Origin of the sequence: Bradyrhizobium sp. 41S5, assembly GCF_011516665.3 — a bacterium.
In the GTDB taxonomy this organism is placed as follows: domain Bacteria; phylum Pseudomonadota; class Alphaproteobacteria; order Rhizobiales; family Xanthobacteraceae; genus Bradyrhizobium; species Bradyrhizobium quebecense.
Genome location: NZ_CP083721.1, coordinates 337015 through 448988 on the forward strand (window position 1 = coordinate 337015; position 111974 = coordinate 448988).

The window sequence follows — 111974 nt, forward strand, 5'->3', positions numbered from 1 at the left end:
GTCGAAACCTTCGATGCCGGCGAGTTCCTTGACGTCGACCAGCGCGAGTTCCTCGACCGAGGTGAAGCCCTCGGAGGCGAGCAGCTGGCCGACCACCTCGTCGACATTGAGCGCTTCCATGAACACGCGGGTCGAGTTCTCGAAGTCGGCCTGGCGGCGCTCCGACTCTTCCTGCTCGGTCAGGATGTCGATGTCCCAGCCGGTCAGCTGCGAGGCGAGGCGGACATTCTGGCCGCGGCGGCCGATCGCCAGCGAGAGCTGGTTGTTGGTGTCGGGAACCACGACCTCGATGCGCTCGCGGTCTTCGTCGATCACGACCTTGGCGACTTCAGCTGGCGCCAGCGCGTTGACGACGAAGGTCGCGATGTCGGGCGACCACGGAATGATGTCGATCTTCTCGCCCTGCAGCTCGTTCACCACGGCCTGCACGCGCGAACCGCGCATACCAACGCAGGCGCCGACCGGATCGACCGAGGAATCGCGCGAGATCACGCCGATCTTGGCGCGCGAGCCCGGATCGCGGGCGACCGCCTTGATCTCGACGATGCCGTCGTAGATCTCGGGCACTTCCTGCGCGAACAGCTTCGCCATGAACTGCGGATGGGTGCGCGACAGGAAGATCTGCGGACCGCGCGTCTCGCGGCGGACATCGAAGATATAGGCCCGGACGCGGTCGCCGTTGCGGAACACTTCGCGCGGCAGCATCTCGTCGCGGCGCACGATCGCTTCGCCACGGCCGAGGTCGACGATCACGCTGCCATATTCGACGCGCTTGACGATGCCGTTGACGATGTCGCCGATGCGGTCCTTGAATTCCTGGTACTGCCGGTCACGCTCGGCCTCGCGCACCTTCTGCACGATCACCTGCTTGGCGGATTGCGCGGCGATGCGGCCATATTCCAGCGGCGGCAGCGTGTCGGCGATGGTGTCGCCGACCTGGGCGCCCGGATTGGCGCGCTGCGCGTCGTGCAGCGAAATCTGGTTCGACGAGTTCTCGACGACATCGACCACCAGCATGTGGCGGGTCAATCGCAATTCGCCCTTCTTGGCGTCGATCTCGGCATGGACGTCGGTCTCGCTGCCGTAGCGGGCACGCGCCGCCTTGGCGATGGCGTCTTCCATCGCCGCGATCACGATGGAGCGGTCGATCGACTTTTCGCGCGCAACTGCGTCTGCGATCTGCAGCAGTTCGAGTTTGTTGGCGCTGACTGCCATGGCTTAGTCTCCTTCGAATGGATCGATCTCGCCACGGCGCGCGCGCTCGGCGGCCAGGCGGTGCTTTTTGGTGTTGGTCGGCGCCGGCTTGGTGCCGGGCTTGTGAGCAGGCTTGGGTTTCGGCTTATGACTCTTCGCAGGATCGCTCTTCTTCGCGTGGGCCGCCTGCGGCGGCGCGAGGCCGAGCTCGCGGCGCAGCTCGCGCTCGGCGGCCTTGCCGCGGCGCATCGATTCTTCGATCAGCTCGTCGGTCAGCACCAGCCGCGCGTCCGAAATGTCCTCCATCACCAGGAGAACCTCGGCGTCCTCAGCGGGACGCGGATCGTCGCGCTTGATGCGCACCGCATTGCCTTCGACGCCGGCGAGCAGGCCGCGGAACCGCTTGCGGCCCTGATGTGCCACCGCCATCTCGATCTTCACCAGATGCCCGGTGTAGCGCTCGAAGTCGGAGCGGCGCACCAGCGGCCGGTCAATTCCGGGCGACGAGATTTCCAGCCGGTAGGCGCGCTCGATCGGGTCGGCGACGTCGAGCACCGGCGACAGCGCGCGCGAGATCGCCTCGCAATCCTCGAGCTGCATCGAGCCGTCGGGACGCTCCGCCATGATCTGCACGGTGCAGCCGGCGTCGCCCGAGACCTTGATGCGGACCAGGCGATAGCCCATGCCCTGCAGCACCGGGACTGCGACCGCGGCGACGCGCGCCGCGACCCCGGGCTCGACGACAAGCCGCGGCTCGGCGAGCAGTTCGGTGTCCACGGGCGTGGCGGTCGGATCGGTCATATCGAGTGTCAAAGGCTGTCTAAGGTCTAAAGGTTGTCGGAGGTCTGTTGTGTTGTTCAGGTGGCCTTAAGGGGCCGCTAACGCTACCTAAACTGGAACCGGCCTCGCTGGGTCCGTCAGGTAATAAAAAAGAGCGGGTCCCGGGGGGCCCACTCTCCTACGCGATCGTATGAGATACCATAAGTTGCGGTGGATATAGCCCTTTTGCCCGGGTCCGGCAAGGCCTCCGTATCAGGCAGAGGGCGATTTTGCGGGCTCCGGGGTGCAGGTTTGATCTAACCCTCCGTTTACGAACGGGGTCATAGATTGCCGAAAATCGGCAGAAGTCGCCGGTTGGACAAGGCTCATGACGACAGCCCCCGCGCTGATCCCGGAACTCGACGACATCGTTCGCCGCGGCGACCCCAAGCGCCGCGCCGAGGCCGCGCGGCGGCTCGGCGAGCTGTTCCTGCAGGGCGCTGCGAGCTTTCGTCCCGACCATATCGACCTGTTCGATGGGGTGCTGACCAGTCTGGTCCCGCATGCCGACCTGGCTGCGCGGATCGATCTCGCCGAACGGCTTGCGCCGCTCGCCAATGCGCCGCGGCATCTGGTCGGGCAATTCGCCCGCGAGGACGAGGTCGCGATCGCGGGGCCGGTGCTGCGCCGATCGCCGGTGATTGACGAAAAGGTGCTGGTCGAGATCGCCAATGCCAAGGGTCAGGGCCATCTGCTGGCGATGGCCGAGCGACCCAAGCTCTCGACTGCGCTGACCGATGTCATCGTCCGTCGCGGCGATCGCGATGTCATCCGATGCGCCGCCGGCAATGCGGGCGCGGCATTCTCGGACGCGTCCTTCACGACGCTGGTGCGGCGCGCCGGTCAGGATGGCGTGCTAACGCTGCGGATCGGCCGCCGCGACGATCTCCCGCCCGTGCATCTGAAGAGCCTGCTGGCCGGCTCGATCGACGTGATCCGCCGCCGGTTGCACGTCGTCGCCAAGCCGGAACGGCAGGCCGAGATCAAGCTGGCGATGAACGAGATCGAAGGCGTCGTCGCGCAGGTCGAGGGCCGCGATTTCGCTGCCGCGCAGCGCGCGATCCTGGCGCTGCATCGCGCCGGCGAATTGAACGAGGCCGCGGTGGCAGGCTTCGCCAAGGCCTTCAAATATGAGGAATGCGTGGCGGCGCTCGCGGCGATGACCGGCGTGAAGATCGTCACGCTCGATCGCCTGATCTCCGGCGATCGCTACGATCCGATCCTGATCGCCAGCAAGACGATCGGGTTCGAGTGGCCGACCGTGCGCGCCCTGATCCTGATGCGGCTCGGGCCGAACCGCGTGCCGTCGCCGGCCGATATCGAAGGCGCGCGGGTGAATTTCGTCCGCCTGATGCCGTCGACCGCGCAGCGTGTCGTCGATTTCTGGAAGTCGCGGTAGCCCGAGGGTCGGGCTAACTCTCTCCCTGTCATTGCGAGGAGCGAAGCGACGAAGCAATCCATGCCACAACAAACGGTAGAATGGATTGCTTCGCTTCGCTCGCAATGACGAGGCTAAGCGGCAGTGTCGAAAATTCCTTCCCAAAAACTGAAACGGCCCGCTATGCTCACATGCAAGGCGCGACACAGCGCCAACGGGGAGATCGCCATGCTGACGGACGCCGACATCCAATCGCACGCCGAGCGGATCCGCGACGACGGATACACCGTGATCGAGCGCGCCGCCTCGCCGGACCTGGTCGAGGGGTTGAAGGACGCGGTGCTGAGAATCGAGAGCGAGCACAATCTCGCACCTGCCAGGACGTCGTTCGAGGGTTTCAACACGCTGCGCATCAACAACCTCCTGACCTATGACGATCTGTTCTGGGAGGTGCCGCTGCATGAGAACGTGCTGCCGGTGGTCGAGCGCGCGTTGGACAGGGAATGCCTGCTGTCGTCGTTCTGCTCGCTAGTGCTCGGTCCCGGCCAGGAGGCGCAGCCGATCCACGAAGACACCCAATTGATCCCGCTGCCGCGGCCGCACATTCCGATCACGATCAATGCGATCTGGGCGCTGTCCGATTTCCGCGACGACAACGGTGCGACGCGGATCATTCCGCGCAGCCACAAGTTCGATTCGTCACCGGAATACGGCAAGGATTATGACGCCGTCACCGCGACCATGCCGGCCGGCAGCGTGATGCTGTTCGACAGCGCGCTGTGGCATGGCGGCGGCGCCAACACCAGCGACGCCAGGCGCTTTGCCTTTTCCTGCGCCTATTGCTGGGGCTGGATGCGGCAGCAGGAGAATCTGCAGCTCGGGATTCCGCGCGAGACCGCGGCCCGCTTTCCGCGCCGCCTGCAGGAATTGTGCGGTTACAGCGTCTACAAGGGCCAGTTCGGCCACATCGACAATCACGATCCGATCGAGCTGCTCGGTCGCGAACGCGGCAAGCGCATGGTCTGGGAAGCCACCGACGTCAGGAAGGCGCGGATGGCGGGGCAGGGATAGCATCTCGTCATTCCGGGTTCGTGCTTCGCGCGCCCCGGAATGACCGCACTACGGCAAGCGCTTGAATCGCAGATACGCAGCCTTACGCCCCTCGCGCTCGGCCTTGGCGCCGTAGCGCGTCATCGTGTAGTTCGGCCACGGCTGCTGCCAGTCGATCGCGCGCTCGGCGAGCCAGGCGAAGTCGGGCGAGCGCAGCAGATGCGCGAGCGTCCAGGCGCAGTAGTCGTCGATATCGCTGACGAAGCGGAATTCGCCGCCCGGCGGCAGCAGCCGGGTCATCGCCGCGACCGTTGCATCCTGCACGAAGCGCCGCTTCCAGTGCCGCCGCTTCGGCCAGGGATCGGGATGAATCAGATCGATGCGCGCCAGCGAGCGCGCTGGCGCCCAGGCCAGCAGCTCCGCTGCGTCGCCGGCGAACAGGCGGATGTTGCCGATATTGTGCGCCTCGATCTGGGTCAGGATCTTGGCCATTCCGTTGACATAGGGCTCGCAGCCGATGAAGCCGGTCGCCGGAAAGGCCTGTGCCTCCGCGATCAGATGCTCGCCGCCGCCGAAGCCGATCTCGAGCCTAACATCCGCGATGCCGTCATCGAACAGTTCGGTCAGCGCCTCGGGCGCGGGCGCCGAGATGTCGAGCGAAAGATGCGGCAGCAGATTGTCGATCAGGTCGGCCTGGTGCGCGCGCAGTTTGTGGCCCTTGCGCCGCCCGAAGAACGAGCCGCGCGAATGGGCCATCGCGCCATCGTCGGAAGATTCGCGATCGCCGCTGTCGTTCGGAGCTGGTGTCATCGCAGCGTCTGGTAGAGACGGTGGAGCAGGCGCGCGCGGGGCTCGATCGACGAGATGTAGAGCTGCTCGTAATGGGTATGCGCGCCCTTGCCGTCGACGCCGAGACCGTCGAGCGTTGCAGTATGCGGTGCGGTGAAATTGCCGTCAGAGCCGCCACCCGTGAACACATCGATCAGCTCGAAGCCGAGTTCGCCTGCAAGCTCCCTGGCGTGTTCGTAGAGCGCGGCGCCGGCATTGCTCTTCTCATAGGGCGGACGATTCAATTCCCCGGTCACCTTCACGCTGACGCCGTCGGTGAGCGAGGTGATCCCGAGGATTTTCGGCACCAGCTCGTCGGCGTCGGCCATGGTCGGCACGCGCATGTCGACTTCGGCGTAGGCCTCTTCGGCGATCACGTTCGGCTTGGTGCCGCCGCGCACCACGCCGACATTGACGGTGACGCCGCGCTTGAGATCGTTCATCGCCTCCAGCGCCAGGATCACATGGCCGAGCTCCCGGATCGCGCTGCGGCCATCCTCGGGGCGCGTGCCGGCATGTGCCGGCGCGCCCTTGATATGCACGTCGAAGCGCGCGACGCCCTTGCGCCCGGTGACGATCTTGCCGCCGTCGCGCGCCGGCTCGGTCACCAGCACGTATTTGGCCTTGCGTCCCTCGGCCTCGATCAGCGCCCGCGAGGTTGGGCTGCCGATTTCCTCGTCCGAGACGTAGAGCTGGGTGATGCCCAGCGGCGGGCGCACGTCATCGGCGCAGATCTGCCGGAATGCGTGATAGGCGAGATAGGCGCCGCCCTTCATGTCGTAGATGCCCGGGCCGAACGCACTGTCGCCTTCGATCTTGAATGGTAACCGTTCGATGAATCCCATCGGATGAACTGTGTCGAGATGGCTCAACACCAGAATGCCCGGTGCGTCCTGCCCCCAGGACGAGCGCGTCACCAGGTGATCGCCGCAGCCGTCGCGTCCGGCAATGCGGTCGACGGTGGCCGGCAGATCGCGATAGCCCGATGCGACGTGATCGGCCAGCTTGTTGACCTGATCCGGCCGCTCCGTTGGAGATTCGATCTCGACCCAGCGGCGAATGCCGTCGAGGATATCAGCGGTTTTGAACGGATTGCTGGCCATGCTGTTGTCGTCGCCTGTGAATTCGCTTTGTCATTCAGCGCACGCGCCAGAGCATGATCCGGAAAGGCGTGAAGTGGTCTTCCGCAAAGATCATGCTCTATCAAGAGCTAAGGCGCGACGACGGTTCGATCGGAACTCGTCACGCCTTAACGCATGCCGGAATGACATATTCCAGATTTGACGATCTCTCAAACGGATATGGCCGGCTCAGACCTGTTCGGCCGCCTCGCGCGCCGCGATCTGCTCGACCAGTTCGACGATGCTGCGGCGGAGCTTGGCGTCCGCGATCCGCGTGAACGCACGGGTCAGGGCCAGGCCTTCGGCGGTTGCCAGAAAATCGGATACGTAGGCCGGCGAGGAGCCCTCGCTGAAGCCGTCAGCGGTCTTGACGCCGCTCGGGCCGCCATCGAACAGGAAAGAGACCGGCACCTGCAGGATTTCGGAGATCTGCTGCAGCCGGCTTGCTCCGACACGGTTGGTGCCCTTCTCGTATTTCTGCACCTGCTGGAACGTCAGGCCTAACGCCTCGCCCAGTTTTTCCTGGCTCATGCCGAGCATGATGCGTCGCATACGGACGCGGCTGCCGACATATTTGTCAACAGGATTGGGCGCTTTCGTGGACATCTCCAACTCTCCTAAGGGATTGCGCGCCCGGGGATGAGGCAAGTTGGACGTGGAGTATGCCTCAGGCGCCGGTGCCGTCAAATCCTGCAAGGAGGATCGGGACGAAATGCGGACAATTTGCGCAAAGGGGCTGACTTGGCTTGTGATTTCGCGTGGACCCGTACAATGCGAAGTGCACGGTCGATCTGTCAACAGGTGGAATCACGCTGAGGTAAATTTCGACACTTTTTCGGGTTCGTGTGACAATCGGCGATACGCGCCATCAGGCCTTTCGCCTGACAAAACGCCTCCGCAATACGATTGCGAGGGCAACTAACACAATCATAGCGGCGGGGATGTTGCCGACACGCGCATAGATCGTCGGCGCGATGGCCGCCGGCAGGCCGGCATCGAGCACGCCTTCGATGCCGAGCCCGAGTCGGGCGACAATCCGCCCGAGCGGGTCGATGACGGCCGATATGCCCGTATTCGCGGCGCGCACCATCGGCAGGCCTTCCTCGATCGAGCGCAGCCGAGCCTGCTGAAGATGCTGATAGGGGCCGGTCGAGATTCCGAACCAGCCGTCATTAGTGACGTTGATGATCCAGCCGGGACGGTCATCGCGGCTCACGACATTGCCGGGGAAGATCGCCTCGTAGCAGATCAAGGGCAGTGCGCGCGGCGCATTCGGAATATCGAGCGTCCGGCGGATCGTGCCGGGAATGAAGCCGCCCTGCACCTTGGTGAGCTGCACGAAGCCGAGCTTCTCCATCCAGTCCTGGAACGGCAGATATTCTCCGAATGGGACAAGGTGCAGCTTGTCGTAGACCGCAAGCACGCTGCCGTCATGATCGATGACGTAGATCGAATTATATGCGCGCGTGACGCGGACGCCGGGCGGCAGATCGGGCGCGCGCACCGAGCCGGTGATCAGCACGGTTCCCTTCGGCAGCAAGTCGGCGATCTGCGCCATCGCGTCGGCTTCCTTGGTCAGGAAGAACGGAAACGCGGATTCCGGCCAGATCAGGATGGTGGAGTCGCTCACGCCGGTCGAGTGCGGCCCGGACGCACGATCCGACAGAGTGAGATATTTCTGCATCACCGCCGCCTTGGCGGAGTAGTTGAACTTGGCGTCCTGCTGCAGATCGGGCTGCATGATGCGCAGCTTAATGCCGCTGACCATGCCGGTCGGCTGTTGCGAGAGGCGCATCGCACCGAACGCCAGCATCGCGGCGAGAACCAGCACCGCGGCCGCCGGCGCGCGCCACGGCTTGCGGCCGCGCGAGGCGCCGTCGATCAGCACGGCGGGGCTTGCGAAGATCGCGACCGCCAGGAACGTCATGCCCCACAGCCCGATCACCGATGCGGTCTGGGCCAGTGCCAGGGGTTCGGTCAGTGCGTAGCCGAACGCGTTCCACGGAAAGCCGCTGAGGAGATGGCCGCGCAGCCATTCCGAAATCGTCAGCCCGACCGCCAGCGCCAGCACACGCGAAGCGTCGCGCGGCCAGATCAGCCGTGCGAGCGCGAAGCCAAAGGCGGTGAACAAAGCGAGATAGGCGGGCAGGCCGAGCACCGCGAACGGAGTCAGCCAGGCGAAAGTGTCTGCATCGACGAAGAAGGCGTAACCGATCCAGTACAGTCCCGGCACGAAATAGCCGAGGCCGAACCAGAAGCCGGACAGCGCTGCGGCGGGCACGCCGCGCCAGCGTCCCGCAGCGCTGCCGTCGATCAGCCAGACCGCGATCGAAAACGTCAGAAACAGCACCGGCCAGGCGTTGAACGGCGCCATTGCCAGCGAGGACAATGCGCCCGCCGCGAGCGCGAGCACGACGCGCTTCCATCCCCAGGTCAGGATGACGGCGAGGCCGATCGATCGGAGCTTGTCGGAGAGCCTCACTGCGGACCGGCTCCCTCGCCGGGCGGCGGCATGTTGTCGTTCGCCTGCGGGTTGCCGGAGTCCGGTGCCTGCTCGCGGCGCCGCTCGCGTTCCTTGCGCGGAGCCGGCCGTTCCTTGCGCGTCGTTACCCGCACGCGCTTGACCCGCCGCGGATCGGCGTCGAGCACCTCGACCTCGTAATTGCCCGGACCGGAAATCACCTCGCCGCGCACCGGCAGGCGGCCGACGAACGACACGAGATAGCCGCCCAGCGTCTCGACCTCCTCGCCGGCCTCGCCGGTGACGAAGTCTTCGCCAATCACCGAGCGGACGTCCTCAAGGCTGGCGCGCGCGTCGGCGATGAAGGAGTTGTCCGGCTGGCGGACAATGGACGGCGGCTCGTCGGAATCGTGTTCGTCGTCGATCTCGCCGACGATCTGCTCGACAATGTCCTCGATCGACACCAGCCCATCGGTGCCGCCATATTCGTCGACCACCAGCGCGAGATGGATGCGCGAGGCCTGCATCTGCGCCAACAGGTCGATAGCGCGCATCGACGGCGGAATGTAGAGCAGCTTGCGGATGATATGGGCGTCCGCCAGCGGCAGCGCGAGATCGACGCTGCGCAGATCGAGCCCGGCCGGGAAAGGCTTCTTGCGCTTGGTCTTGGTCGTGTCGGTGACGCGCGCCTTCGCGGTCATGAAGGCGAGCAGGTCGCGGATGTGCACCATGCCCTCGGGGTCGTCGAGGGTTTCGTTGTAGACGACGAGCCGCGAATGCGCGGCGCTCTCGAACAGGCTCATCAATTCGCCGAGCGGGATATCGCGCTTGACCGCGACGATGTCGGCGCGATGGATCATGACGTCGGCGATCCGCCGCTCGTTCAGCGACAGGATGTTGCGCAGCATGGTGCGCTCGATCGCCGAGAAGCCGACGTCGTCGGGCGTCGAGGCGTCGAGCACCACCTGCAAATCGTCGCGCACCGAGCCGGCCTTCCAGCCGAACAGCGTGCGAATCGCGCGCACTAGCCAGCCTTCGGCCGCCGGGCGCTGCACCTCGCCTTCGTGCACGACGACAGGCAGGTTGCTCACGTTGCGCGGATTGTCATGGGTTGGGTCGGAATCCGGCATGTCAGGCGATCCGATCCGCATAGGGGTCGGGAATGCCGAGGGAGGAGAGGATCTCGCGCTCGAGCGCCTCCATGTCCTCGGCATCGTCGTCGTTCTCGTGGTCGTAACCGATCAGATGCAGGAAGCCATGCACCGCGAGATGGCTCAAATGATGGTCGAACGGCTTCTGTTCTTCATCGGCTTCCCGCCGCGTCGTCTGATAGGCGATCGCGATATCGCCGAGCATGCGCGGGGCATCGTCGGGTCCGCCGGCGCCCTCCGGCTGCAGCGCCGGAAACGACAGCACGTTGGTCGGCTTGTCGATGCTGCGCCAGTTGGCGTTGAGGGTGCGGATCCCGGCGTCGTCGGTCAGCATCACCGCAAGCTCGGCGTCCGCGACATCGGCATTGGCGATTGCGGCGGCAGCCTCGATGGCGCGGTGGATCACCGCGTCGGCATCGGGCTCGGCCTGCCAGCAGTCGGCGGTGACAAGAACCTCGGTTGCAGGAAAAGCGGACACGTTGGTTTCAAAATCTGCGTTAGGGCCGGAACCCGCATCGCGCGGGCTCGCGGCCGAAGCTATTGGTCTCAAGATCTGGCGTTTGCCGGCTTTTGCGGCAATCCCTCATAGGCGGCTACAATGCGCGCCACCAATTCATGGCGGATGACGTCCTCGGCCTTGAAATGCACCTGCGCGATGCCCTCGACGCCACCGAGCAGTTTCACGGCTTCCGTGAGCCCTGAAGCCTGGCCGTTCGGCAGGTCGACCTGCGACGGATCGCCGGTGACGATCATCCGGCTGTTTTCGCCGAGACGCGTCAGGAACATTTTCATCTGCATCGTCGTGGTGTTCTGCGCCTCGTCGAGAATGATGGCGGCGTTGGTCAGGGTGCGGCCGCGCATGAAGGCGAGCGGTGCGATCTCGATCTCGTTGCCCTGTAGCGCGCGCTCGACGACGCGGGCATCCATCAGATCGTACAGCGCATCGTAGATCGGGCGCAGATACGGATCGACCTTCTCCTTGAGGTCGCCGGGCAGGAAGCCGAGCCGCTCGCCGGCCTCGACCGCGGGCCGCGTCAGGATGATGCGATCGACTTCCTTGCGCTCGAACAGTTGCGCTGCGTGGGCGACCGCGAGCCACGTCTTGCCGGTGCCGGCCGGGCCGATGCCGAACACCAGCTCATGCCGCTTCAGCGCGCGGATGTAGGAATCCTGCGCCGCGGTGCGGGCGCGCACCGGACGCTTGCGAAGATTGATCGTTTCAAACGTCGGCTTGGCCGTCTTGTTGTCGAACTCGAACAGCGAGCCCTGCGCGATCACGGCGCGGATCGCGCCTTCGACTTCGCCCTGATCGAGGTCGTGCCCCTCGATGGCCTGCGCATACAGGGTCTCGAGCACGCGCCGCGCCGCGTCGCAGCCGTCGCGGGAGCCCGCGATGGTGAGATGATTGCCGCGGGAATCGACCACGACGCCGAGCCGCCGCTCGATCAGCGCCAGATTCTGTCCGTAAGGGCCGACCAGCGCGGATGCGGCACGATTGTCGTCGAAATCGATGACGACCTGGGTCTCAGGTGGCACTTGCATGTCGCGGTCAGGTTTGCGGCTGGGAGCTAACGAAGATGAATCCGATGCGCTTTTGGGCAAGGATTTCAGGCTCCAATGGTCTGCGAAATGAGGCCGGGTGCGGATTGGGTCGCGAGCGCGCCGATCAGGCTGTAGCGCTCGAGGCTGTCGATCCTTACCGGGAGGACCCGGCCGATGATGTCAGGCGATGCCATCACATGGGCGGGCTGCAGATAGGCGGTCCGGCCGACGATCTGGCCCGGATTGCGCGCGGCGCGCTCAAACAGCACATCGACCGTTGTGCCAATCGCAGCACGGTTGAAGGCCGATTGCTGGCTGTCGATCAATTCCTGAAGCCGCCCCAAGCGCTCGTCCATCTCGGCTGCTGACACCGTCTCCCGCATCTCCGCCGCCGGCGTGCCTGGCCGAGGCGAATACTTGAATGAATACGCCGCAGCGTACCCGATTTGCGTGACAAGCGCGAGAGTGGCGGAAAATTCTTCCGAGGTCTCGCCGGGGAAGCCCACGATAAAATCTGATGAAAAAGCAATGTCTTGCCGCGCGGCCCGGAACCGGTCGATGACGCGCCGGTAGTCATCGGCGGTATGCTTGCGGTTCATGGCGGCCAGGATCCGGTCCGCCCCCGATTGCACCGGCAGGTGCACGAACGGCATCAGTTCGGGCAAATCGCGATGCACCGCGATCAGGTCGTCGTCGACGTCGCGCGGATGGCTGGTGGAATAGCGCAGCCGCGTGACGCCGGGGATCTCCGCGAGCCGCTGCAACAATTTGCCGAGCGGCCAGGCGCGGCCGTCGGGGCCTTCGCCATGATAGGCGTTGACGTTCTGTCCGATCAGCGTGATTTCGCGCACGCCGTTTTCAGTGAGCTGCTTCACGTCGTCGATGATCTTCGCAACCGGGCGCGAAACTTCCGCGCCGCGCGTATAGGGCACCACGCAGAAGGTGCAGAACTTGTCGCAACCTTCCTGCACCGTGACGAAGGCGGAGATGCCGCGAGCGCGGATCGCATCGGGCTTCGGCTGCGGCAGGAAGCCGAACTTGTCCTCGACCGGAAATTCGGTTTCGAGCGCGCGGCCGTTTTCCTTCACGCGCTTCAGGAGCGCAGGCAGATGATGATAGCTCTGCGGCCCGACCACGATGTCGACGGTCGGCGCCCGATGTATGATCTCGGCGCCTTCCGCCTGCGCGACGCAGCCGGCGACCGCGATCTTCATCTCGCGGCCCCGGCGCGCGGCCTCGTCCTTGGCGACGCGGAGCCGCCCGAGTTCGGAATAGACCTTCTCCGACGCCTTCTCGCGGATGTGGCAGGTGTTGAGGATCACGAGGTCGGCGTCTTCGGCGCTCGCGGTTTCGACAAAGCCCTCGCCGGCCAGCGTGTCCACCATGCGCTGCGCATCGTAGACATTCATCTGGCAGCCATAGGACTTGATGTGCAGCTTGCGCGGCGGCGTCATGGAACCCTGAATGCGAAAATGGAAACGGCGCCATCAGGGCGCCGTTGCTCAAATATAGCTTAAACCGGGGAAAATCCAGCGATCGAGCCGTGTTTTTGGCCGGCTTGGGCGATCAAATCAGGCAATTGGCGCATATCTGCGAAGGTTATGGCCGCGCCGGCCTGGCGCAGCAGGTCCTCGTGTCCCGCCGTGCAGTGGCTGCCGCCGTGGAAACCGAGCACGGTCATCCCGGCGGCGCGGGCGCCGGTGACGCCGGCTACGCTGTCCTCGATCACGATACAGCGCGTAGGGCTGGCACCCATCTGGGTGGCCGCGAACAGGAAGAGATCGGGTGCCGGCTTGCCGCGCTTGACCTGCGCGGCGGAGAAAATATGCGGCGCGAGCTGGTCGTACAGCCCGGCACAGGTCAGGCCGTGATGGATCTTCTCCGGCGTGCCGCTCGATGCCACGCATTTCGGCAAGTCGAGCGCGGCGATCACATCGCCGACATGCGCGATCGCGCTGAGATCGTCGGCATAGAGACTGAGCGTCGCGTGCTTGACCTCGGCCTCGAAGCTCTCGGGCAGCGCGCGGCCGATCTCGCTCTCCACGATCCGCCGCGCCTCGCGGTCGGATACGCCGAGGAAACGCTTCAGCACGCCGTCCGGCGTGATCGGAAAGCCGTGACGCGTCAGCGTGTCCGCATGCGCGCGACAGGAGATTACCTCGCTGTCGACCAGCACGCCGTCGCAATCGAAGATGACGAGGTCGAAGCCCATGGTCTGCCGATGCGTATCCTTGCGCGAGCCGCCACGTGACAAGGGCGCGCGCCTACGACTTGCCGTCTTCGTCGAGCGGCACGCAATAAAGCTCGAGACGGTGATCGACCAGCTTGTAGCCGAGCTTGCGCGCGATCTCGGCCTGCAGCTTCTCGATTTCCTCGGAGGTGAATTCGATCACCTTGCCGTCGCGCAGATTGATCAGGTGGTCGTGATGGCTCTCGGGCATCTGCTCGTAGCGCGCGCGCCCCTCGCGGAAGTCGTGACGCTCGATGATGCCGGCATCCTCGAACAGCTTGACGGTGCGATACACCGTCGAGATCGAGATCTTGTCGTCGACCGCCACGCAGCGGCGGTACAGTTCCTCGACATCGGGATGATCCATGGCCTCCGCCAGCACCCGCGCGATCACGCGGCGCTGTTCGGTCATGCGCATGCCCGTCGCGGCGCAGCGCGCCTCGATGCCGGTATTTTTATGCGCAGGCGGGATTTTCACCGTGGTCATGGGTTTCGGGCCGTATTCTTCAAACCTGGGTGGCTGAGTGGGTGTTCTGCCATCGCAGCGATGTTACGACAAGTCGCGGCGCATCAGAAGCGCGTTCAAATGTTCCCCGCCGGGCTGCTTGTAATAGCGTTCGCGGCGGCCGATCACGCCGAATCCGGCCCCTTCATAGAGCCGTCGCGCCGGCTGATTGTTTTCTTCCACCTCGAGGAAGATGGTGCGGATGCCGCGGCCGGCAAGATGGCCGAGATGGGTCAACAGCAGGTCGCGCGACAGGCCGCGCCCGCGCTGATTGGAATCGATCGCGATCGACAGGATTTCCGCTTCGTCCGCCGCCATCCGCGAGACCGCAAAGCCGATCACCTTGCGGCCCTGTCGCAGCCGGTGCACCAGCGTGTTGCGCTCGGTCAGCATCGCCTCGAATTCGCCTTCGCCCCAGCCACGATGAAACGACGCGCCGTGTAGTTGGGCGAGCCGCGCCGCATCGCGCAAGGATGCGGGCTCGACCGCGGGCGTGCCGCCGCCCCACCATCGCGACAGCCAGCCGGTCATGTCGACGGCGGCGCGCTGATGACCAGGCGATCCTTCGGCGGCTTCGCGTCGGGTGCGCGCAGATAGAACGGACGCGGCGGCGCAGCGTCGGGATCCACCGCGGCGCCGACCCAGGCGATCCAAATAATGTCGGGAGCAGGCTGTCTATCGACCTTGACCGGCGGAGGTGCATCCGCAGGCCAGCGCTCGGCGAGGATATTGGCGGCGTTGCCGACCAGATGCAGCGCGCCGAACTGCGCGGCCTCGAGCGCTTCCGCGATCGGCGCAACCTTCGGCTTGAGCATCAAGCTGCCGTTGCCGCCCACGAGCTGGAAATAGACGTGATCGTGCCGCGCATCGATCGCCGACAGGATCGCGTGCGCGCCGTTCTCGGCAACCACAGGCGCGGCGTACGCGGCGAGCGTCGACAGCCCGACCACCGGCTTTTCCGCGGAGAGTGCGAGGCCGCGCGCTGCCGACAGGCCCACGCGCAGGCCGGTGAAACTGCCGGGGCCGGTGGTGACGGCGATGCGGTCAAGCCCGGCAAAGCCGATGCCGCTCGCTTTCATCACCCGCGCGATCAGCGGCATCAGGGCCTCGGCATGGCCGCGCTGCATCGCCTGCGATTCGATGGCGATGGTATTGCCGGAGTCGGTGTCGAGCACCGCCGCGGAGCAGGCGTCGAGTGCCGTATCGATCGCGAGAATCATCATGGGAGGGCGAAAGGCTGATAGCGAGTAGCGAACGGACTACCAGGATCGATCCCTATTCGCCATTCGCTACCCACCATTCGCCTCCATCACATCGGCCGGACTTCCTGCACGTCCGGCACGAAGTGCCGCAGCAGGTTCTGGATGCCGTGTTGCAGGGTCGCGGTCGATGACGGGCAGCCGGCGCAGGAGCCCTTCATGTTGAGATAGACGATGCCGTCCTTGAAGCCGCGGAAGGTGATGTCGCCGCCGTCATTGGCAACCGCCGGACGAACCCGGGTCTCGATCAGGTCCTTGATCTGCTCGACCGTCTCGGCGTCTGCCTCGTCGAAGAACTCGTCTTCCTCGTCGCGGGCGTCATCGCTCCCAGCGGTGCCGTCGGCGAGCAGCGGCGCGCCGGACATGTAGTGCTCCATGATGGCGCCGAGGATCGCGGGCTTGAGGTGCTGCCAGTCGCCGTCCGCCTTCGTCACGGTGACGAAGTCGGCGCCGTAGAACACGCCGGTGACGCCTGACACGGCGAACAGCCGTTCGGCGAGCGGCGAGCGCGCGGCGGATTCGGGCGAGGAGAATTCCATGGTGCCGCTGTCGAGCACGGTACGGCCCGGGATGAATTTCAGGGTAGCGGGATTGGGCGTGGCTTCGGTCTGAATGAACATTTGCTGTCTCCGGCGTCGCCGGTTCAAGGCCGGCGCGTTGGGTTCCATTATAGCGTTTTCGAGCGAAACGACACCGGGTCGCGTGAAGAAAACGCGTCAGATCAAGGATTCAGATGGCAATTAAGAAGCCTGCGATCAAGCCGCAAAACCGCGGTTCCGGGCCCCGATCCATGCTCTGGAGCGGCTTCGAGGCCGATAATCTAGGACAAGGCGTCGATCTCGGCGTCGGTCAGGCCGCCGGGCACGATCGTCACCGGGATCGGGAACGCCCCCATGGTCTTGGCCATGGTGGTGATGATCGGTCCGGGCCCCTCGGCGCCCGGATTGGCGGCCAGCACCAGCATCGCGATATCGACGTCCTTGTCGATCACGTCGAGGATCTGCTCGGTCGGGTCGCCTTCCCGAATCACCCGCTCCGGGGTGATCGCGGCAATCCCGTTGGCGCGGCCGGCGGCGCGATCGAGCGCCTCGTTGGCGGCCTCCTCGGCCTCGGCGCGCATGATGTCGGCCACCCCCAGCCATTGCTGGTTCTGGTCCTCGGTCTCGATCACCCGCAGCATCAGGACGCCGCCGCCGACCCGGATCGCCCACCGGCTGGCGTAATAGACCGCACGGTCCCATTCCGCGGTGTCGTCAACGATGACGAGGCATTTCGGCTTGTGACCTGTCTCGTAGCTTCGTCGCTGGGCGGTCATGCATGTCCCGATGCTGAACCAACAAGCATGATCCGGAAAAGCGCGCAGCGGTTTTCCGAAAAGATCATGCTCAAATGAGGCCCATGCTGCCACACTCCCTCCCTGTTGGGGAGAGGGCGCGCGCAGTTCTGCCGGTGATGTCAGCGCTGGCGGATGAAGCCGACGATGTCCTTGGTGATGCGCATGGTCTCGTCGGCGATGCCGCGGGCGCGGTTGGCGCCATCGACCAGGATCGAATCGACATGGCCGGGATCGGCGACCAGCTTCTTCATCTCGGTGGCGATCGGCGCCAGTTTTGCGACGCAAACCTCGACCAGCGCGTTCTTGAAGCTGGAGAACTGCCCGCCGCCGAACTGCGTCAGCACCTCCTGCTTGGAGACGCCGGCCAGCGCCGCGTAGATGCCGACCAGATTGTCGGCCTCGGGGCGGGTCTCTAGGCCCTTTTCCTCCGACGGCAGCGGCTCCGGATCGGTCTTCGCCTTGCGGATCTTCTGCGCGATGGTGTCGGCGTCGTCGGTGAGGTTGATGCGCGAATTGTCCGATGCGTCCGACTTCGACATCTTCTTGGTGCCGTCGCGCAGGCTCATCACCCGCGTCGCCGGCCCCGTGATCAGCGGCTCGGGCTGCGGGAAGAACAGGCCGTCGGCAAAGCCATGGCCACGGATCGAATCGCCGAAGTCGTTGTTGAACTTCTGCGCGATGTCGCGGGACAGCTCCAGATGCTGCTTCTGGTCCTCGCCGACCGGCACGTGGGTGGCGCGGTACAAGAGAATGTCGGCGGCCATCAGCACCGGATAGTCGTAGAGGCCGACGGAGGCGTTCTCGCGGTCCTTGCCGGCCTTCTCCTTGAACTGCGTCATGCGGTTCAGCCAGCCGATGCGCGCGACGCAGTTGAAGATCCAGGTCAGCTCGGCATGGCCGGCGATCTGGCTCTGGTTGAACACGATGTGCTTCTTCGCATCGATACCCGAGGCGATGAAGGCCGCGGTCACCTCGCGGGTGTTGCGCGCGAGCTCGGCCGGGCCGCCCCAGACCTCGACGCCTTGCGTGATCGCGTGCATGTCGACGACGCAATAGATGCAGTTATGGGTCTGCTGCATCTTCACGAAGTTGACGATGGCGCCGAGGTAGTTGCCGAGGTGCAGATTGCCCGTCGGCTGGACGCCTGAGAAAACCCGTTCAACGAACGCCATGGTCTAATTCCCGGAAATTGCGGCTTTGGCGGCGTCGTTTGCCACTTAAGCCCCGCGTGCGCAAGTCAGGCCGGGCGTCTTTGCCTGACGGCGTTAACTGCCTCGCGCCAGCCTGTGACGCCGAAAAGCTGCAAGAGGAGCCCGTAACCGGCGATCCCGGCCGCGATCAGCACGAGGAGGGAGGCCGCCTGCACGAAACCGTGGCCGCCGGCGGCCGGCAGCGCGCCTGCCGCGAGCCAGAGCAGGGCACCCATCGCGAGCGCCGCGGCCAGGATGCGCGGCAGCCGGTGACGCGCCTCGGCATCGATCGAAAAGCCGAAGGTCGCGGCACCTCTGCGGATCAGCGCCAGCGCATTGCTCCAGGCGCCGAGCGCAATGCCGGCGGCGATTCCGCTCGCGCCGAACATATGGCCGAGCAGGAAGGCCGCCGCGATCGCGACCACGATGGCCTTCAGCGTCGCAAATAACGGCGTCAGCGTGTCCTCGCGTGCAAAGAACGCCGGCGACAGCGCCTTCACCAGTACATGCGCGGGGAGCGCGAGCGTCAGCCAGATCAAGGCCTGCGCGGTGGCCGCGGTATCTTGCCCGGTGAACGCGCCATGCTCGAACAGCATCCGCACGATCGGCTCGCTCAGCACCATCAGGCCGAGCGTCGCCGGCAAAGCGAGCCCGACCGCAAGCTCGAGCCCGCGCGATTCCGCATGCGCGATCGCGATAGATTCGCCGCTGCGCACCGCGCGCGTCATCTCCGGGATCAGCACCGTGCCCATGGCGACGCCGACGATGCCGAGCGGCAGCTCGAGCAGGCGGTTGGCGAAATAGAGCCAGGACACCGCCGACGGCGAAGTGGACGCGATCACCGCGCCCGCCACCATGAGCCATTGCGGCGCGCTGCTCGCGACCATGCCGGGGACCGCCCGGCCGAGAAAGCCGCGCATCTCGGGATCGAGGGAGATGCGCAGAGGCGCGGCGAGCTTCGCGCCGCGCAGCGCCAGCATCGACAATTGCAGGAAGCCGGCGACGCCGATCGTCGCCGCCATGACGAGCGCGGCCTGCACCGGCTCCTGCTGCCGCGCCAGCAGCACGGCCATCACTGATATCAGCGCGATGTTGAACAGCAGCGGCGAGAACGCCGTCAGCGCGAAGCGGCCCTGCGCGTTGAGCAGCGCCATCATCACGGTGACGGGGCCGGCGAAGGCGAGGTAAGGCAGCATCAGCCTCGCGTCGTCGACGGCGAATTGCAGCGTTTCGCGGCCGACAAACCCCGGCGCGATCGCCGCGATCACCAGCGGCATCAGCACGCCGATCACGAGCGCCGCCGCGATGACAGCGGCGCTGACGGTGCCGAGCACGCGGCCGGCAAAGGCGGTTGCCGCGGCCATGCCGTCGGCTTCGCGCGCCTTCAGCCAGGCCGGCACCAGGGCGGCATTCAATCCACCCTCGGCGAGCAGCCGTCGCACCACATTCACAAGCTGGAATGCCGCCAGAAAGGCATCCGCCACCGGCCCCGCGCCGAGCAGCGCCGCGATCACGGAATCGCGTACGAAGCCGAGCAGTCGCGAGGCCAGCGTTCCCGAAGAGACGGTGAGGAAGGAGCGGAACATCGGGCCTGTATAGCAGCCGCTTCCCTTGCTGGCGCTAGGCCTAACGTGATAGGTCGCGGCTCTTGTTGGGTGGCGTTAACACAGGGCAGGTCTATGGCTGACGCAAAATACGACGTTCTCGGGATCGGCAATGCGATCTTCGACGTTCTGGTGCAGACCGACGAGGCGTTTCTCGCCCGTCACGGCATGACCAAGGGCTCGATGCAGCTGATCGACGAGGCGCGTGCCACCGCGATCTACAGCGACATGGGCGTGGCGACCGAGATGTCGGGCGGCTCGGCTGCCAACACCATCGTCGGCGTCGGCAATCTCGGCGCTCGCGCCGCCTATGTCGGCAAGGTCAAGGACGACCAGATCGGCAAGCTCTACGTCCACGACATCCGCGCCGCCGGCGTCACCTTCGACACCGCGCCGGCCAAGTCCGGCCCGGCTACGGGCTGCTCCTACATCCTGGTGACGCCGGATGGCGAGCGCACCATGAACACCTATCTGGGCGCCGCGCAGGACCTGACGCCCGACGACATCGATCCGGCCCAGATCGCAGCCGCCGGCATCATTTATCTCGAAGGCTATCTCTGGGATCCGAAGAACGCCAAGGACGCCTTCGTGAAGGCGGCGACGATTGCGCACGGCGCGGGCCGCCAGGTCGCGCTGACGCTGTCGGATTCGTTCTGCGTTGATCGTTACCGCGACGAATTCCTCGATCTGATGCGCAAGGGCACGGTGGACCTCGTGTTCGCCAACGAGTCCGAGCTGCACTCGCTGTACCAGACCTCGGATTTCGACACCGCGCTCAAGCAGTTCGGCAAGGATACGAAACTCGGCGTCGTCACCCGCAGCGAGAAGGGATGCGTCGTGATCTCAGGTGACGGCGTCGTGTCGGCGCCCGCCTCTCCGATCGACAAGCTCGTCGACACCACCGGCGCCGGCGATCTGTTCGCCGCAGGCTTCCTGGTCGGTCTCGTGCGCAATGTCGGCCATGAGAATGCCGGTCGCCTCGGCGCGCTCGCTGCCGCCGAAGTGATCCAGCACATCGGCGCCCGCCCGCTGGTGTCGCTGAAGGATCTGGCGAAGCAGAAGGGGCTGCTGGTTTAAGGGGGCGCCTCGCACCTCGCCCCGCTTCCGGGCAGAGGTCGGAACGCATCGCGAGATGCGTTCCGGGTGGGGGGGAGTCTCCGCGTACTTATCTCTATCGCATTTGCGGAGGCCGCCCCTCACCCCGACCCTCTCCCCGCAAGAGCGGGCGAGGGGGAAGAAAGATTACGCCGTCTTCGCCGCCTTCAATCCGAGCCGCTGCTCCACCGCGTCGCGCATCACGAATTTCTGGATCTTGCCGGTCACCGTCATCGGGAATTCGTCGACGAATTCGACATAGCGCGGGATCTTGTTGTGGGCGATCTGGCCCTGGCAGAAGGCGCGCACCTCGTCTGCCGTGAGGGTCTCGCCGGCCCTGACCCTGACCCAGGCGCACAGTTCCTCGCCATAGCGCGGATCGGCGACGCCGAAGATCTGCACGTCCTGGATCTTGGGATGGCGGTAGAGGAATTCCTCGATCTCCCTTGGATAGAGGTTCTCGCCGCCGCGGATCACCAGGTCCTTGATGCGGCCGACGATGTTGCAATAGCCCTCGTCGTCGATCACGGCGAGATCGCCGGTGTGCATCCAGCCATTGGCATCGAGCACCTCGCCTGTCTTCTCCTTCTCGTCCCAATAGCCGAGCATCACGCTGTAGCCGCGGGTGCAGAGCTCGCCGCGTTCGCCGCGCGGCACCACCTTGCCGTCGAGATCGACGACCTTGACCTCGACATGCGGATGGATGCGGCCGACGGTCGAGACGCGGCGCTCCAGGGGATCGTCGGTCGCGCTCTGAAAACTCACCGGGCTGGTCTCGGTCATGCCGTAGGCGATCGTCACCTCGCGCATGTTCATCTCGGTGTTGACGCGCTTCATCACCTCGATCGGGCAGGGCGCGCCGGCCATGATGCCGGTGCGCAGCGAGGACAGATCGAAGCGCTTGAACTCGGGATGGTCGAGCTCAGCGATGAACATGGTCGGCACGCCGTACAGCGTCGTGCATTTCTCCTGCGCGACCGTCGCAAGCGTCGCCAGCGGATCGAAGCCTTCGCCGGGATAGACCATGGTGGTGCCGAGCGTGACCGAAGCGAGGTTGCCCATCACCATGCCGAAGCAGTGATAGAGCGGCACCGGAATGCAGATGCGGTCCTGTTCGGTCAGACGCATGGCGCGGCCGGTGAAGTAGCCGTTGTTGAGGATATTGTGATGGGTCAGCGTCACGCCCTTGGGCGAGCCGGTGGTGCCGCTGGTGAACTGGATGTTGACCGGATCGTCGAACTGCAGGCTGCAGCCGAGCGCCGCGAGCTGCTCGCAATGACGCTCCCCGTCCATCTTCGACACCTGCTCGAATGGAATCGTGCCTGGTGCCGCCGGTCCGCCGATCTGGATCACGGCGCGCAGTTGCGGCAGCCGCGCCGAGCGCAGATGGCCGGGCTCGGAGCTCGCAAGCTCCGGCAGCAGCGTGTTCAGCATCTCCATATAGGCCGAGGTCTTGAACGCGGTCGCGGTCACGATCGCGGCGCAGCCGACCTTGCCGAGCGCGAATTCGAGCTCGCTCAGCCGATAGGCGGGATTGATGGTGACGAGGATCAGGCCGGCCTTCGCGGCGGCGAATTGCGTCAGTGTCCATTCCGGCCGGTTCAGCGACCAGATGCCGATCCGCTCGCCGCGTTGCAGCCCGAGCGCGAGGAAGCCCGCCGCCAGCGCCTCGACGCGCTCGGCGAATTCGTTCCAGGTCCAGCGCACATTGTGGCTGGGCGAGACCAGTGCCTCGCGATCGCCCCAGCGCGCGCGTGCGCGGTCGAGGCTGCGGCCGATGGTTTCACCGAGCAGCGGCGTATCGGAAATGCCGCAGACATAGCTGTCTGCCTTGGGTGTGGGTGCCAAGCTGGTCCTCCTTCTGGTCGTGTTTGTGTCGTCACGCTTTTTTGCGCGATCTTAGTCGTTTGACGCCGACAGGACAGGCCCGACCTATGGCGGGTATGAAAAATCCCTCCCTGTGAGGGGAGGGATTTCTTGTTGCTAGACCGGAACTTCAGGCCGCCCGCTGCCCGCTGCCGGCGTCGAGGCCGGCATAGATGCCCTTCTCGAAGCCTGCGAAGGCCTCCAGGCTGTGCTTGTCCGCGAACGGCAACAGCTGGGTCAGGATCACGCCGCAGACGTCGCGCGACGGATCGATCCAGTAATAGGTGTTGGCGAGGCCCGCCCAGGCGAGGCTGCCGGGGCTGCGGCCTTCCGGCGTCTTGGCGGTGTTGATCAGGAAGCTCAGCCCCCACTTCTTCACCTGGTCCGGATAGAGATCGACGTCGTTGGTGTACATCGGCGCCGCGGTCGTCATCTTGTCGACCGTGAGTTCGCCGATGTGGTTCTGCCCCATCAAAGCTACGGTCTCGGCCTTCAGGACCTGGTTGCCGTTGCCTTTGCCCTTGTTGAGGATCATCTGGCAGAACTTGATGTAGTCGGCCGCGGTCGAATAAAGGCCGCCGCCACCCATGTGGAATTCGGGATTCTGCTCGAGCTCGAACGGGATCGCGGCCAGCGTGCCGTCCTCGCCGCGGGCATGCATGCCGACCAGCCGCTTGCGCATGTCGTCGGAGATCTTGAAGGCGGTGTCGCTCATGCCGAGCGGCGCGAACATGTGGTCGTGCAGATAGACATCGAGCTTCTTGCCGGATGCTGCTTCCACCGCCTTGCCGACGAAATCGATATTGGTGCCGTATTCCCAGCGCGTGCCGGGGTCGGTCATGATCGGCGTCTTCAGCGCGGCGTTCAGGCAGGTGATGATGCCGGGCGTGCCGGTCTTCTCCAGATATTTCCCGAGATTGGCGTCCCACATGTCGTAGGCGAAGCCGGCGGTGTGGGTCATGAGCTGACGCAGCGTGATCGGCTTCTTCGCCGGCCGCAGCTTCGGCTCGCCCTTGGCATCGAAGCCGTCGAGCACCTGAACGGCGGCGAGATCGGGCAGCAGCTTGCCGATCGGCTCATCGAGCGAGAGCTTGCCCTGCTCGACGAGCTGCATCGCGCCCGCGGAGGTCACCGCCTTGGTCATCGAGGCGATCCAGAACACGCTGTCCGCCGTCATGGGATCGCTCTTGGAAAGGTCGCGCTTGCCGAACGCGCCCTCGTAGATCACGTCCTTGCCGGTGGCCGCGATAGCGACCACGCCGGGAATCTCCTTTGCCTCGCTCTTCTGCCGCAATACCTGATCGATCTGAGCCTTGCTCTGCATTGGGGGCGTCCTCCGGTGGGTTTATTGTTTTGAAGTGCGGGGATCATCCTCCCGCTTTTCCGCTCCCGCAAGGCGGGCGCGATGCGATGATGTCGCGATGTCGTGAGGGCCGGGGTAGCAGGAACGGTCTCGCTTGGCGGGCGTTCACCACGCGCCCAGATTTTGCGGTGAACTTCGGGCAAGTCCGGGTGACCGGCAGGGAGGGCCACGGTAACGTGATCGACAGATTGATTTTCGGACCTGTTTTTTTGCAATAACGCATTCAGATCGCTGCACAATCGGTGCGGCATAAACGGATGATTTGACGAAAACCATAGTCATATTTGGGGTTGCGGGGAACGCAGCAATGATTTCGACATGGAGTGAATGGAAGCGCTATCCGCGGCCGGGCCGCGGCGAGAATATCGAAGCGCCGATCAGCCCAGGTCTCTACGAAGTTCGCTACGCGGGTACCGGCGCCCTGCATTCATTCGAGGCGGTCGATAACGTCGCTCAGGCGCTGGCGCTGCTGCAGACGGGCACGAAATCCTGGTTCGGCCGTCGCGATGCGCGGGCGCAAGCCGACCTCGAATACCGGACCTGCGCGACCTCGACCAAGGCGGATGCCAAGGCCGCGGCCGAGCGCATGATCGGCCGTCGCGAAACCTATATGTCCGGCGGCGCGCTCTAAGCGCCGCCGTATGAAGGAAGTGCGCGCCAGCCCTCAATATTGCTTGAAGCAGGGTCGCGCCCGGCGCCGGTGCATCGCAGCGGCTTTCCGCTTATATAGGCCGCGAATACCCCCAAAGAAATTCCAGGAGTAACGCCATGACCCCGCCCGTTGCCGCACGCGCCACGCAATCCGCAGCATCCTCCCTGCAAAGCCGCCTGAAGGACCCGTCGCTGCTGCGCGACCGCTGCTACATCGACGGCGCCTGGGTCGGCACGCCTGAATTCGCCGTCAACAATCCCGCGACCGGCGTCGAGCTGATCAAGATTCCGCAACTGGGCGCTGACGATACCACCAGGGCCGTCGAGGCCGCCCAGCGCGCGTTTCCGGCCTGGGCCAGGCTGACCGCCAAGCAGCGCTCCAACATCTTGCGCAAATGGTTCGACCTGATCATCGCCAACCGCGAGGACCTCGCGCTGATCCTGACCTCCGAGCAGGGCAAGCCACTGGCGGAGGCGCTCGGCGAAGTCGATATCGGCGCGGCGTATGTCGAGTTCTTCGCGGAGGAAGCGCGCCGCGTCTATGGCGAGACGATTCCGACCCAGCGTCCGGATGCCCGCCTGCTCGCGATCCGGCAGCCGATCGGCGTCTGCGGCGCCATCACGCCGTGGAATTTCCCGAACTCGATGATCACGCGAAAAGTGTCGCCGGCGCTGGCCGCCGGCTGCACCGTCGTGCTGAAGCCCGCCAACGAGACGCCGCTGTCCGCGCTCGCGCTGGCTGTGCTGGCCGAAAAGGCTGGCGTGCCGAAGGGCGTGCTCAACATCGTCACCGGTGATGCGCCGCCGATCGGCAAGGTGCTATGCGAGCATCCGGCGGTGCGGTTCGTCGGCTTCACGGGTTCGACGAATGTCGGCAAGATCCTGTACCGGCAAGCATCGGTCGGCGTGAAGAAGCTCGGCCTCGAGCTCGGTGGCAATGCGCCGTTCGTGGTGTTCGACGATGCCGACATCGATGCGGCGGTCGAAGGCGCTATCGTCTCCAAGTACCGCAATATGGGTCAGACCTGCGTCTGCGCCAACCGTCTCTACGCGCAGGACAAGATCTACGACCAGTTCGTCGAGAAGCTGTCGAAGAAGGTCGCCGAGATGAAGATCGGCGACGGCACGGAGGCCGGGGTGACCCAGGGACCGCTGATCAACATGAAGGCGATCGAGAAGGTCGAGCGGCACATCGCGGATGCGGTGAAGGGCGGCGCCAAGGTCGTGACCGGCGGCAAGCGCTCGGCGCTGGGCCGCAGCTTCTTCGAGCCGACCGTGCTGTCGGACGTGAGACCCGACGCGCTCGTCGCGCAGGAGGAGACCTTCGGCCCGCTGGCGCCGGTGATCCGCTTCAAGGACGAGGCCGATGTGATCGCGATGTGCAACGCCTCGCCGTTCGGTCTCGCCTCCTACTTCTATTCGCGTGACATCGGCTGCGTCTGGCGTGTCGCCGAAGCGCTGGAGTCGGGCATGGTCGGCGTCAATTCCGGGCTGATCACGACCGAGGTCGCACCGTTCGGCGGCGTCAAGGAATCGGGCCTCGGCCGCGAAGGCTCGCGCCACGGCATGGATGAATATGTCGAGATCAAATACGTGATGATGGCCGGCGTCTGATCGCTGCCGCAGTCGTTCTCTCATGCAAGCCCGGCCCTGACTTAAATCAGGGCCGGGCTTGTTGCTTCGTCACACGCCCTTGTCGTTCGGATTGGCGACGGCGTCCTTCAGTGGCGCCGTCATCGGGAAATTCAGGTTCACGTTCTTCGGCGGAATCGGCCGCGTGAACCATTTCGCGTAGAGCTCCTGGAATTCGTTGCTCTTCATCATGGCAGCCAGCGTCCGGTCGACCAGCGCCTTGAACTCCGGATCGCCCTTGCGGATGATCAGCCCGTAGGGCTCGGTGCGCAGGGTGTCGTCGATGATGCGCCAGTCCGACGGATTGGCGCTGCCCGCGATCAGGCTCGCGAGCAGAATGTCGTCCATGACGAAGGCGTCGCTGCGCCCGGTGGCCAGCGCGAGGAACGACGCGGCATGATCCGGGGTCAGGATGTTCTTGGTCTGAAAGTTCTTCGCCTGGGCGCGCGCGCTCAACAGGCCGATCGAAGTTGATCCCGAAGTCAGCGAGACCGGCCTTCCGCCGAGGTCCTCGAAGGTCTTGATCGGCGCGTCCTTCTGCACCACCGCGCGGATGCTCGAGACGAAGATCGTGGTGCTGAAGGCGACGACTTTCTGCCGCTCCAGCGTGTTGGTGGCGGGACCGCAGACGATGTCGATGGTGCCGTTCTCGATCAGCGGTATCTGGGTGGAGAGCTGGATCGGCTGCAGTTTGGTCTGCAGCGCCGGCAGCTTGAGTTCGCTCTTCACCGCCTCGACAATCCGCGCGCAGAGGTCCATCGCGAAGCCGACTGGCTTGTGGTTGTCGTCGAGATAGGAGAACGGGACCGAGACGTCGCGGTGCCCGAGCCGGATTTCGCCGGCATCGCGGATCTTGGCCAGTGTCCCGCCCGGCGATTGGGCCTGCGCCGGGACGGATCCCATCGTCGCAAGAAAGGCCAGGTAGATCAATTGCTTGAGTGCCTTATTCATCAGGGTGCTCGCGGACGCCGGCAGAATTGGATACGATAGTTCAAGATTTTATACATTGGATTGCATAATTTGCAATCTGATTTTATACAATCATGAGCAGGCCAGATATCTTGGCTTGCCTCACCAGCAAGAGAGAGAAGCCGGATGGAACCTCCGACCGCCGCCAGCCATCGAGGGGCCGGAACTCACGGTTCCGCGCCGGACGCCGTGCGCGAGGCACTGCGGGCCGCGATCAGTTCCGGCGAGCTCGCGCCCGGACTGCAGCTCCGTCAGGACGAGCTTGCTGCCCGGTTCGGCACCAGCCGCATCCCGGTGCGCGAGGCGCTGCGTCAGCTCGAGGCCGAGGGTTTTGTGACCTTCCTGCCCAACCGCGGCGCCGTCGTCTCCGACCTATCGATCGACGAAGTGATCGAGCTGCTCGAGATCCGCATCGCGCTCGAATGCCACGCGTTGCGATTGGCGATTCCCGCCATGGGAGAGATCGATCTCGAGGCGGCGACGAAAATCCTCCGTGCCTACGACGCCGAACCTGATCCGGCGCAATGGGGCGCCTTTAACTGGAAATTCCACGCCACGCTCTACGCGCCATGCAATCGCCCGCGCCTGCTCAGCATGATCGAGGCGAACTACGGCCACGTTGGCCGCTTCACGCGGGCGCTGGTGTCGCAGGCGACCGGCAAGGAGCGTCCGCAGCGCGAGCACTATCGGCTGCTCGAATTCTGCCGCGACGGCGAGGTCAAGAAGGCCGTCCGCCTGCTGCGCGATCACATCGAGGAGACGCAGAAGACGCTGCGCTCGGCGCAGCGCCAGGCGTTGCGTGATGCGAGCCCGGAACATCCGATCTGATCGCTGGGACAATTCAAATCATTGCAGGCCCCACTGCGGGCCTTTTGGGAGACACCGCGTGAAGACCAATGACGTCGAAATCCTGGTGATCGGTGCGGGCATCGTCGGCATCGCCACGGCCTATTACCTCGCCGTCCAGCACAAGCGGTCGCGCCTTTTGATCGTCGATGAAGGCCAGCCGATGGCACTGACGTCGGCGCAGTCGGGCGAGAACTACCGCAACTGGTGGCCCCATCCGACTATGGCTGATTTCACCGATCATTCCACCGACCTGATGGAGGAGATCGCGCGCCGCAGCGACAACCGCATCCACATGACGCGGCGCGGATATCTGCTGATCACGCGCGAGGAGAAACCTGAGGAATTGCTCCAGCAGCTCTACGCCGGCTACGGTGAGCAGGCCACGAAGCTGATCTGCCTGCATGAAGCGGCAGGCCGCGGCTACGTGCCGCCGCATTCGGCGGACTGGCAGAGCGCGCCTGACGGCGTCGACGTTCTGCTCGGCCGCGATCTGATTGCGGCGCATTTCCCGACCTTCGACAAGGAGGTCACGACTGCGCTGCATATCCGCCGGGCAGGCGACATCAGCGGTCAGCAGCTCGGCCAGTACATGCTGGAGACGATGCGGCCGCTGGGCGCGCAATTCCAGCAGGCCAAGGTGGTCGGCATTGCAAAGACCGATCGCTTCACCATCGACGTGCTGGCCGATGGCGCGAGGCAGACCATCAAGGCGGACATCATCGTCAACGCCGCGGGCCCGTTCGCCGCGCATGTCGCGGCGATTCATGGCGAATCGCTTCCGATCGTCAACGTGCTGCAGCAGAAGATCGCGTTCGCCGATCGCAACCGCGCGGTCGATCGCAAAATGCCGTTTGCGATCGATCTCGACGGCCAGACGCTGGCCTGGTCCGATGACGAGCGTGAGACGCTGTCCGCGGCGCCGGAATTCGCCCGACTGCTGGCGCCGATGCCGGGCAGCATCCATTGCCGGCCCGATGGCGGCGATCACGGCGAGTGGATCAAGCTCGGCTGGGCCTTCAATGCCCAGCAGACCACGGCGCCGGTGCGCGAGCCGGAGCTCAACCCTTATTTCCCTGAGGTTGTGCTGCGCGCGGCGAGCCGGCTGCAGCCGCGGCTCGCGCAGTATCTCGGCGCGCTGCCGCGCGACCGCGTGCATTACGGCGGCTACTATCCGATGACGAAGGAAAACTGGCCGTTGATCGGGGCGGCGAAGACGCCAGGCGTCTTCCTCGCCACCGCGCTGTCGGGTTACGGCACGATGGGTGCCTGCGCCACCGGCGATCTCTGCGCCCGCGCCGTGGCCGGCGCGCCCGTGCCCGCATTCGCCCGCAGCCTTTCGCTGGCGCGCTATGACGACAAGGCGCTGATGGATCAGCTTGAGGCAAGCGAAAGCCGGGGGCTGCTGTAATGTATCCGCATACTCGTTCCTTGTAGCCCGGAGGAAGTCGACGGGCTCCATCCGGGCTACGCGTGTTCAGCGCCGCAGCACCGCGATGGTGCGGTTGGCAAAGGTCAGCCGCTCCGCCATGACAGACACGAAATAGGTGAGCAGCTTGTGGCTGAGATCGGGGTCCTCGTCGCGGATTGCCGCGAACTGGTGGGTGTTCAGCACATAGAGCACGCTCGCCGTCTCGGCCTGGATGGTCGCGCTGCGCGGAGTGTGCGCGACGAGGCCCATCTCGCCGATCGTGGTGTAGCGGCCGAGACTGCGGACCCGCGTGGTGCGGCCGTCCTCGGTGGGCACCATGATGCCAACGCGGCCGTCGAGGATGAAGTGCATGGAATCGGCGGCGTCGCCGGCGTGAACGATGAACTCGCCGGCGTCGACCTCGATGCGCTGGCAGCGCCGGATCAGCGCGTCGGCGTCGCCCTCGCTGTCGAGCATCCCGGTGAACCAGCCGCGCAGGTCGGCCTCCTCCTGCGCGAGCTCCCGGTGCTGCGCGATGATCTGGTTCTCGCACCACTCCAGCGCATGATCGAGCTCGTCGATCACGGTGACGCCTTCGGTGATGAAGTCGCTGGCGCGCAGCACCTGCTCGGCCTTGGCCGACAGATGTACAAGCACCAGCTCGACGCCGACCTCCTGCGCGCTGCGTTTGATCTGCGCAAAACTGTAGACCGTCGATGAATCGACGCCGGTGACGAGCTTGAAGTCGAACAGCAGGTAGCGGCACTCCGGGTGCTCGCGCAGCAGCGCCTTGACGTGCTGGTAGAGCCGGTTGGCGGAGCCGAAGAACAGGTAGCTTTACAAGGTCAGCCCCTGGATCTTGCCGCCATGAGCCGACAACACCTCGCGGTCGTCGCGCGAGCGATCCAGTGAACTGCGATACTCCGAACCGTCAAAACCGTATTTGATCGCCTCGACCCGCGCCGCGCTGAGCGCAAAGGTCGCACAGCCGATGATGACGCCGATCAGGATGCCGGGCACGAAGCCCCAGGCCACGATGATGACGATGATCGCGAGCAGCGACACATATTCGGTCCGCGACAGCCGCTTGCGCGATTCGATCATCCATTTGTGCAACTGGTCGGCGCCGAGATAGATCAAGAGCCCACCGAGCACGAATTTCGGCATGTAGCCGAGCAGCTGCGGCGCCACGGCCAGCATCAGCAGCGAGATCGCGGCGACCGTCAGGCCCGACAGCCGGCCGCGTCCGCCGCTGGAGAAATTCAGGATCGAGCGGCTGACCGAAATGCAGCCGGCGTAGCCGGCCAGGGCGCCGGTCAGGATGTTGGCGAAGCCGGTGATGTTGAGCTCGCGCTCGAGATTGGCCTCGCGATGCACCGCGACTTCGATGCCGGTGGTATTGAACAGCGTGCTCGCCGCCGTGACGAAGACGACGGCGATCATGTTGCCGAGCAGGTCCGGCACCGCCGACCACGGATACTGTGCAAGCTCGGCCGCGTGCCATGGCAGCATGAAGGTCGATGCCGGCGGCGGCTCGAAGGTCCAGCCGGTCAAATGGGCTTCCTCAGGCGTAATGCCGATGATCCAGAATGTGAGATGCGCAACGATCACGCCGCCGACCAGGATGATCGGCAGACCAAATGGGGTGCGCGAGCGATGCTAGGTCAGATACAGCACCAGCGCCATCGCGCAGGCGGCGCTGAGCTCGGAGATCGTGATGACGTTCGTGAAGTGGAAGAGCGTGCCGAGCTGCACGGGGTAACCGGTGATCACCCTGATTGCGCCCAGCACGATCAGCAGGCCGGTCGCCCCGAGGAACCCGCCGACCACGGGGTAGGGCACGTAGCGGATGGCGCGGCCGAGCCGCGTCAGTCCGAGGCAGCACAGAACGATGCCGGTGACGATGGTCGAAAGCCCGAGCGTGATGAGCACCAGTGCGAGCAGTGGCGCCGTCGGGTCGGCCGTACCGATGCGCTTGACAAGCGAGGCCATCAGGATCCCCGTTACCGCCGCGGTCGAGCTGTCAGGGCCGGCGACCGCGAAGGGCAGCGAGCTGCCGAGCGCAATCAAGGTCGCAAGCACGGCCGAGGAGATGAATGTCGCCGCGACGCCGTATGACAGATAGGGCGACAATGGCCCGGCGAAGATCAGCAGCGCGTAGGACAGGCCGAACGTGATGCCGAGGACACTGGCGGCGCTGCCGCCGAGAACGTCATGCATGGCTCGCCGCGCGCGCGAGCCGAAATAAAGCGATCGACTAATCACGTTGAAAAATGCCCCGAACGTTCGCCGTCAGTCGTAGACGAGCGCGGCGCTGGACGACAACAGGATTTTTGTGACAACCGGTTCTCAATACGCGCATTTTCCGCCTCACCCGGCTGCGTGCGAGAGCGGGGGTGCGGTGCTTCCGGACCGGATCTATCGATGCGGTCCGATTGCCTAGCCGAGGCTGTCCATGAACGCGCGCAGCCGCGGCGCCCATTTGTGCGCGTCGCGGCCTGATGCGGAGTGGCCGTAGTCGCTGTCGAGCAGAAAATAATCGGCGTCGACGCCGGCGGCCTTCAGGGCCGGCATCACCTGCTGCGCGAGTTCCGGCGGGAATAGCTTGTCGGTTCGCGACAGGACATAGAGCACCTTGGCCTTGATCTGTCCGAACTGCGCCGTGACGTCGAAGCCACGCAGCGCCTTGGCCAGAGTCAGCAGTGAATTGGCGTCGAACCCCCTGGCCCATTCCGCCGCCTCGGCGCGGATCGCGGCCTCGATCTCCGCGGGATCGGTCAGCGTATCGCGGAGCCGCGTCTCGATGCCGTAGCTCTTCAGCGTCGCGGTGCGGATCTGGATCATGCTTTCGAGCACGCCGCCGTGATCGTAATAGTCGCCGCCGTTCCAGTTCGGATCCTGCGACAGCACCGCCATCAGGCGCGCGACATTGCCTTCAGCGCGCTCGCGCGGCACCAGCGGCGCGGTGACGACAGCGGCGATGCCGCGCATGGCGTCGGGATAGTTCACTGCCCATTGCAGGGCCTGGAAACCCCCATAGGACGGACCAACGATCGCAACGAGCTTGTCGATCCCGAGATCATCGAGCATCGCGCGCTGGGTGGCGACGATGTCGCTGACGGTGATGTCCGGGAAGCGCGGCCCGTAACGCCGGCCGGTCCGCGGGTCGATGCTCGCCGCATTGGTCGAGCCGTAGGACGAGCCCAGCATGTTCGGGCAGATCGCGAAGTAGCGGTTGGTGTCGACGGCCTTGCCGGGGCCGACGATTTCATTCCAGCTGCCTTCGCCGGTCGATCCGCCGGGATCGATCATCTGCGGCCCGCTGGTGTTGCCGTGGGTGATCAGCACGACATTGTCGCGGTTGGGCGCCAGCGTGCCGACGGTGCGGTACGCGACGATGACTTCGCCCAGCACGCTGCCGTTCTCCAGGCGGAAATCGGATGTCGTGAAGTTCTTCAGCTCGGTTGCGATCGATTGTGCGGGCATGGTTTTGCTTTCGGAATGGTGCGACAGCTCAGCACGTCGGCAGCAGCAACGCGAAGACTGGCGTTGTGGGACTACCCATTCCCGCCCTCATTGCCGAACGCGCCGTGGCGGCCGATACCCGAGGCGAAGCGCGCCGCGCCGGATAGCGTCTCGCCTGAAGCGATCACCTCGAGCCCGCCGCGCATCTCGTTCCGGATCGCCTCTTCCTCGTCGAGGTCCCATTGCCGCAACGCCGACAGCCGATCGGCGCGCATGCAGTTCTGCGGGAATTTCGCGATGTCCTTGGCGAGCACAATGGCGTGCGCGCGCGTCTCGCCCTTCGGCACCAAGCGGTTCGCGAGCCCCATGCGAAGCGCCTCTGGCCCTGCGACTGGGCGGCCGGTGAGGATCAGATCGATCGCCTGCGAATGGCCGATCAGCCGCGGCAGGCGGATGGTGCCGAGGTCGATCAGCGGCACGCCGAAACGGCGGCAGAACACGCCGAAGGTGGCGTCCTCGGCGACGACGCGCATGTCGGCCCACAGCGCGAGCTCCATGCCGCCGGCGACCGCAAAGCCCTCGATCGCGGCGATCACCGGCTTCGACAACCGCAGCCGGCTCGGTCCCATCGGCGCGATCGTGTTGTGGCCGCCGATCTCGCGCTTCTTCTCGGGATCGCCTGATGCCACCGCCTTCAGGTCGGCGCCGGCGCAGAAATAGCCGCCGGTGCCGGTGAACACCGCAACCGATGCACTCGCATCCGCATCGAACGCCAGGAACGCGTCATACAGCTTGCGCGCGGTCGCGCCGTTGACGGCGTTGCGGCAATGCGGACGGTTGATGGAGATGATGGTGATGTCACCATCGCGCTCGACGAGCACGCTGTCGGCTTCGGTCATGGGCTGGCTCCCTTGGGCTTGTTGGTTGGAGCCGAGCCTAACCCTGTTGATCACGCGATGCCATCGCGAACGAAAGCGACACGGACGGTCGGGTCCCCGATCGCCTCATGCGCATCCTCGAAACGGACGCGGCGGGTGATGACATGTTCTGGGTGGTAATGTCCTGCCGCCACATGGGCGACGCAGTCGGGCAGTTCGGCGCGCACATTGACGCGGCTCACCTTCAGCGTGATCCCGACACCGTACATATGGCGCAGCGGCACCGGCGTGGTGTCGGCGAAGTCGCCATACATGCGCTGGCAGATGCCGTTCGGTTCCGTCGCACGGAATGCCAGCAGGATGCTGGCGTCGGTCGCGGCTGCATCGATCACGATCGGAAACAGGCCGGGCGGCTCCATCGACAGGCCGGCCGACGCTTCGATGATGTCGGCACCGAGCGACTTTGCCTTGGCGAGGCGCGGCGCGTGATCGTCGAGATAGACGACGCGGCCCGCGCCGCGCGCCACCGCCGCTTGCACCGCGAACAACGCGAGCGATTGCGCGAAGCCGCCGATCACGAGGACGTCGGCGCCGGGCCGTTGCGCGAGCCAGCGCGCCACCGCGCTGAACCCGTCGGTCGCGCCGTCCGCCAGCCCTGTGGTTTGCGACAGGGCATGGCCGTTCGGCTGGCGGACCAGCATGTGATCGGCAAACGGTACGCGGATGAGGTCGGACAGGCCGCCGCCGTATTCCACGCCGCAGACCGGCTTCAACCCGTAGGAGGAGCGGAACGGCACCGCGGTGCAGGCATTGGTGTGGCCGCGCCGGCAGCGGTCGCAAGCGCCGCAACTGATCTGGAACGGAACGATGACGAGATCGCCGGGCGCGAAATTCCTCACCGCGCCGCCGACGTCGACGATGCGGCCCGCGGTCTCATGTCCGAGTGCAAACGGGCCTGCGAGGCCCGATCGGCCGTGCACGATCGCAAGATCGAGATCGCAGCGCGTCACCGCGAGCGGCTGCACCAGCGCGTCGCGGTCATCCCGGAGCTGGGGTGGGGGAACGTCCCACCATTCGACCTTGTTGCCGCCGATATAAGTCAATTGCCGCATCGTGCACTCTCCGTTTAGGCGGAGAGTGCAGGGAGGCTGACGCGACGACAAAAGGTATGTCTTCAACCGGGGTGAATTGGATTCACTTGGTCTCTCTCTTTTCCGTCATCCTGAGGTGTGAGCGCAGCGAGCCTCGAAGGATGCACGGCCCCGCTGGTGGCCGTCGACCCTTCGAGACGGCCGCGTTGCGGCCTCCTCAGGGTGACGGTGACAAAGCGAATGGGCCGACGATGCAGCTAGACCTTCAACTCGCTGCCGGTCACGCGGCGATACGCTTCGAGATACCGCTTGCTGGTCGCATCCACGACGCTGGCGGGCAGCGGCGGGGGCGGTGCGTCGCCGTTCCAGCGGCCGGCGTGGCGTTCGACGTCGAGATAGTCGCGCAGCGGCTGCTTGTCGAAGCTCGGCTGCGGCTGGCCGGGCTTGTAGGCATCGACCGCCCAGAACCGCGACGAATCCGGCGTCATCACCTCGTCGATCAGGATGATGCGGCCGTGTTTGTCGCGACCGAACTCGAACTTGGTGTCGGCGATGATGATGCCGCGGGCGCGGCTGGTCTGCTCGCCATAGCCGTAGACGTCGCGCGCCATCTTCTCCAGCGTCGCGGCAACGTCCGCGCCGACGATCTCGCGCACCCGCTTAACCGTGATGTTCTCGTCATGGCCGGCCTCGGCCTTGGTCGCCGGGCTAAAGATCGCGGGCTCGAGCTTCTGGCTTTCGACCAGGCCCGCCGCCAGCTTCTCGCCGGCGAGGGTGCCCTCAGCCGCGTATTCCTTCCAGGCCGAGCCGGAGATGTAGCCGCGGATGACGCATTCGATTGGGAATACGGTGGTGCGCTTGCACAGCATCGCGCGCCCAAGAATTTCGGCGCGATGATCCTTCAATGCAGGCACTGCGCGGATGATCTCGTCGGCATCGGCGCTGATCATGTGATGCGGCACGGTGCCTTCGAGTTGCCGGAACCACCAGGCGCTGATCTGGGTCAGCACCGCGCCCTTCATCGGAATGGTTTCCGCCATCACCACGTCGAATGCCGAGATGCGGTCGGTGGTGAGCAGCAGCACACGGTCGTCGCCGACGGCGTAGATATCGCGCACCTTGCCGCGGCCGATCCGGGGCAGGGGCAAATCGCTGGATAGCATTGCGGTCATGGGCGGGGTCTTTCCGGGCTCGCTTCTCAAAGACGGACGCCCGCACACGAGGCGTGCGGGCGCCGGAGATTATCACAGGAAATAGCTCACTCCGGCAGCGGAATGAACTCGTGTTCGTGCGGAACCTGCGCGAAGCGCCCGGTTTTCCAGTCCTGTTTGGCCTGCTCGATCCGCTCCTTCGAGGAGGAGACGAAATTCCACCAGATGTGTCGCGGCCCTTCCAGGGCGTCGCCGCCCAAAAACATCATGCGGGTCGGCCGCAGCGTCTTCACGGTGATGCGGTCGCCGGGCCGGAAGATCAGGAGCCGCGGGCCCTCGTGGCGATCGCCGGCGATCTCGACCTCGCCGTCGACGAGATAGATCGCGCGCTCCTCGTGATCGGGGTCGAGCGGCACCGAGGTGCCGGCCTGCGCGGTCACTTCAGTGTAGAACCACGGCGAGACCATGCTGACCGGCGAGCTGATACCGAACGCTGAACCTGCGATGACGCGCGCGGTGAAGTCGCGCTCCGAGATCATCGGCAGGTCGCCCGCGCCATAGTGCTGGAACGAAGGCGCGATCTCCTCCTTGCCGGCCGGCAGCGCGATCCAGCTTTGCAGCCCGAGCATCTTCTGGCCGTCGCGGCGCTGCACGTCGGGGGTGCGCTCGGAATGCGCGATGCCGCGGCCCGCGGTCATCAAATTCATCGCGCCGGGCTGGATCTCCTGGATGTTGCCCTCGCTGTCGCGATGCATGATGCTGCCGTCGAACAGGTAGGTGACGGTGGCGAGCCCGATATGCGGATGCGGCCGCACATCCATGCCCTTGCCGGCGAGGTATTGCACCGGGCCGAAATGGTCGAAGAAGATGAAGGGCCCGACCATCTGCCGCTTGCCATGCGGCAGCGCGCGACGCACGGCAAAACCGTCGCCCAGATCGCGGGTGCGCGGCACGATGATCAGGTCCAGCGCGTCGCAGGTCTTGGGATCGCCGAGTTCGGGATCGGTTGAGGGCTGCCAGCTCATGTCGGACTCCTTGCAGTGGTATAGCGATCATACTCCATTCGTCGTCCCGGCCAAGCCAACGGGTCGGCGCGAAGCGGTGCCCGATGACAGGCTCCGCGCGAGCCGGGACCCATAACCACGAATGCTTATGTTGCGAAGGCTGTGGCCGCAGCCCTCCACACCAACTGATATCGGTTGTTAGGGGTCCTGCTTTCGCAGGGACGATGAGGTACTTCTGGCGTGTGCACGCGCGTGATAACAGCATAAACTTGGAGACCGGAGCCAACCATGGTTTCTCTGATCAAGCCGGGCGCAAAGCTGTTGCAGGTCGATGGGCCCATGGTCGAGACGTCGCGTCTCATCCTGCGGCCGTGGCGCGCGTCCGACATCGCTGACAACACGCGGATGCTGTCCGATCCCGAGACGGCGCGCTTCATCACGCCGGATCATCAGCCGGTCACGTCGGAGCTGAAGGGCTGGCGCAATGCGGCGGTCATCTCCGGCCATTGGGCGCTGCACGGCTTCGGCATGTTCGCGGTCGAGGAGAAGTCTTCCGCCCGCTACATCGGCCGCGTCGGGCCGTATTGTCCGCCGGAATGGCCGGGCTTCGAGGTAGGCTGGGGCATCGTCAAGGAGTATCGCGGCAACGGTTATGCGGTGGAAGCGGCGCGTGCCGCGATCGACTTTGTGTTCGCCAACTTCACGGTTGACCGCATCATCCATTGCATCGATCCCGCCAACGTCGCCTCGCAGGCCGTGGCGCGGCGGCTGGGTGCGGTGAATGAGGGCCCGGGCAAGCTCGAGGGCGATGTCGTCGATATCTGGGTCACGCAGCGCAGCCGCTGGCCGCGCGATGGTTCTTGAAAAATCTCGCCCGACGGACGATTCTTCGCTGACCTTGGAGATCGCATCGACCGATGACCTTTGCCGCGACCGAACTGTGCCTGCGCGCCGCCACCGTGACGCTGCTGATGGTGTTTGCGGCCTCGATGTTCGCAGATTTCCGCAAGGTGCTGGCCGGGCGGCTCGCGATCGCCTTCGCGCTCGGCTCGGCCGCGCATGCGGTGACCGCGTCGATGGGGGCTGGACCGCCGGTCTCGGACTGGCATGCGCCACTGATCGCGCTCTCGACCGGCGATATCGTGGTGTTCTGGCTGTTCACGCGCGCGCTGTTCGATGACGCGTTTCAACTACGCTGGTGGCACGGCTTGATCTGGGCTGCGGTCGTGGCCTACAGCTTCGTCAATTGCATGTGGATCGCACCCGCCGGTCACGCGCGGATCGCGATCATCATGGTCAATTCGCTCACGCTCGTCTTCATTGTGCTCGCGGTGGCGCAAACCATCGGATCGTGGTCGGCGGATCTGGTCGAGCGCCGCCGCCGTGTCCGCGTCTTCATCGTCGCCGCATCTGCGCTGTACGGCGGCATGAACGCGCTGCTTCAGATCGCCTATGCCGGCAGCCGCGTGACCGTGGAATGGGCCAATTTGCTGAACGCGGCCGTGCTCACCGCGATCGTGGCCGCGATCACCTGGGCGATGATGCGCGTCGACGGTGCCGACCTGTTCACGGTGCCGGCGGAGGCCGTCGTGCTGACGAAGCCGGCCGCGGTCGAGGAGGCGGCGGACCAGAGACTGGTCGACGCCCTGATGCGGCTGATGGCGGACGAGCGCATCTATCGCCACGACAACGTCACAATCGGCATGCTGGCAACCCGGCTGAAGATCCCCGAATATCGTCTCCGGCGGCTGATCAACCAGCGGCTCGGCTACCGCAATTTCAACGTCTTCCTCAACAACCACCGGATCGAGGAGGCCAAGGCCGCGCTCGCCGATCCGGCCCAGTCCGCAGTTCCCGTCATCACCATCGCGATGGACGCCGGCTTCCAATCGCTCGGCCCCTTCAACCGCGCCTTCAAGGCGACGACCGGTGTGACGCCGACGGAATACCGGAAGCTGAAGGCGAGCGCGGTGTGACTCTTCTCTCTCTCCCGCAAGCAGGAGAGGTGACGCGAGTCCGCGGTTGGACTCTTTGTAATCATTGTATTATTCCAGAATCGGCGGGCCGCACCGAGTTCTCGGCCAGCCCGATTTCCAAATCCGGCGAGCACTCCCGCGTCCGCTCCGGCCTGATCCCGGCCACGCGCCCCATGCGCCATGCCGGAGGATCCTGTGACCCGTCGAAAGCTCGCCTTCATTCTCATTGCCACCACCGCATGCGGCGCGCTGGCGCTGTCTGCCGCCCGGGCCCGCGATGTGCCCAAGGTCGCGACTGGCTTTGTCGCCAACGTCGTCTGCTCGGAGACCTTCGTCAGCGGGCTCGACCCGAAGCGAAACCTGGCCGAGACCACCGACGCGATGCCGGGGGCCGGCCTGATCACCTGGGCGATGGACACCGAGGTCGACCTTGATCGTAAGGACGTCACAGTGACGCTGTTCGGGCTTGGCCGCAGCCATGCGGTCTATCGCGATGGGCTCGGCTGCACGCTCGATCATGGCGAGACGCTGGCCGACACCGCGCCTCCGCCCTCGAGGCCGCAAGCCGCATCGCTGCCCGAGATCGCAGGTCCTGCGCTCGTCGCGCCACAAAGCCCGCAGCTTGGGGCCGCGCTCGACCGCGCCTTTGCCGAGCCGGCGGAGCCGCCGTTTCGCCATACCCGCGCCGTCGTCGTGATGAAGGACGGTCGCATCGTCGCCGAGCGCTACGCCGACGGCATCGGCATCGAGACGCCGCTACTCGGCTTCTCCATGAGCAAGTCGGCGATCTCGGCCCTGATCGGAATCCTCGTCCGCGAGGGCAGGCTGACGCGCGACCAGCCGGTCCCGATCGCGGCCTGGCGGAATCCCGACGATCCGCGCCACGCGATCACGGTCGACGAGCTGCTGCGCCACACCGCAGGGCTTGCGCTCGGCAGCTCGCTGCAGGCGTCGCTGGCATCCGTGCTCGAGCCGGTCAACCGCATGAAGTACATGGAATCGGATATGGCCGCCTTCGCCGAGAGCGCTGCGCTGGAGAGCGCGCCCGGCCGGGTCTGGAACTATCATGACGGCAACTACCTGATCCTCTCGCATCTGATCCGCAACGCCGCCGGCGGGCACGCGGCGGACGTCATCCGCTTCGCGCGTGAAAAGCTCTTCGGTCCGCTCGGCATGCGCAATGTCGTGATGCAGTTCGATGCAGCGGGCACGCCGGAAGGATCGGGTGCGATGATGGCGAGCGCACGCGACTGGGCGCGTCTCGGCCAGCTCTACCTCAATGACGGGATGGCCGGCGACAAGCGCATTCTGCCGGAGGGCTGGGCGGCCTATTCGGCTTCGGCCACGCCGAATGCCTGGGTCGGCTACGGCGCGGGCTTCTGGACCAATCTCGGCGACAGCTTCGGCGCCAACTACCGTGTCAAGCATGGCTGGCCGGGCGACGCCTTCTTCGCCAAGGGCACGATCGGGCAATATGTGATCATCGTGCCCTCGCAGCATCTCGTCATCGTCCGCCTCGGCCGCTCGCCGAACATGCCGCCCGCGGTGGACGGCGTGTTCGACCTGGTTCGCGATGTCGTCGCGGCGACATCGACAGGCGCGCGGCTCGCCGGCGGCAATTGACGGAGACGTCACACAACGCCCGCGCGATCATGCATTGAATCTCGGCCTCCGGAATTTTCTGATGCCGTGGCGCATCTCGCAGGAGATGCGCCACAGTTCTTTAAGATCGCCTCAGCCGGAGAGCATTATGCCGAAAGCCTGCTGGATCGTGCACGTCACGGTGCACGATGAGGCCCGCTATCCCGAGTATCTCGCCGCCGCGATGCCGATATTCGCCAGATACGGCGCCAATTTCATCGTACGCAACGGCCCGTATGAGGTGATGGAAGGCGCACCGCGCCAGCGCAACTTCGTCATCGAGTTCAGGGATCGCGCCACCGCGATGGAATGCTACACCTGCCCCGACTATCGGGCCGCCAAGGCGATCCGGCAGAAATATTCGGACGGGGATTTTGTGATCATCGATGGAGCGGAGTAGGTCTCCGTCATTCCGGGGCATGCGAAGCACATGCGCGCGTGATGACACCGGGTGGTGTGACGCCTTGAATCGAGAACCATCCTCATCGTCGTCCCGGCGAAGGCCGGGACCCATTACCCCGAATACGCATTGTTGCGCGAAGCTGGGGCCGCACTCTCACAACGCAACCCTGTGGTTATGGGTTCTCTGCTTTCGCAGAGACGACAGCTGTGGTGTGGCGCGCAGCCCGCGCCTCGACGAGCGCCGCCCTTACTGCCGTCCCAGCTGCGTCGCCTTCTCCACGCGGTCGAACCGCTCCAGCGTCAGGATCGCGTCTGCGAGCTGGTCGGCGCGCTTGTCGAGCACCGGGCGGGCCAGCGTCAAGAACTTCTGCTGCATCGCTTGCGCATCGGGGAACGAGGTCGGCTCGCCGGAGGGATCGGCATAGAGGCGCTCATGGGTGCCGTCATCGGTGGTGATCGAGACGCGGGCGCCGAACGGATGGGTGCGGCCGACCTCGAGGCGGTCGTCCTGCACCACGTCGAACTTGTCGGCGAGCGCGTCGATCGCCTTATCGCCGAGCCGGTCGTAATCGTCCCAGCCGAAATGGCCCTGGTCGAGCGCGATCGCGCCGGTGAAGAACATCGAGAACTGGCCGCCGACCACCGAGGTCGGGTGACGCTTGGTGGCGGCGTCGCCGGTCAGCGTGATGCCGTTGCGGTGCAGGCCGATCTCGACCTTCCTGATCTGGTCGGGCGTCAGATTGTGCTCGCGCCGCATCGCGATCAGCGCGTCGATCGCGGCATGGGTATAGCGGCAGCTCGGATACGGCTTCACTCCGATCTTCAGTGTCTCATAGGTGTGGCCCAAGCCCGCCACCGCCTTGTCCGGATGCGCGTCATCGGTATAGCCGACCAGCAGGCCGTGCTTGCCCTCGACCGATTCGCTCGAACCGATGAAGTCGTTGCGTGCCAGCGTCGCTGCGATGACGCCGTTCATCGCGGCGGCGCCGACCTGGTAGCGCTTGTTCCAGGCGCCGTTGACCAGGAATTGCAGCGAGCCCGCAGCCTGGCTGCCGGAGACGCCGAACGCGGAGACGATCTGCTCCTTCGACAGGGCGAACAGCTTGGCCGCCGCGGCCGCGGCGCCATAGGTGCCGGCCGTCGCAGTCGGGTGGAAGCCGCGGGCGTAATGCGAGGTCGGATCGAGCGCGTTGCCGAGCCGGCAGCACACTTCATAACCGGCGACGATCGCGGTCAGCACGTCGCGGCCGGAGGCGCCGACCATCTCGCCGACCGCAAAGGCGGCGGGCACCACGGGCGCGCTCGGATGCAGCGAGGAATCGGCGTGGGTGTCGTCGAAATCGAGCGAATGGCCGAGCGCGCCGTTGAGCAGCGCCGCCACCGCCGGCGTCCAGGTTTTGGTGTCGCCGAACACCGTGGCCTCGCCCTTGCCGTCCAACGCCAGCGCCTCCAGCATCTTCATCAGCGAGGGCGTCGATTCCGCATCGCGGCGGGCGCGGATCGTGCTGCCCAGGAGATCCAGCGTCAAAACCTTGGCGCGCTCCAGCACCTCCAGCGGAATGTCGGAATATTTCAGGTCGGCGACGTAGGCGGCGAGCGTTGCGGTTTCGTGGGCCATCGTGTTTCCTCAATTATGCGGCGCAGGGTAGGCGGGCGGGTTTGGCCTTTCAAGCCACCTTGCCGCCGCGGGCAGCAGCCATGCTTCCGGTCGCTGGACGTCAAGTCATGTAACACGGGCCTTTCTATTGATTGCGGATCAGGGTGCATGAGGACCTTCGCAAAACGCATGTTCGAGCAGCTCTGGACCCGCAAGACGCAGCTGGCGCTCGCGGTCCGGATCGCGTCCGCCGGCGTGGCGGCCTACGCCATCGCGCTGGCGCTGCACCTCATGCTGCCGCTGTGGGCGGTGCTGACCTCGCTGATCGTCACGCAAATGAGCGTCGGCCGCTCGCTGAAGGCAACCCGCGACTACATGCTCGGCACCATCGGCGGCGCCATCTATGGCGGCGCGATCGCGGTACTGATCCCGCATTCCGGCGAGGGCAGCCTGCTGGCGCTGCTGGTCTTGGCGATCGTGCCGCTGGCGTTCATCGCCGCGCTCAATCCCAGCCTGAACTCGGCGACGGTCACGGCGGTGATCGTGCTGCTGCTGCCGACGATGCATCATTCCAATCCGCTGGATTCCGCGATCGACCGCGTGCTCGAGGTCACGGTCGGTGCGCTCACTGGCCTTGTGATCTCGTTCCTGGTGCTGCCGTCGCGCGCGGTCAGCCAGATCAGGGTCAATGCGTCGAAGCTGCTGGAACTGCTCTCGGCAGCATTCGCCGAATTGCTCGCCGGCCTGACGCGCGGGCTCGACAACGACGCACTGCACCGGATCCAGGATGGCATCGGCACCGCGGTGACCAATCTGCACGCGACCGGTCTCGAAGCCGAGCGTGAACGCACCATGCATCTGTCATCCGGGCCGGACACCGGTCCGCTGCTGCGGACCATCCAGCGGCTGCGGCACGACGTCGTGATGATCGGGCGCGCCTGCGTGGTGCCGCTGCCGGCCGATATCCAGGCCAGGCTGGCGCGGCCATTGGCCGACGTCAGCAATGCCATTGTGACTTACATGGTGGCGGTCGCCACCGCCCTGCGCGCCGGCAGCGGCCCGGCCGACATGGCGCCGGTCGATGCCGCGCTGCATGCCTATAGCGAGGAGGTTGCCGCAGTGCGCAGCGAGGGCCTGACCCGGGGCCTTCCGGTCGATGCCATGGAGCGGTTCTTCGCGCTCGGATTTTCGCTCGACCAGATGCGGCAGAACCTGAACGACCTCAAGCGCTGCCACGGCAATTGGTGCACGAACGAAGATGCTTCCGAGAAGATCGTTGCGGAAACATCGGAGAAGAGCGCGGCATGACCTTTGGCTATGCCGTCCGGCGCGTCAGGCCCTTGCTCTCCATGCGCCAGATCAGGAGGTCGATACGGTCCTGACCGAAGAACGGCTCGTTCTCGAATACGAAGGTCGGCACGCCCCAATGACCGGAGGCCGCATGCGCGTCCTCGTTGCCCTTGATGACCGCTTCATAGCGATCGGGGTCGGCGGCGATCGCCGCATCCATCGCCGCGAGATCGAATCCGGCGGCATCGGCTGCTCGTGCCAGATGATCGCCCTCGTTCCAGCCCTTCACCGAGCCGTCCCACAGCACGCGGCTGATCGCGGAGGTGAAGGCGAGCGACTGCCCCTCAAGCTGGGCGGCAGCGCCGAGCCGGGTCAGGCGGTGGATGTAGGGCTGGTGTTCGGCGACGTCGAGCGTCGTCATGTCCTGCACGATCGGGTCCGGGCGCGGAAAGCGGAACGGGATGTTCTCGTGCTTGGCGACGCGGCTGGAATCGAGCACGACATAGCGGGCGAATTGCGGATTGGTCTTCTTGAAGAAGCCGGGCACGCGCACCGCGAGCGGATAAACCGGCCGCAAATTCACCGCGACATCGTAGTCGGCGACCATCTTCAAGGTCTTCGGCAGCGCCAGATAGCTGTAGGGACTGCGGAACGAGAAGAACAGGTCGATCGCCAACGTCATGCGCAGCCTCCGTTCGGTGCGACCTCGTCGACCTTCATCCAACCAGTCTGCGTGCGAGCAGGCGGAAACGCAAGATCAGGAGGGTCGCATAGACCGCGGTGCCGAGCGACAGCCCGATCCAGACGCCGGGCGCCTTGAGCCCGACCCGGAAGGCGAGCGCGTAGGCGGACGCGAATCCGATCAGCCAGTAGCTGATGGTCGCGAACAGCAGCGGCACCTGGGTGTCGTGCATGCCGCGCAGCGCGCCGGCGGTGGTGGTCTGCACGCCATCGGCAATGAAGAACGTCGCGCCGATCAGGAGCAGCATCGCGGTGAGCTGCGCGGTGGCGTCGGAAGCTTCGCCGAGGAACAGCGCCGCGATCTCGAAGCGCGTCAGGATTACCGCGAGCGTCATGATGCTCATGAACACGCCGGAGAGCGCCACCGCGACAAAGCCGGCCCGCTGCACTGCGTCGGTGTCACGGCGGCCGACCGCCTGGCCGACCCGCACGGTGGCGGCCATGCTAACGCCGAACGGCACCATGAACAGGATCGCCGCGATCTGCAGCGCGATCTGGTGCGCCGCCAGCGCCATGGTGCTGATCAGCCCCATCAGCAGGCCGGCCGCGCCGAACAGGCCGTATTCCAGCAGGAAGGCGATCGAGATCGGCGCGCCGATGGCGACAAGCCTGCCCAACAACGGCCAGTCGATGCGCCAGACGCGGCTGAAGACACGGTACTTGCGGAACGGGCGGCGCCGCGCCGCGAACCACACCCCGGCGAGGAAAGTGCCGAGATTGACGATCGTGGTCGCAAGCCCGGCGCCGAACATGCCGAGTTCGGGCATGCCCCATTTGCCGTAGAGCAACAGGTAGACCATCAGCGCATTGGCCGGGATCGCCGCAAGCGTGATCCACAGCACCGGCTCCGGCCGGTTCACCGCGCTCATGAAGCCGCGGATCGCAATGAACCACAGCGCCGGCAGGATCCCCCAGGCGAGCCCGAACAGATATTGCTGCGCCAGATGCGCGGTGGCCTGGGTCTGGCCGAGCGCGAGCAGGATGCGCTCGCCCTGGAACGGCAGTGCCATCAGCGGCAGCACCATGAAGAAGGCAGCCCACAACCCGACGCGCAGCGAACGCCGCATCACGCGTGGATTGCGGGCGCCGAACGCCTGCGCGGCCAACGGCGAGACCGCCGCCATCATGCCCATGCCGATGGTGAAGCTGACGAAATACACGGTATGCGCCAGCGCCGCCGCAGCCACGCTCTCGCTGCCGAGCCGTCCGATGAAGGCGAGATCGGTCGTCATCATCGCGATCTGACCGAGCTGCGTCAGCGCAAGCGGCACCGCGAGCTTCAGCGTTTCCGCGAGCTCGGCCGTGAGCAGCTTGCGAGAGGGGAGGACGGCCGCGCGCGACGCGGCCGGATCGATCTTGTCGATGCAGGTCATGACGGCACGCTTAGCACGGCAAACCGGCCGGAAGGATGGCCAAACTGCCCAAACGCGACGATCTCACGCAGAGATCATCGCCTCCCCGATTCTCGTTTGAGCATGGTCCGCGCGCAAAATGCTTCGCGTTTGCCGCGGGACAAGCGCTTCACGTTTTTCCGGATCATGCCCGGATCACGATCGCGCTGGTATCCGCTTGATCTTGGCGCCGAGCGCGTTAAGCCGTTCGTCGATTCGCTCATAGCCGCGCTCTATCTGGTCGGCATTGTTGATGGTGGAGGTGCCGTTGGCGCACACCGCGGCCAGCAACATCGCCATACCGGCGCGGATGTCGGGCGAGTTCATCGGCGCGCCGCGCAGCCGGCTCGGACCGGCGACGATCGCGCGGTGCGGGTCGCACAGTACGATCCGGCCACCCATCGCGATCAGGTTGTCGACGAAGAACATCCGCGATTCGAACATCTTCTCGTGCATCAGGATGACGCCGTCGCACTGCGTCGCGGTGACGATCGCGATCGACATCAGGTCGGCCGGGAAGGCCGGCCAGGGCTGGTCCTCGAGCTTCGGCACGTGGCCGCCGAAATCGTCCTGGATCTTCATGGTCTGGTTCGACGGCACGACGAGGTCGTCGCCCTCGATGCCGCAGACGATGCCGAGCCTTTCAAAGCCCATCCGGATCGAGCGCAGATGCTCGACGCCGGCGCGCGCGATGCGCAGCGGGGAGCGAGTCACCGCGGCAAGGCCGATCAGGGATCCGACCTCGATATGGTCGGGCTGGATCGCGTAGGTCGTACCGCCGAGCGTCGCCTGGCCGTGCACGATGATGGTGTTGGTACCGATGCCTTCGATCTTCGCGCCAAGCGCGACCAGGAAATTGGCGAGGTCCTGCACATGCGGCTCGGAGGCCGCGTTGCGCAGATAGGTGGTGCCGCGGGCGGCGACGGCGGCGACCAGCGCGTTCTCCGTCGCGGTGACGCTGGGCTCGTCAAGGAACACATCGGCGCCTTTCAGGCGCGCGGCGCGGAATTCCAGCCGGTGCGTCGCGGTGACCGTCGCGCCAAGCTGCTCGAAGGCCAGAAAATGCGTGTCGAGCCGGCGGCGGCCGATCACGTCGCCGCCGGGCGGCGGCAACGCGACCTCGCCGCAGCGGGCGAGCAGCGGACCTGCCAGCAGGATCGAGGCGCGGATGCGCGCGCACAGAGCCGGATCGAGATCGGCGGCGCGGATCTCCTTGGCATGGATCTGCAGCGTGTTGCGCTCGGTCCATTCGGCGCTGGCGCCGACCGAGCGGCACAGCTCGACCAGCGTTTCGGTATCGCGAATACGCGGCACGTTGGTCAGCGTGACCGGATGCTCGGTGAGCAGGGCAGCTGCGATGATCGGCAGCGCGGAGTTCTTGTTGCCCGACGGCTCAATGGTGCCCGAAAGGCGGCGGCCGCCTTCGACGATGTATTGGATCGGCGGCACGCGAAATGTCCCCTAACGCATCATCCAGACTTGGATTCGAATTTGGCCACGCGAAATTCCGTAACGGAATCAATGGCTGTCCGGCACCGTAACACAACTCCCGGCGCAGCTTCCACACGAAAGGTAGCAGCGCGACGGTGCGGAGCGCGCGGTCACGGACACGTCATCCCGGCCGAGTCGTCGCGTCGGAAAGCGCAAGTCCGCCTGGCCGCCGGGAGCAGGTCCCTAGATGTCGATGTTGGCGCTGAGCGAGTTTTCCTGGATGAAGTCGCGGCGCGGTTCGACGACGTCGCCCATCAGCTTGGTGAAGATATCGTCAGCCTCGTCGACCTCCTTGATCTTCACCTGGAGCAGCGAGCGCGCCTCGGTGTCCAGCGTGGTCTCCCACAGCTGCTCCGGGTTCATCTCGCCGAGACCTTTGTAGCGCTGCAGCGAGACGCCCTTGCGGGCGGCATCGGTCACGGCCTCGAACAGGTCGATCGGGCCGTGAATGGTCTGCTCGGCATCCTTGCGCCGGAGCTTGCCCGCCCGCACGTAGATCTCCTGCAGCCTGGTCGCATACTCGTCGAGCTTGCGTGCATCGGCCGAGCCGAGAAACGCATCGTCGATCACGGCCACTTCCTTGACGCCGCGCACGGTGCGCTCGAACTGGAAGCCCTGGCCTTCAGTGAACGTGCCGATCCAGCCGCGCTCCACTTCGTCGGCAACCGCGTCCAGCCGCTTGGCGATGTAATCAGCCGCGGAGTTGGCGGTCGCGATATCGCTGGTGATTCTCGGGGTCAGCACGCCGGCGATCGCGGCCTGCTCGATCACCGCGCGATTGTAGCGGCTGTGAAGGTTGCGCAGCACGGAGCGGATCGTCCGGGCGTCTTCGACCAGCGACAGCAGGTCACGGCCCGAGCGGTCTTCGCCGGAGGCCGGCTTGAAGACGCATTCGTCGAGCCCGGTCGAGATCAGGTAATCCTCGAGCGCGCGCTCGTCCTTCAGATATTGCTCGGACTTGCCGCGCGAGACCTTATAGAGCGGCGGCTGGGCGATATAGAGAAAGCCGCCGTCGATGATCGGGCGCATCTGGCGATAGAAGAAGGTCAGCAGCAGCGTGCGGATATGGGCGCCGTCGACGTCGGCGTCGGTCATCACGATGATCTTGTGATAGCGCAGCTTGTCGACCGAGAAATCGTCGCTGATGCCGGTGCCGAGCGCGGTGATCAGCGTGCCGATCTGCTCCGACGACAGCATCTTGTCGGGGCGCACGCGCTCGACATTGAGGATCTTGCCGCGCAGCGGCAGCACTGCCTGGAATTCGCGGTTGCGGCCCTGCTTGGCGCTGCCGCCTGCCGAGTCGCCCTCGACGATGAACAGTTCGGACTTCGCCGGATCCTTCTCCTGGCAGTCGGCGAGCTTGCCGGGCAGCGAGGAGACGCTGAGCGGATTCTTGCGGGTCAGCTCGCGTGCCTTGCGCGCAGCCTCGCGAGCGGCGGCGGCCTGGATCACCTTGCCGACGATTTCCTTGGCTTCCTTCGGATTCTCCTCGAACCAGGCCGCCAGCGCCTCGTTCAGGACGTTCTCGACCACCGGTCGAACCTCCGAGGACACCAGTTTGTCCTTGGTCTGCGACGAGAATTTCGGATCGGGCACCTTCACCGACAGCACCGCGGTGAGGCCTTCGCGGCAATCGTCGCCGGTCAGCGCGATCTTTTCCTTCTTCGCATTGGCCTCGGCATAGCCGTTGACCTGGCGCGTCAACGCGCCACGGAAGCCGGCCAGATGGGTGCCGCCGTCGCGCTGCGGGATGTTGTTGGTGAAGCACAGCACGTTCTCGTGGTAGCTGTCGTTCCACCACAGCGCGGCTTCGACGCCGATGCCGTTGGCTTCCGCGCGCACCATGATCGGCGCCGGCACGATCGCCTTCTTGTTGCGGTCGAGATATTTGACGAATTCCTCGACGCCGCCGGAATAGTGCATCTCCTCGCGCTTCTCGACCGCATGCCGCATGTCGGACAGCACGATGTGGACGCCGGAATTGAGGAAGGCGAGCTCGCGCAGCCGGTGCTCGAGCGTCGCGAAATCGTATTCGACGTTCTTGAAGGTCTCGGTCGAGGCGAGGAAGGTGACCTCGGTGCCGCGTTTGCCCGGGGCATCGCCGACCACCTTGAGCGGCGCGACGGCATCGCCGTGCGCGAATTCGATGTAGTGCTCCTTGTCGTCGCGCCAGATGCGCAGCCCGAGCTTGCTGGACAGCGCGTTGACGACGGAGACGCCGACACCGTGCAGGCCGCCGGAGACCTTGTAGGAGTTCTGGTCGAACTTTCCGCCGGCGTGCAGCTGGGTCATGATGACCTCGGCCGCCGAGACGCCTTCGCCCTTGTGGATGCCGACCGGAATGCCGCGGCCGTCGTCGTACACGGTGACGGAATTGTCGGCGTTGAGGGTGACCAGGACGCGGCTCGCATGGCCCGCCAGCGCCTCGTCGATCGCGTTGTCGACGACCTCGTAGACCATGTGGTGCAGGCCGGACCCGTCGTCGGTGTCGCCGATATACATGCCGGGCCGCTTGCGGACGGCGTCGAGGCCCTTCAGCACCCGGATCGATTCCGCACCATATTCGGCCGGAACGGGATGCTCAGATTCGGCAGGGGTCTGCCGGGCAGGTTCAGTCATGTGAGGCCTTCGAGGATGTCCCGAATCAGCTGCACAAAATGAGGCGCTGATTCCGTTATTTGTGCCATGAAAGAGCAGTTGCGCCTAGCGCAAAGTCTCCGTCTGCAAACTATTGAATAAATAGGATTTTTTCGGCCTGTTTCAAGGCTCTCAAGGGTCGATTCCGGAGGCTCTGAAAAGCCCGATTCGAAGGCAGATTCGAGCCTCTCGCGGAGCCGATTTCGCGCACCTAGAGCATTTCATTGCTTAACTGAATCGGAGGGGATTCCGGTTTTTGGCGGTTTGTGATTCAAGATGCTGACTGGATTGGAGGCCAGCATCGCATGACCCGACCTCTTTCCCTGGATCTTCGCGAGCGTGTGGTGGCGTCGGTTTTGGCGGGCGAGAGCTGCCGATCTGTGGCGGAACGGTTTGGTGTTGCGGTCTCGTCGGTTGTGAAGTGGTCACAGCGGCAGCGGGCGACCGGCTCGGTTGCGCCCGGCAAGATGGGCGGTCACCGCAAGCCCTTGCTTGATCCGCATCGTGCCTTCATTGTCGAGCGGATCATTCAGACGCCGCACCTGACGCTGCATGGTCTGAAGGCGGAACTGGCAGCTCGTGGGGTCAAGGTCTCACACAACGCGGTCTGGCTGTTCCTGCGCCGGGAAGGGCTGCGGTTCAAAAAAAACACTGTTCGCCCTCGAACAAGCGCGCGCCGACGTCTCTCGTAGGCGCCAGCGTTGGCGATCCTGGCAGGCCGGACTTGATCCGGGCCGGCTCGTCTTCATCGATGAGACTTGGATCAAGACCAACATGGCCCCTTTGCGGGGCTGGGGCCCCAAGGGCGCACGCCTGCGCGGCTTCGCCCCGCACGGTCACTGGCGTACCCTCACATTCCTCGGCGCGCTCCGCCATGACCAACTCACGGCACCCTGCGTCTTCGACGGCCCGATCAACGGCGAATGCTTCTGCGCTTATGTGAAGCACCTTCTCCTGCCAACCCTGCGCGAAGGCGACATCGTCATTCTCGACAACCTCGGAAGCCACAAGTCGAAAGCTGTCAGGCAAATGATCCAGGCTGCTGGCGCCAGGCTCTGGTACCTGCCGCCATACTCGCCCGACCTCAACCCGATCGAACAGGCCTTCTCCAAGATCAAACACTGGATGCGGCAGGCTCAGAGGCGCACCGTCGAAGACACTTGGCGCCACATCGGTCACCTCGTTCAGGACATCCAGCCTCGCGAATGCGCAAACTACTTCGCAAACGCCGGTTATGCTTCAGTCAAAATGTGAAACGCTCTAGCGGTAGCTACGCGCCGGCCTTCACGGCATCGGCGACGCTGATGAACTCCTTCGCGACCCGGTCGAGCACGAACAGCGAGCCCTCGGCGACGCCGAAATAGGCGCCGTGCAGCTGCATCTCGCCGCTCTCGACGCGCTCGCGCACGAACGGGAACGTCATCAGATTCTCCAGCGAGCGGAACACCGCGGCCTTCTCGATGCGGGTGACGAAGTCCTGCATGCTTTCATGGTCGCGCTGTTCGACCACCTCGCCCGGCTTGATGAACATCTGCATCCATTTGCCGATGAAGTCGCCCGGCGTGAGCGGCTTGATCTTGTCGACGAAGGCGCGGATGCCGCCGCACTGGGCATGGCCCAGCACCACGATGTTCTTCACCTTCAGCACGGTCACGGCATATTCCAGCGCGGCCGAGACGCCGTGCGCGTTGCTGTCGGGCTGATAGACCGGAACCAAATTGGCGATGTTGCGGACCACGAACAACTCGCCGGGGCCGGCATCGAAGATCACTTCCGGCGAAACGCGGGAATCGCAACAGCCAATCACCATGGTCTCGGGGAACTGGCCGCGCTCAGACAGGTCCCGGTATCGCGACTGTTCGGTCGGCAACCGCTGGGTCGCGAAGGTCCGGTAGCCGTCGATCAACTGCTTCGGAAAGAATTTCATGGCCTCTGGATAACCACATGCCGGTGACGGGAACAAGACTTTCGGCGGGCATCCTGAGATGATACGGCAGCCTTGAAAGATGGTTCCGCCCGATGCCCAAAACATGGACAGTGGCGGAGCCTGAGCCCCCAGGAGAATGCCGATGATCCGTCCGCGCCGCAGCCTGTTGTTCATGCCGGGATCGAATGCACGGGCGCTCGAGAAGGCCCGGACCTTGCCGGCTGACGGCATTATCCTCGACCTGGAGGATTCCGTTGCTCCCGACGCCAAGTCCACAGCCCGCGACCAGATCGCCAAGGCGGTCGCCGCCAGGGGCTTTGGCAAGCGCGAAGTCCTGATCCGTATCAACGCGCTCGACAGCCCGTGGTGGGTCGACGACATCGGCATGGCCGGCAAGGTGCAGCCGGACGGGATCCTGGTTCCGAAGATTTCCACGGTCGACGATCTCAACGCAGTCGCCGATCGCCTCAGCGACATCAATGCCCCTGCCTCGATCCGGGTCTGGGCGATGATCGAGACCGCACGCGCCGTGCTCGACGCCGACAAGCTTGCCGCGGCATCGAAGGGCCCCGAGGTCCGGCTCGCCGGCTTCGTGTTCGGGCCGAACGACATCGCGCGCGAAACCCGGATCCGGATGAAGCCGGGCCGCGCCGCGATGATCCCGATGATCACGCATTGCATCCTGGCGACCCGCGCGCACGGGCTCGAGATCCTCGACGGCCCCTATGGTGACATCAGCAATATCGACGGCTTCGCGGAAGAATGCGCGCAGGGCCGCGATCTCGGCTTCGACGGCAAGACGCTGATCCATCCGAGCCACATCGATGCCTGCAACGCGATCTTCACTCCGCCCGAGGCCGAGGTCACCGAGGCCCGCAGGATCATCGCCGCCTTCGAACAGCCGGAGAACGCCTCGCGCGGCGCGATCCAGCTCGACGGCCGCATGGTGGAGCGCCTGCATGCCGAGATGGCGAAGCGCACCATCGCGATCGCGGATGCGATCGCTGCGATGGGGCATTGACGATCATCGGTCGTGACACGCGCGTTAAAGCATGATCCGGAAAAGTGCGAAGCGGTTTTCCGAAAAGATCATGCGCAAACAAGAAGCTAAAGCGCGATGACGCTTCAACCTGATCTCATCGCGCTTTAGTCTCGCTTCAGGCTCATAATGTAATTCGCGAGATCATCGGCCTCGCTCGGCCCGACAATGATGTTCGGCATTGTCGGGTGGCTCGTCTTCAGGAACACCTTAAGCCAAAGCGTGGTGGTGGAGGGCCGGTTGGCGATGGCGATGAAGTCCGGCGGCACTTTCTTCACGCCCGTGGCAATCGGGCCGACGACGTGGCATTCCATGCACCAAGCCTCTGCCAGCCGGTGCCCGGCAGTAATGCTCTCTGAAGGCTGCCCCGCGCCATTGGCCTGATGCAGGCGCAGCGGAAAGAGCGCAGACATCGCGATCACGACGATCGGCAATGCACGGCGCCAGACGGGGTGCTGATTCAGCATCGACGCACCATCACGACACCGGCTTGCGACCTGCGGCATCACTCAGCGCATCGATCGTCGCGGCGTTCAGGCAGTATTGATGATAGTGTGCGCTGGACGTGCCGGCGGCGAGATCATGGTCGCACTGTCGTTTGTGATTGCACAAGCTGCAGACCCGCTCCATGTCGCGCAGCACCAAGTACTCGGTGCGTGCCAGCTTCTCTTGATCGATTCCGAGTGCCATGAGCAGCTTGGGCAATTCGTCGGCGCTGTGCGGCCCTTGGCGCACCAACGCCGTGAGGTCGTCAGGGCTGATCCGCAGGTCGCTTGCGATCTGCTTGAAACTCGCATCGTCCAGTTCGCGCAGCTCGCCAAGCTCCCGCCGATGCTTCAGCCAGTCGCCGAACACATCGATCAGATACTCGACGACAGGGTAGGTCCGAACTCCGGTGGTCATGGGGTGCCTCCAACATAGAGTAACCATCCCATATGAGACCTTCTACGCAGCCTGACCTTGCGGCAGATCAAATCGGCTCAAGTCCGCCCAAACGTCTCCGTCGCCCAAGCATAGAGGCTGCCCGGGATCGGCGCCTCCTTGCCGCGTCCCTTTGGCGAGATGTGCAGGCCGATGATTTCGGGATCATCAAGGTAGCGCGAAAAATCCGACGGCTCGAAGAACAGTCTGGGCTCGGCATGCACCGCGTAGAACGAGCGCTTCGGCAGTGCGTACTGCAACTCGCCTTCGCGGCGCGCGAGCGCGGTCAGTGCCGCGGGGCCGTAGATCGCGACTCTGATATCGGCAAGGCGGTTCGATTTGCCGCGCAGCCGGCGCATCGCAAAGGTCAGGCGGTGACGCAGCGCCAGCCAGTCCGGGGTGAGCTCGTCCTGTTTCATCAGCGCCTCGAAGGCGCGGACGATCGGATCGTCAGGCGGCAGGTACAGCACGGAATTGCCGAGCTGCCGCGGCCGTTCCCAAGCGAAATAGGGCTTTGCCGGATCGATCACGACCGGCTTCAGCAGCAGCACATCGGCGTCGAGCCAGAGGCCGGCGCGCTGCGTCATCAGCCGCATCCGGAAGAAATCGCTGAACTGCAGCAGGGTCCAGTCGCGCCATGAGCCGTCAGGCTCCGGCGGACGCAGCTTCTCGGCAAACGCATGCGGCAGCACCGCTTCGGCCTCGGCATTGCCGACGCCGTCGGGCAGGCCGGGAATCGGATCGAAGCTGTAGACGGTCACCTTGTGTCCGGCCGCCACCTGCGAACGCAGACAGGTCCGGCGCAGTGCGTCCATCGAGCCGTGCCAGAAAGTGACGATGTCAGGCAGCATGCGCGTCAGCTATCAGCTGGTCTGCGAAGAGGCAAAGAAAAACCCCGGCGCCTGAAGGTGCCGGGGTGCGACGATACGCCGAGCCTCAGGCCCAGGCGCGCTCCTTGAGCTTGGCCTCGTACGTGTCGATCGACGACTTCTTCTCCATCGTCAGGCCGATGTCGTCGAGACCGTTGATCAGGCAATGCTTGCGGAACGGATCAATCTCGAACTTCACCGTGCCGCCGTCGGGACCGCGGATCTCCTGGTTGGGGAGATCGATGGTCAGCGTCGCATTGGCGCCGCGCTCGGCATCGTCGAACAGCTTGTCGAGGTCCACCTGCGACACGCGGATCGGCAGGATGCCGTTCTTGAAGCAGTTGTTGTAGAAGATGTCGCCGAACGAGGTCGAGATCACGCAGCGGATGCCGAAGTCAAGCAGCGCCCACGGCGCGTGCTCGCGGCTCGAGCCGCAGCCGAAATTGTCGCCGGCGACCAGCACCTTCGCATTGCGATAGGCGGACTGGTTGAGGACGAAATCGGGGTTCTCGCTGCCGTCATCCTTGTAGCGCTGCTCGGAGAAAAGCCCCTTGCCAAGGCCGGTGCGCTTGATGGTCTTGAGGTACTGCTTCGGAATGATCATGTCGGTGTCGACATTGATGATCTTCAGCGGTGCCGCGACGCCTTCCAGCGTGGTGAACTTGTCCATCAGTGCTCTTCCCGGGCAAAAATAGGGGATAGGGGCCGGATGTTTATCGCGAATGTGACAGCGGTAAAAGGGCCATTTCTGCAAAGCTAGCCCGCATCGGCCTCAATCGCCTCCATATCGGCGTCCGAGAGGCCGAAATGGTGCCCAATCTCATGGATCAGCACGTGGCGGACGATGTGGCCGAGGGTTTCGTCGTGCTCCGCCCAGTAATCCAGGATCGGCCGCCGGTAGAGCCACACCAGGTTGGGCAGGCGGGCCACGTCGCCATGGCTCTGCTGCGGCAGGCCAATGCCGTGGAACAGGCCGAGCAGGTCGAACTCGCTCTCGGCCTGCATCTCGTCGAGCACCTCGTCGGTCGGGAAGTCGTCGACACGGATGATCAGGCCTTCGCAGAGGGCCCGGAACGTCGGAGGCAGGCGCTCGAAAATCTCGAGCGCCATGCCCTCCATCTCGGCGAGCGAGGGAGCTTTTTCTGTGGTCCACATGACACTCCTTTAGCGCGAGTGGCTCAGCCGGCGCCAGCGCAGTTGACCTTGGCGGTGCAATGGGAGACCGTGCGGCCCAGGATTGAGGCTCAAGAACGGGGCTTGGGTGGCGTGATGAAACGGATCGTGGCGGCAACGCTGTTGGCGGTAGCAGTCGGGCTTTCGCTTCCGGCGGGAGAGGCGCGGGCACAGAGCGCGGCAGCCGAAGCGCGCATCGGTGAGCCGGCGCCGGCCGTGCGCGAGCGGGTCGTCGAGCACCGCCGGCTCAGGCGCGTGCCGATCTACCGGTCCCGGCCCGATCATTGGGAGCCGGATGTGATCCCGCGCTACAATCCCGGTCCGAACGCCGTGCGCGATTGCACCGCGACCTATGTGCAGGAGCACCGGCCGAGCGGCACCGTGATCACGCCGCGCATGAACTGCTTCTGGCGGCCGGGCTAGGTCGTGTGGACACTTACCGCATCCATAGGACGGTGGCTGCGATGGTAACGACGGCAAGGTAATTTCGGGCGGTCTTTTCGAAGCGGGTTGCGACGCGGCGGAATTGCTTGAGTTTTGAGAAGCAGCACTCCACGAGATGACGCTGGGCATAGAGATGCTTGTCGAGCGGATATTTGAGTGCCCGTGACGGATTGTTGGGGATGACGGCGAGTGCTCCCTTGGCGGCGATGGCTTGGCGCAAATGATCGGCGTCATAGGCTGTATCGGCCATGACGACCTCGGCTGGTAATCCCTCGAGCAAAGCAGCCGCTTGTGGCGCATCGCCCTTCTGACCTGCGCTCAGCGTGAACCGTACGGGACATCCCAAGCCCCGAACGGCCATGTGAATCTTGGTGCTCAGACCACCGCGCGAGCGGCCGATCGCCTGATCTTCAGACCCCCTTTTTTGGCCCCGGCAGCGTGCTGGTGGGCTCGGACGATGGTGGAATCGACGATCAGATATTCGAAGTCCGGATCATCGGACATCACCTCGAAGATCCGCCACCAAACTCCCTTGAGGCTCCAACGACTGAAGCGACGGAAGACGCTGTTCCAGTCCCCGAATGCTTCAGGCAGATCACGCCAGGGAGCGCCCGTACGAACGATCCAAAGCACGCCTTCCACGAACATCCGATTGTCGCGCCCGGTCGAGCCTTTCTGGTCAGGCCGACCTATAATCAGAGGCGCCATTCGTTCCCATGCCGCATCGCTCAAAACCAAACGGTCCAGCACACCCAAGACTGCCTCCCCAAAGGCAGCCTTGAATCTGATTTGCTCCTAAAAGGGAATCCCTAGAGTCCACACGACCTAGAGCGACTTCGAGCGAAGCGAAATCTAGCGCAAACGTCGGCGCGCAGCGCCGATCAGTCCGGCCGCGACGACCACGCCCGCCGTTCCATAGACCGCGAGCGCCATCAGCATTTGTGTGAGATGGCTCGCCGTTCCCACGCCGCCGCCCGGTCCTTGCGAGGCGAGCGCGACATCAATCGAAATGATGGAACCAGCGAGCGCTGCCGCGCCAAGCGCCAACCATTTGCGCGGGCCTTGTTGTGTCATCGGCAGGTCTCCTGCGAGGGCTCCTCACAACATACGCCATTGTCGATGCCGGTTTTGCGCGCAGACATGAAAATTCCTGCGGCTGTGCCGGAACCCCGCGCGCGCCAGCGGCATTCACAAGCGTGGCGCAGTCATTCAAATCCCAATTCACGTCGTCCGCATTCTGCTTGCGATCTGCGTCGCGGCAACGGGGGTCGATTCGAACCCGAGTCGTCGTTGCAAGACGTGACCTCAGGGGATCAAGGAGAAAACGCATGAAGGTGATGAAGGTTCTGGGGCTTGCGGCCGTCGGTGCCGTGCTGGTTTTGGCGGCGCCGGCCGAGCGCGCGAACGCGATGTCGCTTGCGACACCGGGCGCCGCCGCAACGGTTCAGGACAACGCGAACCAGACGACCACGCAGGTACGCTATGGTCATGGTCATGGCTGGCATCGTGGCTGGGGTCGCGGACATCATCGTGGCTGGGGCCATCGTCGCCACTGGCGCCGCTGATCGCGCGGCGTATCAGCGCAGTTGAGACACAGGCCCGGGAGGAACGGGCCTGTTGTCGTTCTCAGCCATCAAACCGGCAGATTCGCGCGCCCGAGATGATATCAATCGCAATCTGCAGGAGTTGATCATGATGAAATGGATCGGTGTTGCCGCGGTCGCTTGTGCATTCGCATTGACGGCGCCGGCATCGGCAACCGCCGCGGCACAACAGCGGCAGGCGGGCAAGGCGACCGACTTCAGCGCGCAGCGCCATCATCGCCATTACCATCGTCACCACTATCACCACGGCTACCGGCCCTATTATCGGCCGTACTACCAGCCCTATTCCTATTACCGGCCGTACGGCTCCTATTATTACGGGCGGCCTTACGACTATCGGCCGTATCCATACGCGGTGCCGGCACCGTTCACCTTTGGCTTCGGGTTCGGCCCGTTCTGGTGATGCAGCATGCCGCGTTGCGCGCGGCGCCGACATTCCCGCTCGGACTTTTCGTCGCACCGTTTCGCGCGTTCATGGCGCATTCACTTAGGCGTTTCTAGAGCCTATCCCGTTCCGATTGAATCGGAACGGGGCTCTAGATTCTTGTTTTGACGTGTTTTCTTCACGCGAACCGGTATCCACTTCGTTCGAAAACGCTCTAGCGTCACGCTGGAAGCGACTGCGATGAACGCAATGAGACCGGCTGCCATGCAGCGCGGTTCTCATCGTTGTTGTCAGGGAGGTCAGGGATGAAGGAGAGCTCTTTGCGGCGTGGGCTGCTGCGCCGTCTTGGTGTTGCCGCGGCCGCGGTCTTCGCATTGTCGATCGTCTCGCAGCACCGCGCCGAAGCGCTGTCGCTGGCGAGCCCGGGCACCGTGCTTGCGGCAAAGTCTGCGGCCGATGCCATGACGACCCAGGTTCGGCACGGCGGTGACGGCGGCCATGGCCACGGCGGCGTAGGTTTTCACGGCGGTGGCTTCCGCGGTGGCGGATTTCAGGGCGGTGGATTTCATGGCGGCGGCTTCCACGGTGGCGGTTACCGCTACGGCTACCGCCGGCACTTCCACCACCGGCGCTACTTCTACGGATCGTACTACCCGGCCTATTATCATCACCGCCGCTGCCGGGTGGTCTGGACTTATTACGGGCCGCGCCGGATCTGCCGCCCGTATTGGCACCACCGTGACCACTGGCGGCCGTACCGGGTCTATTGGTAAGGCCTGAAATGTCAGCGGGCGCCTCACGGCGCCCGTTTTGTCAGGTCACTCTCGCTCGAGAGCGCGCTAATCCCAGTTCTTCAGCTTCCAGGGCTTTATCTTCCACGGCGTCAGGTTTTCCATCCGCCATTGCGTCCAGCGGTCCGGCGGCCAATGGCTGAGGCGCGAGGTTTCCTTCACCTCGGGAAGCGGATCGATGATGCGTGGCGCGGCGCGGCGGCGCTTCTGCCGCGTCGCTTCACTGATCATGTCGACGAATTCGCTCTTGTCAGCCACGTCCGGCTCCCCACGAAGCTTTGTTCGCAAGGAGCCAGTGTGCGTGCGCCCCGTTAACGAGCCGTTTCCGAAACGGCTCGAGCTTGAGGCGAAAACCGCGCTTACCTTACCGCCACTCCCGGACGTCGACGAAGTGGCCGGCGATCGCGGCCGCCGCGGCCATCGCGGGCGACACCAGATGGGTGCGGCCCTTGAAGCCCTGGCGGCCCTCGAAGTTGCGGTTCGAGGTCGAGGCGCAGCGCTCTTCCGGCTTCAGCTTGTCCGGATTCATCGCAAGGCACATCGAGCAGCCCGGCTCGCGCCATTCGAAGCCGGCTTTGAGGAAGATCTTGTCGAGGCCTTCGGCTTCCGCCTGCTCCTTCACGATGCCCGAGCCCGGCACGATCATCGCATTGACGTTGGCGTTGACGGTCTTGCCCTCGGCGATCTTCGCGGCGGCACGCAGGTCTTCGATGCGGCCGTTGGTGCAGGAGCCGATGAAGACGCGGTCGAGCTTGATGTCGGTGATCTTGGTGCCGGCGGTCAGGCCCATATATTTCAGCGCACGGTGCTTGGAGAGCCGCTTCGCCTCATCCGCGATCTTGTCCGGATCGGGCACGAAGCCGGTCACCGAGATGACGTCCTCAGGGCTGGTGCCCCAGGTGACGATCGGCGGCAGTTTTGCGGCGTCGAGCCGGAGCTCGTGGTCGAAATGCGCGCCCTCGTCGGAGCGCAGCGTCTCCCAGTAGCGCATCGCGGCATCCCAGGCGGCGCCCTTCGGCGCCTTCGGGCGGTCGCGCAGGAAGTCGAACGCCTTCTGGTCGGGCGCAACCAGGCCGGCGCGCGCGCCGCCTTCGATCGACATGTTACAGACCGTCATGCGGCCTTCCATCGAAAGCGCACGGATCGCCTCGCCGGCATATTCCAGCACATAGCCGGTGCCGCCGGCGGTGCCGATCTCGCCGATGATCGCCAGGATGATGTCCTTGCCGGTCACGCCGTCAGGCAACTTGCCGTCGACGATCGCGCGCATGTTCTTGGCCTTCTTCTGGATCAGCGTCTGCGTCGCCAGCACGTGCTCGACCTCGGAGGTGCCGATGCCGTGCGCGAGCGCGCCGAACGCGCCATGCGTCGAGGTGTGGCTGTCACCGCAGACGATGGTGGTGCCCGGCAGCGTGAAACCCTGCTCCGGGCCGATGACGTGGACGATGCCCTGACGCTTGTCGAACTCGTTGTAATATTCGATGCCGAATTCCCTGGCGTTCTCCGCCATTACCCGCATCTGCTCGATGCTCTCGGGGTCGGGGTTCGGCTTCGAGCGGTCGGTGGTCGGGATGTTGTGGTCGACGACGGCGAGCGTCTTCTCGGGCGCGTGCACCTTGCGGCCCGCGGCGCGCAGGCCTTCGAACGCCTGCGGCGAGGTCACCTCGTGCACCAGGTGGCGATCGATATAGAGCAGGCAGGTGCCGTCCTCGGCCTCGTGAACCAGATGGTCGTTCCAGATCTTGTCGTACAGCGTGGTCGGTTTGGACATGAGCTTAAGCTCCAGAAGAAATTCAGTGATGAGTGGCTTTAAGCGCGGTCGACGCGCGGGCAGGTGACAGCAGCCGGCAGCTTCACGCTGCGCGCGTAAGCTCTGATGTTGCCGACGTCGCAAAGCGTCCGAAGAACCGGCCGGGCAGCCGCGAGCGATCGTCGATCACGACGCGCTTGCAGGTCTGACTTGGGCAGCGCTGGCTTGCTTGATCCGGAACCATTCTAAATTTCTAACACAGCGCTTGCGCCCGCGACAATCGATCGATGCGCGGACCTGTCCATCAGATAGGTATGCCGCAATGAAAAAGCGCGGGGCAGGCCCCGCGCTTTTGGTCACATCCCCTGAAGGGAAACGTTACTCGCCAACGGCGGTCTGGCGGTCCTGCTTCTCGACGATGCGGGCCGACTTGCCGCGCAGGTTGCGCAGGTAATAGAGCTTGGCGCGACGCACCTTGCCGCGACGCACGACCTTGATCGAGTCGATCATCGGCGACATCACCGGGAAAACGCGCTCGACGCCTTCGCCGTAGGAGATCTTGCGCACGGTGAAGCTCTCGTTGAGGCCATGGCCGGAACGGCCGATGCAGACGCCTTCATAGGCCTGCACGCGGGTACGTTCGCCTTCGACCACCTTCACGTTGACGATGACGGTATCGCCGGGTCCGAATTCCGGGATGCTCTTGGTGGCGGCGAGCTTGTCGAACTGCTCTTTTTCGAGCTGCTGAATCAGGTTCATCGAAATCTCCATCGGCGGCGCGCCCAGCCTGTGCGGGCTGCGCAAACGTCCATCTATCCTGCGCGTGTGCGGATTAGGCCGTGCCTATAAGGCAAAGCGCAGGGTTTGTCACCCGTCTGTCGTGTTTTTTGTCCCCCTCGGAGCGGCTTTTTGGCCGGCCTTCCGGGCCCAGAGATCGGGCCGCCGGGCCGCCGTCAGGGCCTCGGACTGGGCCAGCCGCCAGGCCGCCACCTTGGCGTGATCGCCGGAAATCAGGATTTCCGGGATCTGGCGGCCCTCGAACTCCTGCGGGCGGGTGTATTGGGGGTATTCCAGTAGTCCTTCGGAGAAGCTCTCCTCGGTTCCCGAGGCTAGCTTCCCCATCACCCCCGGCAACAGGCGAACGCAGGCGTCGATCAGCGCCATCGCGGCGATTTCGCCGCCGGACAGCACATAATCGCCGATCGAGACCTCCTTGAGCCCCCGCGCCTCGATCACCCGCTGATCGATGCCCTCGAAGCGGCCGCAGACGATCAGGGGCCCGGACCCGGCCGCGAGCTCCGCCACGTGGGTCTGGGTCAATGGCCGACCCCGCGGGCTCATCAGCAGGCGCGGGCGGTCGGGCGCGATGGCCGCAGCATCGATCGCCGCGGCCAGCACATCGGCCCGCAGCACCATGCCCGGGCCGCCGCCGGCCGGCGTGTCGTCGACGCTGCGGTGCTTGTCGGTCGCCGAAGCCCTGATGTCGCGCGCTTCCAGCGCCCAGAGACCAGTGGCCAGCGCCTTGCCGGCCAGGCTCACGCCGAGCGGTCCCGGAAACATGTCCGGGAACAGGGTCAGCACGGTGGCGCGCCAGGTGGGCTGTTGCGATGTCATGGCCTCTGGTTACGGCACCACGGCCGTGAGGTCGAGGCTCTGCATCATCGCGGCCGCATCCACCGCACGGCGGAAGTCGGCGAGCTTGAAGGTCGCAACGTTGATCTTGCGCAGATCCAGCAAGCCTTCGGCGGCAAGGCCGGCGAGTTGGCCCGGCGCCGTTCGATCGTACATGAACTGCCCGACCACCTCCCAGTCGTTGGCCAGCATCTCGCGGAACGACAGCTCGAGCGGCACCTCGGCGCTGCCCATCAGCACCATCCGGCCGCCACGCCGGAGCGCGCGCAGGCAGGACAGCGTGGTCGAGGTGCTCTTGGCGGCGCCGAGCAGGTCGAGTGCGACATCGGCGCTGCCGCCGGCGGCGCGGCGGATGATCGAAAGATCGGCGACGGCATCGCCGGTCACGACAGCGGGAATGACGCGCGGGCCGAATGCATCGCGCAATTGATCGAGCGCGGCCTGCTTGCGTCCGACCGCGACGATGCGGCCCGCGCCCATCGCGACCGCGAGCATCACGCCGCCGGAGCCGAAATAGCCGGTCGCGCCGTTGACGATGATGGTCTCTCCGCCGCGCAGCCCGGTGCGCTGCAATCCGCCGAACGGCACGATCAGCTTTGCCAGCCCGATCAGCTCCGTCGCCGGCTTGTCGTCGAGATTGGCAAGTGGCGTAACGCAGGCGGCCGGCCAATGCGCGATCTCCGCAAACACGCCGTGGCGCCAGCGCGCCTGCAGCGCGAGCGCCTCCGGCGTCGTCACGGTGGCGGTGAGGCCGATCAGGATCTGCGGCGGATCGCGATCCGGCACGTCGCCGCGCAGATGCGGGCTGAGGAATACGCGGTCGCCGCTCCGGACATGCGTGACGTTCTCGCCGGTGGCGACGACGCGCGCGATCGCGTTGGTGCCCGGCACGAACGGCATCGGCGGCAGGCTGTAGGGCAGCGCGCCCGACAGCAGCTTGTTGGTATAGGACAGCACCATGCCGGCTTCGACCCGGACCACGACGCCATCGGGCGCGGGCCCGGGCGTTGCGACATCCTCGAAGCGGAGATCATTGTGGGCGTGCAGCCGCCAGGCCTTGTGCGTGCTTGTCATTGGGATGCTCCGTGACACCACTGCTTAAGTAGCCCGGATGAAGCGAAGCGCAATCGGGGCTATCGCTCCAACGTCCCCTTGAAAAGGGGAAGTCGCTTTGCTCGTAAGAGCAAAGCGAGTGCGCATCTGCTCTTTCCGCTTGCGTCGCCCGCGGCTGACCCCCATCCCGACCTTCCCCCTTTCAGGGGGGAAGGAGAAGGCAGACCAACAGCTCTGGCTTTTGCGTTACGCCGTCGTTGGGTCGTCGGCCAGATGCCGCGCGAGCGCCCCTGCAAGCGGGCAGATCGCCAGCGCCGTGAGCGCGGTCGCCGCAGTCGCGAGCGTCGGGCCGAGCGTATCACCGAGCAAGCCGTAGAGCACCGGCGCGATCGCGCCCGATCCGATCGTCCCCGTATAGAACAGCGCGAAGGCGCGCTCGGTCTGATGCGCCGGCGTCAGTTCGGGCACCGTGCCATAGAGCACCGAGGACGTGCCGTTGAGCATCACGCCGAGCAGCGGCAGCAGCACGATAGCCGGCGCCAGCGGCAACGCCAGCACGGCCACGATCAGCGCCGCCGTGCCGCCTTCAGTGATGAGCACGGTGCGCAACGTGCCGACGCGCTCGCCGAGCCAGCCGCAGGTGAATTTCCCCGCGGCGCCGCCGATGAAGACCAGCGCCAGCGCGAGGCCGTTGGTCGGCAGCGAGGCGCCCTTGTCGCGCAACAGGAACGGCAGGAAGGTGAGAAAACCCATCCTGACCGCGGTGTCGAGAATTCCGATCGCGAGCAGCCAATGAAAGCCGCCGCCGGTGCCGTCGCGGCGCGACGCGGCGGTGGGCTTGTGCTCGGCGCCCTTGCCGACCGACGGCATCCAGAGCGCGATGCAGATCGCGACGAGCAGGCCTGCAAATGCGAGCACGAGCAGCGCGTGCCGCCACGACATGATCACGAGCAGGATCGAGGTTAGCGCCGGGATCGCGGCCTTGCCGAGATCGCCGGAGAAATTGTAGATGCCGAGCGGCCCGCGCGCTGCCGCGCCATAGGCCCGCGACACCGCGGCCGAAGCGATCGGATGCTGCGTGCTCGAACCCGCGCCGGAGAGCGCAAGGGCCAGGCCAAGTCCGATGACGCCGCCGGACAACCCGGCGAACACGTAGCCGAGCGCCGACAGCGCCGTGCCAGCGATCAGGATGACCTTGCCATCGATCCGCTCCGCGATGCGTCCGACCGGAATCTGCAGCCCGGCCATGGCGCCGGCATAGAGCCCGCGCAGCAGCGCCAGCAGCCCGTAGCTCAGCGCGAATTCCGCCTGCCAGACCGGCAGCAGCACGTAGATCAGGTCGGTGTAGCCGTCATGGAGGGCGTGGTTGGCCCCGGTCACCGTGAGTGTGCGGGTTGCCCGGGCGTGGTTGGGGCGGGACGTGCCGGCTTCTACGGACACGCTCATCGGCGCCATCCAAAGCAAGAAAATCTAAAGATAGACCGGCTGCACATCAGAGGGGATCTTCAAGAAAGAGAGATATGTTAGTGGCTTGCTGCGCAATATGCGCCCGGTTGGCTTTTGTCACAAATCAGTAATAATCGGGCTATGCGTTAGAAAACCTGATATTGAGCAGTTATGTTCGTCCCACGCCGCAGCCTGCCGCCGCTCAATGCGGTCCGCGCCTTCGAGGCCGCCGCGCGGCTCGGCAGCTTCAAGGAAGCGGCCGCCGAGCTCAGCGTGACCCATGGCGCCGTTAGCCAGCAGATCCGGCTACTCGAGGAGTGGCTGGGCGCGCCGGCGCTGTTCCGTCGATCGGTGCGGCGCGTGGTGCTGACGCCGGCGGGTGCGGCGCTGTTGGCGGAATTCGCGCCGGCGCTCGACCGGATCTCCGCCGCCGTGCAGCAGCATCGCGAGCGGCGCGGCGATGCCGCCGTGGCGGTGTTGCGCGTCAACGCGCTCGCGACCTTCAGCCTGCGCTGGCTGCTGCCGCGGATGAGCCGGTTTCGCGCCGAGCATCCTGATATCGAGGTGCGCTTGAGCACATCGAACGATCCGGTGGACGCGTTGCCGGAATCATTCGACGTCGTGATCCGCGGTGGTCCGGACACGTTTCATGGCTTTTCGTCGCGCTTCCTGGTGTCGGAGCGGAGATTGCCGGTGTGCAGTCCGTCGCTGCTCGAACGACTGCCGCTGCATGAGATTGCGGATCTCTCCAGGCATACGCTGCTGCATGTCACGTCGATGCCGCGGCTATGGCGCGACTGGTTGGCCGAGGCCGGGCATTCCGCGCTGGAGCCGGCGGCCGCGCTGACCTTCGATCATTTCTATCTGACGATCCAGGCCGCGCTCGATGGTCTCGGCGTTGCGATGGGTCCGACCGCGCTGATATCGGACGATCTCGCGGCCGGGCGCCTGGTGACGCCGTTCCTCGCGATCAGCCTGCCGGCGCGGAGCTATTTCGCCTATTTTCCGGCAGGCCGCAGCAACGATCCGCACAGCGCGGTGTTCTGCGACTGGCTCGAGCAGCAGGGCCGGATGACCGGTTGAGGATTATTCCTGGTCAGGCGGCCGCGGGATCGTCGCCGTCGATTTCCTGCGGCAGGTCGATCACCACGCGGCCGCCGGCGAGATCGACCGATGGCACCACGGCATTGGTGAAGGGCAGCAGCATCGTCGCGCCCTGCGGCGGGGCGATCTCGATGATGTCGCCGGCGCCGAAATTATGGATCGCGATCACCTTGCCGAGCGGCTGCTCTGTCGTCGTCACCGCGGCGAGCCCGATCAGGTCGGTGTGGTAGTACTCGCCGTCGTCGGTTTCCGGCAGCCGGTCGCGCGGCACGTAGAGCTCGAGCCCGTTGAGCCGTTCGGCGTCATCGCGGCTGGCGACGCCCTTCAGCGTCACCACCAGATGATCCTTGGCCTCGCGCGCATGCGTGACCTCGAACTGACGCGTGCCGTCCTTGGTCATCAGCGGGCCGTAGTCCTTCACGGCCAGCGGATCTTCGGTGAAGGTCCAAAGCCGGACGGCGCCGCGCACACCATGCGCAGCGCCGATACGGGCGACACAGACCGGTACAGTCACCGTGGTCGCCGTTCAGCCTTAAGCCTTGGCGGCGGCTTCGGCCTGCGCCTTGCGCTCCTTGCGCGGCACGGCCTTTTCCGGGTTGTTGCGCGCGGTCCGCTTGACGACGCCGGCGGCGTCGAGGAAGCGGGTCACGCGATCCGACGGCTGCGCGCCCTTGGCGAGCCAGGCCTTGACCTTGTCCATGTCGAGCTTCAGGCGGGCCTCGTTGTCCTTCGGCAGCAGCGGGTTGAAGTGGCCGAGACGCTCGATGAAGCGGCCATCGCGCGGGAAGCGCGAGTCGGCGACGACGACGTGATAGACCGGACGCTTCTTGGTGCCTGCGCGAGCGAGGCGGATAACAACGGACATTTAGTTCTCCTTCAAAGGTCGATGTGTTCGATTGATTGGCATTCCGCGTCGCGCCGGCCGCATGTGAGCCGTCGCGACGAATTCCTCATTTCTTCTTGCCCGGGAAGCCGCCGAGGCCCGGCAGTGTCGGCTTGCCGCTGAGGCCGGTCAGGCCCGGCACATTGGGCAGGCCGCCGCGGAGGCCAACGGGCAAATCCTTCGGCAGGCTCGGCAGGCCGCCGCCGCCCTGCATCTTCTCGGCGAGCGCCTTCATCTCCTCGGCCGAGGGCGGCTTCATGCCGCCGCCAAACCCCATCGCCTGCGCGATGCCGGCGAGCGGGCCGCGCTTGCCGCTTCCCATGGCCTTCATCATGTCGGCCATGTTCCGGTGCATCTTCAAGAGCTTGTTGACCTGCTCGACGCTCTGGCCGGCGCCTGCCGCGATGCGCTTCTTGCGGCTCGCCTTCAGGATGTCCGGGTTCTTGCGCTCCTGCCGCGTCATCGAATCGATCACCGCGACCTGGCGCTTGATGATCTTGTCGTCGATGCCGGCAGCCGCGATCTGGTTCTTCATCTTGGCAATGCCGGGCATCATGCCCATCAGGCCGCCGATGCCGCCCATGTTCGCCATCTGCTGCAGCTGTTCGCGCATGTCGTTGAGGTCGAACTGACCCTTGCGCATCCGCTCGGCGGTGCGCGCGGCCTTCTCGGCGTCGATATTGGCCGCGGCCTTCTCGACCAGCGAGACGACGTCGCCCATGCCGAGGATGCGGCCGGCAATGCGATTCGGATGAAAGTCTTCCAGCGCGTCGGTCTTTTCGCCGGTGCCGAGCAGCTTGATCGGCTTGCCGGTCACCGCGCGCATCGACAGCGCGGCGCCGCCGCGGCCGTCGCCGTCGACACGCGTCAGCACGATGCCGGTGAGGCCGACGCGCTCATCGAATGAGCGCGCGAGGTTGACCGCGTCCTGGCCGGTGAGGGAGTCCGCGACCAGCAGCACTTCATGCGGGTTGGCGGCGGCTTTGATCTCGGCCGCCTCCTTCATCATGTCTTCGTCGAGCGTGGTGCGGCCGGCGGTGTCGAGCAGCACGACGTCGTAGCCGCCGAGCTTGCCGGCTTCGATCGCGCGCCTGGCGATCTGCGGCGGCATCTGGCCGGCGACGATCGGCAGGGTCGGAATGTCGAGGTCGCGGCCGAGCACCGCGAGCTGCTCCATCGCCGCCGGGCGGTAGACGTCGAGCGAGGCCATCAGCACCTTGCGCTTGTCGCGCTGGACCATGCGGCGCGCGAGCTTTGCGGTGGTGGTGGTCTTGCCGGAGCCCTGCAGGCCGACCATCATGATCGGCACCGGCGGCACGGAATTGATGTCGATGGTCTGGCCGTCGGAACCGAGCGTGGCGACGAGCTCGTCATGGACGATCTTCACCACCATCTGGCCCGGCGTCACCGACTTGACGACGGTGGCGCCGATCGCCTGCTCGCGGACCCGGTCGATGAAGCTGCGGACGACCTCGAGCGCGACGTCGGCTTCGAGCAGCGCGCGGCGCACCTCGCGCATCGCGGCATCGACGTCCTTTTCGGTCAGCGCGCCGCGCCCCGTCAGACGATCGAGAATGCCACCAAGCCGTTCCGACAGATTGTCGAACAATGCCGTTGTCCTGCTTTGAACCTCGCCCCGCTTGCGGGGAGAGGTCGGATCGCCTCGGCGATCCGGGTGAGGGGGTACAGGGCTAACCGCACGCCTCATGCGCGGAGAGAGCCCCTCACCCCGACCCTCTCCCCGCAAGAGCGGGGCGAGGGAGAAGGAAATCCAAACACTTTCGCGCCCGAGGGCGCATCGCGCTGTCGGGCGTTGGCCTCTGGCCTCCAGGGCCAGTCGGCGGGTCGAAAAGACGGATCTTTCCGAGAAAGTCGCGGCGTTAAACGCTGCCGGGGGAGGAAAGTCAAGGAAAGTTTCGCCGCAATTCGCTCGGCTTAGACCCTAAGGCATTGAAATTACGTCAATTTGCCATGTTGGTTCCGAATTTGTCGTCACCGCCCATATAAGCGGAGCCTGCCTCCTGTTTGGGAACCCGCGTGCCCATCATCACTCGCCGCCGCCTTCTTGCAACCTTGACCGGAGCCGCTGCCGCGCTCGGCGTGCCCTCGATCTGGATATCCCTGATGAAAACCTATGACGGCCCCGTCTCCGATCATTTCGACGGCCTGCACTTCTTCGATCCGGACGGCGCGCCGCCGAAATCGCTTGGCGAGGTGTTGCGCTGGCAGTTCGGGGGCAGGCGGCAGCGCGCGGTCTGGCCGGAATGGGCGCCGAGCCCCTATGCCGATACGCCGCCGCCGCGCGTCGACGGCGGCCAAGTTCGGCTCTGCTTCATCGGTCATGCCAGCTGGCTGATCCAGGCCGGCGGCCTCAACGTCCTGATCGATCCGGTCTGGTCGATGCGCGCCTCGCCGTTCGGCTTCGCAGGGCCCAAGCGGCGCAATGATCCCGGCGTCGCTTTCGAGAAGCTGCCTGACATCGACGTCGTGCTGGTGTCGCACGGCCATTACGATCATCTCGATGTCGCGACGCTGTCGAAGCTGACTGCGGCGTTTGCGCCGCGCGTGATCACGCCGCTCGGCAACGACGTCACGATGCGCGCCTGCGATGCCGCGATCAAGGCCGAGGCGTTCGACTGGCATCAGCGCGTCGAACTCGGAGGCGGCGTTGCCGTGACGCTGGTGCCGACGCGGCACTGGTCGGCGCGCGGCCTGTTCGATCGCAACAGGGCGCTGTGGGCGAGCTTCGTGCTGGAGACGCCCGCCGGCAAGCTCTACATCGTCTGCGATTCCGGCTATGGCGACGGCCGGCATTTCCGCAGGGTCGCGGAAGCGCATGGCCCGTTGCGGCTCGCGATCCTGCCGATCGGCGCCTACGAGCCGCGCTGGTTCATGCGCGACCAGCACATGAACCCGGAGGATGCGGTGAAGGCGCTGGCTGATTGCGGCGCCACCCAGGCGCTGGCGCATCACCACGGCACGTTCCAGCTAACCGACGAGGCGATCGACGCACCGGCGATCGCGCTCGGCGAAGCGCTCGACGCGGCCAGGGTGCCGCGCGAGAAATTTGTGACGTTGAAGCCGGGTCAGGTGTTCGAGATTTAGAAGCTGTCGTCCCTGCTTTCGCGGTGACGACAATAACTGCTACTTCTCCTTGATCGCCCAGGAGACAGTCACATTGACGGTGAGCGTTTCCTCGCCCTGGGCGACCGGCGTGGGGGCGGCGAATCCTGCCGTCGCCATCTTGGCACGGAACATCGGCACCGGCGCCGAGCCGACTTCCGCGATGTTCAAGGGCGCGCCGAGCGTGACGCCGGCGGCCTTGGCGTAGATCTCCGCCTTGCGGCGGGCGTCGGCAATCGCCCTTTCGCGTGCGTCATCGAGCAGCTTCGAGGCCTGCGACACCGAGAAATTGAGCCCGCCGATATCGTTGGCGCCGGCCCCCACTAGCACGTCGATGACACCAGCGACCTTGCTCACATCGTGCAGCTTGATCGTGACGCGATTGCTCGCGTGATAGCCGACGATGCTGGGCGGGGCGTTCGGCGACGACGGCGTGCGGTTGGCGAATTGCGGCGACAGCGACAGCCGCGAAGTCTGATAATCCTTTTCCGCGAGGCCGGCGCCCTTCAGCGCGGCCAGCACCTTGCCCATCGTCACATTGTTGGCTTCGGCGGCTTCGCGTGCGGTCTTGGCATCGGTGGTGACGCCGGCGTCGAGTTGCGCCTCGTCGGGCGCCGCCGACACGGTCGCCTCGCCGGTGACCGAGATCGCCGGCGGAAAGTCGCTGTCGGCGAGTGCGGGCGCAGCCAGCAGCGTGGTTGCGATGAGGGTGGCAGCGATGGGGAGGCCGAGGGGGAGGCGACGGGTCATTTGGCTCACTTCAGGGGTACGTAGACGTTGATCACAAGCTTGTCTTCGGCGGTCTTCAGCGGATCGGTGATGTATTCCTCGATAAAGGTGTCCTTGGCTTCGAGCTTCTTGTCGTCGAGGTGATTGGTGATCGCCTCATAGGTGTTGTCCATGTTGTCGTAGGACCCGCGATGGACGAATTTCAGCGCCTTGCCGTCGGGCGAATTGCCCATGCTCATGTTCTTGCCGAGGTTCTTGACGTCCTGGTCGACCGGGATTTCGGCGATGAAGGTGAAGCCGGTGTCGTCGGTCGAGGTGTAGACGATCATCGGATTGCCCGCTGCCTTGACGCCGTCCTTGTCGAGCAGCGCGGTGAGCTGCTTGAACGCTTCGATCAGCGCGTCGAAGGCCGAATCCCAGTTGGCCGTGCCCTTCAGCATCACGACCTTCTTCGGTTCCAGCGTGAACGGCTCGCCGAACGGGTCGGCGGTCTGCACCGGGGCGGCCGGCGGCGGCGCCGGGGTCTGCGATGCGGCCGGGCTGTCGGCCGGTGACTTGGTCTCGGCCGGCGGGGGCACCGGTGTTGCCGATGGCGCAGGCGCGGGCGTTGGGCTCGGGCTTGCCGCCGGAGCGGGCGAGGCTGACGGCGACTGGGCAGGCGCCGGGCTTGCCAGGGTGATCGCGGCCAAAGGGAGCAGCGCGACCAGGGCCGCGCGGAGCGTGTTGATACGGTTCATTCGGTATTTCTCCATCCCCTTCCTCAAACGGCCGCTCGATCTGTCCCGGCGCGCGCGGTCCCTGAGGTGCGATATTCCTAACACGCGAGTTCTGCATTCGTCCCATGACAGATGTGTCATAGGGCCATTCTGACTGGTGCTCCAATTCCGAAGTTCGCAAGCGAGTGCGGCAGAAACTGTGCGAACTTCGGAATTAGAGGAGCACCAGCAAACAATTGTTTCTAGTGCGGTTTCGAATTTGAAGCTCCTACAGAACCCGCGGAGCCACCGTAGGAGCTTCAAATTCGCCGCACTAGCCATCTGGCCACCACTCGCCATATAACCGGGCGGAATTTAGGAAAATCGATGAGCGCGCTCGCTAATCACGCATTCGCCAAGATGAACGGCATCGGAAACGAGATCGTTGTCGTCGACCTGCGCGATTCCAAAGCACAGGTTTCGGCGGCGGAGGCGCGCGCCGTGGCGTCGCCGGCCGGCGGCGTGCCCTATGACCAGCTGATGGTGCTTCAGCCGCCGCGGCTCGATGGCACCGAAGCGTTCATCTCGATCTACAACAATGACGGCTCGGAGGCCGGGGCCTGCGGCAACGGCATGCGCTGCGTGGTGCGGCGGATCTTCGAGAAGACCGGTCAGACATCGGCGACGTTCCAGACCCGCGCCGGCCTGCTCAATTGCTGGCAGGGGCCGGCGCCCGATCTCTACACCGTCGACATGGGCGCGCCGAAGTTCGGCTGGCAGGACATTCCGCTGGCTGAGGAATTTCGCGACACCCGCTACATCGAGCTGCAGGTCGGGCCGATCGACAATCCGGTGCTGCATTCGCCGTCGGTGGTCTCGATGGGCAATCCGCACGCGGTCTTCTGGGTCGATGACGTCAATGCCTACGACCTCGAACGTTTCGGGCCGCTCCTGGAAAACCATCCGATCTTCCCGGAGCGCGCCAATATCACGCTCGCCCAAATCGTCGATCGCGACCGCATCACGATCCGCACCTGGGAGCGTGGCGCCGGCCTCACCAGGGCCTGCGGGTCGGCGGCCTGCGCGACCGCGGTCGCGGCGGCGCGGCTGAAGCGCGCCAACCGGATGGTCGAGATCACGCTGCCCGGCGGCAAGCTCGGGATCGAGTGGCGCGAACGCGACGACCACGTGCTGATGACCGGTACCGCCGATTTCGAATATGAGGGCCGCTTCGATCCGGCGCTGTTCGCCAGCGTCGCTTAGCCGGGCATGAAGGCGGTCTTGGGATCGGTTATGAGCGTCGAAATCGTCACCTTTGGCTGCCGCCTCAACGCGTTCGAATCCGAGGTGATCCGCCGCGAGGCAGAGCAGGCCGGGCTCACCGACACCATCGTCATCAACAGCTGCGCGGTCACCAACGAGGCGGTGGCGCAGGCCCGGCAGTCGATCCGCAAGTTGAAGCGCGAACGCCCCGCGGCGCGCATCGTCGTCACCGGCTGCGCGGCGCAGACGCAAGCCGAGATGTTCGCCGAGATGGCCGAGGTCGATCGCGTCGTCGGCAATGACGAGAAGATGCGGGGCGACGCCTGGCAGGCGACGCGCGCAGCTTTCGACATCGGCGCGAGCGAGAAGGTCGCGGTCGCCGACATCATGGCGGTGACGGAAATGGCGCCGCATCTGCTCGACGGCTTCGAGCGCGGCCTGCCGCGGGTATTCGTGCAGGTGCAGAACGGCTGCGATCATCGCTGCACCTTCTGCATCATTCCCTATGGCCGCGGCAATTCGCGTTCGGTGCCGATGGGAGCCGTCGTCGATCAGGTCCGTACGCTGGTCGAGCGCGGCCACGCCGAGATCGTGCTGACCGGCGTCGATCTCACGAGCTATGGCGCCGACCTGCCGGGCGCGCCGAAGCTCGGCCAGTTGACCCGGCAGATCCTGCGCCATGTGCCCGAGCTGAGGCGGTTGCGCATCTCGTCGATCGATTCGATCGAGGCCGACCGCGACCTGCTCGATGTCATTGCCGACGATGCGCGGCTGATGCCGCATCTGCATCTGTCCTTGCAGTCCGGCGACGACATGATCCTGAAGCGGATGAAGCGCCGGCATTCACGCCGGGACGCAATCGATTTCTGCTCGCAGGTGCGCCGTCTGCGGCCGGACATCGCGTTCGGCGCCGACATTATCGCGGGTTTCCCGACCGAGTCTGAAGATATGTTCGCGCGCTCGCTCGACCTGGTCGCGGAATGCGATCTCACCTTCCTGCATGTGTTTCCCTATTCGAAGCGTCCGGGCACGCCGGCCGCACGAATGCCGCAGGTCGAGGGCGGTGCGATCAGGGAGCGCGCCAAGCGGCTGCGCGCGGCCGGCGAAGCCGCGCTGGTGCGGCGGCTTGCTGCGGAAGTCGGCGCGACGCGCGAGGTACTGATCGAGAGCGACAGGCAGGGCCGCACCGAGCATTTCCTGCCGGTCGCGATCGATGACGATGTGCCGGGCATGGTGCGTGCGATGTCCATCAGCGGACATGACGGCGCGCGCCTCACTGCATCGGTCGGCTACGTCCGTTGAGACGACGTCCTGTGCGTTACATCAGGACGATGCGCCTCACCATTCTCTCGTCATGCCGGGGCGGTGCGCAGCACCGAACCCGGAGTCCATTGAGCCGCAAAACTCGTGGAAGAATGGATTCCGAGGCGCGGATAGAAAGTTTGACTCATCGCCGCGCCAACAACCTCGATGTGATCCCTGCGAAAGCTGGGACCCATAACCACGAAATGGTTGTTGTTGGGCGATGCCGGAACGACGAGTCCTGTTCACAATATCCGCTGCGGAGTACGGGTCCCTGCTTTCGCAGGGACGACATCGGGAGTAAGCCGTGGCCTCTCGGCTCGAGCACCGACGTCTCTAAAATACTGGATCACCCGGATACGCATAGGCGGGTGATGACACCGAACCAGCTGTTTGACGGATTGAAATCGGAATCCGTAGCCATCGCGCATGACGCACTCAGTGCGCGCGGCCGCCGGGCTTTGGCGGCTGCGGCGCGCGAACCTGCCAGAACCGCAGCAGGCGATCGGCGTTGGCGCGGGTCAGTTTCGCGAACTGGCTCTTCGCGTGGGCGAGCTCAACGGCGCCCATGGAGCCGGTCGCATAGCGGCATTCCATTACCGCGGCGGTGGTCTCCCAGCTCAGGCCTGCCGCCCGGCACGGCACCAGCAGGCCTTCGCCGCGCAGGCTTTGCATCAGGGAGCGGATCACCTCGATGTTCGACTGCGCAAGATCCGCCAGCGCAACGACGGTTTCTTCATATCTTCGCTGCCTGGCGAAGCTGAGCAGGGCAGCCTCGTCGAGCTCGCCACTGTCCTTCAGCTTCGCGACGTGGCGCTTGGCTGCGGTGAAATGGCGGACCTGCGACATGTCGCGCTCGACGCCGGCGGCGACTGCGGCGATCGCGTGCCGGATTTCCTCGTACAGATACGGCGGGGCGCGTTCCAGCAAACGGCCGCGAACCTCTTCCGTTGCCTGGCGCAGGAGCTGAAGACGGAGCTCCGCCGGCAGGTCCGCGCGGATGCCGGTCTCGACTGCGAGGGTCGGATCGTGCTCGGCCTGTGCGAGGATCACGGCAAATCCGCCCGGCGATACCTTGGCGCCGGGATTGGTGACGAGGCGGTGGCTCACGCTCACAAAGCGACGAGCCAGAAGCGCGTCGCTGACGACGTCCTTCAGCCACCAGCGACCGGCGACGGCGAGCAGGTGCTGCTCGCTCTTGGTCTGCGCGATCTCGACCAGGTCCTCGGCACTGAGGCGCGAGGATTCCTGCAGCATCGGCCGCGCGATCCGGATCTCGTCGTTTTTGGCGAGGCGGCGAACGATCGCGGGCGGTGCCTGCGCGACCGGGGCGAGCTGCTCGCTGATCTCGGCAAGCGCCATCCGGGCGCTGATCTCGGCGAGCGCGCGCAGCTCGATGGTCTTGACCAGCCGTTCGAGCACATTGTCGAACAGTTCGACCTGCTCGCTGTTGAAGCTGCCGGCGGAGTGGAGGAAGAGATCAGTGACGCGCTTCGCCGTCGCGATGCATTTTTCGGCGGAGCCGGCGCGTATCGCAGCCTCGACCTCGTCGACAATTGCCTGCCCGGCAGTCAGCATTGCTCGTCCTGAGCCCGTCCCGATTGCTTGTTCTAAGCCGGTTTGCAGCTTTATCGGGCGGACCTGAACGTTTCGTAAGGATAATGATCAGTAGAATCCCGGAGGAAGCTCTACATGTCGACGCGTTTTCTTTACGCGAACCGGTATCCACTTCGCTGGAAAACGCTCTATTCGCCGTTCCAGCCGCAGGCCTTGAGCCGCTCCCGCATGTGCGCCGGCGCCGGCGCGACGACGTGCACCGGATCCTTGTTGCGGGAAATCGGGATGCCGATTTCGCGCGAATGCAGATGCAGGGTCGGCTCGCCGAAGCGCGGGCCGTTGCCATAGATGTTGTCGCCGACGATCGGCCAGCCCATCGCCGCCGAATGCACCCGGAGCTGATGGGTGCGGCCGGTGACAGGCTCCATCGCGAGCCAGGCGATGCCCTCGCCGCGTCCCAGCACCTTCCAGTTGGTGATGGCCTTCTGGCCATCCGGGTCCGGCTTCTGCCACCAGCCGCGTTCGGCGTTGAGCCGGCCGAGCGGCATGTCGATGGTGCCTTGATCCTCGGCAGGGCCGCCCTCGACCACGGTCCAATAGGTCTTCGCAATCTTGCTGTGCTTGAACAACAGCCCGAGCGAGGCGGTCGCCTTGCGGTGGCGTCCCAGGACGAGGCAGCCGGAGGTGTCCTTGTCCAGCCGATGCGCCAGCACCGGCGGCCGCGGCAGGCCGAACCGCAACGCGTCGAACGAGGCCTCCAGATTGGGGCCGCCCTTGGGGCCGCGGTGCACCGGCAGGCCCGCCGGCTTGTCGATGACCAGCATCAGTCCGTCGCGGTGGAGCACCCGGCCTAAGATTTCTTCGGCGGTCAATTGGGGAACATCGATCAATTCGTCGAGACTTTCGTTTATGGGCCGAAACGGCTAACACGTCCGCGCCATGAACGATACCACTGCAGGAACTCCAAAACAGAGCTGGTGGCAGCGGCTGAAAGGCGGCCTCAAGCGCACCTCGGGCGCGCTCGGCACGGCCGTCGCCGATCTCGTCACCAAGCGCAAGCTCGACCGAGCTATGCTCGATGATATCGAGGATGTGCTGCTGCGCGCCGACCTCGGTACCGAGGTCTCGGTGCGGATCGCGGAGGCGGTCGGCAAGGGCCGCTACGACAAGGCGATCTCGGCCGACGAGGTCAAGGAGGTGGTTGCGACCGAGGTCGAGAAGGTGCTGGCGCCGGTGGCGAAGCCGCTCGAGATCGATGCGGCGCTGAAGCCGTTCGTGATCCTCGTGGTCGGCGTCAACGGCTCCGGCAAGACCACGACGATCGGCAAGCTCGCCGCGAAATTCTCCGCCGAGGGCCGCAAGGTCATGCTGGCCGCCGGCGATACCTTCCGTGCCGCGGCGATCGAGCAGCTCAAGGTCTGGGGCGAGCGCACCAAGTCGCCGGTCATTGCCGGGGCCCAGGGCTCGGATTCGGCAAGCCTCGCCTTCAGCGCGCTGACCGAGGCAAAGGAGCAGGCGCGCGACGTGCTGCTGATCGACACCGCCGGCCGGCTGCAGAACAAGTCCGAGCTGATGAACGAGCTCGAAAAGGTCGTGCGCGTCATCAAGAAGGTCGATGCGTCGGCGCCGCATGCGGTGCTGCTCGTGCTCGACGCCACGGTGGGACAAAATGCGCTGTCGCAGGTCGAGGCGTTTCATCGTACGGCAGGTGTCACCGGCCTCGTGATGACCAAGCTTGACGGCACTGCACGCGGCGGCATCCTTGTCGCGCTGTCGGAGAAGCACAAGCTGCCGGTGCATTTCGTCGGCGTCGGCGAAGGCGTCGAGGACCTCGCGCCGTTCACGGCGAAGGATTTTGCCAAGGCGATTGCCGGGATCGAATAATTCATCCTTCGAGACGCGCGCTAGTACGCGCATCCTCAGGATGGCGGTGGGATACGAAAGGTCGTCATCCTGAGGAGGCGCGGAGCGCCGTCTCGAAGGATGGCCAAGACACGAGTTCAATGGACTGAATTGATGGACAAGACCCAGCCACATCCGCTGTTCAAGCTTGCGACCGAGCTCGGGCCGCTGCTCGTGTTCTTCATCGCGAACGCCAAATACCATTTATTCTTCGCGACAGGCGCGTTCATGGTCGCGATCGTAGCTGCCATGATCGCATCCTATGTGGTGACCAGGCACGTGCCGATCATGGCGCTGGTGACCGGCGCGGTCGTGCTGGTGTTCGGCACCCTGACCTTGGTGCTGCACGACGAAACCTTCATCAAGGTCAAGCCGACCATCATCTACGGCCTGTTCGCGGCCGTGCTCGGCGGCGGACTGCTGTTCGGCCGCTCCTTCATCGCCGTCATGTTCGACCAGATGTTCAATCTGACGCCGCAGGGCTGGCGCATCCTCACCATGCGCTGGGCGCTGTTCTTCGCCGGCATGGCTATTCTCAACGAGATCGTCTGGCGGACGCAGACCACGGATTTCTGGGTGAACTTCAAGGTGTTCGGTGTGACGCCGCTGACCATGGTGTTCGCCATCGCTCAGATGCCGCTGACCAAGCGCTATCATCTGGAGCCGGTCTCGCTGGAAACCAGCGAGGCGGACGCCGGCGATCTAAGAAAGTAATCCGGACGCAGCGCGGGCGATTGCGCCGCGCTGCGTCCGACGCTTCGGAGATCAACTCTTCAGAGCTCAGCTCTTCTGCTTGGCGACGATCTTGTCCTTGATCTTGTCGTAGGTCGCCTGCGGCAGGATGTTCTTCTGCACCAGTTCATCCTTGCCCTTGTAGGGGCGGCCCTTGATGATCGCGGCCGAATAGGCCTTGCCGACACCGGGCAGCGCGTCGAGCTGGTCGGGGCTGGCGCTGTTGATGTCGAGCAGGTCGTCTTTCGCCATTCCCGTCGTCTTCAAGTCAGGGGTGGCGGCTTTCGGGGCGGGAGCCATCTTGCTCTCCGACTTCGCGGCGGGCGCAGCCGGCTGCGGAGTCTGGGCCATCGACGGCGATGCCGTGATCATGCCGAGTGTGAGCGCGGTGGCGAGAAGTGAAGCGAGCGTGGTCTTGCGCATATGTCCCCTCCTGAGGAACGTTGATGTCAACGCTGCTGAGTTGGGGTTGCGTTCGTGGCGTTGCCGTGGCCGCGAAATGAACCGCAGATAAACGTATCGAATTATTTTGTCGCAGGTTTGCGCGCGATCTGTTCGCGCTTCGCGTGTGGGTGACGCGATTACTTGTCCGCGCGCAGCGCCTTCTCGATCTCGGCCCTGAGTACGGTGTTGACATTGTCAGGCGTCACCGGGCCGACCAGCTTGTAGACGATCTTGCCCTCGCGCCCGACTAGGAAGGTCTCGGGCACGCCGTAGACGCCCCACTCGATCGAGGCGCGGCCGTTGCCGTCGACGCCGACGATGCCGAACGGATTGCCGTAGCGGCCGAGGAAGCGCCGCGCGTTCTCGGGCGAGTCCTTGTAGTTGATGCCGATGATCTGGAAGCGCTTGTCCTTGCCGAGTTCGGTCAGCAGCGGCGCTTCGTCGTGGCAGGGCACGCACCAGGACGCCCAGACGTTGACGATTGAGACCTTGCCCTTGAAGGCCGCGGGATCGAGACCGGGGACAGGCGCGCCATCCTTCACGAGGCCGTCGAGCGCGGGCAGCGCGGTCTGCGGCGCCGGCCGGCCGATCAGTGCTGACGGAATTTTGGAGGGATCGCCGCCATAGAGCCGCAGCAGGAAAAGCCCGGCAAGACCGAGGAAAACCATCAACGGCAGCACCACCAGCAGGCGGCGGGCTTGCGGCGGGCTGTTGGTCACCTGATCACTCATCTTATATCCGCCGCGCTGCGGCCGGAGCGGCGCGTGATGCCGCTGGCCTCGATCTCCTTGAGGTGCGCCTGCTGGCGGCGATAGTCGGCAATGATCCAGACGATCAAGAGCAGCACGACCGCCGCGACCAGCGCATAGGACGTCACGATGAAAGAGGCGTAGGGACCAAGCGACATCGTGTCACGCCGCTCCAATTTCTTGTGACGCGTTTCCGTCACGCGAACCGGTGCCCACTTCGCTCGTAAACGCGACGCGGTTCGCTTGCATCATCTGCAAGCTGCGCACGCGCCGGCGCAGGATCTCGTTGCGCATTGCCGCCAGGTGCAAGGTGATGAAGAGCAGCGAAAACGCGATCGCCATCACGAGCAGCGGCCACAGGAACGCCTTGTCGAGTGTCGATCCGCCCATCCGGAGCACCGAGGCCGGCTGATGCAACGTATTCCACCAGTCGACCGAGAACTTGATGATCGGGATGTTGATGGCGCCGACCAGGGTCAGGACCGCTGCCGCCCGCGCCGCGCGCGAAGGGTCTTCCACCGCGCGCCACAGCGCCATCAGGCCGAGATACATCAGGAACAGGATCAGCACCGAGGTCAGCCGCGCGTCCCACTCCCAATAGGTGCCCCACATCGGCCGGCCCCATAGCGAGCCGGTGACCAGCGCAAGGAAGGTGAAGGCGGCGCCGATCGGAGCGGCGGCTTTCGCGGCGACGTCGGCGAGCGGATGCCGCCACACCAGGGTGCCGAGCGCGGCCACGCTCATGACGCCCCAGACGAACATCGACAGCCACGCATTCGGCACGTGGATGAACATGATCTTCACCGTGGCGCCCTGCTGGTAGTCGTCGGGCGCCATTGCCGACTGGTAGAGTCCGATCGCGAGCAGGATCGCGGTCACGCCCGCCAGCCACGGCAGGATCCGCGCGGTCAGCGCCAGGAACTTGGTCGGGTTGGCGAGGTCGGTCAGCGTCATGGCACCCTGATAGTCGTCCGATGTGTCGCAGGCAATTGGCCGAATTTCTCTCGGCGAGATTTGATCGGGCTCATATAGCCGGCCAATTTCAGTCCAGCCCGTGCCGCAGGCTCGCGGCGGCGGCAAACGGGCCGATCACGAGGCTGGCAAGTGACAGCGCGCAGAGGATCGAGAATGGTGTTCCAAAGGGCAGGGACCCCGATATCGCCGCCTGCGACGCGGCAACGCCGAAGATCAGCACCGGGATCGACAGCGGCAGCACCAGCACGGCGAGCAGCAGCCCGCCGCGATGCAGCGTCACCGCCAATGCCGCGCCGATCATGCCGGTGAAGGTCAGCGCCGGAGTTCCCGCCAGCAGGGTCGCCGCAACCGCAAGCGTCGCCGTCCCGTCGAGATTGAGCAGCAGGCCGAGCACCGGCGTCGCGATGATCAGCGGCAGGCCGGCTGCGATCCAATGCGCCAGCGCCTTGGCCGCGCAGGCGAGTTCCAGCGGCGTCCGGCTCATCACGATCAGGTCGAGCGAGCCGTCCTCGTGATCGGCCGTGAACAGCCGGTCGAGGGTGAGCAGGCTCGCCAGCAGCGCGCCGAGCCAGAGGATGGCGGGTCCGAGCCGCGACAGCAGCGCCAGATCGGGCCCGACCGCGAACGGCATCAGCACCGTGACGGTGAGGAAGAACAGCACGCCGATCAGCGCCCCGCCGCCGACGCGCAGCGCGATCTTGATGTCGCGGCGGATCAATGCGGCCAGCGCGCTCATGCCGCGCCTCCGCAGCAGTCGCTGTGCGAGCCGATGTCGTGCCGCGCAACCAGTGCGCTCCCTCCCCCCTTGCGGGGGAGGGCTGGGGAGAGGGGTGGCCCCGGGCGAGATATTCGCTGGCAAGGTCGGTAATGCAATCTCGGCCGCCTGTCGCGGAGAGATAGACGGAGAGAGCACGTCGTGTGGCACCCCTCTCCCTGACCCTCCCCCGCAAGGGGGGAGGGGACGGAGAGAGCTGCGCACGGCGGCGAGAGATAGAACAGCTTGCTCATGCCGCGCCTCCCATCCGCAAGTCGCGCGCGTCGATGCCGAGCGGCAGATGGGTCGCGGCGACGATCAGGCCGCCGCTCGCGAGATGGTCGCGCATCAGGCCTACGAACAGCGCCTGTCCGGCCGCATCGAGCGCCGATGTCGGCTCGTCCAGCAGCCATACCGGCCGCCGCACCGAGAGCAGGCGCGCGATCGACAGGCGGCGGCGCTGGCCGGCGGAGAGGTAGGCCGCCGGCAGATGCGCGGCGTGGTCGAGCGCCACGGCGGCGAGGCAGCGGCCGGCGTCCTCCGTCTCACCGCCGAGGAATTCCCGCCAGAAGGAAAGATTTTCCGCGACACTCAGCGCCGGCTTCAGCGCGTCGCGGTGGCCAAGATAGTGGGCCTGTTCGGGCAGACTGAGCTCGGCGTCGCCGCCTTCGAGCGCAATCGAGCCCTCGGCGGGAACCAGGAGCCCGGCGAGGACGCGCAGCAGCGAGGTCTTGCCCGCGCCGTTGGGCCCGGTGACGGCAAGCGCCTCGCCGGCCGTCGCCGACAGATCGAGGCTGGAAAACACCTCGCGTCCGCCGCGCACGCATTTCAGATTTCGTCCCGAGAGCCGCATGGTTCGTCTTGTCACAGCCCTCTGAAATCTTTCGCTACCGCGTGAGAATTTTTGGGTCGCGCAACGCTGTCGCACGCTTGTCGGTGTGGCGGTGCTTCTAGAAAGGTTCTATAAGCCCGGAACTTGATGCAGCACACACAATCGGCGGCCGCAAGCCATCCAGGCCATTCCCTCGGCCCGTGTCGATCGCCGGTGTTTAGTTACCCTTGCCGGGTATAACTGAAAATTGGGATTCCTCGCATGACCTCGCTCGACAGCTTCAAATGCCGCAAGACCATGAAGGTCGGCGGCAAGTCCTACGTCTATTACAGCCTGCCCCAGGCAGAGAAGAACGGACTGAAGGGTATCTCGAAGCTGCCGTATTCGATGAAGGTTCTGCTCGAGAACCTGCTGCGCAACGAGGACGGCCGCACCGTGAAGAAGGAAGACATCGTTGCGGTGTCGAAGTGGCTGAAGAAGCGCCAGCTCGAGCACGAAATCGCGTTCCGCCCGGCGCGCGTGCTGATGCAGGATTTCACCGGCGTTCCGGCCGTGGTCGATCTCGCGGCGATGCGCAACGCGATGCAGAACCTCGGTGGCGACGCCGAGAAGATCAACCCGCTGGTGCCGGTCGATCTCGTCATCGACCACTCGGTGATCGTCAACTTCTTCGGTGACAACAAGGCATTCGCGAAGAACGTCACCGAGGAATACAAGCAGAACCAGGAGCGCTACGAGTTCCTGAAGTGGGGCCAGAAGGCGTTCTCGAACTTCTCGGTGGTGCCGCCCGGCACCGGCATCTGCCACCAGGTCAATCTCGAATACCTTGCACAGACGGTGTGGACCAAGAAGGAGAAGATGACGGTCGGCAAGAAGACCGGCACCTTCGAGGTCGCCTATCCCGACTCGCTCGTCGGCACCGACTCGCACACCACGATGGTCAACGGCCTCGCCGTGCTCGGCTGGGGCGTCGGCGGCATCGAGGCGGAAGCCTGCATGCTCGGCCAGCCGCTGTCGATGCTGCTGCCGGAAGTGGTCGGCTTCAAGCTCAAGGGCCAGCTCAAGGAAGGCGTCACCGCGACCGACCTGGTGCTGACCGTCACCCAGATGCTGCGCAAGCTCGGCGTGGTCGGCAAGTTCGTCGAGTTCTTCGGTCCGGGCCTCGATTTCCTGTCGGTCGCGGACAAGGCGACCATTGGCAACATGGCGCCCGAATACGGCGCGACCTGCGGCTTCTTCCCGGTCGATGCCGCGACCATCGATTACCTGAAGACCTCGGGCCGCAAGGCTGATCGCGTCAAGCTGGTGCAGGCCTATGCCAAGGCGCAGGGCCTGTTCCGTACCGCCAAGTCGGCCGATCCGGTGTTCACCACCACGCTGACGCTCGACCTCGCCGACGTGGTGCCGTCGATGGCCGGACCGAAGCGCCCCGAAGGCCGCATCGCGCTGCCGGCCGTCTCGACCGGTTTCGCCACCGCGCTGGTCAACGAATACAAGAAGCCCGATGGCGAGCAGAAGCGCTTCGCGGTCGAGGGCCGCAATTTCGATCTCGGTCATGGCGATGTCGTGATCGCTGCGATCACCTCCTGCACCAACACCTCGAACCCGAGCGTGCTGATCGGCGCCGGCCTCCTGGCGCGCAAGGCGGCCGCCAAGGGCCTGAAGGCCAAGCCGTGGGTGAAGACCTCGCTCGCGCCGGGCAGCCAGGTGGTGGCGGAATATCTCGCCAATTCCGGCCTGCAGGCCGATCTCGACAAGGTCGGCTTCAACCTGGTCGGCTTCGGCTGCACCACCTGCATCGGCAATTCCGGCCCGCTGCCGGAAGACATCTCGAAGTCGATCAACGACAACGGCATCGTCGCCGCCGCCGTACTGTCGGGCAACCGCAACTTCGAAGGCCGCGTCTCGCCGGACGTGCAGGCGAACTACCTCGCCTCGCCGCCGCTGGTGGTCGCGCATGCGCTCGCCGGCACCGTGACCAAGGATCTCGCGGTCGAGCCGATCGGCATCGGCAAGGATGGCAAGCCGGTGTTCCTGAAGGACATCTGGCCGACCACCAAGGAGATCAACGCCTTCATGAAGAAGTACGTCACCGCGACGATCTTCAAGAAGAAGTACGCCGACGTGTTCAAGGGCGACACCAACTGGCGCAAGATCAAGACCACGGAAAGCGAGACCTATCGCTGGAACATGAGCTCGACCTATGTGCAGAACCCGCCCTATTTCGAAGGCATGAAGAAGCAGCCGGAGCCGATCGTCGACGTGCTCGACGCGCGGATCCTCGCGATGTTCGGCGACAAGATCACCACCGACCACATCTCGCCGGCCGGCTCGATCAAGCTGACCTCGCCCGCCGGCAAGTTCCTGAGCGAGCACCAAGTGCGCCCCGCCGACTTCAACCAGTACGGCACGCGGCGCGGCAACCATGAAGTGATGATGCGCGGCACCTTCGCCAACATCCGCATCAAGAACTTCATGCTGAAGGGTGCCGACGGCAATATTCCGGAAGGCGGTCTGACCAAGCACTGGCCCGACGGCGAGCAGATGTCGATCTACGACGCCGCGATGAAGTACCAGCAGGAGAACGTGCCGCTGGTGGTGTTCGCCGGCGCCGAATACGGCAACGGCTCGTCGCGCGACTGGGCCGCCAAGGGCACCCGCCTGCTCGGCGTGCGCGCGGTGATCTGCCAGAGCTTCGAGCGCATCCATCGCTCCAACCTGGTCGGCATGGGTGTGCTTCCGCTCACCTTCCAGGACGGCACGTCGTGGTCCTCGCTCGGCCTCAAGGGCGACGAGAAGGTCACGATCCGCGGGCTGCAGGGCGATTTGAAGCCGCGCCAGACGCTGACGGCCGAAATCGTCTCCGCCGACGGCGGCAAGCGGGACGTCCCGCTGCTCTGCCGCATCGATACGCTGGACGAGCTCGACTACTATCGCAACGGCGGCATCCTGCATTACGTGCTGCGCAAGCTCGCGGCCTAGCGCGGATTTGTGATCAGTGCCTCACTGCTTAGTGAGTAGCGGCTAAAAAGAAGGCGGCCTATGACAAGGCCGCCTTCTCGCGTTCTGGGGCACGCAAGTTCAAGGGACAACTTCATGCTCCGTACAAATACGGATGGAAATCATCACGACTGGTTCGCAGTATGACAGCGATGATCGCCTATAATTGTATCTCGCGATGGTCCAGCGCGCTTGGTTTCTGCGCGATCGTCGCGATCATCCGCCCCGCTCACGCTGATCCGCGTGCTGTCGTCGAACTCTTCACCTCGCAGGGATGCTCGTCATGTCCGCCGGCGGACAAGATCATCGGTGACCTCGCGAAGGACCCCAATGTCATCGCGCTCAGCATGCCGATCGACTATTGGGATTATCTCGGCTGGAAGGACACGCTGGCCGATTCCCGTTTCAGCGCGCGCCAGAAAGCCTATTCGCATATGCGCGGCGACCGCGACGTCTATACGCCGCAGGCCGTGATCAACGGCTCCGCCCATGTGATCGGCAGCGACCGCGCCGGCATCGAGGACGCGATCAAGGACACCGAGAAGAGCGGCAGCGTGATGTCGGTCCCGGTGACGATGACGCTGACCGGCAAGCAGATCAACGTGTCGGTGGCCGCATCGAAATCGCCCGCGGTGTCGCGCGGCGAAGTCTGGATCTGCTCGATCTCGAAGTCGGTGCCGATCTCGATCGCGCGCGGTGAGAACCGCGGCCGCGAGATCACGTACCACAACGTGGTGCGCAATCTCCTGAAGGTCGGCGACTGGAACGGCTCGTCCGGGAGTTGGACCGTGCCGCTCGAGAACATCACGCGCGATGGCGTCGATGCCGCGGCCGTGTACGTCCAGGACGGCAATCGCGACAAGCCGGGCCCGATGCTGGGCGCCGCATTCACCTCGCTTCACTAGAGCTTCGGTTCTGATTGATCAGAACCGAAGCTCTGGGTTCTTGTTTGACGCGTTTTCTTCATGCGAACCGGTGTCCACTTCGCTCGAAAACGCTCCAGCGCTGCGCGGCGCTGGCTTCTGCCAGTCGCGTCGTTGGGCCGCACGCAAGTTGTCGTGCGGCTCCGCGCGCCGGCAAGCGTGCATCCACTGATTTGCTGAGAGGGAAGCGCCGAGGCTTGCGGGTCTTGATCGCGCTTAGTCGGGCAGGGCCCCAAAAACAAAAAGGACCAACTTTCGTTGGCCCAGTGGGTTGGGATTTGACTCCCCTGCGAACAGGCCCGATCCCGACGGCCCCGGGGGGCTGGGGGCTGAGGAATCCGGAACCGAAAGGACCGGGCCAACGCAGTATTTTCTTTTCGCAGGGCAGCGGGGCAGGCGATGGGCGGAAGTGGGGCAGCAATATGATTCCTCTAACGTTCCCGTGACTCTTCGGTTTTCCGGACAATCCGTCGCGCCTGGCCGTGGTTAAGGGCTGGTTGCATTGCGAATGGCCCCTTGCGGGCTCCGGCGCTTAGCGCAATCATGTCACTCTCATGACGATCCCGAAGTGGGGGGACCGGCCTTCGGAACCCGATCGTCACCGGGATAACAGGAGGCGCTCGATGAGTTTGATCTCGGAGGATAGTGATCCGAGTGGGAATCGTGCCGGGGCGCGTCCCGCCGCCGCGACCTCTCAGCCCAACCGCGTGACATTCAACCGACTTGAGCTCAACCGCATTCTCAATCTCTACGGCCGCATGGTCGCCGATGGCGAGTGGCGCGACTATGCGATCGACTTCCTGAAGGACCGCGCCGTGTTCTCGGTGTTCCGGCGCGCATCCGAAATGCCGATCTACCGGATCGAGAAGGATCCCCGGCTGGCGCGTAAGCAGGGCATGTACAGCGTGATTTCGGCGACCGGCCTGATCCTGCGCCGCGGCCACGAGCTCGAACGGGTGCTGCTCGCGATCGATCGCAAGCTGTCGCTGGTATAGGCGCTACGGAGGTATAGGCGTTACGGATTGCCGTCTAATCCGCCGTCGCCGCGCCCTCGCCGAGCGCGCGCTGCATCATCACGGTGTCGAGCCAGCGGCCGAATTTCAGGCCGACATTCGGGTGCGTCGCGATCATCTGAAATCCGCAGCGGCGGTGCAGCCCGATCGAGCCGACATTGGCCGAGTCCCTGATCACCGCGATCATCTGCCGAAAGTCGCGCGCGTCGCATTCGGCGATCAGGCGCTCCATCAGCCGGAGGCCGATGCCGCGGCGATGGACCGCGGGGTCCAGATAGACCGAGTTCTCGACCGTGAAGCGATAGGCCGGCCGCGGTCCGGTAGGGGCCGGCATAGGCATAGCCCGCGATGCGGCCGTCCAGCACGGCGACGAAATAGGGGAAGCCGCCATCGATCAGCGCGCTGTAGCGGCGGGTCATCTCGGCAAGGTCGGGCGGGATCAGCTCGAAGGTCGCTGTGCCGAAGCGCACCGCGTGCTCGTAGATCGCCGTGATCGAGGGCAGGTCCGCCTCGACGGTTAGCCTGATTTCCGGATTGGACCCCGCGGGACTGGACATGGCACGACAGTATTTTGCCCTGCGTAAAAGAAAAGCCCCGGCCGCGTGGCCGGGGCTTTGGATCAATCGGCAGCCGGAGGCGCCTATGCATTTCATTGCTTAACTGAATCGGAGGGGATTCCGGTTTTTGGCGGTTTGTGATTCAAGATGCTGACTGGATTGGAGGCCAGCATCGCATGACCCGACCTCTTTCCCTGGATCTTCGCGAGCGTGTGGTGGCGTCGGTTTTGGCGGGCGAGAGCTGCCGATCTGTGGCGGAACGGTTTGGTGTTGCGGTCTCGTCGGTTGTGAAGTGGTCACAGCGGCAGCGGGCGACCGGCTCGGTTGCGCCCGGCAAGATGGGCGGTCACCGCAAGCCCTTGCTTGATCCGCATCGTGCCTTCATTGTCGAGCGGATCATTCAGACGCCGCACCTGACGCTGCATGGTCTGAAGGCGGAACTGGCAGCTCGTGGGGTCAAGGTCTCACACAACGCGGTCTGGCTGTTCCTGCGCCGGGAAGGGCTGCGGTTCAAAAAAACACTGTTCGCCCTCGAACAAGCGCGCGCCGACGTCTCTCGTAGGCGCCAGCGTTGGCGATCCTGGCAGGCCGGACTTGATCCGGGCCGGCTCGTCTTCATCGATGAGACTTGGATCAAGACCAACATGGCCCCTTTGCGGGGCTGGGGCCCCAAGGGCGCACGCCTGCGCGGCTTCGCCCCGCACGGTCACTGGCGTACCCTCACATTCCTCGGCGCGCTCCGCCATGACCAACTCACGGCACCCTGCGTCTTCGACGGCCCGATCAACGGCGAATGCTTCTGCGCTTATGTGAAGCACCTTCTCCTGCCAACCCTGCGCGAAGGCGACATCGTCATTCTCGACAACCTCGGAAGCCACAAGTCGAAAGCTGTCAGGCAAATGATCCAGGCTGCTGGCGCCAGGCTCTGGTACCTGCCGCCATACTCGCCCGACCTCAACCCGATCGAACAGGCCTTCTCCAAGATCAAACACTGGATGCGGCAGGCTCAGAGGCGCACCGTCGAAGACACTTGGCGCCACATCGGTCACCTCGTTCAGGACATCCAGCCTCGCGAATGCGCAAACTACTTCGCAAACGCCGGTTATGCTTCAGTCAAAATGTGAAACGCTCTAGTCGCGCTGGCCGAGCAGCTGCAGGAGCAGCGTGAACAGGTTGATGAAGTTCAGGTAGAGCGACAGCGCACCAGTGATTGCCGCACGCTCTGCCATCACGCCACCCTGCGAGGCGTAGCCGTAGATGTAGTCGTTCTTCAGCCGCTGGGTATCCCAGGCGGTGAGGCCCGCGAACACCAGCACGCCGACCACCGACACGATGAACTGCAGCGCCGAGCTCGCCAGGAACAGGTTAACCAGGCTCGCGATGATGATGCCGATCAGGCCCATGAACAGGAACGAGCCCATGCCGCTCATGTCACGCTTGGTGGTGTAGCCGTAGAGGCTCAGCGCACCGAACGTCGCCGCGGTGATGAAGAACACGCGCACGATCGAGGTGTGCGTGTACACCAGGAAGATCGACGACAGCGACAGGCCCATCAGCGCCGAGAACACCCAGAACAGCAGCTGGGCGGTCGCAGGCTGCAGGCGGTTGATGCCGGCCGAGATGACGAACACCATCGCCAGAGGGGCGAGGATGAACAGCCACTTCAGCGGGCTCACGAACATCGCGTAGCCGAACTGCGTCAGATAGGCGTTGCCAAACTTGGCGACGGCGGCGGACTGATCGGTTGTCACCGCACCCATGTAGACACCGAGCGCGGCCAAGCCTGTGATGGCCAGGCCGATGCTCATGTAGTTGTAGATGCGCAGCATGTAGGCGCGCAGACCGGCGTCGACGGCCGCAGCGTCAATGCGCCCGGCGGCCCGGCCGAAAGGAGAAGCGTAGTTGCGGTCTAGGTCCGACATGGTCGAATTCCCGTGGTTGGTCCCGGTGGAGCGCAAGGGATTTGCGGCGCCGGTTCTAAATCTATCTCAGATGGCTCGGTTTGCGGAACATTAATTGTGTGTCATTCAAACCGACTATCCGACCCGAGTGGTATGTGGGAAATTAACACATCCGACGCAAGCTTCCACGCGCGGCCGAATGTCGCTCTAGCCTAGCATTTATAGGCAAAACGGCGCTGCCGCCGCTACAAATTGTCACAAATTCCGCAACACCGAGGCCGGCTTCTGGTTCAGCGCGAGCAGCGTTCCGGCCAGCCCCAATCCGACCGTGACGACCAGCGCGGCGACCACGACCAGCGCGGCGCTGCCGGCCTGCCAGATGAAACTCAGCGTCATCAGCCGCGTCACGATCAGCCAGGCCGCGACCGAACCGGCGATCACCCCGAATATTGCGGTTGCAAAGCCGATCATCAGATACTCCAGCGCGTAGGCGCCGAGCAATCGCACCCGCGTGGCGCCGAGCGTCTTGAGGATCACGGCGTCATAGACGCGGTGGCGGTGCCCGGCGGCGAGCGCGCCGCCCAGCACCAGGATCGCCGAGATCAGCGTCACGGCGCTGGCGCCGCGGATCGCCAGCACCAGATTGCTGACGACGGTGCCGACCGTCTCCAGCGCCTCGCGGACCCGAACGCTGGTCACCATCGGGAACGCGTCGGCGACCTGCTTGATGATGCGCGCATCATCGGGGCCGTCACCATGGGGTTCCGTCAGGGTCGCGACGTGGCTATGCGGGGCGCCCTTGAAGGCATTCGGCGAGAACACCAGCACGAAATTGATGCCGAGCCCTTGCCAGTCGATGTTGCGCAGATTGGCGATCTTCGCCGGCACATCGCGGCCGAGCACGTTGACCACGATCTCGTCGCCGATCTTCAAGGACAGGCCGTCAGCGATTTTCTTCTCCATCGAGACCAGCGGAGGTCCGCTGTAGTCCGGTCCCCACCATTCGCCCTCGACGATCTTCGAACCCTTGGGAACTTCGCCGGTGTAGGTCAGGCCGCGGTCGCTTTGCAGCACCCACTCCGAATCGACCGACGGCTTGAGCTGGTCGGCCTTGACGCCGCGCGCGGCGACGATGCGCCCGCGCAGCATCGGCACGTCCTCGACGGTCGAGCCGGCAGCGATCCGCGACAGGAAGGCGGCGAAGCGATCGGCTTCGGTGGAGGGGATGTCGATGAAGAAGAACGACGGCGCCCGCTCCGGCAATGCGGCCAGGAATTGCCGGCGCAGATTGCCGTCGATCTGGGTGATGGTGACGAGCACCGCGAGCCCGAGCCCCAGCGACAGCACGACCGACGGCGTCAGCGCGCCCGGCCGGTGGATGTTGGCGATTGCGAGCCGCAGCATGGTCATGCGGCTGCGCGGCAACCGCCGCGCCACCGCCATCAGGATCTCGGCGATCCCGCGGAGCAGCAGGAATACCGCGATCGACGAGGCGACGAACACGGCGGCCACCCGCTTGTCATAGGCGAGCCCGATCGCAACCCCGATCAGGAGTGCGATCACCAGCGCCATCAGCGCGAGATAGCTCCAGCGCGGGCGGTGCCATTCGCTGGCGACGGTCTCGCGGAATAGCGCGGCGACCGGCACGTCGTGGACCCGGCCGAGCGGCCACAGCCCGAATGCCAGCGCGGTGAGCTGGCCGTAGAGGAAGGAGAGCGCGAGTTCGTCGGGATGCAGGGCCGGCACTACCGGCAGCGGCAGCAGATTGCCGAACAGGCCGACGATGACGAAGGGCAGCGCGGCGCCGAGCACCAGCCCGATCACCGAACCGATCCCGGCCAACACCACCACTTGCGTGCAGTAGATCGTGAAGACGTCGCGGCCGGTGGCGCCGAGCGCCTTGAACGAGGCGATGACGTCGCGGCGCCGGTCAATATGGCTCTTCACCGCGTTGGCGACGCCGACGCCGCCGACCAGCAGTGCGGCGAGGCCGACGAGGGTCAGGAACTGGGTGAAGCGGTTGATGGTGCGTTCGAGCTGCGGCGAGGCGTTGTTGCGGCTGCGGACTTCCCAGCCGGCTTCCGGCGCGGCGGCCCGCGCGCCGTCGATCAGTGCGGTGGTGGCGCGATCGTCGTTGGCGCCGTCGGGCAGCTTCACCCGGTAAATCCAGCGCACCAGGCTGCCCGGCTGCAACAGGTCAGTGGCGCGCAGGCTCGCCTCGCTGATCAGGAAGCGCGGCCCGAGGCCGACGCCGCCGGCGAGCTTGTCAGGCTCGGCCGCCACCACGCTGCGGATCTGGTAGGTCGCGCTGCCGATAGTGACTCGGTCGCCGAGCTTCAGGTCGAGCCGCGCCAACAGCGCTGAATCGGCGGCCGCGCCATAGACGCCGTCGCGTTCGGCGAGCAGATCGGCTGTCGGCATGTTTGGCTCGAGCGTCAGCTCGCCGAGCATCGGATATTTGCCGTCGACCGCCTTGAGCTCGACCAGCGCCAGCTTGCCGTCGCCGCTGCGGGCCATCGCGCGCAGCGTGGCTGCCACTGAAACCTCGCCGCGGGTGCGCAGATACGCGACCTCGTCGGGCTTGGCCTCGCGCGAGATCAGCGAGAATGCGACGTCGCCGCCGAGCAGCGTGCGGCCCTCGCGCGACAGGCCGTCGCCGAGGCTCGCGGCGACCGAGCCGACGCCGGCAATCGCCATCACGCCGAGCGCGATGCAGGCGATGAACACGTAGAAACCGCGCAGGCCGCCGCGCAATTCGCGCAGTGCGTAGCGGAAGGCAAGCGACGACGCGCGGCTCTGCACCGCGACTTCGGACGCAATGCTCATGTCGGGGATTGTCCGTCGATGCGGCCGGAGCGCAGCCGCACCACACGATCGCAGCGCTGTGCGAGCGAAAGGTCGTGCGTCACCAGCACCAGCGTCATGCCGCGCTCGGTGTGCTTGGTGAAGAGCAGGTCGATGATCTGCTTTCCCGTCGTCTCGTCGAGATTTCCGGTCGGCTCGTCGGCAACCAGGATCGCGGGATCGGGTGCAAGCGCACGCGCGATCGCGACGCGCTGCTGCTCGCCGCCGGAAAGCTGCGTCGGATAGTGATGCAGCCGCTCGCCGAGCCCGACCGATTGCAGCTCCTGCGCGGCGCGCGCGGCGGCATCGGGATTGCCGGCGAGTTCGAGCGGCACGGCGACGTTCTCCAGCGCGGTCATGGTCGGGATCAGATGGAACGACTGGAAGACGATGCCGACCTGTCGGCCGCGGAAGCGCGCCAGCGCATCTTCATCGAGGGCATTGAACGACGTGCCGTTGACGACCACTTCTCCGCTGTCAGGACGTTCAAGCCCCGCCATCACCATCAGCAAGGTCGACTTGCCCGAACCCGACGGGCCGATCAGGCCGATGGCCTCACCCGCTGCCACACGAAGGCTGATATCTTTGAGGATATGGACCCGTGCCGCGCCGGTGCCGAGCGAGAGATTGACGTTCCTGACGGCAATGGTGTCCGGCTCGACGTCGGTCAGTGAAGAGGATTCGATGAGACTGTCCATGGTTCGGTCATATGGCACTTCCGCTGCTGCGGTCGAGGGCCGGTTGAGAATCTTCGTGCACATACTCGTGTTGCTTATGGGCTTGATGACGGCGGCAAGTGCGCAGACGCCAGGATCGGAGAATGGCCCGGCGCCAGGTTCGGCGAAACCGATCAAAATGGTGGTTCTGGGCGATTCCCTGAGCGCCGGTTATGGCCTTCCGGCCGCGGCTGCATTTCCGGTCCGGCTGCAAAAAGCCTTGGAAGCCAAGGGGATAAAGGTCGAGATGACCAATGCCGGGGTGTCCGGCGATACCGCCTCAGGGGGCCGCGAGCGGCTCGACTGGTCGGTGGCTGACGGAACTGCCGCCGTGATCGTCGAGCTCGGCGCCAACGATGCGCTGCGCGGCATCGATCCCGCGGTGACGCGTGCCGCGCTCACCGACATCATCACAAAGTTGCAGGCGCGCAAGATCGCCGTGCTCTTGTGCGGCATGCTCGCGCCGCCGAACTATGGCAGCGAGTATGCAGCGAAGTTCAACGCGATCTATCCGGATCTGTCGAAATCGCTCGGCGTGCCGCTCTATCCGTTCTTCCTCGATGGCGTTGCTGCCGATGCCAAGCTCAATCAGGCCGACGGCATGCATCCGACGGCGGAAGGTGTGGACATCGTCGTGAAGAACATCCTGCCCACGGTGGAGGCATTTCTCGGCGCAATATCAGGGCAACGCAGTTGAAACGCAGGCAGCTGGCCGTGTTGTGCCCGTAGGTTTACGAGCTGTCAACGGGTCATGCTTCGCAGAGTCACATATCTCGGGTACAAATAGGCATCGGTGATTCGTCACCGGGCTGTTACACGGTGCGGGCTCCCAAAACCCGCGCCAAGCATCGAGGATTATTGCGATGCCGCGTCTGTTCACTGGACTGGAAATTCCGGCCGAGATCGGCCAGACACTTTCCAATTTGCGTGGCGGCCTTCCCGGCGCACGCTGGATCGATCCCGAAAATTATCACGTCACTCTGCGCTTCATCGGCGACATCGATGGCCTCTGGGCCAACGAGATCGCGACGATGCTGTTTCGGGTGAACCGAAAGCCGTTCGAGGTCAAATTGCAGGGCCTGTCGAGCTTCGGTGGACGCAAGCCGCGCGCGGTGGTTGCCGCCGTCGAGCCCAGTCGGCCGTTGATCGAACTGCAGGCCGAGCTCGAGCGGATGATGCAGCGGATGGGGTTCGATCCCGAGGGCAGGAAATTCACGCCCCATGTCACGCTCGCGCGTCTGCATGACGCATCGAGCCAGGACGTCGCGGATTATCTGTCGGTGCGCGGCTACTTCCCGAGCCGCAGCTTCATGGCGGACCGCTTCGTGCTGTTCTCGTCGCGCGCGTCGACAGGCGGCGGCCCTTACGTGGTCGAGGATTCCTACGCGCTCTGCGCGTGAGGTTTCTTAGGATCGCGGCTTAAGGTGTCAGGCAGCGGCCGGCGCGGTCGGTCGTGGTATGCAAGGGCCTGCGCTTGCATACCCCATTGGCACAATTCACGGCTTGCAATTTGCCGTGCACTAGGGCCGTAAGGTGGGCTCATGCTGTCCACCTCGCCCAGTTCCTTTCTCGAGCACTACAAGTCCCTGGTCGCCTCCGGCGCGATCGAGGCCGATCCTGCGCAGGCCCTCGCCGCCGAGGCGCTCGGCGCGCTGGAGGAGCGGCTCGCGAGCTACAAGCCGCAGCGCAAGCAGAGCCTGCTCGGACGGCTGTTCGGCGGCGACAAGGACGACACGCCGCCGCGCGGCCTCTATGTCCATGGTGAGGTCGGCCGCGGCAAGACCATGCTGATGGACTTGTTCTTCCAGCAGAGCCCGGTCGAGCACAAGCGCCGCGCCCATTTCCACGAATTCATGGCCGAAGCGCATGAGCGCATCTATGGCTACCGCCAGCAGATCGCGCGCGGCGAGATCGCGGACGGCGACGTGATCGCGCTCACCGCGCAGGCGATCTTCGACGAGGCCTGGCTGCTCTGCTTCGACGAATTCCACGTCACCGACATCGCGGATGCGATGATCCTCGGGCGGCTGTTTGCAAAGCTGTTCGATCTCGGCACCGTCGTGGTCGCGACCTCGAACGTCGCGCCTGATGATCTCTACAAGGGCGGTCTCAATCGCGCGCTGTTCCTGCCGTTCATCGCGCAGATTTCCGACCACATGGATGTGCTGCGGCTCGATGCACGCACCGACTTCCGGCTCGAGAAGCTCGTCGGCGTGAAGATGTGGCTGGTGCCCGCGGATGACGCGGCTCGCGATGTGCTCAATGCGGCGTGGCGCAAGATGACTGGCAACGCGCCGTGCAAGGCGCGCCTTATCGAGATAAAAAAGCGTTTGCTGACTGTGCCGTGCTCGTCGCATGGCGTCGCGCGCTTCAGCTTCGCCGATCTCTGCGAGAAGCCGCTCGCCGCGTCCGATTACCTCAGGCTCGCGCACGACTACCACACCATCCTGATAGACCATATTCCGGTGATGGATTACGCCGAGCGCAACGCCGCCAAGCGCTTCATCTCGCTGATCGACACGCTCTATGACAATGCCGTGAAGCTGATGGCCTCGGCCGAGGCTGATCCGGTGTCGCTTTACCTTGCGACCGACGGCATCGAGGCGATGGAGTTCAAGCGCACGTCCTCGCGCCTGATCGAGATGAGCTCGGAATCCTATCTGGCGCTGCCGCACGGCCGCAAGGACTCCGCGGCCAGCGGCTCGTCGACCGGCCTGGTCGAGACCTGAAACTCAGTCTTGAAATTCAGCCTCGAAATTCGGTCTTGCGCGCGGTCCGGTTCGGAGCAACTTTTCGTGTCTCCCGGCGGATGTTGCTGGCATGCCTGATCGAATTCCAGGCGAGGCCCCCAATCGGGCAGGCCGCGACTTGAATGGATCATTCGAAAGGGATAACCACCCTTGCAACCGACTTCCCTCCCTCCTGCACCAGTTCAAAGGACTGATTTCCCATGGCACGCGACAAGATTGCACTGATTGGCTCCGGACAGATCGGCGGAACGCTGGCGCACCTCGTTGGCCTCAAGGAACTCGGAGACGTCGTGCTGTTCGATATCGCCGAGGGCGTGCCGCAGGGCAAAGCGCTCGACATCGCGCAGTCGTCGCCGGTCGACGGCTTCGACTCCAACCTGGTCGGCGCCAACTCCTATGAAGCGCTCGACGGCGCCAAGGTCTGCATCGTCACCGCGGGCGTGCCGCGCAAGCCCGGCATGAGCCGAGACGATCTGCTGTCGATCAACCTCAAGGTCATGGAGCAGGTCGGCGCCGGCATCAAGAAGTACGCGCCCGACGCCTTCGTCATCTGCATCACCAACCCGCTGGATGCGATGGTCTGGGCGCTGCAGAAGGCCTCGGGCCTGCCGCACAAGAAGGTGGTCGGCATGGCCGGCGTGCTCGACTCCGCGCGCTTCCGCTATTTCCTGGCCGACGAGTTCAACGTCTCGGTCGAAGACGTCACCGCCTTCGTGCTCGGCGGCCACGGCGACACCATGGTGCCGCTGACCCGCTACTCGACCGTTGCCGGCATTCCGCTGCCCGACCTCGTCAAGATGGGCTGGACCTCGCAGGCCCGCATCGACGAGATCGTCGACCGCACCCGCAATGGCGGCGCCGAGATCGTCAACCTGCTCAAGACCGGCTCGGCCTTCTACGCGCCGGCGGCGTCCGCGATCCAGATGGCCGAGAGCTATCTGAGGGACAAGAAGCGCGTGCTGCCTTGCGCCGCCTATCTCAACGGCGAGTACGGCGTGAAGGACATGTATGTCGGCGTGCCGACCGTGATCGGCTCCAAGGGTGTCGAGCGCATCGTCGAGATCGAGCTCGCCGGCAAGGACCGTGAAGCCTTCGACAAGTCGGTCGGCGCGGTGCAGGGCCTGGTCGACGCCTGCAAGAAGATCGCGCCCGATCTGCTCGGCAAGTAATCTCGATCGGCAATGGCCCGATAGGCGACTTCAATCGCCTGTCGGGTACAAGGTGATGAAATTCCGGCGGATTTTGTAGTTGCGCGAGCTTTGGTATATGGTATACCAGCGTCAAGGCTGACTTGAAGTTTGCCGCACGAGGGTTTGGAGCGTCTTTCCATGAATATCCACGAATACCAGGCCAAGGCTCTGCTGCATGAATTCGGCGTGCCGATCTCGCGCGGCGTGCCGGTGCTGAAGCCGGAAGATGCGGATGCGGCGGCAAAGCAGCTCCCCGGCCCGATTTGGGTGGTGAAGAGCCAGATCCATGCCGGCGGTCGCGGCAAGGGCAAGTTCAAGGAGGCATCCGCCGGCGACAAGGGCGGTGTCCGTATCGCCAAGTCGGTTGCCGAGGTCGACGAGTTCGCCAAGCAGATGCTGGGCGCGACGCTGGTCACGGTGCAGACCGGCCCGCACGGCAAGCAGGTCAACCGCCTCTACATCGAGGAAGGCTCCGACATCGACAAGGAGTTCTACCTCTCGATCCTGGTCAATCGCGAGACCTCCGAGATCTCCTTCGTGGTGTCGACCGAGGGCGGCGTCAACATCGAGGACGTCGCGCATTCGACGCCGGAAAAGATAGTCTCGTTCTCGGTCGATCCTGCCACTGGCATCATGCCTCACCACGGCCGCACGGTTGCCGAGGCGCTGAAGCTGAAGGGCGATCTCGCCAAGCAGGCCGAGAAGCTGACCGGCCAGCTCTATGCAGCTTTCGCCGCCAAGGACATGGCGATGCTCGAGATCAATCCGCTCGTCGTCACCAAGCAGGGCCAGCTCCGCGTGCTCGACGCCAAGGTGTCGTTCGACAGCAACGCGCTCTACCGTCACCCGGACGTGGTCGCGCTACGCGACGAGTCCGAGGAGGACGCCAAGGAAATCGAGGCGTCGAAATATGACCTCAACTACGTCGCGCTCGACGGCACGATCGGCTGCATGGTCAACGGCGCCGGCCTCGCCATGGCGACGATGGACATCATCAAGCTCTACGGCATGGAGCCGGCGAACTTCCTCGACGTCGGCGGTGGCGCCAGCGTCGAGAAGGTCGCAGCTGCGTTCAAGATCATCACCGCCGATCCGAACGTGAAGGGCATCCTGGTCAACATCTTCGGCGGCATCATGAAGTGCGACGTGATCGCCGAGGGCGTGGTTGCCGCGGTGAAGCAGGTCGGCCTCAAGGTGCCGCTGGTGGTGCGCCTCGAAGGCACCAATGTCGAGCAGGGCAAGAAGATCATCCGCGACAGCGGCCTCAACGTCGTGCCCGCCGACAATCTCGATGACGCTGCACAGAAGATCGTGAAGGCCGTCAAGGGAGGCTAACGATGGCCGATCATCTCGACGCTCCGACCCCGCTGGACGAACACCGCAAGCTCGCGGTCTTCGCGGGCGAGTGGAACGGCGACGAGATGGTTTATCCGTCGCGCTGGACCGCAGGCGGTCCGGCGACCTCGCATGTCGTTGCGCGCATCGCGCTCAACGGCTTCTACCTGATCCAGGACTGCGTGCAGACCCGCGACGGCAAGGAGAGCTTCGCCACCCACGGCGTCTTCACCTACGACCGCGAGGATCGGGCCTACCGATTGTTCTGGCACGATTCACTCGGCTACTACCCGCCGTCGCCGGCGTCCGGCGGCTGGGCGGGCAAGTCGCTGATCCTGGTGCGCGGCTCGCTGCGCGGCAATGCCCGTCACGTCTACGAGGTCGTCGACGACAACACCTACACCATGAAGATCCAATTCTCGCCCGACGCGGAAGGGTGGGCCGACGTGCTCACCGGCGTGTACCGGCGTATCCACTGAACCCTTCACCGACCGTCTCGCGAAAGCATCTCGAACCATGTCCATTCTGATCGACAAGAACACCAAGGTCATCTGCCAGGGCTTCACCGGCAAGAACGGCACGTTCCATTCGGAAGCGGCGATCGCTTACGGCACCAAGATGGTCGGCGGCGTGGCGCCGGGCAAAGGCGGCTCGACCCATCTCAACCTGCCGGTGTTCGACACCGTCGCCGACGCGCGTGCGAAGACCGGCGCCGACGCCAGCGTGGTCTATGTCCCGCCGCCGGGCGCGGCGGACGCGATCTGCGAGGCGATCGATGCGGAGATCCCGCTGATCGTCTGCATCACCGAGGGCATTCCGGTGCTCGACATGGTGCGCGTCAAGCGCTCGCTGTCGGGTTCGAAGTCGCGGCTGATCGGGCCGAACTGCCCCGGCGTGATGACCGCCGGCGAGTGCAAGATCGGCATCATGCCGGCCAACATCTTCAAGCCCGGCTCGGTCGGCATCGTCTCCCGCTCCGGCACACTGACCTATGAGGCGGTGTTCCAGACCACCCAGGAGGGCCTCGGCCAGACCACCGCGGTCGGCATCGGCGGCGATCCGGTCAAGGGCACCGAGTTCATCGACGTGCTGGAGATGTTCCTGGCGGACGAGAAGACCAAATCGATCGTCATGATCGGCGAAATCGGCGGCTCCGCCGAGGAAGACGCCGCCCAGTTCCTCAAGGACGAGGCCAAGCGCGGCCGCAAGAAGCCGATGGTTGGCTTCATCGCCGGTGTCACCGCACCTCCCGGCCGCCGCATGGGTCATGCCGGCGCGATCATCTCCGGCGGCAAGGGCGATGCCGGTTCCAAGACCGCGGCGATGGAGGCCGCTGGCATCAAGGTGTCGCCGTCGCCGGCGCGGCTCGGGCACACGCTCGCCGAGATGCTCAAGTAAGCTCCGTCAGGCGAAGTTCCCTTCGAGGTTTGACGTGGTTTTGGGCGGGTTCTTCTTGGGGAACCCGCCCTTTTACTGCGTTTTGCCGCCAGAATGCTGATCAATAAAATATGAAAATAAGTTCATTTCTTGGTTCTTTTAGGCAGGAATATCTGTCCTAGATAGGGTAAAGGGTATCAATCCAGCCGGCGCACTTCCAGACCGGCGCCAGCGCCGTCTCCTACGCGCGAACCGAAAAAAATCACCAGGACTGCCCATGTCTCGCCAAGACGCGAATGCTGCTTTTGCTCTCTCATCATTCCTGCAGGGCACCAACGCCGCCTACATCGACGATCTCTATGCCCGCTACGAGCAGGACCCGTCGTCGGTCGACGCCGAATGGCAGGATTTCTTCAAGAGCCTGAAGGACGCCCCGGCCGACGTCCAGAAGAATGCCGAGGGTGCTTCGTGGGGCCGTGCCAACTGGCCGGTGACGCCGCGTGACGAGCTGACCTCGGCGCTCGACGGCAACTGGGCCCAGGTCGAGAAGGCGGTCGGCACCAAGCTCGCCGCCAAGGCACAGGCCAAGGGCGCCGAGCTGTCCGACGCCGACGTGCATCAGGCCACCCGCGATTCGGTTCGCGCGCTGATGCTGATCCGCGCCTATCGCATGCGCGGCCATTTCCACGCCAAGCTCGATCCGCTCGGCATCGAGGCGCCGCGCGACCGCGAGGAGCTCGATCCGCGCTCCTATGGCTTCACCGAGGCCGACTTCGACCGCAAGATATTCCTCGACCACGTGCTCGGCCTCGAATACGGCACGCTGCGCGAGATCGTACAGATCTGCGAGCGCACCTACTGCCAGACGCTCGGCGTCGAGTTCATGCACATCTCCAACGCCGCGCAGAAGGCGTGGATCCAGGAGCGCATCGAAGGTCCGGACAAGGAGATCAGCTTCACACGCGAGGGACGTCGCGCGATCCTCAACAAGCTGATCGAAGCCGACGGCTTCGAGAAGTTCTGCGACACCAAGTTTACCGGCACCAAGCGCTTCGGCCTCGATGGCGGCGAATCGCTGATCCCGGCGCTCGAACAGATCATCAAGCGCGGCGGCAATCTCGGCGTGAAGGAGATCGTGGTCGGCATGCCGCATCGCGGCCGCCTCAACGTGCTGACTCAGGTGATGGGCAAGCCGCACCGCGCGCTGTTCCATGAATTCAAGGGTGGTTCGGCCAATCCGGACTCGGTCGAAGGCTCCGGCGACGTCAAGTATCACCTCGGCGCGTCCTCGGACCGCGAGTTCGACGGCAACAACATCCATCTGTCGCTGACGGCAAATCCATCGCATCTTGAGATCGTCGATCCCGTCGTGATGGGCAAGGTGCGCGCCAAGCAGGATCAGCACGGCGATCCGCCGGACCAGCGCATCTCGGTCCTGCCGCTTCTGATGCACGGCGACGCGGCGTTCGCCGGCCAGGGCGTGGTGGCGGAATGCTTCAGCCTGTCCGACCTGAAGGGCTACCGCACCGGCGGCTCGCTGCACTTCATCGTCAATAACCAGATCGGCTTCACCACCTACCCGCGCTACTCGCGCTCGTCGCCCTATCCGTCGGACGTCGCGAAGATGATCGATGCGCCGATCTTCCACGTCAATGGCGACGATCCGGAGGCCGTGGTGTTCGCGGCCAAGGTCGCGATCGAGTTCCGGCAGAAATTCCACAAGCCGGTCGTCATCGACATGTTCTGCTACCGGCGTCACGGCCACAACGAGGGCGACGAGCCGGCGTTCACCCAGCCGGTGATGTACAAGAAGATCGCCTCGCACCCGTCGACGCTGGAGATCTACGCCAAGCGGCTGGTCGCCGACGGCGTATTGACCGAGGGAGAGGTCGAGAAGGCCAAGGCCGATTGGCGCGCACGGCTCGATGCCGAGCTCGAAGCAGGCTCGGGCTACAAGCCGAACAAGGCCGACTGGCTCGACGGCAAATGGGCCGGTTTCAAGTCGGCCGATCAGGAAGAAGACGCCCGCCGCGGCGTCACCGGTGTCGATGTCGCCGTGCTCAAGGAGATCGGCCGCAAGATCACCAAGGTGCCGGACGGGTTCCGCGCCCACCGCACCATTCAGCGCTTCCTCGACAATCGCGCCAAGGCGATCGACACCGGTGTCGGCATCGACTGGGCGACCGGCGAGGCGCTGGCGTTCTGCACGCTGCTGCAGGAAGGCCATCATGTGCGCCTGTCCGGCCAGGATTCCGAGCGCGGCACCTTCTCGCAGCGCCATTCGGTCCTGATCGACCAGGAGGACGAGAGCCGCTACACGCCGTTCAACCATCTCGGCGGCGAGGACACCGGCCATTACGAGGTCATCAACTCGCTGCTGTCGGAAGAGGCGGTGCTCGGCTTCGAGTACGGCTACTCGCTGGCCGAGCCGAATGCGCTGACGCTCTGGGAAGCTCAGTTCGGCGACTTCGCCAACGGCGCACAGGTGGTGTTCGACCAGTTCATCTCCTCGGGCGAACGCAAATGGCTGCGCATGTCGGGCCTTGTCTGCCTGCTGCCGCATGGCTACGAGGGGCAGGGGCCGGAGCATTCCTCCGCGCGCCTCGAGCGCTATTTGCAGATGTGCGCCGAGGATAACATGCAGGTGGTCAATCCGACCACGCCGGCAAACTACTTCCACGTGCTGCGGCGCCAGCTGCATCGCGAAATCCGCAAGCCGCTGATCCTGATGACGCCGAAGTCGCTGCTGCGTCACAAGCGCGCCGTGTCGCGGCTCGACGAGCTCGGCAAGAACGCCACCTTCCACCGCATCCTGTACGATGACGCGCAGATGCTGCCGGACGAGAAGATCAAGCTGGTGCCGGACGACAAGATCCGTCGCGTCGTGCTGTGCTCCGGCAAGGTCTATTACGACCTGTACGAGGAGCGCGAGAAGCGCGGCGTCGACGACATCTATCTGATGCGCATCGAGCAGCTGTATCCGGTGCCGCTGAAGGCGCTGGTGCAGGAGCTCGGCCGCTTCAAGGCTGCCGAGGTGGTCTGGTGCCAGGAAGAGCCCCGCAACATGGGCTCCTGGCACTTCATCGAGCCCTATCTGGAATGGGTGCTCAACCAGACCAACGCAGCCAACAAGCGTCCGCGCTATGCCGGCCGTCCGGCATCGGCGGCGACCGCCACCGGTTTGATGTCGAAACATCTCGCGCAGCTCAAGGCGCTGCTCGACGACGCTCTGAACTAACGACCTTCACTGAAGCCATGCCCCGCCTTGTGCGCAATTGCGCACTGGAGCGGGGCATCCGGTATCCCGCGTCATCCAGCCTCACCGCTGTCGTCACGGAGTACCGGGTCGTTCGCTTTGGCGGACGGTGGCGGGCCAAATTTGCGACCGCAAGGTTATCGAGGAAAAGACCATGACTGAAATTCGCGTTCCGACGCTCGGCGAATCCGTAACCGAGGCCACGATCGGCCGCTGGTTCAAGAAGGCCGGCGAGGCCGTCGCGGTGGACGAGCCGTTGGTGGAGCTGGAGACCGACAAGGTCACCATCGAGGTGCCGGCGCCGGTCGCCGGCACGCTGGGCGAGATCATCGCCAAGGATGGCGAGACCGTCGCCGTCGGCGCGCTGCTCGGCCAGATCAATGACGGCGCTGCCCCGGCCAAGCCGGCTGCTGCCGCGGCTCCGGCCAAGGCAGCGGCTGCTGCGGCGCCTGCCGCCGCTCCCGCACCGGCCCCTGCCGCGCCCAAGGTGCCGCCGGCGGATGCGCCGCTGGCGCCTTCGGTGCGCAAGCTGTCCGCCGAAAGCGGCCTCGACGCCTCCACCGTTCCGGGCTCGGGCAAGGATGGCCGCGTGACCAAGGGCGACATGCTGGCCGCGATCGAGAAGGCCGCCTCGGCGCCGACCCCGGTCAACCAGCCGGCCGCCGCCGTGCAGGTTCGTGCGCCGTCGCCGGCGGACGATGCCGCGCGCGAGGAGCGCGTGAAGATGACCCGGCTGCGCCAGACCATCGCGCGCCGCCTCAAGGACGTGCAGAACACCGCCGCGATGCTGACGACCTTCAACGAGGTCGACATGACCGAGGTGATGAAGCTGCGGGCCCTCTACAAGGATAGGTTCGAGAAGAAGCACGGCTCGAAGCTCGGCTTCATGGGCTTCTTCACCAAGGCAGTCGTGCAGGGGCTGAAGGACATTCCGGCCGTCAACGCCGAGATCGACGGCTCTGACCTGATCTACAAGAACTACTACCACATCGGCGTCGCGGTCGGCACCGACCGCGGCCTGGTGGTGCCGGTGGTGCGCGACTGCGATCACAAGTCGATCGCCGAGATCGAGAAGTCGATCGCCGATTACGGCCGGCGCGCCCGCGACGGTCAGCTCAAGATCGACGAGATGCAGGGCGGCACCTTCACCATCACCAATGGCGGCATCTACGGCTCGCTGATGTCGACGCCGATCCTCAACGCGCCGCAGTCCGGCATCCTCGGCATGCACAAGATCCAGGAACGGCCGATGGTGGTCGGCGGCAAGATCGAGGTGCGCCCGATGATGTATCTGGCGCTGTCCTACGATCACCGCGTCATCGACGGCAAGGAAGCGGTCACCTTCCTGGTGCGCGTCAAGGAGAGCCTGGAAGATCCGGCCCGGCTTGTGCTGGATCTCTAAGGTCATATCGCGCGCGGCGCCCGATCGGTTCAGGCGTCTCGATTCGTTAGGTGCTCACCTTTGGGGATCAATGTGACAGACAAGGTCGTTGTCATCACCGGCGGCAGCCGCGGCATCGGCCGCGCTACCGCACTTGCGGCTGCCGCGCGCGGCTATCGCGTCGTGGTCGGCTACGCCACAAACCAGGCTGCGGCCAACGAGGTCGTCGCCGCGATCGAGGCCAGGAACGGCAAAGCGATCGCGGTGAAGTGCGACGTCGGCAGCGAGCAGGACATTCTGTCGCTGTTCAAGGCGGCCGATGGGTTCGGCACGCTCGGCGCGCTCGTCAACAATGCCGGTATCGTCGGCAAGAGCGGTGTGCGTGTCGACGAGATGTCGGCCGAGCGCATCCAGCAGATGATGGCGGTCAACGTCACCGGCAGCATCCTGTGCGCGCGCGAGGCGGTGAAGCGCATGTCGACCAGGCACGGCGGCCAGGGCGGCGTCATCGTCAACCTCTCCTCGGTCGCGGCAAGGCTCGGCGCGCCCAATACCTATGTCGACTATGCCGCCTCCAAGGGGGCGATCGATTCCTTCACGGTCGGCCTCGGCTACGAAGTTGCCGGTGAAGGCATCCGCGTCGCCGGCATCCGGCCCGGGCTGATCGACACCGACATCCACGCCGCGGGCGGCGAGCCCGATCGCGCCCATCGGCTGGCCCATATGGTGCCGATGAAGCGCGTCGGCACCGCGGACGAGATCGCCAACGCCATCGTCTGGCTGATCTCGGACGAGGCATCTTACGTCACCAGCGCGATCCTCGACGTATCGGGCGGTCGCTAGAACACGATCAAGAAGCGGGAAGCGGCCTTCCGATCAGATCGCGCCTGCCCAACTGTCACAGAGTTTAGCTACAGGACCTCTATCATGGCTTCTTACGATCTCGTCGTCATCGGCACCGGGCCCGGCGGATATGTCTGCGCGATCCGCGCGGCGCAACTCGGCATGAAGGTCGCCGTCGTCGAGAAGAACGCGACGCTGGGCGGCACCTGCCTCAATGTCGGCTGCATGCCGTCGAAGGCGCTGTTGCACGCCTCCGAGATGTTCGAGGAAGCCGCGCACTCCTTCGCCAAGATGGGCGTCAGCGTCTCCGCGCCGAAGCTCGATCTGCCCGCGATGATGGACTTCAAGCAGCAGGGCATTGACGGCAACGTCAAGGGCGTCGAGTTCCTGATGAAGAAGAACAAGATCGACGTCCTCAAGGGTACCGGCAGGATCCTCGGCGCCGGCAAGGTCGAGGTCTCCGGCGACGGCAAGTCCGAGATCGTCGAGACCAAGAACATCGTCATCGCCACCGGCTCCGACATCACGCGGTTGAAGGGCATCGACATCGACGAGAAGCGCATCGTGTCGTCGACCGGCGCGCTGTCGCTGGAGAAGGTGCCGTCAAGGCTGCTGATCGTCGGCGCCGGCGTGATCGGGCTCGAGCTCGGCTCGGTCTGGCATCGTCTCGGTGCCAAGGTCACCGTGGTGGAATTCCTCGACCGCATCCTGCCCGGCATGGACGGCGAAGTGGCGAAGCAATTCCAGCGCATCCTGGAAAAGCAGGGTTTCGCCTTCAGGCTCGGCGCCAAGGTCACTTCGGTCGACAGCTCGGGCAAGACGCTTCAGGCCAGGATCGAGCCGGCCGCGGGCGGCGCTGCCGAAACCATCGAAGCCGACGTCGTGCTCGTGTGCATCGGCCGCGTGCCCTACACCGAGGGCCTCGGGTTGAAGGAAGCCGGCGTTGCGCTCGACAATCGCGGCCGGGTCGAGATCGACGCGCACTTCTCGACCAATGTGAAGGGCATCTACGCTATCGGCGACGTCGTGGCCGGGCCGATGCTGGCGCACAAGGCGGAAGACGAGGGCGTTGCCTGCGCGGAGATCATCGCGGGCCAGGCCGGCCATGTGAACTACGACGTCATTCCAGGGGTTGTGTATACCACGCCGGAAGTGTCGTCGGTCGGCAAGACCGAGGAAGATCTCAAGCAGGCCGGCGTCGCTTACACCGTCGGCAAATTCCCGTTTACCGCGAACGGCCGCTCCAAGGTCAATCAGACCACCGACGGCTTCGTGAAGGTTCTCGCAGATGCGAAGACGGATCGAGTGCTCGGCGTGCACATTGTCGGCCGGGAAGCCGGCGAAATGATCCACGAAGCCTGCGTCCTGATGGAATTCGGCGGTTCGGCGGAGGATCTGGCGCGCACCTGCCACGCACATCCGACCCGCTCCGAGGCGATCAAGGAAGCCGCGCTTGCGGTGGGCAAGCGCGCCATCCATATGTGATCGAACATCCCGGTCGCGTGTCGGGTAGAGATCATAGTGATGTTGCGCCGTCTGCTTCAGCCGTTCTGGGTCCTGCTTGCGATCATCTTCCTGATCGAGGCATGGCTATGGGATCACCTCGAGCCGATCGTGGCCCGGGTGGTGGCGTGGATCCCGTTGCGCGCGTTCAAGCAATGGCTTGCCGACCGGGTCGATTCACTGTCGCCGGCGATGACGCTGATCGTCTTCGTCGTGCCGCTGATCCCGCTGTTTCCGCTCAAGCTGGTCGGAATCTGGCTGTTGGCGAACCAATACTGGTTCAGCGCGGTCTCACTGATCCTGTTCGCCAAGATCGTCGGCGTCGGCGTCACCGCCTTCCTGTTCGACGTGACCCGATCGAAACTGCTGGAGATGCCCTGGTTCGAGGCGCTCTATAACTACGTGATGGCGCTGCGCGCCAAGGCCACCGCGCTGGTCGAGCCGGTCAAGCGGCGCATCCTCGAGATGATCAGTGGCGATGGTGACGGCTGGACCGCGCGCACGCTGCGCCTGATCGCGCGCTTCCGCAAAAGCGTCCACCAGACCAGCAAGGTTCTCTAGGCAACGACCCTTTCCCCGTCATCCTGAGGCGCGAGCGGAGCGAGCCTCGAAGGATCGACGGCCACCAGCCAGGCCGTTCATCCTTCGAGACGCGCGCAATGCGCGCTCCTCAGGATGACGGAGGGAGGGCCGAGCCTTTCAGCTCAATGCAAGGGCAGCAGGTGCGGCTGGAACAGGCCGAGCAACGTCATCACGACGCCGGCGAGCGTCACCAGGCCGGACACCGCGGCCAGCGCGGCGATGCCGGTGATGATGGTTGCGGACGCCAGCACGATGGCGATCTGGAAGGCGGCGGAGGCAAGCTCGAAGTGATGATATTTCGCGGTGGCCTCGTCGCGCTCATGCTCGGCGTGCTTGGCGCGTTCGGAGAGTTGCTCTGATCCCTCGCCGGTCTCCGGCTCCGAGCGGTAGCGTGCCGCGGTCTTCTGCCAGTCGTCGATCTGCTTCTGCAGCGCGGCCTTGGCCGCCTCGTCGGTGGTGGTCGCGAGGTTCAGCTTGCCCTGTTCGGCTGCGGTCTGCACCGCGGTGCGGCGGATGCTCTTGGCCTGGAAGAAGGCCCAGAGGTTGGAGGCTTCGACGTTCTTGCTGATCGATTCGGTCTGGGCACCCTTGCCGAGCGTTTCCGACAGCGCCAGGCAGAGCGCGATCACGGCGATCAGGAGGGCGATCTTCTTGTTCTCGCCCGACGCATGCTCGGCATGCTCCGCCTGCTCCATACTTTCATGTGCGCTCATGATTCCCCCTCCGGATGAGACCGCGCCACGATTGCTGAATGCGGCGCACAAGGCAAGTGCCGAGCGATTTGTGGCAGCCGCATGAATGAACGGCGCAAGATGAACGGCGCATTGATGCCAGCCCCGCGCCGTATTTTGAACTCAGGTCCGGGCGCTCAGCCGCGCGGGTGCGCGGAGCGATAGACTTCCAGCAGGCGCTCGCTGTCGATGCCGGTGTAGATCTGCGTGGTCGACAGCGATGCGTGGCCGAGCAATTCCTGGATCGCGCGCAAATCCCCGCCGCGGCTGAGCAGATGCGTGGCGAAGGAGTGCCGCAACGCATGCGGCGTTGCGCTGTCGGGCAGGCCGAGCGCGCCGCGCAGCCGCTCCATGGTGAGCTGGATGATGCGCGGGCTGAGCGGACCGCCGCGCGCACCCACGAACATCGGCCCGGTGGGGCTGAGCTGATGCGGACAGATCGCCGCGTAGTCCGCGATCATTTGCAGCACGTTGTGCAGCACCGGTACCATGCGGGTCTTGTTGCCCTTGCCGGTGACAACCAGCACGTCGCCTTCGCCCGGTTTCGGCACGTCGCGGCGCTTCAGTCCCAATGCCTCGGAGATGCGCAGACCGGAGCCATAGAGCAGCGCCATCACGGCGGCGTCACGCACCAGGATCCAGGTCTCGCGGGTTTCGCCGGCGCGCTCGTCGGCATCGGCAAAGCGTTTCGCCGCTTCCATATGGATCGGCTTCGGGAGGCTCTTCGCCACCTTGGGCGCGCGGATCGCCGAGAGCGCACCGACCTTGCCCTTGCCTTCGCGTTCCAGGAAACGTCCGAACGAGCGCAGGCCGGCCAGCGCCCGCATCAGCGAGCGGCCGCCGATCTCGTCGGCGCGGCGCATCGCCATGAAGGCGCGGACGTCACTGGCCTCGAGCGCGGAAAATGCCGCAAGCGTGACGCGCGCGCCCCAGTGCTCGGCCAGGAAGGCCAGGCATTGACGCACATCGCGGGCGTAGGCCTCGAGCGTCTTCGGCGACAGCCGCCGCTCGGCGCGCAGATGCGACAGCCAGCGCGTCATCTCCTGCGTGACCGACACGTCGGCGCAGTCGAGCTCGAGCGGTGGAATGGGCTGATCGGTCCGGGCCATGTCTTGAGCGGGCATGTCTTGAGCGGGCACGTCCATAAGGGCTATTGGCGCTGCTAATCTCCTGATTATATCGCACTGCCTTCGTTTACCGTTCGCTAAGAACGCGCAGCGGTGCTAGCCCGGCTCAAAGCTCTGATTCAATGGACCACACCACACGCCCCAGCCCAGCCTCCGCATCGACGACCCGCGTCGTCGACGTGCTGGTGCCTGTCGCGCTGAACCAGACCTATTCCTACCGCGTCCCGCGCGGCATGGAGCTTGCGCCCGGCGATGTGATCTGTGTTCCGCTGGGACCGCGCGAGGTCGTCGCGGTGGTGTGGGCCGAGAATGCCAAGCCGGATCCGCGGTTGCACAACCGGCTCAAGGACGTCAGCGAGAAGCTTGATGTTCCGCCGCTCAGGGCGGAACTGCGCCAGCTCGTCGACTGGGTCTCCACTTACACTTTGTCGGCGCGCGGCATGGTGCTGCGGATGACGCTGCGGATGGGCGAGAACCTTGGGCCGGAGCGGATGCGGCTCGGGGTGCGCCTCGTGGGCGAGCCGCCACGGCGCCTGACACCGGCGCGCCGGAGGCTGATCGAGGTGCTGTCGGATGGCTTGCTGCACGGCAAGTCGGAGGCGGCGCGGGAGGCCGGCGTCAGCTCGGGCGTGGTCGACGGCCTGGTCGACGAGGGCGCGCTGACGGTCGAGGCGATGCCGCCGCCCGCACCGCCGCCGATTCCTGATCCCTCCTACGCGCAGCCGGATTTTTCGCGCGAGCAGCGCAGTGCGGTCGATGTGATGCGGACGCTGGCGGCGAGCGGCAGCTTTCACGTCGCGCTGCTCGACGGCGTCACCGGTTCCGGCAAGACCGAGGTCTATTTCGAGGCGATCGCGGAGAATATCCGCCGCGGCAAGCAGACCCTGATCCTGATGCCCGAAATCGCGCTGACCGGCCAGTTCCTCGACCGTTTCGCGCAGCGCTTCGGCGTGCGGCCGCTGGAATGGCATTCGGAGCTCACGCCGCGCACGCGGGCGCGAAATTGGGCGGCGATCTCCGAGGGCAAGGCGCCGGTCGTGGTCGGCGCCCGCTCCGCGCTGTTCCTGCCTTACGCCGATCTCGGTCTCATCATCGTCGATGAGGAGCACGACCAGGCCTACAAGCAGGACGAGGGCGCGCATTATCACGCGCGCGATATGGCGGTGGTCCGCGCCCATATCGCCAGGATCCCGATCGTGCTGGCGTCGGCGACGCCCTCCGTCGAGAGCGAGGTCAATGCGCGCAAGGGGCGCTACCAGCGCGTGGCGCTGCCGTCGCGGTTCGGCGGCCAGCACATGCCGCACATCGAGGCGATCGACATGCGCCGTGCGCCGCCGCCGCGCGGGCGCTTCATCTCGCCGGTTCTGGCCGAGCAGATTCGCCATGCGATCGAGCGCCGCGAGCAGGCGCTGCTGTTCCTCAATCGTCGCGGCTACGCGCCGCTGACGCTCTGCCGCGCCTGCGGCCACCGCTTCGCCTGCACGATCTGCGACGCATGGCTGGTCGATCATCGCTTCCGGCAGCGGCTGGTCTGCCATCACTGCGGCTTCTCGATGCCGCGTCCGAACATCTGCCCGCATTGTGCGGCCGAGGAATCGCTGGCCGCCGTCGGTCCCGGCGTCGAGCGCCTGCAGGAGGAGGCCGCTCACATTTTTCCAGAGGCCCGCACCATGGTGCTTTCGAGTGATCTCATCACCTCGATCGAGACCATGCGCAGCGAGCTCAACGAGATCGCCGAGGGCCGCGTCGACATCATCATCGGCACCCAGCTGGTGGCCAAGGGGCACAACTTCCCGCGGCTCAATCTGGTCGGGGTCATCGATGCCGATCTCGGCTTGAGCAACGGCGATCCGCGCGCCGCCGAGCGGACGTTCCAGTTGCTGAACCAGGTGGTCGGCCGTGCCGGCCGCGAGCAGGGCCGTGGCGTCGGCTATCTGCAGACCCATCAGCCGGAACATCCGGTCATCATGGCCTTGATCGCGAACGACCGCGAGGCGTTCTACGCCAGCGAGATCGATATCCGCGAGCGCACCGGCTATCCGCCGTTCGGCCGGCTGGCGAGCCTGATCGTCTCCGCCGGCGACCGTCCGACCGCAGAAGGATTTGCCCGCAAGCTCGCCGCGGTGGCGCCGCTCGATGAGCGGATCCAGGTGCTCGGCCCCGCCGAGGCGCCGCTTGCCGTCATCAAGGGCCGCTACCGCTTCCGCCTGCTGGTGAAGTCGCTGCGCAATGTCGACCTGTCGCAATATCTGCGCGAATGGCTCGAGGTCGGTCCGAAGACCAAGGGTAATCTGAAGCTCGAGGTCGACGTCGATCCGCAAAGTTTCTTGTAGGCAATCCGCCAAAGAAAGAGCCTGCCGTCATTCGCGACGGCAGGCCTTTGGCGCGAAGCAGGCCTCGCAGCTGGTACGCAACGCAACGCTTACTGAAGCGCTTACGAGACGACCTCGGCGGTGACGCGGCCGACGCCGGCGCCGGTCAGGCCGATGGCGCGGGCTGCGCCGGTCGAGAGGTCGAGCACGCGACCGCGGACGAACGGGCCACGATCGTTGACGGTGACGACGACGCTGCGGCCGCCATGGGTGACACGGAGCTTGGTGCCGAACGGCAG

The 111974-nt window shown here is 65.0% G+C and carries 105 protein-coding genes and 2 pseudogenes (2 of these 107 only partly in view); 41 read left to right on the plus strand and 66 right to left on the minus strand.

The genetic code is table 11. The features are described 5' to 3' along the window. Together nusA and rimP are read right to left on the minus strand one after the other, a co-directional pair. Window positions 1–1215, minus strand: the 5' portion of a protein-coding gene (gene nusA / locus HAP47_RS01690) for a transcription termination factor NusA (RefSeq protein WP_173639716.1). Its footprint begins 399 nt before the window's first position; only the first 1215 of its 1614 coding nucleotides appear in the window; its start codon is at window positions 1213–1215; its stop codon lies beyond the left edge, outside the window. Between the two features lie 3 nt (window positions 1216–1218). Next, complete coding sequence (gene rimP, locus HAP47_RS01695; protein ID WP_173639715.1) at window positions 1219–1995, minus strand: ribosome maturation factor RimP; 777 nt, start codon at window positions 1993–1995, stop codon at window positions 1219–1221. A gap of 346 nt (window positions 1996–2341) precedes the next feature. On the opposite strand from rimP, the gene HAP47_RS01700 reads away from it, so the two are divergent. Continuing rightward, window positions 2342–3412, plus strand: a complete 1071-nt coding sequence (locus HAP47_RS01700; protein ID WP_173639714.1) for a DUF2336 domain-containing protein — start codon at window positions 2342–2344, stop codon at window positions 3410–3412. Between the two features lie 207 nt (window positions 3413–3619). Further along, a complete protein-coding gene (locus tag HAP47_RS01705; protein ID WP_173639713.1) occupies window positions 3620–4462 on the plus strand; it encodes a phytanoyl-CoA dioxygenase family protein in 843 nt (280 codons plus the stop codon). A gap of 48 nt (window positions 4463–4510) precedes the next feature. On the opposite strand, the gene trmB is transcribed toward HAP47_RS01705, so the two are convergent. The 16 genes from trmB to murJ all read right to left on the minus strand — a co-directional run bounded on the left by trmB (window position 4511) and on the right by murJ (window position 19650). Next, window positions 4511–5251: a tRNA (guanosine(46)-N7)-methyltransferase TrmB gene (gene trmB, locus HAP47_RS01710; RefSeq protein WP_173639712.1), complete on the minus strand. Its 741-nt coding sequence runs from the start codon at window positions 5249–5251 to the stop codon at window positions 4511–4513. Beyond that, complete coding sequence (locus tag HAP47_RS01715) at window positions 5248–6372, minus strand: M20 family metallopeptidase (RefSeq protein WP_173639711.1); 1125 nt, start codon at window positions 6370–6372, stop codon at window positions 5248–5250. Before HAP47_RS01715 ends, trmB begins: the two co-directional genes overlap by 4 nt. A 207-nt stretch (window positions 6373–6579) precedes the next feature. Next, window positions 6580–6996 carry a helix-turn-helix domain-containing protein gene (locus HAP47_RS01720; protein ID WP_021082652.1) on the minus strand — a complete coding sequence of 139 codons (417 nt, stop codon included), beginning with the start codon at window positions 6994–6996 and terminating at the stop codon, window positions 6580–6582. A gap of 262 nt (window positions 6997–7258) precedes the next feature. Continuing rightward, window positions 7259–8872: an apolipoprotein N-acyltransferase gene (gene lnt, locus HAP47_RS01725; protein WP_173639710.1), complete on the minus strand. Its 1614-nt coding sequence runs from the start codon at window positions 8870–8872 to the stop codon at window positions 7259–7261. Further along, on the minus strand, window positions 8869–9981 hold the full coding sequence (locus HAP47_RS01730; RefSeq protein ID WP_173639709.1) for a hemolysin family protein: 1113 nt from the start codon (window positions 9979–9981) through the stop codon (window positions 8869–8871). The genes lnt and HAP47_RS01730 overlap by 4 nt, the downstream gene beginning before the upstream one ends. A 1-nt stretch (window position 9982) precedes the next feature. Then, window positions 9983–10480, minus strand: a complete 498-nt coding sequence (gene ybeY / locus HAP47_RS01735; protein WP_173639708.1) for an rRNA maturation RNase YbeY — start codon at window positions 10478–10480, stop codon at window positions 9983–9985. Window positions 10481–10548: 68 nt separating this feature from the next. After that, window positions 10549–11544, minus strand: a complete 996-nt coding sequence (locus tag HAP47_RS01740; RefSeq protein ID WP_173639707.1) for a PhoH family protein — start codon at window positions 11542–11544, stop codon at window positions 10549–10551. Window positions 11545–11609: 65 nt separating this feature from the next. Beyond that, window positions 11610–12998: a tRNA (N6-isopentenyl adenosine(37)-C2)-methylthiotransferase MiaB gene (miaB, locus tag HAP47_RS01745; RefSeq protein ID WP_173639706.1), complete on the minus strand. Its 1389-nt coding sequence runs from the start codon at window positions 12996–12998 to the stop codon at window positions 11610–11612. A 59-nt stretch (window positions 12999–13057) separates the two neighbouring features. After that, window positions 13058–13756 carry an HAD family hydrolase gene (locus HAP47_RS01750; protein ID WP_173640704.1) on the minus strand — a complete coding sequence of 233 codons (699 nt, stop codon included), beginning with the start codon at window positions 13754–13756 and terminating at the stop codon, window positions 13058–13060. A gap of 52 nt (window positions 13757–13808) precedes the next feature. Continuing rightward, window positions 13809–14261, minus strand: a complete 453-nt coding sequence (locus HAP47_RS01755; protein ID WP_173639705.1) for a Fur family transcriptional regulator — start codon at window positions 14259–14261, stop codon at window positions 13809–13811. A gap of 63 nt (window positions 14262–14324) precedes the next feature. Next, window positions 14325–14810: a ribosomal protein S18-alanine N-acetyltransferase gene (gene rimI / locus HAP47_RS01760; protein ID WP_173639704.1), complete on the minus strand. Its 486-nt coding sequence runs from the start codon at window positions 14808–14810 to the stop codon at window positions 14325–14327. After that, complete coding sequence (gene tsaB, locus HAP47_RS01765; protein WP_173639703.1) at window positions 14807–15502, minus strand: tRNA (adenosine(37)-N6)-threonylcarbamoyltransferase complex dimerization subunit type 1 TsaB; 696 nt, start codon at window positions 15500–15502, stop codon at window positions 14807–14809. The genes rimI and tsaB overlap by 4 nt, the downstream gene beginning before the upstream one ends. A gap of 86 nt (window positions 15503–15588) precedes the next feature. Then, window positions 15589–16158, minus strand: coding sequence for a NifU family protein (locus tag HAP47_RS01770; protein WP_092120642.1), 570 nt, complete (start codon window positions 16156–16158; stop codon window positions 15589–15591). A 200-nt stretch (window positions 16159–16358) separates the two neighbouring features. Beyond that, window positions 16359–16853 carry a universal stress protein gene (locus HAP47_RS01775; protein ID WP_092120638.1) on the minus strand — a complete coding sequence of 165 codons (495 nt, stop codon included), beginning with the start codon at window positions 16851–16853 and terminating at the stop codon, window positions 16359–16361. Window positions 16854–16993: 140 nt separating this feature from the next. Then, window positions 16994–18046, minus strand: coding sequence for a tryptophan--tRNA ligase (trpS, locus tag HAP47_RS01780; RefSeq protein WP_173639702.1), 1053 nt, complete (start codon window positions 18044–18046; stop codon window positions 16994–16996). Window positions 18047–18111: 65 nt separating this feature from the next. After that, on the minus strand, window positions 18112–19650 hold the full coding sequence (gene murJ, locus HAP47_RS01785; protein WP_173639701.1) for a murein biosynthesis integral membrane protein MurJ: 1539 nt from the start codon (window positions 19648–19650) through the stop codon (window positions 18112–18114). A gap of 93 nt (window positions 19651–19743) precedes the next feature. On the opposite strand from murJ, the gene HAP47_RS01790 reads away from it, so the two are divergent. Then, a complete protein-coding gene (locus tag HAP47_RS01790) occupies window positions 19744–20745 on the plus strand; it encodes an adenosine kinase (protein ID WP_173639700.1) in 1002 nt (333 codons plus the stop codon). Window positions 20746–20910: 165 nt separating this feature from the next. Here the strand turns inward: HAP47_RS01790 and HAP47_RS01795 are convergent, their stop codons facing one another. Both HAP47_RS01795 and HAP47_RS01800 read right to left on the minus strand, forming a co-directional pair. Then, a complete protein-coding gene (locus HAP47_RS01795) occupies window positions 20911–22611 on the minus strand; it encodes an AMP-binding protein (protein ID WP_173639699.1) in 1701 nt (566 codons plus the stop codon). Window positions 22612–22759: 148 nt separating this feature from the next. Next, window positions 22760–23953 carry a serine hydrolase domain-containing protein gene (locus HAP47_RS01800; protein WP_173639698.1) on the minus strand — a complete coding sequence of 398 codons (1194 nt, stop codon included), beginning with the start codon at window positions 23951–23953 and terminating at the stop codon, window positions 22760–22762. Window positions 23954–24299: 346 nt separating this feature from the next. On the opposite strand from HAP47_RS01800, the gene HAP47_RS01805 reads away from it, so the two are divergent. Together HAP47_RS01805 and HAP47_RS01810 are read left to right on the plus strand one after the other, a co-directional pair. Next, complete coding sequence (locus tag HAP47_RS01805; RefSeq protein ID WP_173639697.1) at window positions 24300–24623, plus strand: hypothetical protein; 324 nt, start codon at window positions 24300–24302, stop codon at window positions 24621–24623. Window positions 24624–24760: 137 nt separating this feature from the next. Next, window positions 24761–26257 carry an NAD-dependent succinate-semialdehyde dehydrogenase gene (locus tag HAP47_RS01810; RefSeq protein WP_173639696.1) on the plus strand — a complete coding sequence of 499 codons (1497 nt, stop codon included), beginning with the start codon at window positions 24761–24763 and terminating at the stop codon, window positions 26255–26257. A gap of 69 nt (window positions 26258–26326) precedes the next feature. Here HAP47_RS01810 and HAP47_RS01815 read toward each other — a convergent pair whose 3' ends face one another. After that, a complete protein-coding gene (locus HAP47_RS01815; protein WP_173639695.1) occupies window positions 26327–27226 on the minus strand; it encodes an amino acid ABC transporter substrate-binding protein in 900 nt (299 codons plus the stop codon). Window positions 27227–27370: 144 nt separating this feature from the next. Here HAP47_RS01815 and HAP47_RS01820 point away from each other — a divergent pair, with 144 nt between their 5' ends. Together HAP47_RS01820 and HAP47_RS01825 are read left to right on the plus strand one after the other, a co-directional pair. Then, window positions 27371–28072 (plus strand): GntR family transcriptional regulator, encoded by a 702-nt coding sequence (locus tag HAP47_RS01820; RefSeq protein ID WP_173639694.1) that lies wholly within the window; start codon window positions 27371–27373, stop codon window positions 28070–28072. 58 nt (window positions 28073–28130) lie between these two features. Then, on the plus strand, window positions 28131–29501 hold the full coding sequence (locus HAP47_RS01825) for an NAD(P)/FAD-dependent oxidoreductase (RefSeq protein ID WP_173639693.1): 1371 nt from the start codon (window positions 28131–28133) through the stop codon (window positions 29499–29501). A gap of 66 nt (window positions 29502–29567) precedes the next feature. Here the strand turns inward: HAP47_RS01825 and HAP47_RS01830 are convergent. The 6 genes and pseudogenes from HAP47_RS01830 to HAP47_RS01855 form a co-directional block, all read right to left on the minus strand. Next, window positions 29568–31721: pseudogene (locus tag HAP47_RS01830) on the minus strand (SLC26A/SulP transporter family protein). Between the two features lie 219 nt (window positions 31722–31940). Then, on the minus strand, window positions 31941–32987 hold the full coding sequence (locus tag HAP47_RS01835; RefSeq protein ID WP_173639692.1) for an alpha/beta fold hydrolase: 1047 nt from the start codon (window positions 32985–32987) through the stop codon (window positions 31941–31943). 71 nt (window positions 32988–33058) lie between these two features. Then, window positions 33059–33865, minus strand: a complete 807-nt coding sequence (locus tag HAP47_RS01840) for a crotonase/enoyl-CoA hydratase family protein (RefSeq protein WP_173639691.1) — start codon at window positions 33863–33865, stop codon at window positions 33059–33061. Between the two features lie 50 nt (window positions 33866–33915). After that, a complete protein-coding gene (locus HAP47_RS01845) occupies window positions 33916–34956 on the minus strand; it encodes a zinc-dependent alcohol dehydrogenase (RefSeq protein WP_173639690.1) in 1041 nt (346 codons plus the stop codon). A 236-nt stretch (window positions 34957–35192) separates the two neighbouring features. After that, complete coding sequence (locus tag HAP47_RS01850) at window positions 35193–36107, minus strand: phosphoribosylaminoimidazolesuccinocarboxamide synthase (RefSeq protein WP_173639689.1); 915 nt, start codon at window positions 36105–36107, stop codon at window positions 35193–35195. A gap of 86 nt (window positions 36108–36193) precedes the next feature. Next, a complete protein-coding gene (locus tag HAP47_RS01855; protein WP_050406223.1) occupies window positions 36194–37111 on the minus strand; it encodes a pirin family protein in 918 nt (305 codons plus the stop codon). Between the two features lie 267 nt (window positions 37112–37378). On the opposite strand from HAP47_RS01855, the gene HAP47_RS01860 reads away from it, so the two are divergent. The 4 genes from HAP47_RS01860 to HAP47_RS01875 all read left to right on the plus strand — a co-directional run bounded on the left by HAP47_RS01860 (window position 37379) and on the right by HAP47_RS01875 (window position 41107). Further along, a complete protein-coding gene (locus tag HAP47_RS01860; RefSeq protein WP_173639688.1) occupies window positions 37379–37954 on the plus strand; it encodes a GNAT family N-acetyltransferase in 576 nt (191 codons plus the stop codon). Window positions 37955–38007: 53 nt separating this feature from the next. Beyond that, a complete protein-coding gene (locus tag HAP47_RS01865; RefSeq protein ID WP_173639687.1) occupies window positions 38008–39066 on the plus strand; it encodes a helix-turn-helix domain-containing protein in 1059 nt (352 codons plus the stop codon). A 195-nt stretch (window positions 39067–39261) separates the two neighbouring features. After that, window positions 39262–40689, plus strand: a complete 1428-nt coding sequence (locus HAP47_RS01870; RefSeq protein ID WP_231168712.1) for a serine hydrolase domain-containing protein — start codon at window positions 39262–39264, stop codon at window positions 40687–40689. 127 nt (window positions 40690–40816) lie between these two features. Continuing rightward, the gene (locus HAP47_RS01875; RefSeq protein ID WP_173639685.1) at window positions 40817–41107 is read left to right on the plus strand and encodes a DUF1330 domain-containing protein; all 291 of its coding nucleotides are present in this window, start codon (window positions 40817–40819) and stop codon (window positions 41105–41107) included. Between the two features lie 249 nt (window positions 41108–41356). Here HAP47_RS01875 and HAP47_RS01880 read toward each other — a convergent pair whose 3' ends face one another. Further along, window positions 41357–42727 carry an MmgE/PrpD family protein gene (locus tag HAP47_RS01880; RefSeq protein WP_173639684.1) on the minus strand — a complete coding sequence of 457 codons (1371 nt, stop codon included), beginning with the start codon at window positions 42725–42727 and terminating at the stop codon, window positions 41357–41359. 147 nt (window positions 42728–42874) lie between these two features. Here HAP47_RS01880 and HAP47_RS01885 point away from each other — a divergent pair, with 147 nt between their 5' ends. Then, window positions 42875–44014 carry an FUSC family protein gene (locus HAP47_RS01885; protein WP_173639683.1) on the plus strand — a complete coding sequence of 380 codons (1140 nt, stop codon included), beginning with the start codon at window positions 42875–42877 and terminating at the stop codon, window positions 44012–44014. A gap of 7 nt (window positions 44015–44021) precedes the next feature. Here HAP47_RS01885 and HAP47_RS01890 read toward each other — a convergent pair whose 3' ends face one another. The 4 genes from HAP47_RS01890 to gyrB all read right to left on the minus strand — a co-directional run bounded on the left by HAP47_RS01890 (window position 44022) and on the right by gyrB (window position 50238). Beyond that, window positions 44022–44678: a 2-hydroxychromene-2-carboxylate isomerase gene (locus tag HAP47_RS01890; RefSeq protein ID WP_173639682.1), complete on the minus strand. Its 657-nt coding sequence runs from the start codon at window positions 44676–44678 to the stop codon at window positions 44022–44024. Window positions 44679–44712: 34 nt separating this feature from the next. After that, window positions 44713–46110, minus strand: a complete 1398-nt coding sequence (locus tag HAP47_RS01895) for an MATE family efflux transporter (RefSeq protein WP_173639681.1) — start codon at window positions 46108–46110, stop codon at window positions 44713–44715. 174 nt (window positions 46111–46284) lie between these two features. After that, entirely contained in the window at window positions 46285–47577 is a 1293-nt protein-coding gene (gene murA, locus HAP47_RS01900; RefSeq protein ID WP_173639680.1) for a UDP-N-acetylglucosamine 1-carboxyvinyltransferase, read from the minus strand. Between the two features lie 225 nt (window positions 47578–47802). Beyond that, entirely contained in the window at window positions 47803–50238 is a 2436-nt protein-coding gene (gyrB, locus tag HAP47_RS01905; RefSeq protein ID WP_173639679.1) for a DNA topoisomerase (ATP-hydrolyzing) subunit B, read from the minus strand. A 323-nt stretch (window positions 50239–50561) separates the two neighbouring features. Here gyrB and HAP47_RS01910 point away from each other — a divergent pair. Beyond that, window positions 50562–51510, plus strand: a protein-coding gene (locus tag HAP47_RS01910) for an IS630 family transposase (RefSeq protein ID WP_173637148.1) whose coding sequence is annotated in 2 segments (ribosomal slippage) — window positions 50562–50897 and window positions 50899–51510 — 948 coding nt in all. Because the reading frame shifts where the segments join, the coding sequence is not laid out codon by codon here. 16 nt (window positions 51511–51526) lie between these two features. Here HAP47_RS01910 and HAP47_RS01915 read toward each other — a convergent pair. Beyond that, entirely contained in the window at window positions 51527–52183 is a 657-nt protein-coding gene (locus HAP47_RS01915; protein ID WP_173639678.1) for a carbonic anhydrase, read from the minus strand. A gap of 142 nt (window positions 52184–52325) precedes the next feature. Here HAP47_RS01915 and HAP47_RS01920 point away from each other — a divergent pair, with 142 nt between their 5' ends. After that, window positions 52326–53204 carry an HpcH/HpaI aldolase/citrate lyase family protein gene (locus HAP47_RS01920; RefSeq protein WP_173639677.1) on the plus strand — a complete coding sequence of 293 codons (879 nt, stop codon included), beginning with the start codon at window positions 52326–52328 and terminating at the stop codon, window positions 53202–53204. A 125-nt stretch (window positions 53205–53329) separates the two neighbouring features. On the opposite strand, the gene HAP47_RS01925 is transcribed toward HAP47_RS01920, so the two are convergent. The 5 genes from HAP47_RS01925 to HAP47_RS01945 form a co-directional block, all read right to left on the minus strand. After that, on the minus strand, window positions 53330–53689 hold the full coding sequence (locus HAP47_RS01925) for a c-type cytochrome (protein ID WP_173639676.1): 360 nt from the start codon (window positions 53687–53689) through the stop codon (window positions 53330–53332). A 10-nt stretch (window positions 53690–53699) separates the two neighbouring features. Further along, window positions 53700–54125, minus strand: coding sequence for a DUF6455 family protein (locus HAP47_RS01930; protein ID WP_173639675.1), 426 nt, complete (start codon window positions 54123–54125; stop codon window positions 53700–53702). A 77-nt stretch (window positions 54126–54202) separates the two neighbouring features. Next, entirely contained in the window at window positions 54203–54994 is a 792-nt protein-coding gene (locus tag HAP47_RS01935) for a hypothetical protein (RefSeq protein ID WP_173639674.1), read from the minus strand. Window positions 54995–55079: 85 nt separating this feature from the next. Beyond that, window positions 55080–55682, minus strand: coding sequence for a 3-isopropylmalate dehydratase small subunit (gene leuD / locus HAP47_RS01940; RefSeq protein WP_173639673.1), 603 nt, complete (start codon window positions 55680–55682; stop codon window positions 55080–55082). A gap of 86 nt (window positions 55683–55768) precedes the next feature. Beyond that, complete coding sequence (locus HAP47_RS01945; protein WP_173639672.1) at window positions 55769–56167, minus strand: metallopeptidase family protein; 399 nt, start codon at window positions 56165–56167, stop codon at window positions 55769–55771. 114 nt (window positions 56168–56281) lie between these two features. Between HAP47_RS01945 and HAP47_RS01950 the strand changes: the two genes are divergently transcribed. Beyond that, a complete protein-coding gene (locus HAP47_RS01950) occupies window positions 56282–56608 on the plus strand; it encodes a hypothetical protein (protein ID WP_173639671.1) in 327 nt (108 codons plus the stop codon). A 13-nt stretch (window positions 56609–56621) separates the two neighbouring features. On the opposite strand, the gene HAP47_RS01955 is transcribed toward HAP47_RS01950, so the two are convergent. Then, window positions 56622–57385 (minus strand): IS5 family transposase gene (locus HAP47_RS01955; protein WP_173639670.1). Its coding sequence is split into 2 segments (ribosomal slippage): window positions 56622–57047 and window positions 57050–57385, totalling 762 coding nucleotides; the frame shifts between segments, so codons are not numbered across the junction. A gap of 96 nt (window positions 57386–57481) precedes the next feature. Further along, complete coding sequence (locus HAP47_RS01960) at window positions 57482–57703, minus strand: hypothetical protein (protein ID WP_231168713.1); 222 nt, start codon at window positions 57701–57703, stop codon at window positions 57482–57484. Between the two features lie 254 nt (window positions 57704–57957). Here HAP47_RS01960 and HAP47_RS01965 point away from each other — a divergent pair, with 254 nt between their 5' ends. From HAP47_RS01965 to HAP47_RS01975, 3 genes are all read left to right on the plus strand, one after another. Beyond that, window positions 57958–58194 carry a hypothetical protein gene (locus tag HAP47_RS01965; RefSeq protein ID WP_173639669.1) on the plus strand — a complete coding sequence of 79 codons (237 nt, stop codon included), beginning with the start codon at window positions 57958–57960 and terminating at the stop codon, window positions 58192–58194. Between the two features lie 127 nt (window positions 58195–58321). Continuing rightward, window positions 58322–58636 carry a hypothetical protein gene (locus HAP47_RS01970; RefSeq protein ID WP_173639668.1) on the plus strand — a complete coding sequence of 105 codons (315 nt, stop codon included), beginning with the start codon at window positions 58322–58324 and terminating at the stop codon, window positions 58634–58636. Window positions 58637–58923: 287 nt separating this feature from the next. Then, window positions 58924–59391, plus strand: coding sequence for a hypothetical protein (locus tag HAP47_RS01975; RefSeq protein WP_173639667.1), 468 nt, complete (start codon window positions 58924–58926; stop codon window positions 59389–59391). A gap of 66 nt (window positions 59392–59457) precedes the next feature. Here HAP47_RS01975 and HAP47_RS01980 read toward each other — a convergent pair whose 3' ends face one another. The 6 genes from HAP47_RS01980 to HAP47_RS02005 all read right to left on the minus strand — a co-directional run bounded on the left by HAP47_RS01980 (window position 59458) and on the right by HAP47_RS02005 (window position 65290). Then, window positions 59458–59667 carry a hypothetical protein gene (locus HAP47_RS01980; protein WP_173639666.1) on the minus strand — a complete coding sequence of 70 codons (210 nt, stop codon included), beginning with the start codon at window positions 59665–59667 and terminating at the stop codon, window positions 59458–59460. 106 nt (window positions 59668–59773) lie between these two features. Beyond that, window positions 59774–61180 (minus strand): 3-isopropylmalate dehydratase large subunit, encoded by a 1407-nt coding sequence (gene leuC / locus HAP47_RS01985; RefSeq protein WP_173639665.1) that lies wholly within the window; start codon window positions 61178–61180, stop codon window positions 59774–59776. A 357-nt stretch (window positions 61181–61537) separates the two neighbouring features. Next, window positions 61538–61918, minus strand: a complete 381-nt coding sequence (gene rplS / locus HAP47_RS01990) for a 50S ribosomal protein L19 (protein WP_173639664.1) — start codon at window positions 61916–61918, stop codon at window positions 61538–61540. Between the two features lie 108 nt (window positions 61919–62026). Continuing rightward, on the minus strand, window positions 62027–62773 hold the full coding sequence (gene trmD, locus HAP47_RS01995) for a tRNA (guanosine(37)-N1)-methyltransferase TrmD (protein WP_173639663.1): 747 nt from the start codon (window positions 62771–62773) through the stop codon (window positions 62027–62029). A 9-nt stretch (window positions 62774–62782) separates the two neighbouring features. Next, window positions 62783–63865, minus strand: a complete 1083-nt coding sequence (locus HAP47_RS02000) for a quinone oxidoreductase family protein (protein ID WP_173639662.1) — start codon at window positions 63863–63865, stop codon at window positions 62783–62785. A 225-nt stretch (window positions 63866–64090) separates the two neighbouring features. Beyond that, on the minus strand, window positions 64091–65290 hold the full coding sequence (locus tag HAP47_RS02005; RefSeq protein ID WP_173639661.1) for an MFS transporter: 1200 nt from the start codon (window positions 65288–65290) through the stop codon (window positions 64091–64093). A gap of 171 nt (window positions 65291–65461) precedes the next feature. Between HAP47_RS02005 and gcvA the strand changes: the two genes are divergently transcribed. Then, window positions 65462–66373, plus strand: a complete 912-nt coding sequence (gene gcvA / locus HAP47_RS02010) for a transcriptional regulator GcvA (protein WP_173639660.1) — start codon at window positions 65462–65464, stop codon at window positions 66371–66373. Window positions 66374–66386: 13 nt separating this feature from the next. Here the strand turns inward: gcvA and rimM are convergent, their stop codons facing one another. The 3 genes from rimM to ffh form a co-directional block, all read right to left on the minus strand. Next, window positions 66387–66908, minus strand: coding sequence for a ribosome maturation factor RimM (rimM, locus tag HAP47_RS02015; protein ID WP_173639659.1), 522 nt, complete (start codon window positions 66906–66908; stop codon window positions 66387–66389). Window positions 66909–66926: 18 nt separating this feature from the next. After that, window positions 66927–67259, minus strand: a complete 333-nt coding sequence (rpsP, locus tag HAP47_RS02020; protein ID WP_029081296.1) for a 30S ribosomal protein S16 — start codon at window positions 67257–67259, stop codon at window positions 66927–66929. 85 nt (window positions 67260–67344) lie between these two features. Beyond that, window positions 67345–68886 carry a signal recognition particle protein gene (ffh, locus tag HAP47_RS02025; protein ID WP_173639658.1) on the minus strand — a complete coding sequence of 514 codons (1542 nt, stop codon included), beginning with the start codon at window positions 68884–68886 and terminating at the stop codon, window positions 67345–67347. Between the two features lie 515 nt (window positions 68887–69401). On the opposite strand from ffh, the gene HAP47_RS02030 reads away from it, so the two are divergent. Next, window positions 69402–70382, plus strand: coding sequence for an MBL fold metallo-hydrolase (locus HAP47_RS02030; RefSeq protein ID WP_371821847.1), 981 nt, complete (start codon window positions 69402–69404; stop codon window positions 70380–70382). Window positions 70383–70421: 39 nt separating this feature from the next. Here HAP47_RS02030 and HAP47_RS02035 read toward each other — a convergent pair whose 3' ends face one another. Together HAP47_RS02035 and HAP47_RS02040 are read right to left on the minus strand one after the other, a co-directional pair. After that, window positions 70422–71150, minus strand: a complete 729-nt coding sequence (locus HAP47_RS02035; RefSeq protein ID WP_173639656.1) for an SIMPL domain-containing protein — start codon at window positions 71148–71150, stop codon at window positions 70422–70424. 5 nt (window positions 71151–71155) lie between these two features. Continuing rightward, window positions 71156–71866, minus strand: coding sequence for a GyrI-like domain-containing protein (locus HAP47_RS02040; protein WP_173639655.1), 711 nt, complete (start codon window positions 71864–71866; stop codon window positions 71156–71158). Window positions 71867–72211: 345 nt separating this feature from the next. Here HAP47_RS02040 and dapF point away from each other — a divergent pair, with 345 nt between their 5' ends. After that, window positions 72212–73087 carry a diaminopimelate epimerase gene (gene dapF, locus HAP47_RS02045; protein WP_173639654.1) on the plus strand — a complete coding sequence of 292 codons (876 nt, stop codon included), beginning with the start codon at window positions 72212–72214 and terminating at the stop codon, window positions 73085–73087. A gap of 30 nt (window positions 73088–73117) precedes the next feature. Next, window positions 73118–74389 (plus strand): tRNA (N(6)-L-threonylcarbamoyladenosine(37)-C(2))-methylthiotransferase MtaB, encoded by a 1272-nt coding sequence (gene mtaB, locus HAP47_RS02050; RefSeq protein WP_173639653.1) that lies wholly within the window; start codon window positions 73118–73120, stop codon window positions 74387–74389. A gap of 438 nt (window positions 74390–74827) precedes the next feature. Here mtaB and HAP47_RS02055 read toward each other — a convergent pair whose 3' ends face one another. Together HAP47_RS02055 and HAP47_RS02060 are read right to left on the minus strand one after the other, a co-directional pair. After that, entirely contained in the window at window positions 74828–75967 is a 1140-nt protein-coding gene (locus HAP47_RS02055; RefSeq protein ID WP_173639652.1) for a DUF2336 domain-containing protein, read from the minus strand. A 167-nt stretch (window positions 75968–76134) separates the two neighbouring features. Next, window positions 76135–76836, minus strand: a complete 702-nt coding sequence (locus tag HAP47_RS02060; protein WP_173639651.1) for an RluA family pseudouridine synthase — start codon at window positions 76834–76836, stop codon at window positions 76135–76137. A gap of 49 nt (window positions 76837–76885) precedes the next feature. Between HAP47_RS02060 and ftsY the strand changes: the two genes are divergently transcribed. After that, window positions 76886–77830 (plus strand): signal recognition particle-docking protein FtsY, encoded by a 945-nt coding sequence (gene ftsY, locus HAP47_RS02065; RefSeq protein ID WP_173639650.1) that lies wholly within the window; start codon window positions 76886–76888, stop codon window positions 77828–77830. A 132-nt stretch (window positions 77831–77962) separates the two neighbouring features. Next, window positions 77963–78562, plus strand: coding sequence for a septation protein A (locus HAP47_RS02070; protein WP_173639649.1), 600 nt, complete (start codon window positions 77963–77965; stop codon window positions 78560–78562). A 66-nt stretch (window positions 78563–78628) separates the two neighbouring features. Here the strand turns inward: HAP47_RS02070 and HAP47_RS02075 are convergent, their stop codons facing one another. The 6 genes from HAP47_RS02075 to ccmA form a co-directional block, all read right to left on the minus strand. Further along, window positions 78629–79003 carry a ComEA family DNA-binding protein gene (locus tag HAP47_RS02075; RefSeq protein ID WP_173639648.1) on the minus strand — a complete coding sequence of 125 codons (375 nt, stop codon included), beginning with the start codon at window positions 79001–79003 and terminating at the stop codon, window positions 78629–78631. Between the two features lie 158 nt (window positions 79004–79161). After that, window positions 79162–79755 carry a DsbE family thiol:disulfide interchange protein gene (locus HAP47_RS02080; RefSeq protein WP_173639647.1) on the minus strand — a complete coding sequence of 198 codons (594 nt, stop codon included), beginning with the start codon at window positions 79753–79755 and terminating at the stop codon, window positions 79162–79164. After that, window positions 79752–79931, minus strand: a complete 180-nt coding sequence (gene ccmD, locus HAP47_RS02085) for a heme exporter protein CcmD (RefSeq protein WP_173639646.1) — start codon at window positions 79929–79931, stop codon at window positions 79752–79754. The genes HAP47_RS02080 and ccmD overlap by 4 nt, the downstream gene beginning before the upstream one ends. Window positions 79932–79935: 4 nt before the next feature. After that, window positions 79936–80727 (minus strand): heme ABC transporter permease, encoded by a 792-nt coding sequence (locus HAP47_RS02090; RefSeq protein ID WP_173639645.1) that lies wholly within the window; start codon window positions 80725–80727, stop codon window positions 79936–79938. An 88-nt stretch (window positions 80728–80815) separates the two neighbouring features. Then, a complete protein-coding gene (ccmB, locus tag HAP47_RS02095) occupies window positions 80816–81484 on the minus strand; it encodes a heme exporter protein CcmB (protein ID WP_173639644.1) in 669 nt (222 codons plus the stop codon). A 268-nt stretch (window positions 81485–81752) separates the two neighbouring features. Beyond that, on the minus strand, window positions 81753–82355 hold the full coding sequence (gene ccmA / locus HAP47_RS02100; RefSeq protein ID WP_173639643.1) for a heme ABC exporter ATP-binding protein CcmA: 603 nt from the start codon (window positions 82353–82355) through the stop codon (window positions 81753–81755). A gap of 240 nt (window positions 82356–82595) precedes the next feature. On the opposite strand from ccmA, the gene acnA reads away from it, so the two are divergent. The 3 genes from acnA (at window position 82596) to HAP47_RS02115 (ending at window position 87252) form a co-directional block, all read left to right on the plus strand. Next, entirely contained in the window at window positions 82596–85316 is a 2721-nt protein-coding gene (gene acnA, locus HAP47_RS02105; protein ID WP_173639642.1) for an aconitate hydratase AcnA, read from the plus strand. 161 nt (window positions 85317–85477) lie between these two features. After that, window positions 85478–86239 carry a DUF1223 domain-containing protein gene (locus HAP47_RS02110; protein ID WP_173639641.1) on the plus strand — a complete coding sequence of 254 codons (762 nt, stop codon included), beginning with the start codon at window positions 85478–85480 and terminating at the stop codon, window positions 86237–86239. A gap of 641 nt (window positions 86240–86880) precedes the next feature. After that, the gene (locus HAP47_RS02115; RefSeq protein ID WP_173639640.1) at window positions 86881–87252 is read left to right on the plus strand and encodes a DUF2794 domain-containing protein; all 372 of its coding nucleotides are present in this window, start codon (window positions 86881–86883) and stop codon (window positions 87250–87252) included. Window positions 87253–87286: 34 nt separating this feature from the next. On the opposite strand, the pseudogene HAP47_RS02120 reads toward HAP47_RS02115, so the two are convergent. Then, window positions 87287–87827, minus strand: a pseudogene (locus tag HAP47_RS02120) (GNAT family N-acetyltransferase). A 176-nt stretch (window positions 87828–88003) separates the two neighbouring features. Between HAP47_RS02120 and HAP47_RS02125 the strand changes: the two are divergent. Continuing rightward, a complete protein-coding gene (locus tag HAP47_RS02125; protein ID WP_173637148.1) occupies window positions 88004–88951 on the plus strand; it encodes an IS630 family transposase in 948 nt (315 codons plus the stop codon). A 6-nt stretch (window positions 88952–88957) separates the two neighbouring features. Here the strand turns inward: HAP47_RS02125 and HAP47_RS02130 are convergent, their stop codons facing one another. The 3 genes from HAP47_RS02130 to HAP47_RS02140 all read right to left on the minus strand — a co-directional run bounded on the left by HAP47_RS02130 (window position 88958) and on the right by HAP47_RS02140 (window position 93270). Further along, window positions 88958–89749: a Bax inhibitor-1/YccA family protein gene (locus HAP47_RS02130; protein ID WP_021078796.1), complete on the minus strand. Its 792-nt coding sequence runs from the start codon at window positions 89747–89749 to the stop codon at window positions 88958–88960. Window positions 89750–89983: 234 nt separating this feature from the next. Then, entirely contained in the window at window positions 89984–92554 is a 2571-nt protein-coding gene (locus HAP47_RS02135; RefSeq protein ID WP_173639639.1) for an ABC transporter permease, read from the minus strand. After that, the gene (locus HAP47_RS02140) at window positions 92551–93270 is read right to left on the minus strand and encodes an ABC transporter ATP-binding protein (RefSeq protein ID WP_173639638.1); all 720 of its coding nucleotides are present in this window, start codon (window positions 93268–93270) and stop codon (window positions 92551–92553) included. The genes HAP47_RS02135 and HAP47_RS02140 overlap by 4 nt, the downstream gene beginning before the upstream one ends. A 55-nt stretch (window positions 93271–93325) precedes the next feature. Here HAP47_RS02140 and HAP47_RS02145 point away from each other — a divergent pair, with 55 nt between their 5' ends. The 12 genes from HAP47_RS02145 (at window position 93326) to HAP47_RS02200 (ending at window position 107484) form a co-directional block, all read left to right on the plus strand. Beyond that, entirely contained in the window at window positions 93326–93985 is a 660-nt protein-coding gene (locus HAP47_RS02145; protein WP_173640702.1) for an arylesterase, read from the plus strand. A gap of 166 nt (window positions 93986–94151) precedes the next feature. Next, window positions 94152–94688 (plus strand): RNA 2',3'-cyclic phosphodiesterase, encoded by a 537-nt coding sequence (gene thpR / locus HAP47_RS02150; RefSeq protein ID WP_173639637.1) that lies wholly within the window; start codon window positions 94152–94154, stop codon window positions 94686–94688. A gap of 141 nt (window positions 94689–94829) precedes the next feature. Then, window positions 94830–96017, plus strand: coding sequence for a cell division protein ZapE (gene zapE, locus HAP47_RS02155; RefSeq protein ID WP_173639636.1), 1188 nt, complete (start codon window positions 94830–94832; stop codon window positions 96015–96017). A 221-nt stretch (window positions 96018–96238) separates the two neighbouring features. Next, entirely contained in the window at window positions 96239–97207 is a 969-nt protein-coding gene (mdh, locus tag HAP47_RS02160) for a malate dehydrogenase (protein ID WP_092121604.1), read from the plus strand. Window positions 97208–97366: 159 nt separating this feature from the next. Further along, window positions 97367–98563, plus strand: a complete 1197-nt coding sequence (gene sucC / locus HAP47_RS02165; protein WP_173639635.1) for an ADP-forming succinate--CoA ligase subunit beta — start codon at window positions 97367–97369, stop codon at window positions 98561–98563. 2 nt (window positions 98564–98565) lie between these two features. After that, window positions 98566–99042: a DUF1579 family protein gene (locus tag HAP47_RS02170; RefSeq protein WP_173639634.1), complete on the plus strand. Its 477-nt coding sequence runs from the start codon at window positions 98566–98568 to the stop codon at window positions 99040–99042. 37 nt (window positions 99043–99079) lie between these two features. Beyond that, window positions 99080–99961, plus strand: coding sequence for a succinate--CoA ligase subunit alpha (gene sucD / locus HAP47_RS02175; RefSeq protein WP_092121610.1), 882 nt, complete (start codon window positions 99080–99082; stop codon window positions 99959–99961). Between the two features lie 256 nt (window positions 99962–100217). Next, complete coding sequence (locus tag HAP47_RS02180) at window positions 100218–103178, plus strand: 2-oxoglutarate dehydrogenase E1 component (RefSeq protein WP_173639633.1); 2961 nt, start codon at window positions 100218–100220, stop codon at window positions 103176–103178. Between the two features lie 172 nt (window positions 103179–103350). Further along, complete coding sequence (odhB, locus tag HAP47_RS02185; protein ID WP_173639632.1) at window positions 103351–104598, plus strand: 2-oxoglutarate dehydrogenase complex dihydrolipoyllysine-residue succinyltransferase; 1248 nt, start codon at window positions 103351–103353, stop codon at window positions 104596–104598. Between the two features lie 72 nt (window positions 104599–104670). Next, window positions 104671–105420, plus strand: a complete 750-nt coding sequence (locus HAP47_RS02190; RefSeq protein WP_173639631.1) for an SDR family oxidoreductase — start codon at window positions 104671–104673, stop codon at window positions 105418–105420. Window positions 105421–105504: 84 nt separating this feature from the next. Then, window positions 105505–106905, plus strand: a complete 1401-nt coding sequence (lpdA, locus tag HAP47_RS02195; protein ID WP_173639630.1) for a dihydrolipoyl dehydrogenase — start codon at window positions 105505–105507, stop codon at window positions 106903–106905. A gap of 39 nt (window positions 106906–106944) precedes the next feature. Continuing rightward, on the plus strand, window positions 106945–107484 hold the full coding sequence (locus tag HAP47_RS02200; RefSeq protein WP_173639629.1) for a hypothetical protein: 540 nt from the start codon (window positions 106945–106947) through the stop codon (window positions 107482–107484). 143 nt (window positions 107485–107627) lie between these two features. Here the strand turns inward: HAP47_RS02200 and HAP47_RS02205 are convergent, their stop codons facing one another. Then, window positions 107628–108218 (minus strand): DUF4337 domain-containing protein, encoded by a 591-nt coding sequence (locus HAP47_RS02205; RefSeq protein WP_173639628.1) that lies wholly within the window; start codon window positions 108216–108218, stop codon window positions 107628–107630. A 155-nt stretch (window positions 108219–108373) separates the two neighbouring features. Beyond that, the gene (locus tag HAP47_RS02210) at window positions 108374–109345 is read right to left on the minus strand and encodes a tyrosine recombinase XerC (RefSeq protein ID WP_173639627.1); all 972 of its coding nucleotides are present in this window, start codon (window positions 109343–109345) and stop codon (window positions 108374–108376) included. A 140-nt stretch (window positions 109346–109485) separates the two neighbouring features. Here HAP47_RS02210 and HAP47_RS02215 point away from each other — a divergent pair, with 140 nt between their 5' ends. Beyond that, complete coding sequence (locus HAP47_RS02215; RefSeq protein WP_173639626.1) at window positions 109486–111696, plus strand: primosomal protein N'; 2211 nt, start codon at window positions 109486–109488, stop codon at window positions 111694–111696. 101 nt (window positions 111697–111797) lie between these two features. Here HAP47_RS02215 and HAP47_RS02220 read toward each other — a convergent pair whose 3' ends face one another. After that, a protein-coding gene (locus tag HAP47_RS02220) for a septal ring lytic transglycosylase RlpA family protein (RefSeq protein ID WP_173639625.1) crosses the window boundary here: on the minus strand, window positions 111798–111974 show its end. The gene runs 315 nt beyond the window's last position; 177 of the gene's 492 nt are visible here — the last part of the coding sequence; its start codon lies beyond the right edge, outside the window; its stop codon occupies window positions 111798–111800.

What these genes read in the sequence shown, in the direction of transcription:
- HAP47_RS02215 (WP_173639626.1), top strand. Translation starts at nt 109,486, where the DNA reads ATGGACCACACCACACGCCCCAGCCCAGCCTCCGCATCGACGACCCGC.
- thpR (WP_173639637.1), top strand. Translation starts at nt 94,152, where the DNA reads ATGCCGCGTCTGTTCACTGGACTGGAAATTCCGGCCGAGATCGGCCAG.
- gcvA (WP_173639660.1), top strand. Translation starts at nt 65,462, where the DNA reads ATGTTCGTCCCACGCCGCAGCCTGCCGCCGCTCAATGCGGTCCGCGCC.
- trpS (WP_173639702.1), bottom strand. Translation starts at nt 18,046, where the DNA reads ATGGCGTTCGTTGAACGGGTTTTCTCAGGCGTCCAGCCGACGGGCAAT.
- HAP47_RS02040 (WP_173639655.1), bottom strand. Translation starts at nt 71,866, where the DNA reads ATGAACCGTATCAACACGCTCCGCGCGGCCCTGGTCGCGCTGCTCCCT.
- ccmA (WP_173639643.1), bottom strand. Translation starts at nt 82,355, where the DNA reads ATGCGGCTCTCGGGACGAAATCTGAAATGCGTGCGCGGCGGACGCGAG.
- HAP47_RS01875 (WP_173639685.1), top strand. Translation starts at nt 40,817, where the DNA reads ATGCCGAAAGCCTGCTGGATCGTGCACGTCACGGTGCACGATGAGGCC.
- miaB (WP_173639706.1), bottom strand. Translation starts at nt 12,998, where the DNA reads ATGACGCCGCCGCGCAAGCTGCACATCAAGTCCTATGGCTGCCAGATG.
- HAP47_RS01845 (WP_173639690.1), bottom strand. Translation starts at nt 34,956, where the DNA reads ATGCGGCAATTGACTTATATCGGCGGCAACAAGGTCGAATGGTGGGAC.
- HAP47_RS01850 (WP_173639689.1), bottom strand. Translation starts at nt 36,107, where the DNA reads ATGACCGCAATGCTATCCAGCGATTTGCCCCTGCCCCGGATCGGCCGC.
- HAP47_RS01880 (WP_173639684.1), bottom strand. Translation starts at nt 42,727, where the DNA reads ATGGCCCACGAAACCGCAACGCTCGCCGCCTACGTCGCCGACCTGAAA.
- mtaB (WP_173639653.1), top strand. Translation starts at nt 73,118, where the DNA reads ATGAGCGTCGAAATCGTCACCTTTGGCTGCCGCCTCAACGCGTTCGAA.
- odhB (WP_173639632.1), top strand. Translation starts at nt 103,351, where the DNA reads ATGACTGAAATTCGCGTTCCGACGCTCGGCGAATCCGTAACCGAGGCC.
- HAP47_RS02130 (WP_021078796.1), bottom strand. Translation starts at nt 89,749, where the DNA reads ATGTCGGACCTAGACCGCAACTACGCTTCTCCTTTCGGCCGGGCCGCC.
- HAP47_RS01775 (WP_092120638.1), bottom strand. Translation starts at nt 16,853, where the DNA reads ATGACCGCCCAGCGACGAAGCTACGAGACAGGTCACAAGCCGAAATGC.
- HAP47_RS01715 (WP_173639711.1), bottom strand. Translation starts at nt 6,372, where the DNA reads ATGGCCAGCAATCCGTTCAAAACCGCTGATATCCTCGACGGCATTCGC.
- HAP47_RS02005 (WP_173639661.1), bottom strand. Translation starts at nt 65,290, where the DNA reads ATGAGCGTGTCCGTAGAAGCCGGCACGTCCCGCCCCAACCACGCCCGG.
- sucD (WP_092121610.1), top strand. Translation starts at nt 99,080, where the DNA reads ATGTCCATTCTGATCGACAAGAACACCAAGGTCATCTGCCAGGGCTTC.
- HAP47_RS01895 (WP_173639681.1), bottom strand. Translation starts at nt 46,110, where the DNA reads ATGACCTGCATCGACAAGATCGATCCGGCCGCGTCGCGCGCGGCCGTC.
- acnA (WP_173639642.1), top strand. Translation starts at nt 82,596, where the DNA reads ATGACCTCGCTCGACAGCTTCAAATGCCGCAAGACCATGAAGGTCGGC.
- leuD (WP_173639673.1), bottom strand. Translation starts at nt 55,682, where the DNA reads ATGGACAAGTTCACCACGCTGGAAGGCGTCGCGGCACCGCTGAAGATC.
- HAP47_RS02000 (WP_173639662.1), bottom strand. Translation starts at nt 63,865, where the DNA reads ATGACAAGCACGCACAAGGCCTGGCGGCTGCACGCCCACAATGATCTC.
- HAP47_RS02090 (WP_173639645.1), bottom strand. Translation starts at nt 80,727, where the DNA reads ATGACGCTGACCGACCTCGCCAACCCGACCAAGTTCCTGGCGCTGACC.
- ccmD (WP_173639646.1), bottom strand. Translation starts at nt 79,931, where the DNA reads ATGTCGCTTGGTCCCTACGCCTCTTTCATCGTGACGTCCTATGCGCTG.
- HAP47_RS01860 (WP_173639688.1), top strand. Translation starts at nt 37,379, where the DNA reads ATGGTTTCTCTGATCAAGCCGGGCGCAAAGCTGTTGCAGGTCGATGGG.
- HAP47_RS01800 (WP_173639698.1), bottom strand. Translation starts at nt 23,953, where the DNA reads ATGCAGAGCAAGGCTCAGATCGATCAGGTATTGCGGCAGAAGAGCGAG.
- HAP47_RS01960 (WP_231168713.1), bottom strand. Translation starts at nt 57,703, where the DNA reads ATGACACAACAAGGCCCGCGCAAATGGTTGGCGCTTGGCGCGGCAGCG.
- HAP47_RS02070 (WP_173639649.1), top strand. Translation starts at nt 77,963, where the DNA reads ATGGACAAGACCCAGCCACATCCGCTGTTCAAGCTTGCGACCGAGCTC.
- HAP47_RS01730 (WP_173639709.1), bottom strand. Translation starts at nt 9,981, where the DNA reads ATGCCGGATTCCGACCCAACCCATGACAATCCGCGCAACGTGAGCAAC.
- HAP47_RS01865 (WP_173639687.1), top strand. Translation starts at nt 38,008, where the DNA reads ATGACCTTTGCCGCGACCGAACTGTGCCTGCGCGCCGCCACCGTGACG.
- HAP47_RS01930 (WP_173639675.1), bottom strand. Translation starts at nt 54,125, where the DNA reads ATGACCACCGGAGTTCGGACCTACCCTGTCGTCGAGTATCTGATCGAT.
- tsaB (WP_173639703.1), bottom strand. Translation starts at nt 15,502, where the DNA reads ATGATGATTCTCGCGATCGATACGGCACTCGACGCCTGCTCCGCGGCG.
- HAP47_RS01820 (WP_173639694.1), top strand. Translation starts at nt 27,371, where the DNA reads ATGGAACCTCCGACCGCCGCCAGCCATCGAGGGGCCGGAACTCACGGT.
- HAP47_RS02180 (WP_173639633.1), top strand. Translation starts at nt 100,218, where the DNA reads ATGTCTCGCCAAGACGCGAATGCTGCTTTTGCTCTCTCATCATTCCTG.
- HAP47_RS01805 (WP_173639697.1), top strand. Translation starts at nt 24,300, where the DNA reads ATGATTTCGACATGGAGTGAATGGAAGCGCTATCCGCGGCCGGGCCGC.
- HAP47_RS02075 (WP_173639648.1), bottom strand. Translation starts at nt 79,003, where the DNA reads ATGCGCAAGACCACGCTCGCTTCACTTCTCGCCACCGCGCTCACACTC.
- HAP47_RS01965 (WP_173639669.1), top strand. Translation starts at nt 57,958, where the DNA reads ATGAAGGTGATGAAGGTTCTGGGGCTTGCGGCCGTCGGTGCCGTGCTG.
- HAP47_RS01925 (WP_173639676.1), bottom strand. Translation starts at nt 53,689, where the DNA reads ATGCTGAATCAGCACCCCGTCTGGCGCCGTGCATTGCCGATCGTCGTG.
- HAP47_RS02200 (WP_173639629.1), top strand. Translation starts at nt 106,945, where the DNA reads ATGTTGCGCCGTCTGCTTCAGCCGTTCTGGGTCCTGCTTGCGATCATC.
- HAP47_RS02135 (WP_173639639.1), bottom strand. Translation starts at nt 92,554, where the DNA reads ATGAGCATTGCGTCCGAAGTCGCGGTGCAGAGCCGCGCGTCGTCGCTT.
- HAP47_RS01705 (WP_173639713.1), top strand. Translation starts at nt 3,620, where the DNA reads ATGCTGACGGACGCCGACATCCAATCGCACGCCGAGCGGATCCGCGAC.
- HAP47_RS01835 (WP_173639692.1), bottom strand. Translation starts at nt 32,987, where the DNA reads ATGCCCGCACAATCGATCGCAACCGAGCTGAAGAACTTCACGACATCC.
- HAP47_RS01740 (WP_173639707.1), bottom strand. Translation starts at nt 11,544, where the DNA reads ATGCAAGTGCCACCTGAGACCCAGGTCGTCATCGATTTCGACGACAAT.
- HAP47_RS01945 (WP_173639672.1), bottom strand. Translation starts at nt 56,167, where the DNA reads ATGTGGACCACAGAAAAAGCTCCCTCGCTCGCCGAGATGGAGGGCATG.
- zapE (WP_173639636.1), top strand. Translation starts at nt 94,830, where the DNA reads ATGCTGTCCACCTCGCCCAGTTCCTTTCTCGAGCACTACAAGTCCCTG.
- HAP47_RS01920 (WP_173639677.1), top strand. Translation starts at nt 52,326, where the DNA reads ATGATCCGTCCGCGCCGCAGCCTGTTGTTCATGCCGGGATCGAATGCA.
- HAP47_RS01810 (WP_173639696.1), top strand. Translation starts at nt 24,761, where the DNA reads ATGACCCCGCCCGTTGCCGCACGCGCCACGCAATCCGCAGCATCCTCC.
- HAP47_RS01755 (WP_173639705.1), bottom strand. Translation starts at nt 14,261, where the DNA reads ATGACCACGGTGAAAATCCCGCCTGCGCATAAAAATACCGGCATCGAG.
- ftsY (WP_173639650.1), top strand. Translation starts at nt 76,886, where the DNA reads ATGAACGATACCACTGCAGGAACTCCAAAACAGAGCTGGTGGCAGCGG.
- HAP47_RS01840 (WP_173639691.1), bottom strand. Translation starts at nt 33,865, where the DNA reads ATGACCGAAGCCGACAGCGTGCTCGTCGAGCGCGATGGTGACATCACC.
- trmD (WP_173639663.1), bottom strand. Translation starts at nt 62,773, where the DNA reads ATGACATCGCAACAGCCCACCTGGCGCGCCACCGTGCTGACCCTGTTC.
- rimI (WP_173639704.1), bottom strand. Translation starts at nt 14,810, where the DNA reads ATGACCGGCTGGCTGTCGCGATGGTGGGGCGGCGGCACGCCCGCGGTC.
- HAP47_RS01975 (WP_173639667.1), top strand. Translation starts at nt 58,924, where the DNA reads ATGAAGGAGAGCTCTTTGCGGCGTGGGCTGCTGCGCCGTCTTGGTGTT.
- HAP47_RS02030 (WP_371821847.1), top strand. Translation starts at nt 69,402, where the DNA reads ATGAAAACCTATGACGGCCCCGTCTCCGATCATTTCGACGGCCTGCAC.
- HAP47_RS01855 (WP_050406223.1), bottom strand. Translation starts at nt 37,111, where the DNA reads ATGAGCTGGCAGCCCTCAACCGATCCCGAACTCGGCGATCCCAAGACC.
- leuC (WP_173639665.1), bottom strand. Translation starts at nt 61,180, where the DNA reads ATGTCCAAACCGACCACGCTGTACGACAAGATCTGGAACGACCATCTG.
- mdh (WP_092121604.1), top strand. Translation starts at nt 96,239, where the DNA reads ATGGCACGCGACAAGATTGCACTGATTGGCTCCGGACAGATCGGCGGA.
- gyrB (WP_173639679.1), bottom strand. Translation starts at nt 50,238, where the DNA reads ATGACTGAACCTGCCCGGCAGACCCCTGCCGAATCTGAGCATCCCGTT.
- HAP47_RS02170 (WP_173639634.1), top strand. Translation starts at nt 98,566, where the DNA reads ATGGCCGATCATCTCGACGCTCCGACCCCGCTGGACGAACACCGCAAG.
- murJ (WP_173639701.1), bottom strand. Translation starts at nt 19,650, where the DNA reads ATGTTCCGCTCCTTCCTCACCGTCTCTTCGGGAACGCTGGCCTCGCGA.
- ccmB (WP_173639644.1), bottom strand. Translation starts at nt 81,484, where the DNA reads ATGAGCGCGCTGGCCGCATTGATCCGCCGCGACATCAAGATCGCGCTG.
- HAP47_RS01770 (WP_092120642.1), bottom strand. Translation starts at nt 16,158, where the DNA reads ATGTTCATTCAGACCGAAGCCACGCCCAATCCCGCTACCCTGAAATTC.
- sucC (WP_173639635.1), top strand. Translation starts at nt 97,367, where the DNA reads ATGAATATCCACGAATACCAGGCCAAGGCTCTGCTGCATGAATTCGGC.
- rimP (WP_173639715.1), bottom strand. Translation starts at nt 1,995, where the DNA reads ATGACCGATCCGACCGCCACGCCCGTGGACACCGAACTGCTCGCCGAG.
- HAP47_RS01720 (WP_021082652.1), bottom strand. Translation starts at nt 6,996, where the DNA reads ATGTCCACGAAAGCGCCCAATCCTGTTGACAAATATGTCGGCAGCCGC.
- HAP47_RS01935 (WP_173639674.1), bottom strand. Translation starts at nt 54,994, where the DNA reads ATGCTGCCTGACATCGTCACTTTCTGGCACGGCTCGATGGACGCACTG.
- HAP47_RS01815 (WP_173639695.1), bottom strand. Translation starts at nt 27,226, where the DNA reads ATGAATAAGGCACTCAAGCAATTGATCTACCTGGCCTTTCTTGCGACG.
- HAP47_RS01750 (WP_173640704.1), bottom strand. Translation starts at nt 13,756, where the DNA reads ATGGGCTTCGACCTCGTCATCTTCGATTGCGACGGCGTGCTGGTCGAC.
- HAP47_RS02080 (WP_173639647.1), bottom strand. Translation starts at nt 79,755, where the DNA reads ATGAGTGATCAGGTGACCAACAGCCCGCCGCAAGCCCGCCGCCTGCTG.
- rpsP (WP_029081296.1), bottom strand. Translation starts at nt 67,259, where the DNA reads ATGTCCGTTGTTATCCGCCTCGCTCGCGCAGGCACCAAGAAGCGTCCG.
- HAP47_RS02115 (WP_173639640.1), top strand. Translation starts at nt 86,881, where the DNA reads ATGAGTTTGATCTCGGAGGATAGTGATCCGAGTGGGAATCGTGCCGGG.
- HAP47_RS01915 (WP_173639678.1), bottom strand. Translation starts at nt 52,183, where the DNA reads ATGAAATTCTTTCCGAAGCAGTTGATCGACGGCTACCGGACCTTCGCG.
- HAP47_RS02125 (WP_173637148.1), top strand. Translation starts at nt 88,004, where the DNA reads ATGACCCGACCTCTTTCCCTGGATCTTCGCGAGCGTGTGGTGGCGTCG.
- HAP47_RS01890 (WP_173639682.1), bottom strand. Translation starts at nt 44,678, where the DNA reads ATGACGTTGGCGATCGACCTGTTCTTCTCGTTCCGCAGTCCCTACAGC.
- lpdA (WP_173639630.1), top strand. Translation starts at nt 105,505, where the DNA reads ATGGCTTCTTACGATCTCGTCGTCATCGGCACCGGGCCCGGCGGATAT.
- trmB (WP_173639712.1), bottom strand. Translation starts at nt 5,251, where the DNA reads ATGACACCAGCTCCGAACGACAGCGGCGATCGCGAATCTTCCGACGAT.
- HAP47_RS02140 (WP_173639638.1), bottom strand. Translation starts at nt 93,270, where the DNA reads ATGGACAGTCTCATCGAATCCTCTTCACTGACCGACGTCGAGCCGGAC.
- HAP47_RS02205 (WP_173639628.1), bottom strand. Translation starts at nt 108,218, where the DNA reads ATGAGCGCACATGAAAGTATGGAGCAGGCGGAGCATGCCGAGCATGCG.
- HAP47_RS02055 (WP_173639652.1), bottom strand. Translation starts at nt 75,967, where the DNA reads ATGCTGACTGCCGGGCAGGCAATTGTCGACGAGGTCGAGGCTGCGATA.
- rplS (WP_173639664.1), bottom strand. Translation starts at nt 61,918, where the DNA reads ATGAACCTGATTCAGCAGCTCGAAAAAGAGCAGTTCGACAAGCTCGCC.
- HAP47_RS01700 (WP_173639714.1), top strand. Translation starts at nt 2,342, where the DNA reads ATGACGACAGCCCCCGCGCTGATCCCGGAACTCGACGACATCGTTCGC.
- HAP47_RS01970 (WP_173639668.1), top strand. Translation starts at nt 58,322, where the DNA reads ATGATGAAATGGATCGGTGTTGCCGCGGTCGCTTGTGCATTCGCATTG.
- HAP47_RS02210 (WP_173639627.1), bottom strand. Translation starts at nt 109,345, where the DNA reads ATGGCCCGGACCGATCAGCCCATTCCACCGCTCGAGCTCGACTGCGCC.
- HAP47_RS02035 (WP_173639656.1), bottom strand. Translation starts at nt 71,150, where the DNA reads ATGACCCGTCGCCTCCCCCTCGGCCTCCCCATCGCTGCCACCCTCATC.
- dapF (WP_173639654.1), top strand. Translation starts at nt 72,212, where the DNA reads ATGAGCGCGCTCGCTAATCACGCATTCGCCAAGATGAACGGCATCGGA.
- HAP47_RS02110 (WP_173639641.1), top strand. Translation starts at nt 85,478, where the DNA reads ATGACAGCGATGATCGCCTATAATTGTATCTCGCGATGGTCCAGCGCG.
- HAP47_RS01790 (WP_173639700.1), top strand. Translation starts at nt 19,744, where the DNA reads ATGGCTGACGCAAAATACGACGTTCTCGGGATCGGCAATGCGATCTTC.
- HAP47_RS01950 (WP_173639671.1), top strand. Translation starts at nt 56,282, where the DNA reads ATGAAACGGATCGTGGCGGCAACGCTGTTGGCGGTAGCAGTCGGGCTT.
- HAP47_RS01885 (WP_173639683.1), top strand. Translation starts at nt 42,875, where the DNA reads ATGAGGACCTTCGCAAAACGCATGTTCGAGCAGCTCTGGACCCGCAAG.